At 45.2% G+C, this 115,343-nt stretch carries 97 protein-coding genes (2 of these 97 running past the window's edge); 46 read left to right on the forward strand and 51 right to left on the reverse strand.

Translation table 11 applies throughout. The features are described 5' to 3' along the window. The 4 genes in view from ccoP to ccoN are tightly spaced (at most 16 nt apart) and all read right to left on the reverse strand, a layout consistent with a single transcriptional unit that may run on beyond the window. Positions 1-401 carry the 5' end (the start) of a cytochrome-c oxidase, cbb3-type subunit III gene (gene ccoP / locus CDZ87_RS04220; protein ID WP_100752317.1) on the reverse strand. Its footprint begins 580 nt before the window's first position, so 401 of the gene's 981 nt are visible here — the first part of the coding sequence; its start codon is at positions 399-401; its stop codon lies beyond the left edge, outside the window. Next, positions 398-574 carry a cbb3-type cytochrome oxidase subunit 3 gene (locus tag CDZ87_RS04225; RefSeq protein ID WP_004745916.1) on the reverse strand — a complete coding sequence of 59 codons (177 nt, stop codon included), beginning with the start codon at positions 572-574 and terminating at the stop codon, positions 398-400. Before CDZ87_RS04225 ends, ccoP begins: the two co-directional genes overlap by 4 nt. Positions 575-590: 16 nt before the next feature. Further along, positions 591-1,211 (reverse strand): cytochrome-c oxidase, cbb3-type subunit II, encoded by a 621-nt coding sequence (ccoO, locus tag CDZ87_RS04230; protein ID WP_100752318.1) that lies wholly within the window; start codon positions 1,209-1,211, stop codon positions 591-593. Between the two features lie 13 nt (positions 1,212-1,224). Continuing rightward, positions 1,225-2,652 carry a cytochrome-c oxidase, cbb3-type subunit I gene (gene ccoN / locus CDZ87_RS04235; protein WP_172953549.1) on the reverse strand — a complete coding sequence of 476 codons (1,428 nt, stop codon included), beginning with the start codon at positions 2,650-2,652 and terminating at the stop codon, positions 1,225-1,227. Between the two features lie 257 nt (positions 2,653-2,909). Here ccoN and CDZ87_RS04240 point away from each other — a divergent pair, with 257 nt between their 5' ends. The 4 genes from CDZ87_RS04240 (at position 2,910) to CDZ87_RS04255 (ending at position 8,208) form a co-directional block, all read left to right on the forward strand. Then, positions 2,910-3,272: a hypothetical protein gene (locus tag CDZ87_RS04240; RefSeq protein ID WP_100752320.1), complete on the forward strand. Its 363-nt coding sequence runs from the start codon at positions 2,910-2,912 to the stop codon at positions 3,270-3,272. Positions 3,273-3,274: 2 nt separating this feature from the next. Continuing rightward, positions 3,275-4,459, forward strand: a complete 1,185-nt coding sequence (locus tag CDZ87_RS04245; RefSeq protein ID WP_100752321.1) for an FIST signal transduction protein — start codon at positions 3,275-3,277, stop codon at positions 4,457-4,459. A 7-nt stretch (positions 4,460-4,466) separates the two neighbouring features. Then, on the forward strand, positions 4,467-6,191 hold the full coding sequence (locus CDZ87_RS04250; protein WP_100752322.1) for a response regulator: 1,725 nt from the start codon (positions 4,467-4,469) through the stop codon (positions 6,189-6,191). An 853-nt stretch (positions 6,192-7,044) separates the two neighbouring features. Beyond that, the gene (locus CDZ87_RS04255) at positions 7,045-8,208 is read left to right on the forward strand and encodes a cytotoxin (protein WP_100752323.1); all 1,164 of its coding nucleotides are present in this window, start codon (positions 7,045-7,047) and stop codon (positions 8,206-8,208) included. A gap of 59 nt (positions 8,209-8,267) precedes the next feature. Here CDZ87_RS04255 and CDZ87_RS04260 read toward each other — a convergent pair whose 3' ends face one another. After that, on the reverse strand, positions 8,268-8,582 hold the full coding sequence (locus CDZ87_RS04260) for a DUF3634 family protein (protein ID WP_100752324.1): 315 nt from the start codon (positions 8,580-8,582) through the stop codon (positions 8,268-8,270). Between the two features lie 15 nt (positions 8,583-8,597). After that, the gene (matP, locus tag CDZ87_RS04265) at positions 8,598-9,044 is read right to left on the reverse strand and encodes a macrodomain Ter protein MatP (protein WP_100752325.1); all 447 of its coding nucleotides are present in this window, start codon (positions 9,042-9,044) and stop codon (positions 8,598-8,600) included. 171 nt (positions 9,045-9,215) lie between these two features. Here matP and CDZ87_RS04270 point away from each other — a divergent pair, with 171 nt between their 5' ends. After that, positions 9,216-10,862: a S16 family serine protease gene (locus CDZ87_RS04270; RefSeq protein ID WP_100752326.1), complete on the forward strand. Its 1,647-nt coding sequence runs from the start codon at positions 9,216-9,218 to the stop codon at positions 10,860-10,862. Between the two features lie 90 nt (positions 10,863-10,952). Further along, positions 10,953-11,471 (forward strand): bifunctional 3-hydroxydecanoyl-ACP dehydratase/trans-2-decenoyl-ACP isomerase, encoded by a 519-nt coding sequence (gene fabA, locus CDZ87_RS04275; RefSeq protein ID WP_038174756.1) that lies wholly within the window; start codon positions 10,953-10,955, stop codon positions 11,469-11,471. Positions 11,472-11,606: 135 nt separating this feature from the next. On the opposite strand, the gene rmf is transcribed toward fabA, so the two are convergent. The 14 genes from rmf to CDZ87_RS04345 form a co-directional block, all read right to left on the reverse strand. Beyond that, complete coding sequence (gene rmf / locus CDZ87_RS04280; protein ID WP_038174819.1) at positions 11,607-11,780, reverse strand: ribosome modulation factor; 174 nt, start codon at positions 11,778-11,780, stop codon at positions 11,607-11,609. Between the two features lie 203 nt (positions 11,781-11,983). After that, entirely contained in the window at positions 11,984-13,573 is a 1,590-nt protein-coding gene (locus CDZ87_RS04285) for a DUF3466 family protein (protein WP_100752327.1), read from the reverse strand. A gap of 5 nt (positions 13,574-13,578) precedes the next feature. Further along, positions 13,579-15,495, reverse strand: a complete 1,917-nt coding sequence (locus CDZ87_RS04290) for an ABC transporter ATP-binding protein (RefSeq protein ID WP_100752328.1) — start codon at positions 15,493-15,495, stop codon at positions 13,579-13,581. Further along, a complete protein-coding gene (locus tag CDZ87_RS04295; protein ID WP_084185954.1) occupies positions 15,476-15,715 on the reverse strand; it encodes a glutaredoxin family protein in 240 nt (79 codons plus the stop codon). The genes CDZ87_RS04290 and CDZ87_RS04295 overlap by 20 nt, the downstream gene beginning before the upstream one ends. A gap of 10 nt (positions 15,716-15,725) precedes the next feature. Next, the gene (gene rlmKL / locus CDZ87_RS04300; protein WP_100752329.1) at positions 15,726-17,849 is read right to left on the reverse strand and encodes a bifunctional 23S rRNA (guanine(2069)-N(7))-methyltransferase RlmK/23S rRNA (guanine(2445)-N(2))-methyltransferase RlmL; all 2,124 of its coding nucleotides are present in this window, start codon (positions 17,847-17,849) and stop codon (positions 15,726-15,728) included. A 497-nt stretch (positions 17,850-18,346) separates the two neighbouring features. After that, positions 18,347-18,892 carry a cell division protein ZapC gene (locus CDZ87_RS04305; protein WP_100752330.1) on the reverse strand — a complete coding sequence of 182 codons (546 nt, stop codon included), beginning with the start codon at positions 18,890-18,892 and terminating at the stop codon, positions 18,347-18,349. 192 nt (positions 18,893-19,084) lie between these two features. Beyond that, entirely contained in the window at positions 19,085-20,095 is a 1,011-nt protein-coding gene (gene pyrD, locus CDZ87_RS04310) for a quinone-dependent dihydroorotate dehydrogenase (RefSeq protein ID WP_100752331.1), read from the reverse strand. 87 nt (positions 20,096-20,182) lie between these two features. Beyond that, a complete protein-coding gene (locus tag CDZ87_RS04315; protein WP_100752332.1) occupies positions 20,183-25,024 on the reverse strand; it encodes an NAD-glutamate dehydrogenase in 4,842 nt (1,613 codons plus the stop codon). Positions 25,025-25,212: 188 nt separating this feature from the next. Continuing rightward, entirely contained in the window at positions 25,213-25,431 is a 219-nt protein-coding gene (locus CDZ87_RS04320; protein ID WP_100752333.1) for a DUF2835 domain-containing protein, read from the reverse strand. A 96-nt stretch (positions 25,432-25,527) separates the two neighbouring features. Next, positions 25,528-28,134: an aminopeptidase N gene (gene pepN, locus CDZ87_RS04325; RefSeq protein ID WP_100752334.1), complete on the reverse strand. Its 2,607-nt coding sequence runs from the start codon at positions 28,132-28,134 to the stop codon at positions 25,528-25,530. Positions 28,135-28,352: 218 nt separating this feature from the next. Next, positions 28,353-29,015: a hypothetical protein gene (locus tag CDZ87_RS04330; RefSeq protein ID WP_100752335.1), complete on the reverse strand. Its 663-nt coding sequence runs from the start codon at positions 29,013-29,015 to the stop codon at positions 28,353-28,355. Between the two features lie 135 nt (positions 29,016-29,150). Beyond that, positions 29,151-31,148, reverse strand: a complete 1,998-nt coding sequence (gene prc / locus CDZ87_RS04335; protein WP_100752336.1) for a carboxy terminal-processing peptidase — start codon at positions 31,146-31,148, stop codon at positions 29,151-29,153. A gap of 17 nt (positions 31,149-31,165) precedes the next feature. Further along, positions 31,166-31,795, reverse strand: coding sequence for an RNA chaperone ProQ (gene proQ / locus CDZ87_RS04340; RefSeq protein WP_100752337.1), 630 nt, complete (start codon positions 31,793-31,795; stop codon positions 31,166-31,168). Positions 31,796-31,894: 99 nt separating this feature from the next. Beyond that, on the reverse strand, positions 31,895-32,368 hold the full coding sequence (locus CDZ87_RS04345) for a GAF domain-containing protein (RefSeq protein ID WP_100752338.1): 474 nt from the start codon (positions 32,366-32,368) through the stop codon (positions 31,895-31,897). An 85-nt stretch (positions 32,369-32,453) separates the two neighbouring features. On the opposite strand from CDZ87_RS04345, the gene CDZ87_RS04350 reads away from it, so the two are divergent. From CDZ87_RS04350 to rsmF, 4 genes are all read left to right on the forward strand, one after another. After that, complete coding sequence (locus tag CDZ87_RS04350) at positions 32,454-34,250, forward strand: ABC transporter ATP-binding protein (RefSeq protein WP_100752339.1); 1,797 nt, start codon at positions 32,454-32,456, stop codon at positions 34,248-34,250. 33 nt (positions 34,251-34,283) lie between these two features. Then, positions 34,284-35,543, forward strand: a complete 1,260-nt coding sequence (locus tag CDZ87_RS04355) for a paraquat-inducible protein A (RefSeq protein WP_100752340.1) — start codon at positions 34,284-34,286, stop codon at positions 35,541-35,543. Then, positions 35,536-38,169 carry a PqiB family protein gene (locus CDZ87_RS04360; RefSeq protein WP_100752341.1) on the forward strand — a complete coding sequence of 878 codons (2,634 nt, stop codon included), beginning with the start codon at positions 35,536-35,538 and terminating at the stop codon, positions 38,167-38,169. The genes CDZ87_RS04355 and CDZ87_RS04360 overlap by 8 nt, the downstream gene beginning before the upstream one ends. Positions 38,170-38,278: 109 nt before the next feature. After that, positions 38,279-39,703 carry a 16S rRNA (cytosine(1407)-C(5))-methyltransferase RsmF gene (gene rsmF, locus CDZ87_RS04365; protein ID WP_100752342.1) on the forward strand — a complete coding sequence of 475 codons (1,425 nt, stop codon included), beginning with the start codon at positions 38,279-38,281 and terminating at the stop codon, positions 39,701-39,703. Positions 39,704-39,884: 181 nt separating this feature from the next. On the opposite strand, the gene CDZ87_RS04370 is transcribed toward rsmF, so the two are convergent. Beyond that, positions 39,885-40,718: a CvfB family protein gene (locus tag CDZ87_RS04370; RefSeq protein ID WP_100752343.1), complete on the reverse strand. Its 834-nt coding sequence runs from the start codon at positions 40,716-40,718 to the stop codon at positions 39,885-39,887. A gap of 91 nt (positions 40,719-40,809) precedes the next feature. On the opposite strand from CDZ87_RS04370, the gene CDZ87_RS04375 reads away from it, so the two are divergent. Then, positions 40,810-42,201 carry a hypothetical protein gene (locus CDZ87_RS04375; RefSeq protein ID WP_100752344.1) on the forward strand — a complete coding sequence of 464 codons (1,392 nt, stop codon included), beginning with the start codon at positions 40,810-40,812 and terminating at the stop codon, positions 42,199-42,201. Here the strand turns inward: CDZ87_RS04375 and CDZ87_RS04380 are convergent. Continuing rightward, positions 42,164-42,643: a DUF4442 domain-containing protein gene (locus CDZ87_RS04380; RefSeq protein ID WP_100752345.1), complete on the reverse strand. Its 480-nt coding sequence runs from the start codon at positions 42,641-42,643 to the stop codon at positions 42,164-42,166. The genes CDZ87_RS04375 and CDZ87_RS04380 overlap by 38 nt on opposite strands. A gap of 109 nt (positions 42,644-42,752) precedes the next feature. Beyond that, positions 42,753-43,640, reverse strand: coding sequence for a putative PEP-binding protein (locus CDZ87_RS04385; RefSeq protein WP_100752346.1), 888 nt, complete (start codon positions 43,638-43,640; stop codon positions 42,753-42,755). Between the two features lie 213 nt (positions 43,641-43,853). Here CDZ87_RS04385 and CDZ87_RS04390 point away from each other — a divergent pair, with 213 nt between their 5' ends. After that, on the forward strand, positions 43,854-44,906 hold the full coding sequence (locus CDZ87_RS04390) for a 3-deoxy-7-phosphoheptulonate synthase (protein WP_100752347.1): 1,053 nt from the start codon (positions 43,854-43,856) through the stop codon (positions 44,904-44,906). 15 nt (positions 44,907-44,921) lie between these two features. Continuing rightward, the gene (locus CDZ87_RS04395) at positions 44,922-45,407 is read left to right on the forward strand and encodes a YajQ family cyclic di-GMP-binding protein (RefSeq protein WP_100752348.1); all 486 of its coding nucleotides are present in this window, start codon (positions 44,922-44,924) and stop codon (positions 45,405-45,407) included. A gap of 55 nt (positions 45,408-45,462) precedes the next feature. On the opposite strand, the gene CDZ87_RS04400 is transcribed toward CDZ87_RS04395, so the two are convergent. Next, positions 45,463-46,398 (reverse strand): precorrin-2 dehydrogenase/sirohydrochlorin ferrochelatase family protein, encoded by a 936-nt coding sequence (locus CDZ87_RS04400; protein ID WP_100752349.1) that lies wholly within the window; start codon positions 46,396-46,398, stop codon positions 45,463-45,465. 461 nt (positions 46,399-46,859) lie between these two features. Between CDZ87_RS04400 and CDZ87_RS04405 the strand changes: the two genes are divergently transcribed. The 8 genes from CDZ87_RS04405 (at position 46,860) to CDZ87_RS04440 (ending at position 53,903) form a co-directional block, all read left to right on the forward strand. Continuing rightward, positions 46,860-47,888: an amino acid ABC transporter substrate-binding protein gene (locus tag CDZ87_RS04405; protein ID WP_100752350.1), complete on the forward strand. Its 1,029-nt coding sequence runs from the start codon at positions 46,860-46,862 to the stop codon at positions 47,886-47,888. A 77-nt stretch (positions 47,889-47,965) separates the two neighbouring features. Beyond that, complete coding sequence (locus CDZ87_RS04410) at positions 47,966-49,168, forward strand: amino acid ABC transporter permease (protein ID WP_100752351.1); 1,203 nt, start codon at positions 47,966-47,968, stop codon at positions 49,166-49,168. 1 nt (position 49,169) lies between these two features. After that, entirely contained in the window at positions 49,170-50,267 is a 1,098-nt protein-coding gene (locus CDZ87_RS04415; RefSeq protein ID WP_100752352.1) for an amino acid ABC transporter permease, read from the forward strand. Between the two features lie 68 nt (positions 50,268-50,335). After that, entirely contained in the window at positions 50,336-51,085 is a 750-nt protein-coding gene (locus CDZ87_RS04420; RefSeq protein WP_100752353.1) for an amino acid ABC transporter ATP-binding protein, read from the forward strand. Between the two features lie 189 nt (positions 51,086-51,274). Then, positions 51,275-51,937, forward strand: a complete 663-nt coding sequence (locus CDZ87_RS04425) for a Bax inhibitor-1/YccA family protein (protein ID WP_038174795.1) — start codon at positions 51,275-51,277, stop codon at positions 51,935-51,937. Between the two features lie 128 nt (positions 51,938-52,065). Next, on the forward strand, positions 52,066-52,395 hold the full coding sequence (locus CDZ87_RS04430) for a TusE/DsrC/DsvC family sulfur relay protein (protein ID WP_100752354.1): 330 nt from the start codon (positions 52,066-52,068) through the stop codon (positions 52,393-52,395). A gap of 48 nt (positions 52,396-52,443) precedes the next feature. Next, positions 52,444-52,605, forward strand: a complete 162-nt coding sequence (locus CDZ87_RS16980; RefSeq protein ID WP_157806447.1) for a hypothetical protein — start codon at positions 52,444-52,446, stop codon at positions 52,603-52,605. Between the two features lie 104 nt (positions 52,606-52,709). After that, the gene (locus CDZ87_RS04440; protein WP_100752356.1) at positions 52,710-53,903 is read left to right on the forward strand and encodes a class I SAM-dependent methyltransferase; all 1,194 of its coding nucleotides are present in this window, start codon (positions 52,710-52,712) and stop codon (positions 53,901-53,903) included. A gap of 106 nt (positions 53,904-54,009) precedes the next feature. Here the strand turns inward: CDZ87_RS04440 and CDZ87_RS04445 are convergent, their stop codons facing one another. Continuing rightward, positions 54,010-60,804, reverse strand: a complete 6,795-nt coding sequence (locus CDZ87_RS04445) for an Ig-like domain-containing protein (protein WP_100752357.1) — start codon at positions 60,802-60,804, stop codon at positions 54,010-54,012. Between the two features lie 417 nt (positions 60,805-61,221). Here CDZ87_RS04445 and CDZ87_RS04450 point away from each other — a divergent pair, with 417 nt between their 5' ends. The 3 genes from CDZ87_RS04450 to CDZ87_RS04460 all read left to right on the forward strand — a co-directional run bounded on the left by CDZ87_RS04450 (position 61,222) and on the right by CDZ87_RS04460 (position 63,596). Next, positions 61,222-62,526 carry a TolC family outer membrane protein gene (locus CDZ87_RS04450; protein ID WP_100752358.1) on the forward strand — a complete coding sequence of 435 codons (1,305 nt, stop codon included), beginning with the start codon at positions 61,222-61,224 and terminating at the stop codon, positions 62,524-62,526. 1 nt (position 62,527) lies between these two features. Next, the gene (locus CDZ87_RS04455; protein WP_100752359.1) at positions 62,528-63,139 is read left to right on the forward strand and encodes an OmpA family protein; all 612 of its coding nucleotides are present in this window, start codon (positions 62,528-62,530) and stop codon (positions 63,137-63,139) included. Positions 63,140-63,239: 100 nt separating this feature from the next. Then, positions 63,240-63,596 carry a DUF2750 domain-containing protein gene (locus tag CDZ87_RS04460; protein WP_100752360.1) on the forward strand — a complete coding sequence of 119 codons (357 nt, stop codon included), beginning with the start codon at positions 63,240-63,242 and terminating at the stop codon, positions 63,594-63,596. A 53-nt stretch (positions 63,597-63,649) separates the two neighbouring features. Here CDZ87_RS04460 and queC read toward each other — a convergent pair whose 3' ends face one another. Both queC and queE read right to left on the reverse strand, forming a co-directional pair. Further along, the gene (queC, locus tag CDZ87_RS04465; RefSeq protein ID WP_100752361.1) at positions 63,650-64,342 is read right to left on the reverse strand and encodes a 7-cyano-7-deazaguanine synthase QueC; all 693 of its coding nucleotides are present in this window, start codon (positions 64,340-64,342) and stop codon (positions 63,650-63,652) included. 11 nt (positions 64,343-64,353) lie between these two features. Then, positions 64,354-65,022, reverse strand: coding sequence for a 7-carboxy-7-deazaguanine synthase QueE (gene queE / locus CDZ87_RS04470; protein WP_100752362.1), 669 nt, complete (start codon positions 65,020-65,022; stop codon positions 64,354-64,356). Between the two features lie 156 nt (positions 65,023-65,178). On the opposite strand from queE, the gene CDZ87_RS04475 reads away from it, so the two are divergent. After that, positions 65,179-65,991 (forward strand): Cof-type HAD-IIB family hydrolase, encoded by an 813-nt coding sequence (locus CDZ87_RS04475; RefSeq protein WP_100752363.1) that lies wholly within the window; start codon positions 65,179-65,181, stop codon positions 65,989-65,991. A gap of 359 nt (positions 65,992-66,350) precedes the next feature. On the opposite strand, the gene CDZ87_RS04480 is transcribed toward CDZ87_RS04475, so the two are convergent. The 7 genes from CDZ87_RS04480 to CDZ87_RS04510 form a co-directional block, all read right to left on the reverse strand. Then, entirely contained in the window at positions 66,351-66,833 is a 483-nt protein-coding gene (locus CDZ87_RS04480; RefSeq protein WP_100752364.1) for a GNAT family N-acetyltransferase, read from the reverse strand. Positions 66,834-66,936: 103 nt separating this feature from the next. Further along, positions 66,937-68,814: a propionyl-CoA synthetase gene (locus CDZ87_RS04485; protein WP_100752365.1), complete on the reverse strand. Its 1,878-nt coding sequence runs from the start codon at positions 68,812-68,814 to the stop codon at positions 66,937-66,939. A gap of 45 nt (positions 68,815-68,859) precedes the next feature. Then, the gene (gene prpF / locus CDZ87_RS04490; RefSeq protein ID WP_100752366.1) at positions 68,860-70,035 is read right to left on the reverse strand and encodes a 2-methylaconitate cis-trans isomerase PrpF; all 1,176 of its coding nucleotides are present in this window, start codon (positions 70,033-70,035) and stop codon (positions 68,860-68,862) included. 8 nt (positions 70,036-70,043) lie between these two features. After that, complete coding sequence (gene acnD / locus CDZ87_RS04495) at positions 70,044-72,635, reverse strand: Fe/S-dependent 2-methylisocitrate dehydratase AcnD (protein WP_100752367.1); 2,592 nt, start codon at positions 72,633-72,635, stop codon at positions 70,044-70,046. A gap of 68 nt (positions 72,636-72,703) precedes the next feature. Then, positions 72,704-73,846 carry a bifunctional 2-methylcitrate synthase/citrate synthase gene (gene prpC / locus CDZ87_RS04500; RefSeq protein ID WP_100752368.1) on the reverse strand — a complete coding sequence of 381 codons (1,143 nt, stop codon included), beginning with the start codon at positions 73,844-73,846 and terminating at the stop codon, positions 72,704-72,706. A gap of 109 nt (positions 73,847-73,955) precedes the next feature. After that, positions 73,956-74,852: a methylisocitrate lyase gene (prpB, locus tag CDZ87_RS04505; RefSeq protein WP_100752369.1), complete on the reverse strand. Its 897-nt coding sequence runs from the start codon at positions 74,850-74,852 to the stop codon at positions 73,956-73,958. A gap of 11 nt (positions 74,853-74,863) precedes the next feature. Next, on the reverse strand, positions 74,864-75,559 hold the full coding sequence (locus CDZ87_RS04510; RefSeq protein ID WP_100752370.1) for a GntR family transcriptional regulator: 696 nt from the start codon (positions 75,557-75,559) through the stop codon (positions 74,864-74,866). A 417-nt stretch (positions 75,560-75,976) separates the two neighbouring features. Here CDZ87_RS04510 and CDZ87_RS04515 point away from each other — a divergent pair, with 417 nt between their 5' ends. From CDZ87_RS04515 to CDZ87_RS04530, 4 genes are read left to right on the forward strand one after another with little or no spacing between them, the layout of a single operon-like run. Continuing rightward, positions 75,977-77,377, forward strand: a complete 1,401-nt coding sequence (locus tag CDZ87_RS04515; RefSeq protein ID WP_100752371.1) for a TolC family protein — start codon at positions 75,977-75,979, stop codon at positions 77,375-77,377. Between the two features lie 9 nt (positions 77,378-77,386). Further along, a complete protein-coding gene (locus CDZ87_RS04520) occupies positions 77,387-78,364 on the forward strand; it encodes an HlyD family secretion protein (protein WP_100752372.1) in 978 nt (325 codons plus the stop codon). Between the two features lie 13 nt (positions 78,365-78,377). Next, positions 78,378-79,541, forward strand: coding sequence for an ABC transporter permease (locus CDZ87_RS04525; RefSeq protein ID WP_100752373.1), 1,164 nt, complete (start codon positions 78,378-78,380; stop codon positions 79,539-79,541). Then, on the forward strand, positions 79,538-80,683 hold the full coding sequence (locus CDZ87_RS04530) for an ABC transporter permease (RefSeq protein WP_100752374.1): 1,146 nt from the start codon (positions 79,538-79,540) through the stop codon (positions 80,681-80,683). Before CDZ87_RS04525 ends, CDZ87_RS04530 begins: the two co-directional genes overlap by 4 nt. 247 nt (positions 80,684-80,930) lie before the next feature. Here CDZ87_RS04530 and CDZ87_RS04535 read toward each other — a convergent pair whose 3' ends face one another. Then, positions 80,931-81,320 carry an ATP-binding protein gene (locus CDZ87_RS04535; protein ID WP_100752375.1) on the reverse strand — a complete coding sequence of 130 codons (390 nt, stop codon included), beginning with the start codon at positions 81,318-81,320 and terminating at the stop codon, positions 80,931-80,933. Between the two features lie 130 nt (positions 81,321-81,450). Here CDZ87_RS04535 and metA point away from each other — a divergent pair, with 130 nt between their 5' ends. Next, complete coding sequence (metA, locus tag CDZ87_RS04540) at positions 81,451-82,392, forward strand: homoserine O-acetyltransferase MetA (protein ID WP_100752376.1); 942 nt, start codon at positions 81,451-81,453, stop codon at positions 82,390-82,392. A 334-nt stretch (positions 82,393-82,726) separates the two neighbouring features. Continuing rightward, positions 82,727-83,380, forward strand: coding sequence for a tetratricopeptide repeat protein (locus CDZ87_RS04545; protein ID WP_100752377.1), 654 nt, complete (start codon positions 82,727-82,729; stop codon positions 83,378-83,380). Positions 83,381-83,412: 32 nt separating this feature from the next. On the opposite strand, the gene CDZ87_RS04550 is transcribed toward CDZ87_RS04545, so the two are convergent. Genes CDZ87_RS04550 through CDZ87_RS04560 form a run of 3 tightly spaced genes read right to left on the reverse strand, consistent with a single transcriptional unit; the run spans position 83,413 to position 85,178 of the window. Beyond that, complete coding sequence (locus CDZ87_RS04550) at positions 83,413-83,601, reverse strand: hypothetical protein (RefSeq protein ID WP_100752378.1); 189 nt, start codon at positions 83,599-83,601, stop codon at positions 83,413-83,415. Positions 83,602-83,622: 21 nt separating this feature from the next. Next, positions 83,623-84,615, reverse strand: coding sequence for a 23S rRNA (adenine(1618)-N(6))-methyltransferase RlmF (gene rlmF, locus CDZ87_RS04555; RefSeq protein WP_245834644.1), 993 nt, complete (start codon positions 84,613-84,615; stop codon positions 83,623-83,625). Between the two features lie 59 nt (positions 84,616-84,674). Continuing rightward, positions 84,675-85,178 carry a M48 metallopeptidase family protein gene (locus CDZ87_RS04560; protein ID WP_100752380.1) on the reverse strand — a complete coding sequence of 168 codons (504 nt, stop codon included), beginning with the start codon at positions 85,176-85,178 and terminating at the stop codon, positions 84,675-84,677. Positions 85,179-85,293: 115 nt separating this feature from the next. Between CDZ87_RS04560 and CDZ87_RS04565 the strand changes: the two genes are divergently transcribed. After that, positions 85,294-85,524, forward strand: coding sequence for a glutaredoxin family protein (locus CDZ87_RS04565; RefSeq protein ID WP_100752381.1), 231 nt, complete (start codon positions 85,294-85,296; stop codon positions 85,522-85,524). 26 nt (positions 85,525-85,550) lie between these two features. On the opposite strand, the gene CDZ87_RS04570 is transcribed toward CDZ87_RS04565, so the two are convergent. From CDZ87_RS04570 to CDZ87_RS04580, 3 genes are all read right to left on the reverse strand, one after another. Continuing rightward, on the reverse strand, positions 85,551-87,977 hold the full coding sequence (locus CDZ87_RS04570) for a PAS domain-containing hybrid sensor histidine kinase/response regulator (protein WP_100752382.1): 2,427 nt from the start codon (positions 87,975-87,977) through the stop codon (positions 85,551-85,553). A gap of 9 nt (positions 87,978-87,986) precedes the next feature. After that, entirely contained in the window at positions 87,987-89,207 is a 1,221-nt protein-coding gene (locus CDZ87_RS04575) for an ABC transporter substrate-binding protein (RefSeq protein WP_100752383.1), read from the reverse strand. Positions 89,208-89,411: 204 nt separating this feature from the next. Then, positions 89,412-90,281, reverse strand: a complete 870-nt coding sequence (locus CDZ87_RS04580) for a LysR family transcriptional regulator (RefSeq protein WP_100752384.1) — start codon at positions 90,279-90,281, stop codon at positions 89,412-89,414. Positions 90,282-90,384: 103 nt separating this feature from the next. On the opposite strand from CDZ87_RS04580, the gene CDZ87_RS04585 reads away from it, so the two are divergent. The 3 genes from CDZ87_RS04585 (at position 90,385) to CDZ87_RS04595 (ending at position 92,855) form a co-directional block, all read left to right on the forward strand. Beyond that, the gene (locus CDZ87_RS04585) at positions 90,385-91,629 is read left to right on the forward strand and encodes an MFS transporter (RefSeq protein ID WP_100752385.1); all 1,245 of its coding nucleotides are present in this window, start codon (positions 90,385-90,387) and stop codon (positions 91,627-91,629) included. Next, a complete protein-coding gene (locus CDZ87_RS04590; protein ID WP_100752386.1) occupies positions 91,626-92,198 on the forward strand; it encodes a DUF1415 domain-containing protein in 573 nt (190 codons plus the stop codon). Before CDZ87_RS04585 ends, CDZ87_RS04590 begins: the two co-directional genes overlap by 4 nt. An 81-nt stretch (positions 92,199-92,279) precedes the next feature. Continuing rightward, the gene (locus CDZ87_RS04595) at positions 92,280-92,855 is read left to right on the forward strand and encodes a nucleoside triphosphate pyrophosphohydrolase family protein (RefSeq protein ID WP_100752387.1); all 576 of its coding nucleotides are present in this window, start codon (positions 92,280-92,282) and stop codon (positions 92,853-92,855) included. 344 nt (positions 92,856-93,199) lie between these two features. On the opposite strand, the gene btuD is transcribed toward CDZ87_RS04595, so the two are convergent. The 9 genes from btuD to CDZ87_RS04640 all read right to left on the reverse strand — a co-directional run bounded on the left by btuD (position 93,200) and on the right by CDZ87_RS04640 (position 101,652). Continuing rightward, entirely contained in the window at positions 93,200-93,955 is a 756-nt protein-coding gene (btuD, locus tag CDZ87_RS04600) for a vitamin B12 ABC transporter ATP-binding protein BtuD (protein WP_100752388.1), read from the reverse strand. Further along, on the reverse strand, positions 93,948-94,937 hold the full coding sequence (gene btuC / locus CDZ87_RS04605) for a vitamin B12 ABC transporter permease BtuC (protein ID WP_100752389.1): 990 nt from the start codon (positions 94,935-94,937) through the stop codon (positions 93,948-93,950). The genes btuD and btuC overlap by 8 nt, the downstream gene beginning before the upstream one ends. Before the next feature lie 91 nt (positions 94,938-95,028). Then, positions 95,029-96,057 (reverse strand): succinylglutamate desuccinylase, encoded by a 1,029-nt coding sequence (locus CDZ87_RS04610; protein WP_100752390.1) that lies wholly within the window; start codon positions 96,055-96,057, stop codon positions 95,029-95,031. A gap of 205 nt (positions 96,058-96,262) precedes the next feature. Beyond that, positions 96,263-98,056 carry a M3 family oligoendopeptidase gene (locus CDZ87_RS04615; RefSeq protein WP_100752391.1) on the reverse strand — a complete coding sequence of 598 codons (1,794 nt, stop codon included), beginning with the start codon at positions 98,054-98,056 and terminating at the stop codon, positions 96,263-96,265. 10 nt (positions 98,057-98,066) lie between these two features. Continuing rightward, positions 98,067-98,693, reverse strand: a complete 627-nt coding sequence (locus tag CDZ87_RS04620; protein ID WP_100752392.1) for a histidine phosphatase family protein — start codon at positions 98,691-98,693, stop codon at positions 98,067-98,069. A gap of 9 nt (positions 98,694-98,702) precedes the next feature. Next, the gene (gene cobU / locus CDZ87_RS04625) at positions 98,703-99,233 is read right to left on the reverse strand and encodes a bifunctional adenosylcobinamide kinase/adenosylcobinamide-phosphate guanylyltransferase (RefSeq protein ID WP_100752393.1); all 531 of its coding nucleotides are present in this window, start codon (positions 99,231-99,233) and stop codon (positions 98,703-98,705) included. Further along, entirely contained in the window at positions 99,230-100,006 is a 777-nt protein-coding gene (locus CDZ87_RS04630; RefSeq protein WP_100752394.1) for an adenosylcobinamide-GDP ribazoletransferase, read from the reverse strand. The genes cobU and CDZ87_RS04630 overlap by 4 nt, the downstream gene beginning before the upstream one ends. Further along, positions 100,006-101,037 (reverse strand): nicotinate-nucleotide--dimethylbenzimidazole phosphoribosyltransferase, encoded by a 1,032-nt coding sequence (gene cobT, locus CDZ87_RS04635; protein ID WP_100752395.1) that lies wholly within the window; start codon positions 101,035-101,037, stop codon positions 100,006-100,008. Before cobT ends, CDZ87_RS04630 begins: the two co-directional genes overlap by 1 nt. A 3-nt stretch (positions 101,038-101,040) precedes the next feature. Further along, positions 101,041-101,652: a flavin reductase family protein gene (locus CDZ87_RS04640; RefSeq protein WP_100752396.1), complete on the reverse strand. Its 612-nt coding sequence runs from the start codon at positions 101,650-101,652 to the stop codon at positions 101,041-101,043. Positions 101,653-102,145: 493 nt separating this feature from the next. On the opposite strand from CDZ87_RS04640, the gene CDZ87_RS04645 reads away from it, so the two are divergent. From CDZ87_RS04645 to purT, 6 genes are all read left to right on the forward strand, one after another. Then, on the forward strand, positions 102,146-103,519 hold the full coding sequence (locus CDZ87_RS04645; protein WP_100752397.1) for an L-cystine transporter: 1,374 nt from the start codon (positions 102,146-102,148) through the stop codon (positions 103,517-103,519). Positions 103,520-103,674: 155 nt separating this feature from the next. Then, on the forward strand, positions 103,675-105,099 hold the full coding sequence (sbcB, locus tag CDZ87_RS04650) for an exodeoxyribonuclease I (protein WP_100752398.1): 1,425 nt from the start codon (positions 103,675-103,677) through the stop codon (positions 105,097-105,099). 176 nt (positions 105,100-105,275) lie between these two features. Then, positions 105,276-105,641, forward strand: coding sequence for a CidA/LrgA family protein (locus CDZ87_RS04655; RefSeq protein ID WP_100752399.1), 366 nt, complete (start codon positions 105,276-105,278; stop codon positions 105,639-105,641). Beyond that, positions 105,641-106,318 carry a CidB/LrgB family autolysis modulator gene (locus tag CDZ87_RS04660; RefSeq protein ID WP_100752400.1) on the forward strand — a complete coding sequence of 226 codons (678 nt, stop codon included), beginning with the start codon at positions 105,641-105,643 and terminating at the stop codon, positions 106,316-106,318. The genes CDZ87_RS04655 and CDZ87_RS04660 overlap by 1 nt, the downstream gene beginning before the upstream one ends. A 234-nt stretch (positions 106,319-106,552) precedes the next feature. Beyond that, on the forward strand, positions 106,553-107,440 hold the full coding sequence (gene cdd, locus CDZ87_RS04665) for a cytidine deaminase (protein ID WP_100752401.1): 888 nt from the start codon (positions 106,553-106,555) through the stop codon (positions 107,438-107,440). A gap of 172 nt (positions 107,441-107,612) precedes the next feature. Beyond that, on the forward strand, positions 107,613-108,788 hold the full coding sequence (purT, locus tag CDZ87_RS04670) for a formate-dependent phosphoribosylglycinamide formyltransferase (RefSeq protein WP_100752414.1): 1,176 nt from the start codon (positions 107,613-107,615) through the stop codon (positions 108,786-108,788). Between the two features lie 74 nt (positions 108,789-108,862). Here purT and CDZ87_RS04675 read toward each other — a convergent pair whose 3' ends face one another. Beyond that, on the reverse strand, positions 108,863-109,513 hold the full coding sequence (locus CDZ87_RS04675) for a thiopurine S-methyltransferase (RefSeq protein ID WP_100752402.1): 651 nt from the start codon (positions 109,511-109,513) through the stop codon (positions 108,863-108,865). A 326-nt stretch (positions 109,514-109,839) separates the two neighbouring features. Here CDZ87_RS04675 and CDZ87_RS04680 point away from each other — a divergent pair, with 326 nt between their 5' ends. From CDZ87_RS04680 to hutU, 5 genes are all read left to right on the forward strand, one after another. After that, positions 109,840-110,613, forward strand: coding sequence for a nucleotidyltransferase family protein (locus tag CDZ87_RS04680; RefSeq protein WP_100752403.1), 774 nt, complete (start codon positions 109,840-109,842; stop codon positions 110,611-110,613). 317 nt (positions 110,614-110,930) lie between these two features. Next, on the forward strand, positions 110,931-111,644 hold the full coding sequence (hutC, locus tag CDZ87_RS04685; protein ID WP_100752404.1) for a histidine utilization transcriptional repressor HutC: 714 nt from the start codon (positions 110,931-110,933) through the stop codon (positions 111,642-111,644). Positions 111,645-111,784: 140 nt separating this feature from the next. Further along, on the forward strand, positions 111,785-112,996 hold the full coding sequence (hutI, locus tag CDZ87_RS04690) for an imidazolonepropionase (RefSeq protein WP_100752405.1): 1,212 nt from the start codon (positions 111,785-111,787) through the stop codon (positions 112,994-112,996). Further along, positions 112,989-113,987, forward strand: coding sequence for a formimidoylglutamase (hutG, locus tag CDZ87_RS04695; RefSeq protein WP_100752406.1), 999 nt, complete (start codon positions 112,989-112,991; stop codon positions 113,985-113,987). The genes hutI and hutG overlap by 8 nt, the downstream gene beginning before the upstream one ends. A gap of 84 nt (positions 113,988-114,071) precedes the next feature. After that, positions 114,072-115,343, forward strand: partial view of a urocanate hydratase gene (gene hutU, locus CDZ87_RS04700; protein WP_100752407.1) — the 5' portion only. The gene runs 426 nt beyond the window's last position; the window shows 1,272 of its 1,698 coding nt (coding positions 1-1,272); the start codon lies at positions 114,072-114,074; its stop codon lies off the right edge, out of view.

The following is a 115,343-nucleotide window of genomic DNA, read 5'->3' on the forward strand; positions in this document are numbered from 1 at the left end:
TTCTTAAATGCTTCGCCAAAGTAGGTTTCTGCATCATCAAGCTCTTTCGCGTATTGAACCAACTGTTTATTCTGTTGAGCAGCAGCGATAGACGCTTTTGATTCTTCAAGAGAGCGTACTGTTTGGTCAGAACTCTGCCAACCGAGTACACCTTTGAAACTACCTAAACCTGGGTACAGAGTTAGGTAGATTGCAGCGAATACAAACGTACTAACGAACAGGTAAGTCCACCACTTGGGCAGTGGGTTGTTAAGTTCACGAATACCATCGTACTCGTGTCCCATGTCTGCACCTTCTTCAACGCCCATCTTATCTTTTAGGCACCAAAGCAGAAGTGCAGCACAGCCGACAAGAGTACCGACCGTGATGATGATTATCCAAAGACTCCAAAATGTCGTCATTGCTTAGTCACTCCTTGTTCTTTTTCAGGCGCTTTCTGCTCATCAGCAAAAACAAGGTTCGCGGCTTCGTCAAAGCGAGCTTTTCGGCTTTTACCGTAAGCCCACCAAACCACGCCAAGAAAGCTAACAAACAGCACTATGGTCCAAATACTGTGAATAGTACCTATATCCATAATTTAACCCCTTTAATTACTTCATTGCGTGACCAAGAGACTGAAGGTAAGCAATGATGGCATCCATCTCTGTTTTCCCTTCGACATCTTTAGACGCGTTTGCGATTTGCTCATCAGTATATGGAACACCAAACTGATCTCGGAATATTTGTAGCTTTTTCTGAGTGTCCTTACCATCAAGGACATTGTCAGCAAGCCATGGGAAACCAGGCATATTTGACTCAGGAACTAGCTCACGAGGATCAATTAGGTGAACACGGTGCCACTCATCAGAGTAACGCCCACCAACACGCGCCAAATCAGGGCCGGTACGTTTAGAACCCCACAGGAACGGGTGCTCATACACACTTTCACCTGCCACTGAGTAGTGACCGTAACGCTCTGTTTCCGAACGGAACGGGCGAATCATTTGGCTATGACAAACATTACAACCTTCACGGACGTAAATGTCACGACCTTCCATCTCGAGCGCAGTATAAGGACGTAAATTCTCTACTGGTTCAGTGGTTTGTTTTTGGAAAATCAGAGGAGTGATCTCTACGAGAGCACCCAGACTGATAGCAAAAACGATCAGAATCGCTAGCAAACCGACATTGCGTTCAACAATTTCGTGGCGATTGTTAGAATTAGAACTCATTCTTTAAATCTCCTTATGCCGGCTGTGGGATAGCTTTTAAACTATCTTTTGGCGCTGTTACCGTTTTGTACGTGTTGTATGCCATTAAGAACATACCAGTTAGGAAGATAAAACCACCTAAGAAACGTACGAAATAGAACGGGTAGGATGCTTGTACAGATTCTACGAAGCTGTAAGTCAATGTACCGTCAGAGTTAACTGCACGCCACATCAGACCTTGCATTACACCTGAGATCCACATTGCGACGATGTAAAGAACCGTACCAATTGTCGCCAACCAGAAGTGCGTATTGATTAGACCAACAGAATACATACGCTCTTGACCGAATAGGCGTGGCACCAAGTGGTAAACCGAACCGATCGATACCATAGCAACCCAACCTAAAGCACCAGAGTGTACGTGACCGATAGTCCAGTCGGTGTAGTGAGACAGCGCGTTGACTGTCTTAATCGACATCATTGGGCCTTCAAACGTAGACATACCGTAGAACGATAGCGATACGATGAGGAAGCGTAAGATAGGGTCGTAGCGAAGCTTATGCCAAGCACCAGACAGGGTCATAATACCGTTAATCATCCCCCCCCAAGACGGTGCGAATAAAACCAGTGACATCACCATTCCTAGGGATTGCGTCCAATCTGGAAGCGCAGTGTAGTGTAAGTGGTGAGGACCTGCCCAAATGTACAAAGAGACTAATGCCCAAAAGTGAACGATTGACAGACGGTAAGAGTATACTGGGCGTTCAGCTTGCTTAGGTACAAAGTAGTACATCATACCTAGGAAACCAGCCGTCAGTAGAAAACCTACTGCGTTATGACCGTACCACCACTGAACCATCGCATCGACCGCGCCAGAATAAATCGAGTACGATTTACCCATAGACACAGGTATTGCCATGCTGTTTACGATATGAAGCACCGCAACAGTGATGATAAAGGCACCGAAGAACCAGTTTGCTACGTAGATGTGTGAGGTATTACGCTTAATCAATGTTCCGAAGAACACAACCGCATAAGAGACCCAGACAACTGCGATAGCGATATCGATAGGCCACTCTAGCTCAGCGTACTCTTTACCCGATGTAAAACCGAGCGGTAGAGTAATTGCTGCTGCTAAAATAATGGCTTGCCAACCCCAGAAGGTAAAGGCGACAAGAGGGCCACCAAATAAACGTGTTTGACAAGTACGCTGGACAACGTAATAGGACGTTGCGAATAGGGCACTTGTACCAAACGCGAAAATAACCGCATTAGTATGCAGAGGACGTAAGCGACTGTACGTCAACCACGGCGTATCAAAGTTTAGCTGTGGCCAAACTAATTGAGCGGCAATCAAAACACCAACAGCCATGCCAACAATACCCCAGAGAATAGTCACTAAGGTAAACTGACGGACGACTGTATAGTTGTAGTTTTGTTCAAGCTGCTTTTCTTGGCTCATTTGCATGCTTCCAATTTCTAATTAACTACACTTTACTTCCAACACGACACATGTCGTAATGCCACCCAAACCTTAAAGAAAAATAGAACCGTATCAGTCGGTTAATAATTCTTGCCGATTTTTAAAAAAAGTGGCATTTTCAGCCGCCAACTATACTGCATTTAACAATTCAATGACAGAGTAGTAACCTTACACTCGGTCAGGATTTGACCTTTTATTTTAAAACTTTGAACTTTGTTACACGGAGAACCCCGCAAATGGCCGCTGAAAAACTGACTCGTGGACGTTTTGTTCAAATTATCATCATGTTAACCCTACTAATTAGTGCGTTTATTTGGCGTACCGTTGTGCATACGTCACAAATTACAGTGACCTGTGAGGGGACTGAAGAGTGTGTCTTTTTTGTAAATAACTCTCGGTTTTTTGCTCAAGTAACGAGTGATGAGTTACAGATTCGTACCGATGCTCCAGAAGTAACGATAACAGCGCAATTTTCACCCTTGGAGCTGACTCAAAAAACCGACGTTTGGACATTTTCTTACCCAGAGTCATTAAATGAGTTCGAGTTAACTGTTAACGTAGTCAATCAAACTCATCAAGTCATTATCGTCAAGAAATAATAATGGATTTCAAAACTCATATTACTCATCAGTTAAATGAGCAGCTTGCAGTTGAAGAACTGGTTGCGAACTTGAATACTAAAAACTTGGTTAGTGTCATCTGTTATTTTACGCAAAATTATGGCGCCGAAAAACTGAGAAAAGCCTTCAAACAAACATTACCTAACGTATCTATCATCGGCTGTTCAACCTGCAAAGGCATGATGACTGAACGGGGCGTTCACTTTGGCTCTGTTGTTGGCATCATGGCAATTTATGACACAAACTCACAAGGCTATGGCTCGGGATTAATGTCATTTGATACCCAGTCAGAGTCGATTGCGGCGACAAAACAAGCGATTGAGCTTGCACTGTTCAAAGCAAACCGAGTGGGAGAAGTGCCTAGGCTTGCTGTCGTTCATAGTACGCCGGGGGTAGAAGAGGCATTAATAAAGTCATTTGACGAGGTATTCAAAACTCCGGTTCCGATCATTGGTGCCACTGCGGCTGACAACGCGATCAAAGGGCAATGGTCAGTTTTCACCGAAGACGGTTCGACGCATCAAGGTCTAGCAATTCAACTAGTATTTGCATCAAAGCCACTGGCGACAGGCTTTAGTTCCGGGTATTCACCGACTGAGTTTTCTGGGGTGATCACTAAGGCTAAAGGGCGTGAACTGATTGAAATCGACGGCAAACCTGCTCAACACGTTTATCGTGAATGGATATACCAGCATAGCCAAACCCAAGTGCCTGAATATTTTAAATTCGAGTTGGTGACGCGTTACCCTTTAGGGCGGATTGCTGGCCAACTATATGATCAACCTTATTATAAGCTCTCTCACCCAGTATCAGTCAGCTCCTCGGAAGGCATTCTACTGTTTACCGACATTCATACAGGCCAACAAGTCACCTTAATGTCAGGAGACAAAACTCAGCTTATCGCGAGGCCAGCACGCGTCATCAAAGAAGCTAAACGACAATTTGTCGAAAATGGCCGTTTATCAGGCGCTATTTGTGTAATTTGTGCTGGAGCGATGCTTTATTTAGATGATGATATCAAGTTAGCCCATGACATGATAAAAGAAGAAATAGGCGATTTACCGTTCATATGTTCATTTAGCTTTGGCGAGCAAGGCCGCTTTATCAATGATGAGAATGGACACGGTAATTTAATGATATCTTCTGCGACCTTTTATGCGGATTAGCCAGTAAATGAGTTTAGAAATTAGAGAACAGCTCAACGAAGCCTTGATTGAACTCAAACAGAGTCAAGAGCGCGAAGCAAGGTTGAACGCTGAAAACCGAGCGATTTTAGATGCAATTTCAAGTATTACCAGTGCAGCGAATAAACAACAGATCTTTACAGAATTGCAAAAGGTATTGGGCTTATATATTGATTTTTCGCACTTTATAGTAATCGGGAAGACACGCGATCAACACCAATATCACACCGTGCTAAGTTCTGATCCCAGCTTTAAGCACACAGTGTGGGGTTGTGGCTCTAAATTTATTAGAGCCCTTAATGGAGAGTGCATCGCGTTGTTTGAACCGGCTTCATTGGGTGAATTTTATTCGCTAAATTCACACCATACTAAACAGCTTAGCAGTGCGTTGATCACAGGAGTACAAACTACCACGTCAGATTCCGTATTGATAATGATCGGGCACAGAGCAGGGCAGTTTAGTCTTGAATCAAGTGACACCCTGTCACGTTTCAGGCCGCTTTTAGAGCGTGCACTGATCGATATTGAACACAAAGAACAATTACAGCGTTTAGTTGATATACGCACTAAACAGCTCAAAAAAGCACAACTGAAAGCCGAGAACGCCAATGAAGCTAAATCAAGATTTTTAGCAATGATGAGCCATGAATTGCGCACGCCGCTCAATGCTGTTCTTGGCTATATTGATGTCTTATTAGGTTACCCATATCAAAAGGATCAAGTAGAAATTTTAGAAAAAATGGAATGTTCAGCAGAGCTTCTGCTAGTTTTGATTGATGACATCCTCGATCTTTCTCGAATTGAAAGTGGCGAGTTTCCAATAAAATATCAGTGGGTTAACCTGAAAACAGAATTGTCGCAAGTGTTGGAGCATTTTCGAGAATTAGCCCTTAGTAAAGGGTTACAGTTAGATTTAGACATCGCACTCGATAAACATGATTACATTTGGGTAGACCGTGCTCGAGTCATGCAAATCGTGTTTAACTTAATCGGCAATGCGATTAAGTTTACAGAACACGGGAGCGTCTCGCTTCAGGCCCAGTTGAGTGACTCTAAACTACAGATTAAAGTCAAGGATACAGGGATTGGTATTGAACGTTCACGTCTTAAGGCAATATTTAGTCAATTTAAACAAGCCGATGATTCGATTACCAGAAAATACGGCGGCAGCGGTTTAGGGTTAGCCATTTCGCAACGATTAGCTAAGCTGATGAATGGCGCCATCGAGGTAAGCAGTGTGCTAGGTTTAGGCGCCACATTTGTGGTCGAGCTGCCAGTTTCAATTCAGCGTCAGCAAATGGCACCAACCATTGACAAAGTCACTAATCAACATAAGTCATTAGACATTTTGGTCGTCGAAGACACGGAAACGAACCAAATGGTGATTAAGCTAGTGTTAGAGCGATTAGGCCACAATGTACTCACTCTAAATAACGGCAAAGAGTCCGTGGAGTACCTTAAACAGAATATCGATTGTATAGATGTGGTTTTCATGGATATTTCGATGCCAGTAATGGACGGCATTACTGCGACCGAAAAAATTCGCCAGTTTTGCCAACAAACGCCAATTATTGCATTAACCGCACATGCTCTAGAGCAAGATAAGAAAGCTTGTTTAGACGCTGGCATGAATGCCTTCATTTCTAAACCAATTCGTAGTCTTGAAATACAAAACGCATTGACTAAAGTGATTGTTAATAATCATATTCAGTAATCTCTGATTAACTGATATATGGTTATTAGGTATTTTATGGTAAATACGATTATGTTTAATTCTACGTGAAAGTAACCAGGGTAGTATTATTTAAAGCAGCACAATTCAATCTAGTGATACCTAATTTAACATAATATACATAATGCGCACTAAGACTGTAGGCGAAATTTAGTAATTCCACTTTTTACCAAAGTTAAAATGTCTCTTTTTCGGTTCTCTGACTAGGCTCATTTCAACACGAACTGATTTAAGAGGTCTGAGATGTTAGTAGCTATGAGTGATAAAGACCTATTGCGCCATAAAATAATAAATGATGTATGTGAGCGTCGATTACGCTGATTTCTCTCCTACGTTGGCACAAGAAAAGCTTCTAGAACTGCATAATTTACCTGTCTCTAATTGGAGCCTCTTCTTTTTTGGCACATGGATCGCGTGGTCGTCCGAGTAACCGACGTTATCCTGATGCTTTTCGAGCGGAGGTTCTGAGCCTCATACGCGCTCAATATGCTGACTTTTCACTAACGTACGTAGTTTTTTGCTTTTTTATAAGCATCTAACAGTTCATTTTCATACATTGCGATCTCTTTGCCTTACTGTCAAACCGTATGATTTTCGTCATTGTAAAAAGACGCGCCCTGTCTGGTATTCATTTTCATGATGCTCCTAGTCTTTTAAAAAGTGAACCGTGCCATGTATGAATAGTCAATCAGTTGCTTTTTCTATTTTAGGCGTTATAAGTGTCAAAATGTTGATTTCTATGGGTGTATAACATGACTAATCTATGTAGGTTCAATTCTGAAACATTTGCCTACAATACTATGCGCATACTCAGATAAAGCGAATGGATTGTGATATGGACTTACCCGATATTTTTGACCCTTCTAAACCTCATAAGTGCCCCGTGATGCACCCTAACCCGTTAGAGTGTCCTTGTGCGAGTTGTGAGATGGCTAGGGAATCCGCTGCTTCAAAGGCCGCATTAGATCGCGCTACTGCTAAAAATTTCGCGCCTACAAGCTCTTTAATACCAGTAAAGCAAGTTATTACGGAACCCGTAGTACCAAAAGAGTTCCCCGGTGAAAAAATTGAAAGACAGAGTAGAGAACGATTTCAGGAGCTAGAAAAAGGCTGGCAAGAAATTCAAGCTAGTGAGGCTCGATACGCTGCGCATAGAAAGAAGATAGTCGCTGACCGTAAAGTGGAAGAACAAAATAACCATATTTATGTGGGTGAAGAACGAGAGTTTCCTGATGCAATTTTGTCACCTATGCCAGCATCAAGAATGGGAATGAACGATGCGATAGGAAAACGCGTATTGCCATCTGATCTACTTGGTTCCAGCTTTGCTAATCAGCCTGTTAGCACTGACGTCATCGCTATTCAGATCTCATCACTTAACCCTGCGACTCAAAAGGAATTAAGAGAGAGTGGTGAACTTGTTTTCAGTGGCATGCAGTACAAATACACTCATGGAGCAGTAGGTGCTATCCAAGTCATCGACACATTCTCAGGTGAACAGCCCGATAAAAATACATCACAGATGGCCTACTGGGTCGCGCAAGGCAAGTATCTCAATATCCCCAAACACCCCGATCCTCATCGCGACCATTTATATGTTTTCACACCAAACTTTAGCGGTTGCTCTTTTGTTGTTGATGACTGGGGAGATGAAGTAATCAGAGTTTACCATGTGGAAGGTGGCAAAGAAGATAAGCAATACAATAACGTGAAAAACCACGGCAACGGATTAATTAATTTTATGAGTTTTCGTGATTATGGTTTTTACCAAAAAGGTAGCTCCACTGTTAAGAATATTACGGGCTTTGCTTTTATGCGCTACAACACCCAAATTCGAAATTGGGAAATTCATTATCAGAAGCAAGAACATGCCCCTTGTATCAGCCAACCTATGACATTAGCTAAATCACTTTTCTCACCAGAAAAACACACTGCAAAAGTCAGGGTGTCGAAGGAGTCTCGTGTGGTTGAAACGGGAACCATTGTAATAAAACGCTAAGCTAACGCTGAGGTAATTGTTCGTACTTTTACGCTGAGCAAACTTTCAAACTGACGACTTTAAAGCGAATTCTTATGCTTGCCTTTAGCGCTGAAGCCTTGATGAGGAAAAACGTTGCGAATACGTTGTTGTATTTTCTTTGGTATCTGTTTAGAAAGAACCAATTTCGTGCCGGTGCGCTGCTGGTAAACTTTCAGTTCTCCGCTAAACGGCGTTCGGTCAGCGATATCGAGCACGTTATGTTTAAAGCTCGGCGGGAAATGACCTTTTTCTTGGGTGACTTTTCCGTCGCAAAACACCACTTTCAGTAATGGCCTATCTATAGCAACGAGCCAGAAGACGACAATTGCAGCAATTAGAATTACATATAACATAGAATAGCCCCCGTATTAATCAAGTAACTTACTCAGATCTTCTTTTAAACTGGTTACTGCTTTGCTTGCTTTTTCGCTTCGTGACGCTTCTGACAACAGATATTCGATCGCGTCCGACAAGGTACATCCTAACTCATTAGCTCGATACGATAATTTTTCCCAAACGCGATAGTCAAGATCAATGGATTTCTTTTTCGTATGGATTTGCTCGGCGTTGAAGTGACGTTTGCGTTTTGCTCTAATCGCCTGCTTAAGTTTATTCTCAAGCTCGGGAGCCATATGCAACTCAATCCAATTCAGCACTCTCGTTGGTTGATGCTCTAACTGGCGAAGCTCATTAACGGCTGCATCGGCTTCACTAGTATCAATGTATGATGTGATGGACTCGCCCGCTTTCCATTTATTAATCAAGTAATTCCATTTCCAACCGCACTCTAAGTTTTCAAGCTGTTGATATTTCATTGCGAAGCCATTCCGTTAACGTTATAGGTGACAGCGTAACCCTATGTTAATAAAGTTACAATCCCCATTGTAATCGAAAAGAGACCAAGATCATTAGATAAATTATCTATATATACTGATTGGCTTTTTCTATATAATTCACATCTACTTAGCGGACATAAAACGATATTAATGAACCAAGAAAGCTGGCACGCCGTTACCCCTCAGTATTCTCAATACGACTCTCAGATTCAACGCTTCGATACTTTAGAGTTGGTTGATTTTTTCGACATCCAAGCTCGACTCAAGCATACACTAGCAACCTTTTGTCGTTTAGATGGCCTAAGCCGCTTGCTGATTGTCAATTCGCTCGATAACTCTTTTTATCGTCAATTAATAAAAGACGGTATCAATCGCATTGACCGTAATAAGCCAGTATTCTCGACTGAGTCTTTAAACATAGCCACTTTATTTGGCTCCTACACATGCAACGATAAAGGTGACATCGTCACTTCTAGTGCTGGTCTGTTAGATAAAGCGAATAATGGCTACTTAGTGATTCCGGTAAGTTTGGTGCTTGCCAACCCAGCTAGCTGGCAGATGTTGAAATCCGTTCTTCTTGGGCAAGGGGTTAGTCCAATCAATGCGAACCCACATAAAATTGCGGCAGAACAGCCAGTAAACCACTACCAAATAAAAATTGTCATTGTCGGCGACCGGCATCAAATCGCAGACTTTGAGTACATTGAACCAGAAGCTTATACTGGTCTTGCCTTGTTTACTGAAGTTGAAAACGAGTTTGCTTTAACACCTCAGAGCGTAGAAGCTTACTTTGGCTTTATCGCTTGGTTGGTTAAAACGTATCAATTACCTCCCCTGTCTTTCGGTGCGCTTCATCGGTTGATGATTGCCGGTGCTCGCTATACAGAAGACCAACACTACATGCCTATTGAGGTGCTGTGGTACCTTTGTTTATTTCAAGAAGCCAAACTTGCCTCAAATGGTAAAGTACTGTCAGAGCAAGATCTTGATACCGCTCTAGACAGCAAGTATTTCCGAGAAGCTTATCTACCTGAACGAGCATTGGCTGACATCACTGATGGGCAAGTCTTGATTGAAACCAAAGGTGAAAGTATCGGTCAGGTAAATGGGTTAACCGTGATTGATATACCAGGTCACCCTATGTCATATGGTGAACCCGCGCGTATTTCATGTGTTATTCACTTCGGTGATGGGGATATTTCTGATGTAGAGCGAAAAGCGGAGCTTGGTGGTAACTTACACGCCAAAGGCATGATGATAATGCAAGCGTTCGTCAGTAGTGCACTTAGACTTGACGAGCCGCTACCCTACTCTGCATCTGTTGTTTTTGAACAATCTTACAGTGAAGTCGATGGTGATAGCGCGACGCTTGCCGAACTATGCTCGTTTGTCAGTGCTTTGTCGGAATACCCTATCAATCAACAAATTGCAGTGACTGGCGCTGTTGATCAGTTTGGGCGAGTACAAGCTGTTGGTGGCCTCAATGAAAAAATTGAAGGCTTTTACCATGTTTGTAAACACCAAGGCTTAACGGGTGAGCAAGGTGTCATTTTGCCGAAATCAAACTTAAAGCATTTGGCGCTCAACAAAGATGTCGTTGAGAGCATTAAAAACAATCAATTTCATATCTGGTCAGTATCAACCGTTGATGAAGCCGTTCCTATCTTAATGGGTAAGCCGTTTCGTGGTGATGATGACGAAAGCGTAATCAGCAAGATTGCACAACGTATTGAAAACTTTGAAAGACATGAACATCCGCAAGGAATTGTGGAGCGCATCAAAAACTGGTTCGTTTGAGTAAAAAATGGCCACAAAACGACTGATCGGAGTTGTTTAGCGTACACCTGTTCACTAACATGCTGCTATCAAAATCTGGAGTAATTGATAATGCAAAACAAACGTGATTCTTATAACCGTGATGATCTTCTAGCCTCAAGTCGAGGAGAACTGTTTGGTCCTGGTTACCCACAACTACCAGCACCAAATATGTTGATGATGGATCGCATCTCTAAGATGTCAGAAACAGAAGGTGATTTCGGTAAAGGTCTTATCCTCGCAGAGTTAGACATTACTCCTGATCTATGGTTCTTTGATTGCCACTTCCCTGGTGATCCGGTAATGCCAGGTTGTCTAGGCTTAGATGCCATGTGGCAATTGGTTGGCTTTTTCTTAGGCTGGGTTGGCGGTAAAGGTCGAGGCCGAGCTCTGGGTGTTGGTGAAGTGAAATTTACCGGTCAGATTCTGCCAACGGCGAAAAAAGTAACCTATGAAATCCATATGAAGCGTGTTGTTAATCGTAAATTGGTTATGGGTCTTGCTGATGGACGTGTACTGGTTGACGGTAAAGAGATTTATGTTGCTAAGGACCTGAAAGTTGGCCTTTTCCAAGATACGTCAGCGTTTTAACTTTAACTGTTTCTATAGCAAAGCGACTCACTAGAGTCGTTTTTTTGTTCACAATACATTTAGTTATAGTGCATTATGTGGTTATTTAAAAGCCCCTTACGGGGCTAAGTTCCTATATCGTATGTGGATTGAGTGTTATTTGTAGAGACCAGAGTGTTTATCTTCTCTGGCATCGCGCCAACCACCAAGCCAATTGGATCGAACATCCATCTGTTGGTACGGACATGCCTCCATCGAGCGGCCATTTAGACCTGCTTTGTAACCTTGAGATTGAGCTCTTTCCAAGCGGTCACGCTTTTGTCTCTTCATAGTGTCGTCCTCATACATAAAATGTTTCTTAACGTACTACTTAAAACACCTCACTCCATTCATCGCTTACACAATGACGTAACGAGTAGATGTGAAGCTTTTATGACTTCACCTTTAAGATTCGATCAAAAAAGAGCCAAATTCAAGCAAAAAAAAAGCACAGATCCAAAAATGTGAACCTGTGCTCTTGTTTACAATTTAATCTATTTTCTACGCAACCCAAGTAAGCCAAGTAGAGTTAGTGCTAATAGTCCTAATGTACCACCTTGTCGCTCTATTGTGCTCTGTTCGACTGGACGTTTAGAGATGCTGGTAGCACCTTGAATAGGAACAAGTTCCACAGCGACTAATGATGCTCCAGCACGACAAGCGGCGTTAAACGCTTCACTGTCCCATCCACCAGCGCAGTAATATGCCGTTGCTGCTATGACGCCTGCATCGTTAATGTCTGCTGCTTCAATAATCCTAAATTCATTGTTATCCGTTGTCGCATTTGAACCATAGGTAAGATCATCGAGGTACCATGCTTTACCTTGCAAAGGTGCTTTAGCATTTGCTGTCAACGGCGCAATAAACGCGCGTTTTCCTCTCGGATTTCCGTTGGTTTCACTATGGCGATCATAATCAATGGTACCGACAACTTCATCGTGGTTATTGATCGAACCTGCCTTCCCATTTGCACCAGAAAAGAAAATTCCGCCACTAAAGGCTTTGTATGAAGGTGAGTCAATGTTATCGACATAGAACAAAGTGTTGGAATAAGAGCCATTCAATGGCCGATTAAGTTTTGCAGTACCAATCGCAATCTTATTGTTATTGACTGCTTGCAAGGTTTGGTTGGCATACTCTGACCTATCGTATGGGAAACCAGAAACAGGGGTTGAGGACCAAGTGACAGCATCGTTAGACTTGAATACGGTTGCTCGGAAATACACATCACTATCTGAATTGTAGCCGACAGCGTAAAAATCCGAACCAATTTTTACGATATCACGTGCGCTCCCATGAGCCCGACGATCTCCATTTGTTTTATTGTTGCCAAACCAAGAGATTGGCTCCTGTAAATCATTATTTTTCCATACCGCGGCATATGAGTTATTACTCGCAGAATCATAACTCTTAGTAACACTGCCTACAGTGTAATAATCTGTGCCATCTTTTAATGTCTTCCAGGAGTGGGATTGGTCATGAGTGACATGTGTGAGGCCAACGTCATCCAAGCTGAGATCAATAGTTGAGGTGCCATTTACACTGGTGAAAGCTCTATTTCGGTACGTAGCGCCGTCCCTTCTATTACCAGTTGGAAAAGCACTATTGATACTATTCACTACTGTGTTTTCAGCGAACAGCTCACTGCCGCCATCAAGATATGCGATAGAGCCGGCATAGTTACCATCAATCTCATTTTTATAACCTTTTGTATACTGAAAATCAGCCCAAAGATCACACTGGGTGGTTTGATAGCCTAAAAAGTTACGGCAGTAACTTCTAAAACCGTCATAGCCATCATCCAAGTAGCTCCAACCAAAAGGTAAAAAGAATGGCGCTTCATCGCGGTATTGAAAGCCTTCCCGGTATCGCTTAACTTCGACCGCCAATTCGGAGGTTGATGCGTCGCAAGACGCAGACCAACAACTCGTAGCTTCATCGCTAACTGCAACCCCATAGGTTTGCAAACTAGAGCTGGTTCCCTCTGGAGCACTCATATAAACGTTATAAAGCGCCGCATTGGCGCCAAAAGAGGCCGCAACTGTCGCGGCCAACGTGGTGATTTTTAAACTATTACGACTCATTAAATTTAACTTTCCTGTTGCATTGCTTCGAGCTCTTCCCAGCGCTCGAAGGCAATTTCAAGCTCCTGCTCTAGAGCAGCAAGCTTTTCTAATACGGCTTGTGTCTGATCGACGGGCTTTGAGAAAAACTCAGCGCTGTTAACTTGCTCTTGAACAGATTCAATGTCAGCTTCGAGCTGTTCAAGTTTGGCCGGAAGAACTTCCAATTCTCGCTGCAGTTTATAAGATAACTTCTTAGGCTTGTTGTTCACTACACTCGTTTTGGGAGTTTCCTCAACCTGTTGGACGGTTTTCGTTGTTTTTTCACTCACTCGCACTTTATAAGACTGCGCACGCTGTTGCTGAGCATCATGATAACCGCCAACGAACTCTTCGATGACACCTTCACCCTCGAAAATCCAGCTTGTCGTTACCGTGTTATCAACAAACTGGCGATCATGGCTTACTAATAAAAGCGTACCCTGATAGTTGGCAAGCAAATCTTCTAAAAGTTCCAATGTTTCGATATCTAGATCGTTGGTCGGCTCATCAAGAACCAGCAAGTTATTCGGTTTAAGGAAAATACGGGCGAGTAGTAAGCGGTTCTTCTCACCGCCTGACAGCGCTTTTACTGGTGTACGTGCGCGTTTAGGAGCGAAGAGGAAATCTTGCAAGTAACTTAATGCATGGCGTTGACGACCGCCCACCATCACTTCTTGTTTCCCATCGGCTAAGTTATCAATCACCGTCTTCTCAGGGTCGAGAATTTCACGATATTGATCGAAATACGCCACTTCAAGCTTAGTCCCACAATGTAAGGTACCCGATTGTGGCTCAAGCGTGTTCAATAGAAGTTTAAGCAGTGTACTTTTACCGCAACCATTTGGCCCGATTAGCGCAATACGATCGCCACGCATGATATTGAAAGAAAAGTCTTTAACAATCGATTTATTTTCAATCGAGTAACTCATATTCTTAGCTTCGAATACGATCTTTCCTGAGCGAGAAGCGTCATCAATCTGAATGTTCGCTTTGCCCTGCACTTCACGACGGTCTAGACGTTCGTCACGCAGTTTTTTCAAGGCTCTAACACGTCCTTCATTACGCGTTCTACGTGCTTTGATACCTTGACGAATCCAGACCTCTTCTTGCGCTAATTTTTTATCAAACTCGGCATTTTGCATCTCTTCGACACGGAGCATCTCTTCTTTTTCGATCAAGTAATTCTCGTAATTACCAGGGAACGAGGCCAACTTACCACGATCAAGATCGACGATACGCGTTGCCATTGACTTAATAAAAGCGCGATCGTGAGAGATAAAGATGATCGAACCGCGAAAATCCTTTAGGAAATTTTCCAACCATTCGATGGTGGTCACATCAAGGTGGTTAGTCGGTTCATCGAGCAATAGCACATCAGGGTCACACACTAGAGCGCGCGCTAATGCCGCCTTACGCTGCCAACCGCCCGATAAATCAGTCAGCTTGACATGCCCATCTAGCTTCAGTGCAGCCAAAACATTCTTAATTCGGTCTTCGTAACGCCATGCACCAGAATGCTCAAGTTGCTCTTGGATACGTGAAAGCTTATTAATATTTTGCTCTGATGGATCGACCGCGATGAGATCGAGAAGATCTTGATAGATCTTAATTTGATTGCCGATTTCCACAACGCCACCAGCAACATAATCAAATACAGTTCCTTCTTGATTACGCGGTGGATCTTGCTCTAAGCGCGATACCACGACATCTTGAGTCACGGTGAGTTTACCATCATCGAGCAGTACTTCGCCCGCGATCACCTTCATTAACGTCGATTTACCGGCACCATTACGGCCAACTAAACAAACGCGTTCGTTCTCTTGTAAGGCGAAGTCCGCGCTATCAAGCAAAGGATGGTCGCCATAGGCTAACAGTCCATTATTAATTGTAAGTAATGCCATTGTTTCCTAACCAAATCTGTAACTGTTGTAAATCAAACGGCCAGTTTAGCTCACTGCCGTGATAATGTAGCACTGGAATAGTGACGCCGTAACGAGAAAATAACTCATCATCAAACGCGATATCAACGATGGTAATAGATTCGTTGATATTAAGCTGTTGAGTAAGAGTCAGTGCCATCTCACATAGATGGCAGCCCTCTGTACTGAATAATGTAATCACGGCTCACCTATTAGTATTTGTGCGCAAGAACCCAACAATTGTGGATATGCTTATTACGTGCAAAGTCCAGTGGTAACGTTTGGTGCGAGATATTATTGGCAACCAAACCAATTTCTTCTAACGCTGCCTGATCCATTTTGAAATGACGTTTATTATTTGAGAACACGATAGTACCGTCCGCTCTCAACAAGCGCTTAAGATTTCTCATCAATTGGATGTGATCGCGTTGCACGTCAAAGCTTTGTTCCATACGTTTAGAGTTAGAAAACGTTGGTGGGTCAATAAAGATCAGATCAAATTGCGCCGTCGATGTCTCAAGCCACTGCAAACAATCCGCTTGCTCGAAACGATGCTGACGACCAACTTGGCCATTAAGCTTCATGTTCTCTTTGGCCCAATCGAGATAAGTGTTAGACATATCAACCGTCGTTGTTGATTTTGCCCCACCACAAGCCGCATGCACGGTTGCAGAACCTGTATAGGCGAATAGGTTAAGGAAATCTTTACCTTGCGCCATTTCACCTAACTTGCGTCGAGTGAGCTTGTGATCAAGAAATAAGCCTGTATCGAGATAATCGTGCAGATTAACAATTAGTTGAACACCGTACTCATTGACGGTTAGCGTTTCAGACTCTTGTGATAGCTTTTGATATTGAGAGCGGCCTTTCTGTTTCTCTCGAATTTTGAGTACCACTTTATTAGCATCAATGCCCGTCACTTGAATCGCTGCACGAATAATATCAGTAAGGCGACGTTTGGCTTTCTCTTCTGGAATATCTTTTGGTGCAGCGTACTCTTGAATCACTAAGTTATCGAGGTAGATATCAATGGCAACGTTATACTCTGGCAAGTCAGCATCGTAAATACGGTAGCAATCCAGTTGTTCTTTACGTGCCCATTTCCCTATCTTAGCGATATTCTTTTTTAAACGATTGGAAAAGTCAGGAGCAATCAAAGATTCAGTGACATTGTCACTTGTTACTTGCGGAGAACGCTCACTGATTGAATAGTTCTTTTGGTGACAAGGTAACGCGCCGTTGTTGAGCTTGAACTGTTTATCTGCACGCATTCGCAAACAGCTAAGTAATTCATCAGAACTTGAGAAAATAGACGCTTGACAACCACCAAATTCAGCCTTGAGCTGGGCGCCGAAAGCGGTATAAAGCGCGATTAAACCTGGATGAGTCCCCAAACGCTCACCATAAGGCGGGTTAGAAACAATAACACCAGCTTCAAAGCCTTTTGGACGTTTTAGTTTTGCCGCATCCGCCAATTCAAACTCAATCAATGAGTCCACACCCGCACGGCGAGCATTGTCACGTGCAGTTTTGAGTACCCGTTCGTCGTTATCAAAACCGAAAAATTTAGCGTCAACTTTTTTGACGCCGCGTTTTGCCTGTACTGATGCTTCGGATTTAATCTCAGCCCACAACTCAGGTTCAAAATCTTCCAGTACTTCAAAACCCCATTTCGGACGATTAACACCAGGAGCCATATTCGCCGCCATCATAGCCGCTTCAATCAATAAAGTACCTGAGCCACACATGGGATCGAGGAATGACTTTTCATGCGTCCAACCGCTGCGAAGAATAATTGCCGCCGCGAGTGTTTCTCTTAAAGGTGCGCGCCCCGACTCAGGCCGATACCCACGTTGATGAAGGCCACCTCCAACCATATCAACCCCAAGAATCGCTTTATCTCTGTGTAAACGAACGTGAATACGAAGATCAGGCTGATCTTTGCTGATCGACGGTCTAGGTAGGTTTTTCTTTTCGAAACTATCGACTATCGCATCCTTTACTTTCATGGCGCCGTATTGGCTATTACGGATTTCTTGGTTAGTACCGTTGAAATCAACAACCAACTTGTTTCGGCTGTGGAACTGATTCACCCAGTTAACAGCCGATGCGGCCAAATAAAGATCCATATCATTGTTACAAGTGAATTCTGATAGCACGCGTACGAACCTTGAAGCCAAGCGGCTCCACAAGCAGACTCGATAAATCTGTTCATTTGTCGCTTTAAAGCGAACCCCTGCTTGCACAGGTTTGGCGTTGCTAATTCCAAGCTTGGTCAGCTCGTCTACCAATAGATTTTCAAGGCCATTGGCGGTAACGGCAAGATATTGATGCATAGTGATGTTTGATTCTTTAAAAAATGACCCCGCATTATACCTGACTCGCTTAGTTACTGTTAGCTCAATCCCTTAATTCACCCTTTTTCTCTCTTCAATCGTTCAATTAATCATCAACGCCTCGTGTCGTATTTTAACGTCATGACAATGGAGTAACTAAAACCAATTCTGATATTTAATAAGCAATTAAAGCGAAGTGAATACTTATTCTTCATAAAATTGGTCTATACCAGTCATTAATTTTTACGTAATAAAGCAACAGAAAATCGTCAAATGAGGAATTATTGGGTGGTTACGTGAAATTTAAAGGACAGATATGAGGATAAAGACATTGCTTTGTCGGTGGAATTTTGAACTGATCTCACAATAGAGACACACGCTGATGGCGATGATTCGAGCAGCTCGTCTTATTTAGGACGTAAATGATAGACAAAAAAAGCCAGCTTTTTAACAAGCTGGCGGAAAATGAAACAAAGGAACGATAATTGGGCTTACGCCTATCCAACCATAGAGATAGATTGAACATGGAAATGGTGATTACATAATTGAATACGGTCGTGCATAACTTTAATGGCTTGGCCAAACTCTAGGCACTTAGCACTATTGAGCCAAAACGCTTCTAAATTGACAGAGGCACATAAGCTGGCGCTTTCGCCCACTTCAAGCACTATGAAGTAGCCATCACTATAAGAGTTGTTGAGGCGAATTAGGTCCCCTTCCTCAGGCTTTAACTGACCATCGGAGAGTGAATCAAAGAACCAGCTTTTGGGCTGAACGGGTTTATGAAAGCGTTTTGCAGCTACACAATAGAGCGTCAGTTCTGCTTGTTTTGGCTCACTGAGACCCAGTAATGCGATTTGCTCTTTGTATGTCATGTAAGCAGAGGCATCATCAACTGAAAATTCATTGATACCAATCGCGCACTCAACAATCAACTTACGAGCAAGATTGGTTCTAAATACCATGTTATCCCCCAGGTCAAGCATCAAGTGCTGCTCTGAGTCATCATAGTACCAGGTCCATTTGTCACTGGGTTTAAGCATCGTTCCATCTCTTTATTTGTAATGAATGTCGGTAAAACGCTTAATTACCTCGCCAATCAATACTCAGATTTTATGCGCTAATAGACGAAAAAAAAGAGGAAATGAAAGCTCATCTCCTCTTATCTAGTGCTTAAAATTGCTGTATGCGCCTCAAGTGACAATGTCACTTAAGTGATTAATACTACTAAGCTATTAAATGTTTTTAACAATATCTCGTACCAATCCAGGGCCTTTATAAATAAAGCCAGAGTAGACCTGAACCAGATTTGCACCAGCCATCATCTTCTCTTTTGCCGCAACATATGAATCAACACCACCAACACCAATGATCGGGACTTGGTTATTAAGCTCTTGATGTAAACGACGAACCACTTCGGTACTACGTAATTGCACAGGTCGACCACTTAGGCCCCCTGCTTCGTTCGCATGTTTCATACCTTCAACAATTGAACGGTCTAGTGTTGTATTGGTCGCGATCACGCCATCAATCTGGTTTTTGATCAGTGACTGGCAAATTTGGCTGATCTCATCATCACTAAGATCCGGTGCGATCTTTAGAGCAAGAGGCACATATTTATTATGCAGCTTCGCTAACTCGGCTTGTTTGGCTTTTAACTCAACAAGAAGTTCATCCAATGCTTCACCATATTGTAATGAACGTAATCCTGGTGTATTCGGTGATGAGATATTCACTGCGATGTAATCAGCGTACTGATAGACTTTATCCATACAGATCAAATAGTCTTCTGCACCCTTTTCGATTGGTGTGTCTTTATTTTTACCAATGTTGATACCAAGAACACAGCTGTATTTGGCTTTCTTGACATTTTCAATCAGGTTATCGACACCTAAGTTATTAAAACCCATCCGATTGATGATGCCTTCTGCCTCAACAAGACGGAATAAACGTGGTTTGTCATTGCCTGATTGAGGTCGCGGCGTGACCGTTCCTACTTCAACAAAGCCAAAGCCCATCGCATCAAAAGCTTCTATGCATTCACCATTTTTATCAAGCCCTGCAGCAAGTCCAACCGGATTACGGAACGTTAGCCCCATGCATTCGACTGGGCGATGTGGTAGCTGTTGACGATAAAGAAGATCGAGTGGTGTACCCGTAAGGCGTTTGAAGTTTTGAATTGCAAGATCATGTGCCTTTTCGGCATCAAGTTGGAAAAAGCCAGTTCTGGCTAGACGGTAAAGCATTGTGCCTCCGAAAGAAAAAAGCCCCGTGTAAACGGGGCTGTATTATTCAATGTTTTACCGAAAAATTCAACGAATTAAAGCAATCGTTTACTCATTGGCTGAACAATTTAAGTTAAGCAGCATGAGTTCACGCAGTGCAACAGAGAACTTAGCGAATTCGTGTACTGAACCGACTTTGAATTCGTTGAGGATATTTTCCCAACGGTGCAACGACATTTCGTTGGCCACAATCCAGTCATCTAATGCTTTCATCACATCGAAATCTTCAGGCTCACAAGCACAGTTTAACACCTGACCTGTCAATTGACGTTGTTGCCAATCGAGATCTTCACGGAATGCAGCACGTGCAAGAGCTTGCCAGTTATTATCGACCGCTTGGCCGTTAATCTGTTTCAAGAACCAATGCAACGACAAGCGATCACCAAGGTTGAAGTACAATTTTGCGGTCTTCTCAATTCCTTTTCCTGCCTCTCGAGACACGGTTGATATGTCCAGAGCTGAGTAGAGGCTAGAAAGACGAGCAACGTAATTCGCCAGTTCGGTACTAATTCCCTGTTCGATCCACGCTTGTGCCATATCGTTATGTTCTTCAACTTCCGATGGAACCAGCATCTGATCAAGATGTGTTTTGATAGTATCAACATCAGCTTGATAAAGCTCAATTAGGGCTTTAACTGACTGTTTACCCTTGCGGTTGCGCAATAACCAACGTGACAAACGACGTAGAGTACGACGCACATAAAAGATCATGCTGTATTGTGCTTGAGTTGTAGCCTCATTATCTAGCGCACGGACCTGTTCTAACACTTTACCTAGGCCAAATATTTCACGAGATGCGGCATATGCATTGCAAATATCGATTACGTTTGCCCCAGTCTCTTCTTGCAGACGCGTAACGAAGTTACATCCCATTTCGTTAACCATTTGATTAGCAAGTGCTGTCGCAATGATTTCTGCTCTCAACGGATGGTTGTTCATCTGCTGAGAATAGTTACGGCGTAACTCGGTTGGGAAGTAGTTAGTTAACTGCTCGGCATGGAAATCGTCATTGGCAATGTCTTCATGAACTAACTGCTCTTTCAATACCATTTTAGCGTAAGCCACAAGCACTGACAGCTCAGGACGAGTAAGTGCCATCCCTTGTTTTTCACGTTCTAATAGTGTTTCATCATCAGGAATATACTCTAAGGCACGATCAAGATAGCCCGCTTTCTCCATTGCATGAATAAAGCGAATTTGTTCTTTGACCAGTGACGTACCTTGCTGCTCAGTCACAGAGATTGACTCGGATTGGCAGTAGGCATCATCAAGAACGATTTCGCCCACTTCTTCTTCCATCGACTCAAGGATCTTGTTGCGCTGTTTAACGGTAAGATCACCGTTTGCAACCAAGCCATTTAAAAAGATCTTAATGTTTACTTCATTATCCGAACAGTCTACACCGCCAACATTGTCAACGAAGTCGGTATTAACACGGCCACCATTGAGAGCATATTCAATACGACCGAGCTGAGTCATACCTAAGTTGCCGCCTTCTCCGATCACTTTCGCTTTCAGATCACGACCATCGATACGCAATACATCGTTGGCACGGTCACCTACGTCGGTATGAGTTTCAGTTGACGCTTTAACATAAGTACCAATACCGCCGTTCCAAAGTAGATCAACCTTCATCGAAAGGATCATCTTAATCAGATCATTCGGTGCTACTGATGCTTTCTTAGTACGGAGCATTTTTTGGATTTCTGGCGTCAAGGCAATCGATTTTGCACGACGTGAGAAAATACCACCGCCCTGTGAGATAAGTTTTGGATTGTAATCTTCCCAACTTGAACGAGGCAGATTGAACAAACGGTTACGCTCTTCCCAACCAGACTTTGAATCAGGGTTTGGATCAATGAAGATGTGCATATGGTTAAATGCGGCTTGCAAGCGAATATGCTTAGAAAGCAACATACCATTACCAAATACATCACCCGCCATGTCACCCACGCCAATCGCAGTAAAGTCGGTGGTTTGACAGTTGATGCCCATTTCACGGAAATGACGCTTAACCGATTCCCAGCCACCTTTCGCCGTGATCCCCATGGCCTTATGATCGTAACCGTTAGAGCCACCGGAGGCAAAAGCATCACCTAGCCAGAAGTTATACTCTGCTGAAACAGAGTTAGCTAAATCAGAGAAAGTTGCTGTCCCCTTATCAGCGGCAACGACCAAATACGGATCGTCTTCGTCATGACGCACCACACCGGTTGGGTGTACCACCTCACCTTCAATGATGTTGTCAGATACATCAAGCAGCGCGCGGATAAAACGTTTATAACAACGCTGACCTTCAGCAAAGATTTCATCGCGACCACTGAACGTATGTTGACGCTTACAGACAAAACCACCTTTAGCACCAACCGGAACAATGACGGTGTTTTTTACTTGTTGCGCTTTCACCAAGCCTAAAATCTCGGTGCGGAAATCTTCTTGGCGATCCGACCAACGCAAGCCACCGCGAGCTACTTTTCCACCACGCAAATGAACACCCTCGATGTCGGGTGCGTAAACGAATATTTCAAATGCAGGTACAGGTTGCGGAATATCAGGGATTTCACTTGGCTTCATTTTGAGTGCTAGCCAAGGTTTATGCTGCTTATTGTCGTCGACTTGATAGTAGTTGGTACGTAACGTCGCCGTGATCATTTCCATGTAGCGGCGAATAATTCGATCATCATCCAAGCTTTCAACATGATCTAGCTGCTCTGCCATCTTATTGATCAGATCGGTTTGACCTTTCTGACTACCCTTAGATTTTGGCTCAAAGCGCTTAGCAAATAATTCCACCAGCCCTTTGGCTAATTCTGGATAATGACTAAGGGTGTCTTCAATATATTGTTGACTGAATGGGAAACCGACTTGACGCATGTAACGAGCATAAGCACGAAGAATAGAAATCTCGCGCCCCGTTAATGAAGCACCTAATACTAAGCGGTTAAAGCCATCACTTTCGAGTTCACCCGCCCAAATGGCGGCAAATGCTTGTTGGAAACGATCACGAGCTTCACGAAGATCGACGGTTTTGTCGCTCTTATGCAGCATCGAGAAATCTAAAATCCAATAGACTTGACCATTGGCCTTACGCACTTCATATGGCGATTCACCAATAACGCGCAAACCGAGATTTTCTAGCATTGGCATCACATCGGATAGATGGATAGGCTCGTCACGGTGGTATAGCTTGAGTCTCACTGATTTAGAATCAGCGCCTAATTCTTGTGGACGGTAAAACAACATGCCCAGCTTGTCGTCATCATTGAGCTTCTCTAAACGCTCAATGTCTGCCACTGCTGAACCAGGCAAAACGTCTTCTTTGTAGGAGCGAGGGAAAGCACGCAAATACTCTTTCGAGAGCGGTAGGCCTTTACTTTCACCAAAATTTGCCACGATCGCTTCGGATAGACGATCATCCCAAGTTGAAGATGCTTCCATTAAGTTTTGCTCAATCGTTTTAACGTCAACGTCCATATTGTTATTATCAACACGAACAATGTAATGTGTGCGAGCCAACGGACTCTCAGAAAAGTAAGTGGTGAACTCCACTTCTTGCTGACAGCCAAAATACTGTTTGAGAATGCGCTGGGTGTGGCGTCGAAGCTCGGTGTTATAACGATCTTTCGTTACATAAACCATGCAGCTGAAGAAGCGCCCAAACGGATCTTTACGCACAAAGAGGCGCAATAGATCGCGGTCTTGCATCTGGACAACACCCATTCCCACTTCAAGTAACTCATCTTCTTTCGCTTGTAGAAGTTCGTCACGGGGGTAGTTTTCAAGAATATTGTGCAGTGCTTTGAAAGAGTACGAGCCTTCACGGTAACCGCTCGTGTTAAGAATTCGCTCCACTTTTTCACGAATAAGTGGAATATCCGCCACACTCTGGTTGTACACCGCTGAGGTATATAGGCCAGTAAAGCGATGTTCACCAATAACTTTGCCATTCTCATCGAATTTCTTAATACCGATATAATCCGTGTACGCAGGTCTATGAATTCTTGATGGGCGATTGCCTTTAGTCACAATCAGCAAGAAAGGTTTCTTTACTTCAAGACGCGCTGAGTCGGAAAAGTCGTTAAGATTAACGGTACGCACTCGTTCTCGATTAGCAAATAAGCCTAAGCCTTTATCAGGCGTTGGCCTTAGTTCAGCATCGCCATCAACGGTCACTAAGTCATACTCTTTGTAACCCATAAAGGTAAAGTTATGATCACCTAACCAACGTAGGAACTGGATAGATTCATCATAACGATCACGTTCGATCGCTATTTTGCCCTTTTGAGCTTCGACCACTGAGGTCACTTGCTCAAGTTTTTCGACCATCAATAACCAGTCTTGAACAACCAGTCCTGCGTCATTAAGAATACTTAACAACTCTTGCTTAAGTGATGCCATAGTTTCTTTATCACTAAGGCGATCAACCTCAATGTGGAACAGAGACTGTAGTGCGCCCTCTCCAGCATTGATTGAAACAATCTCTCCCTTTCCAGTGCGATCAATTTGCGTCGGTCCGTGGAGCATTAAGTGTGATGAAAGATCTAAACGACTTAAGGCCATTTTTACTGAGTCGACTAGGAAGGGACAATCGGGCACCACAATCTCAACAATGGTATGAGTAGATTGCCAACCTTGGCGACTTACCGTCGGGTTAAAAACTCGGACAGAGAGTTCATCAGCTTTTTTCTCATTAATATGGTGCCATAAAGAAATAACGGCACCATACAGATCCGATTCATTACGTTCGATAAGATCGTCTTGAGAAATGTTGCTAAAGAGATGTTGAGCAAGTTGGGTGACTAGGGGTTGATGAGCAAGCTCGAGTTTGTCTTGAATAAGCTTGTAAACTTTTTCAAGCAGAACCGGCATCAATGTTTCACGCGCGGTCATAATCACACTCCACAATTAGAATTGTATGTATTTTTGAGGGATGTTGTAAGCATAGTGCTTAACACGGGTAATGCCGCTTCATTGTAAAAGCTTTATTGATAAATAGTTAATTCTTTTGGGAGTAGTAAGAGGTGAAATGTTTGATATTGTGACTAAGGTTCTATTTAAACTTCTATAAAATCAGTTGCTCACAGAAGTTCCAGCTTTATAAACTTATGTTTTTGGTCAGTTGTTAATCTGAAGCGCCCTTTTAAACCAATTTGACTAACAAAAGGCCTGAAACGAGATGCAGGTAATTGCAAGCGTAACCCACTGTCAGTTATGACTAAAATGTTGCTTGCGACACCATTGTAGTGTGACAAGAAAGTTTGATAAGAAATATTGAGAGTAAAATAATAATGGTTCATAAATTGGTTAAAAAAGTAACGTTATTGGCTGAGCCTCAAGATGACTGTATAAATAAACAGTAGCACCGAAAGGTACTACTGTTTTACTGCGCTTGATTAAGATTCGAGTGCTTTATTCACTTTCTCAAATAGATCGTTAGCAAGATTATCCATTGCTCGTAACTCTTCTAACTGCTGCTTGATAAGTAGTTGACGCGTTTCATCATACTTAGCAAACTTAAGTAATGGATCAATTAAACGCGATGCCACTTGTGGGTTGCTGCTGTTAAGTTGACGTAGAATTTCCCCAGCAAACTGATACCCTTCACCACTCTTGGCATGAAAACGGACCGGGTTCATATTCAAAAACGACCCTATTAAGCTACGGGTACGGTTGGGGTTTTTCAGACTGAATGCCTCGTGACTCATGGTTTGCTTTATCACCTCAAGCGCATTTTCAGCTGGGTTAGCACCTTGGAGTGCAAACCATTTATCCATCACCAAGCCATCGTGCTTCCACTGGTTACTGTAGTCAGCCATCAATGACTCACGACAAGCCAGCTGAGCACTATTGGCTGCGCTCATCGCGGCAATAGTGTCTGTCATGTTATTGGCACTGTTATACTGAGTTTTCACTAAATGGTTACCCTGCGCAGTATACGCAAGTAAGCCCAACGCACTATTACGTAGCGATCGTTGACCAATCGATGCGTGGTCAACCGTGTAATCGGCTTGTTTTAAGCTGTGATATAGCGCACTCAATTCATCTTCAAGTTCAGTCGCTAAAATCACTTTGAACGCTTTCAACACTTGAGCAATTGCATCAATATCTACTTGTTTATACCATCCCATCACTTCGTTATGGCTTGGCAAGGCCATCATTTCGGCAATAAATGCTGGCTCCAGCTGATCGGATAATAGTACACCACGGAAGGCATCAACCACTGCTGGCGGCAATGCAACGTCTCGTTGTGCTTGCACGTCTGCTACGCCATCACGAATGTATTTTGCCAACAGCATTTGTCCTGCATCCCAACGAGCAAATTCATTGCGTGCATGAACCATCAAGAAAATGAGCTCTTGGTCGCTGTAGTCATATTCAAGTTTTACTGGGGCCGAAAACTCGCGTAATAATGAAGGGATAGGCTGCTCGGTAACATTGTCAAACACAAAGCTTTGCTTGGCCTCGGTGACACTGAGTACATTATTGATTGGATTTCCGTTACATTGTAACTCAATCACTTCACCGTTATTCGTGTACAACTCAACGTCGAATGGAATATGTAGCGGTTGTTTGTCTGCCTGATCTTGTGTCGGTTCCGTGGATTGTTCAATCGTTAACGTGTAAGTTTTCGCCGCCTGATTGTACTCACTCGACACGCTAACCGTTGGTGTCCCCGATTGGCTGTACCATAAACGGAATTGTGTTAAATCAACACCTGACGCATCTTCCATCGCCGCGACAAAATCTTCGCATGTTGCTGCTGTCCCATCATGGCGCTCAAAGTACAATTTCATGCCTTTTTGGAAACCTTCTTCACCCAATAGAGTGTGCATCATACGAATGACTTCGCTGCCTTTCTCATACACGGTCAAAGTGTAGAAGTTGTTCATCTCTATCACTTTTTCTGGGCGGATCGGATGTGACATCGGGCTTGCGTCCTCAGCAAATTGAGGACCACGAATAATACGTACATTATTAATACGGTTCACCGCACGAGAACCTAGATCAGAAGAAAACTCTTGATCGCGGAATACCGTTAGACCTTCTTTAAGACTTAACTGAAACCAATCTCGACATGTCACACGATTACCTGTCCAGTTATGGAAATACTCATGACCGATAACCGCTTCGATACCCAGGTAGTCGGTATCCGTCGCGGTTTTTTCATTGGCGAGAACAAATTTAGAGTTAAAGATATTGAGCCCTTTGTTTTCCATCGCGCCCATGTTGAAAAAGTCGACCGCAACAATCATGTAGATATCTAAGTCATACTCAAGGCCAAAGCGTTCTTCATCCCATTTCATTGAATTAATGAGTGACGTCATCGCATGTGGCGCGCGGTCCAAATTACCTTTATCAACAAATATTTCGAGATCAACGTTACGCCCAGATTGAGTAACAAATTTGTCGCGTAGGACATCAAAATCGCCAGCCACTAAAGCAAACAAATACGCTGGTTTCGGATGTGGGTCTTGCCATTGAACCCAATGTCGACCACTTTCAAGTTCACCCTGGGCAACACGATTACCATTACTTAGTAAATAAGGGTATTGGCTTTTATCAGCAATCACTTTGGTTGTGAACTTCGCCAATACATCGGGACGATCGAGATAATAAGTAATACGGCGGAAACCTTCTGCTTCACACTGGGTACAGAATGCACCGCCTGATTTGTACAACCCTTCTAATGCGGTATTAGCTTCGGGATCAATGAGAGTCACTATTTTTAGCTCACATTCTTCAGGCAGTTGATTGATTTCTAAACTACCCTCGACTTGTTTAAAAGCACTCCAAGCTTCACCGTTAACATGAATACTTTTTAGCGTTAATGCTTCACCATCAAGCTGGATAGTTGTTGATTCTTTTAGCTGTTTAACGCGGGAAACGGCGCTAACCGTTGTTTGGTTATCGTAAAGATCAAAGGTCAAATCGATATCAGTGATGGTATGCGATGGAGACTGATAGTCTTTGCGGTATTTGGCTTGTGGAGTCTGAGCCATGTCTAAATCCTTCTGACTAATTAGAGATGAATAGCGCACTGCTTGTGCAGTTTGAACTCGCGTCGTAAAGACGTCGAATCATTACGTATTAGCTTACCTGTCTCGATACAAAAAAACGAGGTTCCGCTAAGAAATACCTCGTTTTTTGTCTACAGATGATGTCGAACTCAAACAATTTGTCTAGAATATCGTCACAGTTCACGCTAATTAGTTATGACTTATCGTATACGGTTCAACACCGCATAGAGGGCGCCTTCCTCCATTTCTAACGTCAAGATATCTCGATTAAGGGTGTATTTAGTTTCGTGCTCACCATTTTCGTATAACAACACCAAATGTTCATCTTCGGTATAGTACACACCTCGATGAACAGCCTCATCACCCTCATCATTACTGACTCGAAACATGAAGACAAAATCAGGCTGTAAGATCAAATCGAGCCGATTGACATCATTTGAGTCGATATCATCACCTGCCAATTGAGCACTGGACCACATTCCTGCGAGGGAATTAGATAACGCTTTGGTGAAGGTGACACCATTGAGGTTAAGTAAATTATGATTGGCAGAATATTGATAAACCTGAGGCTCATCACTATTTAGACCGAGAATAATGGTATCGTCATTGGCCGTATACAAACCTTCCCAATGATCGACGGTGTAATCATGCTTTTGTATATCGATTTTAAAACTGTAGTTGGAGTTAAGTGAGAGTTTAATCGCTAAAAACTTTTCTTGCGATTGTTCTGGGTGTGTATTGACCAAATACCAATCACCAAGTAAAAATGGCTGATCAAATTGGGTTAAATCGCTATTGTCGCGCGCCTGTTCTGCAAACACACTACAGTTGAACAAAAGTAAAAATAAGGCCATCAATCTCATAGCGCGCTCCATACTCTTTTTCTTAAGCTTAGGCGCCATGCCAATAATACGCTAAAAAAATTGATCTAAATCACATTAATTATTGGCAAAAAATAAGCGAGCTCATTAAGCCCGCTTGATAACTGGATGATATTACTAGGATTTCACCATATCGACCATGATTGCGACGGATTCATCCAGATAAGCATCTGGGGCTTGATAATCTTTCGGAACATCATCAAGCGTTTTAAATAAAACTTCGCCCATCGCTTTTTGACGCTGATTAATTCGCGCCAAGCGTTGAATATCCGCCTGCTCACTTTCAGCCTTGCGTGCCTTCTCATTCAAAGACAATCCATTGTCGTCTTTCTCTGCTTTGTATTTGGCAATATCTTCAGCAATAAAACCAAATTCGAGATCTTGAACAATACGAGCCTGATGAGCCGCTGTTAATTGTTCAACTTGAACAGGGTTACGTTGTAACACTTGATATTTAGCCGGTTCAATACTATCCCAAGGCAGCGCATTCTCTTCGACACTTTCACCAGTCTCACTCGGTTCAACTGCAGTTGGGAAGGCAATATCGGGTGTCACACCACGATTTTGCGTACTACCACCATCGATACGATAGAACTTTTGGATGGTGTACTGCACGTAGCCGAGTTCTTTATCAAATAAATCATAAATATGATTAAGAGAACGGTGCTGCTGCACTGTCCCCTTCCCGAACGAGTTTTCACCAACAATCAATGCACGACCGTAATCTTGCATTGCCGCAGCAAAGATCTCAGAGGCCGAGGCACTGTAACGGTTAACCAGCACGGTCATTGGCCCGTCGTAACTGATTTCACCATCAGTATCACTATTAACATTGACACGACCGTAGCTATCACGCACTTGAACAACAGGGCCACTGGTAATGAACAAGCCCGAAAGCGCGGTGGCTTCAGTTAAAGCACCACCGCCATTATTACGTAGATCGACAATAATACCGTCAACACCTTGCGCTTTTAGCTCAGTGATAAGTTTGTCTGTATCTTTTGCGAGTCCTACATAGAAGCTTGGAACTTCCAGCACACCGATTTTCTTGCCATCCTTTTCGATAACTTCTGATTTCACCGCTCGATCTTCCAAACGGATCTTATCGCGAACAATAGTGATCACTTCGGTTTTGGCATCTTTACCTTCAGGCAAAATCTGCAAATAAACTTTGGTGCCTTTTGGACCTTTGATTAGCTGTACCACATCATCAAGACGCCAGCCAATCACATCCACAATATCTTCACCATCTTGCCCGACACCAATAATGCGGTCACCTTCAGCCAATTGTTTGCTGCTTGAAGCCGGGCCACCAGCAACAAGTGAACGGATGACAGTGTAATCGTCGGTCATTTGTAGCACCGCTCCAATCCCTTCAAGCGACAAATTCATCTCGGTTTGGAACTGATCAGCACTACGAGGGGACAGGTAACTGGTGTGAGGATCGATTTCTCGCGCAAACGCGTTCATGTAGAGTTGGAAAACATCTTCACTATGAGTTTGGCTAAGACGCTTAAGCGCATTGTTATAACGCTTACCGAGCATCTCTTTTATCTCATCCCACTCTTTACCTGTGAGTTTAAGATTGAGCGCATCGTATTTAACGCGCTTACGCCACAATTCATCTAACTCAGCGGTATCTTTTGGCCAAGCCGCTTTACTTCGATCTAACTCAATGAACTCATCTGTGTCGAAGGTCATCTCTTTGTCGAGAAGGCGAAGTGCATATTGGAAGCGCTCATAACGACGTTTGATCGAAAGATTATAAACATCAAACGCCATCTGATTGTCACCAGATTTCAATTGGTCATCAATCAACGTAGACCATTTATTTAACGTGGCGATGTCTGCTTGAGTAAAAATATTGCGATTATAATCGAGCATTTCGAGATAACGTTCGAAAATGGCTTGAGAGAACTGATCGTTAAGTGAGAAGTGTTTATAGTGGGATCGAGTAAAGCGCGATGTGACACGTTTGCTTGCGGTCTCATGCTGAGCTTCGGAAGAGAGGACGGGTAAGTCCTCTAAGCTGATTTTTGCCTCTAACGCGTTAGCGGTAGACGCTGCTAGCCAGAAGCTAGCAGCAATCAGCGACAATTTTGAACGGCATTTCATGCGTAGGAGTATCTCCTTTAAGCGCGCAAGTGCTCCGCTTTCACAACCATTTGTAGGCCGTTAGGCAGTTGAACACGCACATCTTCCTTATTGATTTCAACGATAGTCGCAGCCATATTTCCTTTGCCCATATTAACGTTTACTTGATTACCGACTGTCATATCGTCAGCAGTCAGAGCGCGAGTCTCTACTGGCTTATTGGCTTTTTGTACTTTATTTTGTTGCGGGCGACGGCCTTGAGGCTTGTTCGCCGCTGGCTTAGCTTTCGCTTTGCCTTCTTCACGAGCTTTTTGTGCTTGCTCTTTACGACGAGCTTGTACTTTCGCTTTGCTCTCAGCTAGTGCTGCTTTTGCATGTTCAACATGCTCTTCGTCAAGCTCGCCTGCTGGATTGCCATCTAAATCTACACGAACTGCACCAGGCTTTACTCCGTGTAGGTAACGCCATGATGATGTGTACTGTCTTAACGCTGCACGAAGTTGAGTTTTGCTAACTTTCGGGTCGTCAGATAGACGCTCCGCAAGATCTTGAAAAATACCAATTTTAAGTGGTTTTGCTTCACCTTCTAAAGTAAAGCACTTAGGGAAACATTCAGCAACGTACGCGATAACTTCTTTGCTGTTTTTTAACTTTTCAGTGTTTTCCATGAGGATTCCTGGTTATTGCGGCTTGTCCGCGAGCATTTAGTACAAATATTTGAGGTATTATAGTGACCTGCAAGCGAAAAACCACACTCAATAATCATTTTATGCCTTGATAGCGTGTGAATTAAGCAGCTTTTCTACTTCACCCATCAAAAATACCAGCCCTTGTTGATCAATTTCATTAAATCGACCTACATTTGGACTATCAATATCGAGTACGCCTACCACTTGGCCATTAATAGAGAACGGAATCACGATCTCGGCGTTGCTTTCCGCGTCACACGCAATGTGTCCATCGAACTGATGTACATCTTCAACTCTTTGTACGGTATTGGTCGCCGCAGCGGTACCACAAACACCGCGACCAAGTGGAATTCTCACACACGCGGGTTTGCCTTGAAACGGTCCTAAAACTAGTTCATCCCCTTGCATTAGGTAAAAACCTACCCAATTGAGTTGTTCAAGCTCCATATTCAATACAGAACTTATATTGGCTAAATTCGCAATAAGATCCTGTTCAGACTCAATTAACGCGATGACTTGCTTAGTTAAGCGTTGATAATGTTCTATTTTCATACTACTTCCATTTGAAACTGGAGACTTCTATCATGAATCTACGTACAATACGCACAAAGAATAAATAGTAAGCATTCTCATTATAATGACTGACAATCCCAACACTATTAGCCGTTCTTGGTTGATAACTCAAGTAAAAAAGCATAAACCTAAGCTGATCTTTGCCAATATTATCGCATTGATTGCGACCTTGATCAGCGTGCCAATCCCACTATTAATGCCTTTGATGGTTGATGAGGTACTGCTCAATCAACCGGGGCAAGGGCTTGCAGCAATGAACCGCCTTTTGCCTGACTCCATGCAAACGCCGACTGGTTATATTTTCTTAACGTTGATGTTGGTTGTCTTAATGCGCAGTGTAAGCCAAGCACTCAACATTTTGCAAAGTCGTCAATTTACTCTTGTCTCCAAAACCATCACTTATCAGATGCGTAGTCAAATGATTGATAAGTTGGGACGAATCAGTATCCGTCAGTATGAAACGCGCGGCAGTGGTGGCGTGAACGCCCATCTGGTCACTGATATTGAAACGATCGACCAGTTTATTGGCTCGACGTTAAGTAAATTCTTAATAAGTTTGCTCACCGTTTTGGGCACAGCTGGCGTACTATTATGGCTTGACTGGCGCTTGGGTTTATTTATTTTATTGGTTAACCCCATCGTTATTTACTTTTCTCGCAAACTTGGTAGCAAAGTAAAACACCTTAAAAAGCGTGAAAATCAATCTTTTGAACAGTTCCAGAATCGTTTGGTTGAAACCTTAGATGGCATCTATCAGCTTCGCGCAGCCAACCGTGAACGAGAATTTCTTCATCAACTAAAGCAGCAAGCCAATCAAATACGAATTGATGCAGATAAATACGCCTGGCAATCAGAAGCGGCGGGACGCGTCTCTTTCTTGCTGTTTTTACTCGGCTTTGAACTGTTTCGCGCAGTCGCAATGTTAATGGTGCTGTTTAGCGACCTCACTATCGGTCAAATATTCGCTGTCTTCGGTTATTTATGGTTTATGCTCTCTCCGGTTCAAGAGTTACTTGGGGTTCAATTCTCTTGGTATAGCGCTAAAGCCGCTTTAAAACGGATCAATGCCCTACTTGACTTAGAAGAGGAAGCTCGCCCTGTCAGTAAGGTTAATCCGTTTAATGATGATCGCGAAGTCGAAGTCGTGGTTGATAAGGTCAATTTCTCGTACAACGCCGAAGCGCACATACTAGATGATCTCTCTCTGACAATCCCAGCCGGTAAAAAAGTGGCTCTGGTTGGTGCTAGTGGCGGAGGAAAATCAACTTTGATTCAACTGCTTATTGGTGTGTATCAAGCGGATTCCGGTACTATCTGCTTTAATGGAGAGAACTGCGAAGATATCAGTTTTGAGATTATTCGTGAACAAATAGCTGTGGTATTACAACAGCCTATACTCTTTAATGATACTTTAAGGCATAATCTGACCTTGGGCGCTGAATTTGATGACTTACAATTGTGGCGTGCACTCGAAATAGCCCAAATGCAAGACGTCATCAAACAACTCAGCGACGGCTTAGAGACACAAATTGGCCGCAGTGGTATTCGTTTATCTGGTGGACAGCGACAACGTTTAGCGATTGCTCGAATGGTCTTGAGTAACCCAAAATTTGTTATTCTTGACGAAGCAACTTCCGCACTGGATACCGCAACAGAAGCGGCATTACACAAAGCGTTGACAGACTTCTTACAAGGACGAACCACGTTAATAGTCGCCCATCGACTGTCAGCGGTAAAACAAGCCGATCTGATTTATGTACTTGAAGATGGTCAAGTTACACAAACAGGTACGCATGGAGAGTTGGTTGAACAACAAGGCTTATATCAAACCTTATATGGCAGTGTGCAATCAAACCATTAGTCATATTTTTTCAACAAATAATGGAGAGTTGCAATGAGCAACTCTTCCACTTCACACGCCCATCCATCGAGGCTCACATCGGTGCGTCTTTGTCACGGTTGCGAGCTTCCGGTTGATTTAGTCTCCGTAGAGCGCGGAAAAAGTGCTTTCTGTCCTCGATGTAATACCTTGCTCTATCGAGGTGGAACACCTTCGCTCTCGGGTAATTTGGCATTGGCGATTACCTGTTTAGTACTATTTATCCCTTCACACTTTTTTGACTTTATCAGTATTCGTCTTTTTGGCCTGATGATACCAGCCACCCTTCCATCCGGGATATTTACTCTGATCGATGAAGGGTTTGCACTCTTAGCCATGTTGATTTTTTTCTGCAGTTCCATTGCGCCATTGCTGCTTTGCAGTGCGATTGTCGCCGCTCACGTTGCACTAAGCACCCATTCATTTCGAATCCTAAAATTATCACTGTTGCTAATACAGCGATTAAAACCTTGGGTTATGATCGATGTCTTTTTAATTAGCATTGCAATCTCGTGTTTTAAACTGCAAGACTATTCTGACATTTTTGTTGGCCCCGGATTGATTGGTCTCGTTCTACTGCAACTGACAACGGTACTGCTGCTGACGCGTGTCAATGTTAGACGTTATTGGGAAGTTTTCGAGCCAGAGGACACTTATCCAATCAATGTTAAAACGCTACACTGTCACCATTGTCATTTATCACAACCTGATGGTGAGCACTGCTTGCGTTGCCACAACCCAATTCATCATAGAAAGCCACATTCAATGCAAAAAACTTGGGCTTATTTGATTGCCGCCAGCATTGCTATTTTTCCAGCTAATTTGATCCCCATATCCATTCTGCTGACTAATGGTAAACGACTAGAAGACACGATTTTTTCAGGCGTGGCATCGCTAGTCAACAACGACATGACGGGGATCGCGACTATCATTTTTGTCGCCAGTATCGTCGTGCCTGTCGCGAAAATCGTAGGGTTGTCTTACCTGCTCCTCGCAATTCAATTCAAGCGTAAGATTTATCATAAACACCGTATGCTCATTTACTTTGTAGTCAAATGGATTGGTCGCTGGTCGATGATGGATCTTTTTGTTATTTCAATCATGATGACCTTAGTCGATCGCGGTCAAATACTCGACTTTACGCCCGGCTATGGTGCTGTCGCATTTGGTTTTGTCGTGGTATTAACGATGCTTGCCGCCGAAAGCATGGACCCGAGACTAATTTGGGATAACTACCCTGATACAATTAAAAAGAAAGAGCCTATAAATGAGTAACCCCTCTCCAACACAAAACTCATATTCACCTAAAGTGAAACGCAATAAAGGTGTCTCGCCACTGTGGCTGCTGCCAATATTAACAATGGTGCTCGCTGGTTGGTTGGTCTTTAGCGCAATCCAAGATGCTGGGCAACGGATACAGATTTATTTCTCCGATGCACAAGGTTTGATTGCTGGACGCACCACCATTCGCTACCAAGGGCTTGAAGTCGGTATGGTTAAAGATATAAACCTAGCCGAAGATCTACAAAGTATTTATGTTGATGCTGATATTTACCCTGAAGCGACCAAGTTGCTGACCAAAGGCGCACGTTTCTGGATGGTTAAACCCACTGCCAGTCTTTCGGGTATCTCTGGATTAGATGCATTGGTGACAGGTAACTATATTGCGATTTCTCCGGCAACTGCATCGTCTGAACCAGAAACACAGTTCACGGCACTCGAACGCGCGCCTTCTGATCTGCTCAACAAAGAAGGCCTTAGTATTTCGCTTAAGTCACGCGATCTAGGTGGCATTTCCGTCGGCTCACAAATTGTCTATCGTAAAATCCCGGTAGGTGAAGTCTACAGCTATCAACTCGATGCTGATGACAAAAGCGTCATTATTAATGCGAGCATTGACGAGGAGTACCGCCACATCATCACAGGTGATAGCCGTTTTTGGAATGTGAGTGGTATTGGTGCCAATATCGGTTTTGCTGGCGTTGATGTGCGTTTAGAGAGCCTGAGTGCTTTGATTGGCGGTTCAATTGCGGTCGACTCCCCTGACGGTGGTGAGCCAGTAGCCGAAAATACCCAATTCAAACTCTACCCCGACATCCAAACCGCGGGACGAGGAATCGCGATAAAAATAACCTTACCGGACGACAATAAAGTCAGCGCCGCCGGGGCACCTATTGTTTATCGCGGTATAGAAATCGGCCAAATTACCGATCTCGAACTTAGCCAAGGGCGTGAACGTATCCTTGCCTCCGCTGCGATTCAACCCGCTTTCAGTGACATGCTAACCACAGGCAGTCAGTTTATCTTGCAAGAGGCTAAAGTCTCTCTGTCTGGTATTGAGAACCTAAGTAATCTTTTCAAAGGCAATTACCTGACCATTGCTCCCGGTGATGGCGAACGCTCGCGCCACTTCACCGCGGTCAAACAAGATGAGTATAAACGTGAACAAGCACAAACCGTCGCACTACGTTTAACCGCAGATAACTCTTACGGTCTCGAGAAAGGGGCGAGTATTTTATATCGTGGTATTAGTGTGGGATCGATAACTGCGGTTGCACTTGTCAAAGATAGCGTACAATTTGATGCGCTGGTTGATAGTGATTATGCCCATTTAATTAAGTCGCTTAACCGTTTCTATGTAACGGGAAGTGCCAGTGCAGACTTGACAGAGTCGGGGCTCAACATCAATGTCCCACCCGCGAAGCAGTTATTAACTGGATCGATCAGCTTTGTCAGTGAAGGTCAAAGTAAACCGCGTGTCACCTATCAACTTTACCCAAGTAAGTCGCTCGCTGAACTGGCCAAATACAATATGTCGGGGTCGACCAAACTTACCCTGTTTTCCTCAGATCTCCCGCCGATAAGTAAAGGCAGTCCTTTGTTATATCGCAACTTACAAGTTGGAAGTATTGCGGACTTCTACCTCGTTGATGGCGGTGTCATTATCATGGCGAGCATTGAAAATCAGTATAGTCATCTTGTAACTAAACAGACGGTATTTTGGAATCGTTCCGGTGTAGAGATTGATGCCAGTCTTGCCGGTGTGAATATTAAGGCCGCCCCACTGGCTTCTTTAATTAAAGGCGGAGTCGCGTTTGATTCGTTACCAGGTGTCGACAACAAGCAAAATGAAAAGTGGTTACTGTACAAAGACTTTAAAACCGCACGCAAATTTGGCCAGCTGATCACCCTCTACTTTGATGGAGAGAACTCGCTCTCCGAAGGCGCAGACATTCTTTATAACGGTGTCAAAGTAGGCGAAGTCACACTGGTTATCCCTGACTTTAAGCGCAGTCGTATTGAGGTTAAAGCGCGTATACTGCCAGAATATACACAGCAGATTGCGGTAGAGGGGTCTTTCTTCTGGCTTCCTCAAGCCGAAGTAGGCTTAAGCGGCGTTAAGAATGTACGACATTTGCTTTCTCAAGCAATCAACGTGATCCCAGGTCATGGCCAAGCGCGTCAAAGCTTCGTCTTAAATGAGGGCCCAAAGGTTGCCCACGGTGTTCAATTCACGTTGCAAAGTGAATCGCGCGGCTCTATTACACAAAATACCCCAGTGTTATATCGCGAAATGGAAGTCGGACAAGTCACTCATGTTGAGCTTGGTGCATTTGCTGATCGTATCGTTTCAACCATAATGATTAAGCCAGAATACGCCTATTTAGTTCGACGTAATACGGTGTTTTGGAATACTTCTGGTGTCGATATTTCTATTGGCCTTTCAGGTGCCAATATCAAAGCAGGCACGCTCGGCAGTATTGTACGTGGCGGCATCACGTTTGCGACCCCTGAACAAAAACAGCTCGAAGCGATTGCCCCGCCAGGCATGTCTTTCTATCTCAATGCGCAAGCAGAAGAGAGCTGGAAACAATGGCGAACCGCCATACCGAAACCTTAAGCAAGTGAAAAACGCAGCAAAAAAAGCTGCGTTTTTTGGTTTGACCATAGTATTTCTTGTTGAACCTTAGCTATAATCGCCCCCCTTTCACGCTAGCAGAGACATCACCGTGCATCATAACGTTTTTCTACCCGAAGCCTTTCTGAAAGAGATGGCAGAGATCCTCCCAAAGCATCTTAATATGGATGACTTTATCGCCGCCTGTCAGCGTCCTTTGCGTAAGAGTATTCGTGTTAATACTCTAAAAATATCGGTCGAAAGGTTTATGCAGCGTGCCCAAGATAAAGGCTGGAAACTAGAAGTCGTTCCTTGGTGTAAAGAAGGTTTCTGGATTGAGGCAGATGAATCACAAGTTCCGCTTGGTAATACCTCAGAGCATATGTCAGGGCTATTTTATATCCAGGAAGCCAGTTCGATGATGCCAGTGTCGGCTCTGTTTACCGATGAAGATCGAGTCGCTGCAAGCGTGCTTGATATGGCGGCTGCCCCTGGTTCAAAAACCACCCAGATTGCAGCAAAAATGGCCAATAACGGCGTATTAATTGCGAACGAATTTGCCGCCAGTCGCGTCAAAGTACTTCATGCTAATATTGAGCGCTGTGGCGTACGCAATACGGCGTTGAGTAATTTTGATGGGCGCGTTTTCGGCGGATGGCTACCAGAGCAGTTTGACGCCGTACTAATAGACGCCCCCTGCTCTGGCGAAGGTACAGTCCGTAAAGATGCCGATGCGATGAAAAACTGGGATAAAGCATCCGTTATTGACATCGCCGAAACGCAAAAAGACTTGATTGAAAGTGCATTCCACGCCTTAAAGCCCGGTGGCATTATGGTCTACTCAACCTGCACTCTAAGCATCGAAGAGAATCAACAAGTTTGCCATCATCTCAAACAGACATTTGCCGATCAGGTTGAGTTTGAAAGTTTAGCTGGCTTATTCCCAGCCGCAAAAGAAGCGCTTACTGAAGAAGGGTTTCTTCATATATTTCCTCAAGTGTATGACTGTGAAGGTTTCTTCGTTGCTCGCATTCGAAAAACGGCGTCGGTTGACGCGCCGAAAGTTAAAAAGCGACTGGGTAAATTTCCGTTCGAAAAAGCAAGTGCCAAAATTGAGCAAGAAATCACTGAACAACTAAAACACACTCTTGATATTGACCTACCCGAACAAGCCTGTGTTTGGCTACGCGACAAAGATGTGTGGTTATTTCCATCCGCTTTAGAGCCCATGCTTGGTGAGCTTCGTTTTTCACGGATGGGAATCAAAATCGCTGAAACACACAAAAAAGGTTACCGCTGGCAGCACCAAGTCGCAACAGCATTAGCGACCGGTAAAGAACAAATGTGCGTAGCACTTTGTGTCGAAGACGCACGTGAATGGTACATGGGACGAGATGTCCGACCTGAGGGAATGTCAGGACAAGGTGAAGTACTAGTCACGTACGATAACGATGTGATTGGATTGGGAAAATGGGTTGGTAATCGAATTAAAAATGGTTTACCGCGAGAGCTTGTGCGCGATAAAAACCTATTTTAATCGGTCATGCTAAGGCATAAATTACACATCGAAGCGCGCATAACCAGTAGAACGAACTATAATTAATCATGTAAACAGGCAAGAGTAATTAAATGATTTACGCAGGCTCTCACTGAGCCCTTCCCCTAGGCCCAAAGCAGGATCAGCAATGGGCCTTTTTTTTTCGAGCCATTCATTTTAATTAGCTTAAACGAATGCCCTCTTTTTCAATTACAATTTTACCTTGCTTGTACAAACCGCCAATAGTTTTCTTAAACGTGCCCTTACTGGTTCGAAAAGCGGCAAAAATATCTTCAGGGCTCGACTTGTCATTGAGTGGTAAGAACCCGCCTTTTTTCTTAAGTAAATCGAGAACTTTTTGGCTCAAATCATCCATCTTACTCACGCCAATCTTTTGCAAAGAGAGATCGATTTTGCCATCTTCACGCACGCTCTTGATGTAACCCTTGAGTTTTTTACCAACAAATAGCTTACCAAATACGTCCGAGGTAAATATCATTCCCCAATGTAGCCCTTCGACAATGGCTTTGTAGCCCAGATCACTGCGCTCTGCGATAATCAAGTCAACTTGTTGATTTTGTTTATAGTTAGCCGGCGTTTTATCAAGCAGCTTATTAAACTTGGTGGTACCTACAATGCGACCAGAGGCTTTGTCGGTGTAAACATAAACCAGTACGTTTTGACCTTCAGAAAAACGCACACGCTGCTCACTGAACGGGATCAAAAGATCTTTCTCTTTAATTCCCCAGTCAGCAAAAGCGCCCGTCGCGTTAACGCCTTGGATTTTCATTAATCCCCACTCGCCCACTTGTGCGATCGGGGTTTCAGTTGTAGCGACTAACTGACTGTCAGAATCAAAGTATAAAAAAGCATCGATATAACCGCCCACTTGAGTACCTTCAGGCACATGACGATTAGGCAGTAGTACGGTGCCATAGTCGCCCGCATCAAGAAATACGCCAAAATCGGCTTTTTTTACAACTTCTAAGTGGTTAATCTGACCAACTTTAATCATGTCAACTGTCTCTCATTAAATTTGCGGTGATTATAGCGAATCTCTGATATGCTTGCGCCAGATATTTGGTACTTTTTTCAGGAGCTCTTTTTTGTTAACTGTTGATAAGCAGGACGGCATTACTCTTAAAATTTCACATGCAATGAATGCCACCAAAAAGTCAGATCTCGATCTGTACTTTTTTATTCCTGGCGAGCTGGGTTTAACACCAGACGTGCTGAAAGAGGCTGAGTTTTACTACGAATCGATGACACAGAAACGTGCTTACTACAGTGACAAAACCCTACTTCCTCTGGTGCACAGTCGCCTAGCCAAACGTGGTCGTCTCTCTTCAACCCAATACCGAGTCAGCTTAAGCCTATTCGCATATCAATATGTTATTGCGTTAGACAAAGCCGTCAACGAATTAAACAAACACAACAAAGAGTCGGTCACCATCGATGAGGTCGACGAAGTTATCTACCTGTCACTGGATATTCTTAAAAAACTTCGCCGAAGTATACCATACGAAGAGAGCCTCAAGCGTTACTATGCCAATATCGACAACTATCTGTCTTGGTATACTGGTCAGCGCCTCATGTCGCTGGTGGCACATATGCCGCGCGACAGTGAGTATAAGAGTTTAAAAGAGAGCTTACTCGCGATTGTTGAAAAAGAAGCCGCTCACCGCAAGCTTAATAACTACAACTCAAAACATGTTCGCGATGACGTTACACGCCTAAGCAACAAAATGCGTCTGCTGCGCCGCTTAATCGAGCACCCTGTCGTTTTGCAAGAGAAAACACAATCACTTGGTAACAACATGAAACGTGCAGTGAAAGGCAGTGCGACAGGCTTCGTGATGGTTTTTGTTACCATTACGGCTATTTTGGCTCGTGACTACTGGGGCGAAATCACTGTCTCTTTTATTGTGTTAATGTCATTCGTTTATGCCTTGCGTGAAATATTTAAAGATGATTTGCGCGATGTCATGTGGCGTTGGATTCGTAAAGGTCGCCCCAAATGGCGCAAGATGTTCTTAGATCCCACCACCAAAAAGGCCGTAGGACAGAAGCTTGAATGGCTCGACTACAAAATGTTCGAGAAATTGCCTGATCGTATCAAGCAAATTCGTAAAAAGCGCGTCGTGCAGCGCGAAGAACAAGTATTACACTACAGCTCAAAAACTGAAATGTCGACCTCCAAGTTTATGAGTGGTTATGAAGAAACGCGAGAGTCCATGTTGGTCAGTCTGCGCGCGATTACCCGTTTAATGGATAAAAGCTCAAACAAGATCTATATCAATAATAATGGTCAAGTCAGCCGCGAATCAGTCGAAAAGCGCCACCTGGTGAACCTGATTGCTCGCGAGAACAATTATGATGGCCACCCCAAATATTATCGCTGGAAGATCGTGCTAAACCGGAGCAAAATCGTTGCCGTCGAAGAGATTGAGGTCGAAGAAGTTAATCACCCATTTTCTTCAGTGAAAGAGTCAACATAAATTCCGCCATCGGCTCATCGCCATGCAATGATGGGCAAATAGCGGTTATTTTGACCGCTTGATTGACACGTTCGCCAGTCTTAAAAGTTTCGGCAAGCATTTCATCAATCAACGGTCCATCTTCACAAATAAAATGCACATCCGCTTCTGGCCGTTTTAAAAATTGCCCGTCCACCGCTTTAAATGCCAAAGAGACTTTCTGACCGCACTGTTGCGCTTTATTCATTGCCATAAATCCGCCAGCAACATCCGCTCCAACCGCGAGTACACCAAAGTACATGCTATTGAGATGATTTTTAGTTCGGCGTTTGAGAGGAATTTTTACTTCAACTCGGTTTGAGTCTAGCTGTAACAATTTTGGCCTTGCTAACCAGATAAAAGGGACTTTGAAAAAACCAAACATGTTAAGGTAGAGATTTGCTTTAGTAAGTGGTGATAACATTGAACTTGTCCGACCAGTAAAATTCAATCTAGTTCATAACGAACAACGCCCAATGTCAACATATCATTAACATTGAGCGTATAAAGAGTGATATGATACCAAACAGGCATTACACTGTCACAACAACATCTACCTGATCGTGCTCAGCAAGATACTCTTGCAGTCTCGGATAAGCGACTAGACCACTGCTGGTCACAACCACTGGTTTATGCGTGTTTACTGCTGACGCCACCGCTCGTTCCATCAATTGCAACACTGCTTCGCTTTGTGGATCGAATAAGTAATCGAGAGGCTCGCTGAGTCTGTCGATCCCCAACGTAAATTGGGTTAAGTTTTCAAGATTGATGACCAAACCATCGAAATAATGCAGCAATCGTTCCGACAACAGAGCCGCTGAAGGAACATCAATACGATAAAAAACCTTAAGACCGTCAAGACCACGTGGCAAACCTTGTTCAGCAAGCAAATCAATGATCTTCGCCGCATCAGATAAGCTACGCACAAAAGGCACAACAATATCGATAATGTGACCCTGCTCTTGAAGCGCTTTAATCACTTGACACTCAAGAGCGAATTGCTGGCCTAACGCTTGGGTCGCATAACGAGAGACGCCACGAACACCTAATGCAGGATTGGCTTCTTGTGCTTCGCATTGCCCCCCTAGCAGTGAGCGAAAACTGTCACTATCAGCGCAACTTAAACTCACGCGGATCGCCTGATGACTTGGCTGAATCGCGTGTTTGATTTTGCCGCTTAAGGTTTGAACAAAATGAGACTCCGCCTCACGATCACCTAAAATTGCATTGATTGATGCTTGTTCCCTGTCATTAAGGGTAGAGTCATTTAAGTGATGTAGGGGGTGGTAAAAAATGTGCTCTAAGATCATCTCAGACAAAGAGACATATAGGTGACTATCACCACTTGGCTCTTCAGCGCTAGGAAGTGACTGCCCCAAAGTGAGTGCTGGATGCAAACTGCTTGAACTGTTTAAACTCATTACTGCTCCGTGCAAAGGTTTTATTGTCTTATACCCACTCAACATAACGCCCGACCTTAGGGAAAACAAGAGCCAAAAGCATTTTTAACTTACTAAAATGCATAAAATTTCACTTTTACACTTAAGCAAGCGTAAGAATCCAGATAAGTAGTTTATTCCTCGGTTGGTTTCCGTTATCTTTACCGCTTCGCAATAAAAAGAACAGGCTGTGGTATGCCACTGAAAACCGATGAATTAAGAACCCAACCTTTAGGGCCCATGCCAACTCCGGCAGAATTAGGTCAAGCTCATCCTATTACCGATGAAGTCGCTGAGCGTATCGCACTATCTCGTCGTCAAATTGAAAATATCCTAACCGGTGAAGATCAACGTCTTCTGGTGATTGTTGGGCCATGTTCAGTTCATGACACGGCCGCGGCCATCGACTATGCACAGCGTCTCGCCACTGTCCAAGAGCAGTATAAAGATCAACTGTTCATCGTCATGCGAACTTACTTTGAAAAGCCGCGCACGGTTGTAGGCTGGAAAGGATTAATTACGGATCCCAATCTTGACGGATCTTACGCCCTCGAAGCTGGATTGAATAAAGCACGTAAACTACTATTAGACATCAACAAGTTAGGTCTAGCAACGGCAACTGAGTTTTTAGATATGATCACAGGTCAGTACATCGCTGACTTGATTACTTGGGGGGCTATTGGGGCACGTACCACTGAGTCACAGATTCACCGTGAGATGGCTTCTGCTCTTTCGTGTCCTGTTGGCTTTAAAAACGGCACTAATGGCAATATCAAAATTGCAATTGATGCTATCCGCGCGTCTCAAGCTTCGCATTATTTCTATTCGCCAGATAAAAATGGCCGCATGACGGTCTATCGCACCAGCGGCAACCCGTATGGCCATGTAATATTACGTGGTGGCGAAAGCGGCCCTAATTTTGATGCTGCCTCTGTTGACGCTGCCTGCAAACAATTAGCTCAGTTTGGACTACCGCAACGTTTAGTCGTCGACTTCAGTCATGCTAACTGTCAGAAACAGCATCGTAAACAACTTGATGTGACAAAAGACATCTGCGAGCAAATTAAGTCAGGTAATAATCAAGTTGCTGGCATTATGGCCGAAAGCTTTATTCTTGAGGGCAACCAACCTATGGATGATCTCGGCAACCTCACTTATGGCCAATCTATCACCGACCCTTGCTTGGGTTGGGACGATACTGCCACTATGCTCGCAATGTTAGCGGATGCTGTTAAATCACGCGGTTAATATAAGGATACTAAGATGCCATCATTTGATATCGTTTCAGAAATCGATACTGTTGAACTGCGCAACGCTGTAGATAATGCCTCGCGAGAGCTTACTACACGTTTTGACTTTAGAGGCGTAGAAGCGTCATTCGAGATGCAGAAAGACGAATCGGTCAGAATGAACGCTGAGGGTGATTTTCAACTCAAACAGATGCGCGACATTTTACGCGCAAACTTAGCCAAACGTGGGGTTGATGCTAACGCGATGGAAGCCAAACAAGAAGAGGCGTCAGGGAAAAACTGGCACCAAATTGTGGCTTTCAAGCAAGGTATCGAAACCAGTATGTCGAAAAAGATCGTTAAGCTAATCAAAGACAAAAAGATGAAAGTTCAAGCCTCTATTCAAGGCGAGAAAGTGCGAGTCACTGGTAAAAAACGTGATGACTTGCAAGCTGTGATGTCCGTGATCCGCGAAGCTGAACTCGGTCAACCGTTCCAATTTGAAAACTTCCGCGATTAAGACTACTGATCGCTTAAATAAAAAAGGCTGATTCTTCAGCCTTTTTTATTACTGGTTAGGCACTGCCTAGTGTCAATACGCTATCACTCGCTTGAATAAAGGTCACTCGGCTTGCGGTCGGAGCAATAAATACCACCACTCTTAATTGCTCGGCTTTGGCGCTCTCAAGGGCCCCTGAGAGCTGGGCTTCACTAGTGTATTCGATACGTTCGGCATCACGACGCACTAAATCCACAAAACCAAACGGACATGAGTGGTCATAGAGCACAACTTCTGCTTGCTGCATTAACCTTAATGCCTTGAGAGTCAGTAATTCGACATCAACGCCGTACTCTATCCAAGTCACACTCCCCTTATCATCTACATCCATTGCTAGTACTTGTTGATAAGCCGTCTCAAGTTCGCTATTGGCCTGAGCTCTCTCGACGTCAACAAACGCAAAAAAACGCTCCCAGAACTTTCTACGCGCATCGACAGAGGGGAGTTTTTGTTTAATGTCATTGCGTTTGGATGCGGCAAAGTCCGCTTGAAGTCCAAGGTTCTGAGGCAAAATACTTTCTAACTTTTCACGCACATTACGAATAAGTACTGGCGCGGCACCACCGCTAGAAATCGCGAGTTGGATACGCCCACGATTTACAATAGAGGGGGTAATAAAGTCGCAGAACGGTTGGTCATCAACAACATTAACCAATATCCGCTTACGCTTGGCATCATGATGAACTTGATGATTTAAGCTCGGGTTATCCGTCGTCGCCCACACTTGCACATAATGAGGCTCGAGTAAGTCTGCCGAATAAAAGCCTTGTACCCACTGACAATGAGCATCGTTGATCAAAGCCATTAAGTATGGCTCAACCTGAGGCGAAATAATCGTGACCGCCGCACCAGCTCGAACTAAGCTGTCAACTTTTCGGCAAGCGACTTCTCCGCCACCCACAACTAGGACGGGTTTATTCTTCAGATCTAGAAACAGTGGAAAATACTGCATTTCATTCCTTGAATTAAAAATAACGACTTTGCGCACGATACTACCAAAAATGGGGCATGACTTTCATGTGATTTCGATCATAGCCATAATTAATCACCAAATTTCACATTATTTGCAGTCATATAAACCAGATCGTGACACCCATTCAACTTTCAAAATCTATAAGTATTGATAAATTTGTTACACCATCCTGTCGCACCAGAACTGTGAAGCGTTGCACTATTTACATTTAAGTAACATTTAGCCATTCTAGTGTCTGTCAGGAATTGTGAGTTCTCTCAAAAATCTTTTTAAATTATATATTTGAGAAATCACAAATCCTTTCCTACGCTTATAACTGGTTGATTTACTTAAGACTCGATAGCGAGCAATAGCAACCTAATAATGAATAAAACACAACAATTTTAATCGTTGAATCAGGGAAACCCTGAGCAAACATGGATCATACAGGAAGGATACAAATGGCACATAAACTAACACTTATTGCTTCGGTTGTAGCTGCATCTACTGCATTGATGTCTACAGGCGCTTCTGCAGCAGATAGCACGCTGGATAAAGTAACTAAACAAGGATTCATTACTTGTGGTGTAAGTACTGGCTTGCCAGGTTTTTCTAACCCTAACTCAAAAGGTGAATGGGAAGGTATCGACGTAGAGTACTGTCAAGCACTAGCTTCAGCGGTTCTAGGCGATAAAACAAAAGTGAAATATGTTCCACTAACGGCGAAAGAACGCTTCACAGCACTTCAATCTGGTGAGATTGATGTCCTTTCTCGTAACACAACATGGACGCTACACCGCGATACAGCACTCGGTCTCAACTTCGTAGGCGTTAACTACTACGATGGTCAAGGCTTTATGGTCAAAAAAGAGCTTGGTCTGAAAAGTGCTAAAGAGCTAGACGGTGCATCTGTGTGTGTTCAATCTGGTACCACAACTGAACTTAACCTTGCTGATTATTTCCGCAACAGCGGTATGTCATACAAGCCAGTGGTATTTGATACGGCAGCGCAAACATCTAAAGGCTTCGACGCGGGTCGTTGTGACGTGCTAACAACTGACCAATCAGGTCTGTACGCACTTCGCCTGAACCTAGAAAACCCATCATCTGCACAAGTATTACCAGAAATCATTTCCAAAGAACCTCTAGGCCCAGTTGTACGTCAAGGGGATGATCAGTGGTTCAATATTGCTAAGTGGACGCTTTCTGCAATGGTTAACGCCGAAGAGTACGGCATTACATCGCAAAACGCAGAGCAAATGCTTAAATCAACCGATCCAAACATCAAACGCATTCTTGGTGTTGACGGTCCCAAAGGTAAAGGTCTTGGCATTCGTGATGATTGGGGCTACCAAGTTATCAAGCAAGTTGGTAACTATGGCGAAAGCTTTGAGCGCACAGTCGGTGAAGGATCTCCACTACAGATCTCTCGTGGTGTAAACGCACTATGGAACGCTGGCGGCTTCATGTACGCTCCACCAATCCGTTAACGATAGGTTAGTTAAGTAACTACAAAAATGGGCGGTCTAGGCCGCCCTTTTTAAAATGGATTTGAGGTTATAGCTGTATGAAACCTACTAATGTTACGACGAAGCCGCAGAGCAGACCGGCTTCAAACGTTAACCTTTTTTACAATCCCACCTTTCGAGCGGTTGTCTTCCAAATAATTGCGATTGCAGCGCTTGTTTTTTTCTTTTACAACATTGTCAACAATGCTCTTACCAACTTAGAGTCTCGCGGTATTGCTACTGGTTTCGATTTCCTCAATCAAGAAGCAGGGTTTGGGATTGGCCTAACACTGATTGAATACGACGAAACTTTCTCTTATGGCCGTACCTTTATTATCGGTCTACTAAATACTGCACTCGTATCATTTTTTGGCATCATCCTAGCGACCGTTATCGGTTTTATTATTGGTATCGCGCGCTTGTCGTCTAACTGGTTGGTTAGTCGCTTTGCCGCCGTTTATATCGAAATATTCCGAAACGTCCCTTTGTTGCTGCAAATTTTCTTTTGGTACTTCGCCGTACTTCAAGCCCTGCCATCAACTCGTCAAAGTATGAGTTTAGGTGAGGCAATTTTCCTCAACGTTCGAGGCCTGTACTTTCCTGCCCCTATTTTTGAACAGGGTTCATCGTTTGTAGTTGGTGCATTTGTACTGGGCGTGATAGCGACAGTTTTTATTGGTATCTGGGCGAAAAACAGACAAAAACTAACTGGTCAAATCACGCCTATGGGGCGTATTGCACTTGGTTTGTGTTTTGCTTTGCCCGTTGTCGTCTATTTTATCATGGGTGCGCCTATTACCGCCGAATACCCCGAACTGAAGGGTTTCAACTTCCAAGGTGGTATTAGTATTATTCCTGAGCTTGCAGCCCTATTGCTTGCATTGAGTATCTATACCGCATCATTTATCGCAGAGATCGTACGTTCAGGCATTAATGCTGTAAGCCACGGTCAAACTGAAGCAGCAATGTCACTAGGTTTACCACGCTCACGTACGTTGAAGCTGGTCGTGATCCCGCAAGCACTGCGTATTATCATCCCTCCTCTTACGAGCCAATACTTAAACCTAACTAAAAACTCATCGCTCGCGATGGCGATTGGTTACCCAGACTTGGTTTCTGTATTTGCAGGGACAACGCTAAACCAAACTGGCCAGGCAATCGAGATCATTGCAATGACGATGGGCGTATACCTAACACTCAGCCTACTCACATCCGCGCTGATGAACCTGTACAACCGTAAAGTGGCCTTGGTGGAGAGATAATATGAGTGTACATCAATTTCAACCCGATCTTCCGCCACCTGGCAACACGGTAGGTGCTGTCGGTTGGCTGCGTAAAAACCTATTTAATGGCCCGATTAACTCAGTTATTACCATTATTCTTGCCTACTTATCGTTTACTTTACTTTGGAATGTGTTTGACTGGGCATTATTGAAAGCGGATTGGGTCGGCACCACTCGCGATGCTTGCAGTCGCGAAGGCGCATGTTGGGTGTTTATTAGTGTGCGTTGGGAGCAGTTTATGTATGGCTTCTACCCACAAGAAGAACTGTGGCGCCCTCGCCTGTTCTATGCCACCTTAGCGATCTTCACCGTATTATTAGCCTATGAAAAAACGCCTAAACGTACGTGGATTTGGTTATTTTTCGTTAACATCTACCCGTTTATCATTGCTGCACTTTTATATGGTGGTGTATTTGGTCTAGAAGTAGTCGAAACCCACAAATGGGGCGGCTTACTTGTTACGTTAATCATTGCGTTAGTCGGGATAGTGGTTTCATTGCCTATCGGTGTCGCATTGGCGTTAGGACGCCGCTCAGAAATGCCAATCATCCGCAGCATGTGTACCATCTACATTGAGGTTTGGCGTGGGGTACCATTGATTACCGTGCTATTCATGGCCTCGGTCATGTTGCCTCTTTTCCTTGCTGAAGGTTCAGAGACAGACAAACTCATCCGCGCGTTAATTGGTGTGGTGTTGTTTAGCTCAGCGTATATGGCTGAAGTGGTTCGTGGTGGTTTACAGGCGATTCCAAAAGGCCAATACGAAGCCGCAGATGCCCTTGGTCTGAGCTATTGGAAGAAAATGGGATTGATTATTCTGCCGCAAGCATTGAAGATCACTATTCCATCAATCGTCAACACCTTCATTGGCTTGTTCAAAGATACCAGCCTAGTGCTTATCATCGGCATGTTCGATGTACTGGGTATCGGTCAGGCTGCCAATACCGATCCAGAGTGGTTAGGTTTTGCCACAGAAAGTTATGTATTTGTCGCGTTAGTGTTCTGGGTATTTTGTTTCGGCATGTCGAGGTATTCGATTTGGCTAGAAAACAAACTCCATACCGGTCACAAACGATAATTCGTACCAATGCCGTCGGTCATCGACTTGATTGACGGAATTGGTAGCAAAAAATTCAAGGACGTATTATGACGCAACAACAAGATTATATGATCCAAATTAAGGATATGAACAAGTGGTACGGCGAGTTTCACGTACTAAAAAACATTAATTTAAACGTAAAACAAGGCGAGAAAATCGTTATCTGTGGCCCATCAGGTTCAGGTAAGTCAACGATGATCCGTTGTATTAACCGTTTGGAAGAACACCAAAAAGGTCAGATTATTGTCTCTGGCAACGAGCTGACCGAAGACTTAAAAAACATCGAAGCCGTTCGCCGTGAGGTAGGAATGTGTTTTCAACACTTCAATCTGTTCCCTCACTTAACGGTACTCGAAAACTGTACCTTGGCACCAATTTGGGTAAAGAAAATGCCTAAAGATGAAGCTGAAGCAGTGGCAATGAAATATTTAGAACGCGTTAAGATCCCAGAACAAGCCGAAAAATACCCAGGTCAACTCTCTGGTGGTCAACAGCAACGTGTCGCCATTGCTCGCTCTTTATGTATGAATCCACAAGTGATACTGTTTGATGAACCAACCTCGGCACTTGATCCTGAGATGGTACGTGAAGTATTGGACGTTATGGTTGAGCTCGCAGAAGAAGGCATGACCATGCTTTGTGTCACTCACGAAATGGGATTTGCGAAAGAAGTAGCTGATCGGGTTATCTTTATGGATGCGGGTGAAATAATCGAAGAAAACAACCCGGTTGATTTCTTCGAAAACCCACAATCAGATCGAACGCAAAACTTTTTGGCGCAGATTCTGCACCATTAATAGTAAAGTTTGCTCAATGGGCGACTTCGGTCGCCCTTTTTAGTTGTTATATTGTGTTACATCTTTCAAAATACATAAGCATCTATTTCTATTATTATTTTACTAACGACTCATCTCGTTGGGGCTTGATCTTTTTGTTACTCGGCCTCATATATGTTGGTATAAACATAAAACCTTACGAGGAAGATTATGAACAGTCCTATGTTTACCCGCACTTCAACACAAGAAAGTGCTCTGCAAACGAATAAAGTATTACGTAATACCTACGCTCTACTGTCAATGACACTGCTTTGGTCTGCGGTTGTTGCTGGTGTTTCTATGGCGATGAACCTTCCTCGTCCTGGAATCATCATCATGCTCGTCGGTTTCTACGGCCTGTTATTTTTGACTGAAAAGAACCGCAACAACAGCATGGGCCTCGTATTCACATTCCTGTTTACTGGTTTCATGGGCTACACCATTGGCCCAATTCTTAATGCTTATATTGGCGCTGGGATGGGTGATGTTATCCTGATGGCACTTGGTGGTACCGCACTGTCGTTTATGGCAGCATCGGCTTACGCTCTAACAACTAAACGCGATCTTTCGATGATGGGTGGCTTGATGCTATCACTATTCGTTGTGCTTGTTGTTGGTATGATTGCGAGCTTCTTTATTCAGTCAACGATTCTTCATCTTGCACTGAGCAGCTTGTTTATTGTGTTCTCTACCATGGCTATTTTGATGACAACGCAGGGCATCATTCGCGGTGGTGAGTCAAACTATATCTCAGCGACCATCACGCTGTATGTGTCAATTTACAATATCTTTATCAGCCTACTAAGCATTCTAGGCATTATGAACGACGACTAATCACTGTCGATTTCAGATGAATCAAAAGCCCGAAAACCTGATTTTCGGGCTTTTTGCTACTTGTCATATTGTTTCTTCAAGGTAAGCTGCGCTACCCTAACTGATATCATTGGTTTTAGGACAAAAAGATGTTTGAGTACAACGGCAAACAAATCGAAACTGACGCTCAGGGCTACCTACTTGACCATACACAATGGCAAGAAGGCATGATCGAGATATTAGCCGAGCAAGAAGGTATTGAACTCACCGACGCACACCTTGAGATCGTGCATTTTGTACGCAGGTTTTACGAAGAATTTAACACCTCTCCGGCAGTACGTATGCTCGTGAAAGCGTTGGAAAAAGCGCACGGCCCCGAGAAAGGCAATAGCAAGTATCTGTTTAAACTTTTTAAGCAAGGGCCAGCCAAGCAAGCCACCAAACTTGCAGGTCTACCTAAACCAGCCAAGTGCTTGTAGCCAGCCTATCGCTATAGAATTTTAAAGCCTTTATAAGGTTTATAACAGATGGACTCCCGCACTACTGAATCAACCCGTGAGGTGCGCGGTCCATCTTTTAACCACATTGCCAAGGCTTCGATTTTATCTGGGCTTCCTGACGCAACCAACTCGAACATCACGCAACTTCGTAGCCAGATTAACCAATGGAAACCTTACTCACTGGGCTAAAAACCTAAACTAGCGAGCTGCTACTCAGTGGCTCTTTTATTTGCTTTTCCAAGGCACATCTTACAAAATACCCCTCCTTTCAAAACAGACAATTGAGCAGTGCAATGACTCCAGCTATCTATCTCGTCAAAGGCCGTGATAAATCTCTTCGCCGCAAACACCCTTGGGTATTTTCTCGTGGTGTTCACAAGGTGGAAGGTGAGCCAAAACTCGGTGAGACCGTTGATGTCTTTACTCATGACGGAAAATGGTTAGCAAAAGCGGCTTACTCACCAAACTCGCAAATTCGCGCTCGTGTATGGAGCTTTAAAAAAGAGTCAATAGATACTGCATTCTTTGTTAAACGCATTCAGAATGCTCAACTGCTGCGCGAAGACATTATTCAACGCGACGGTTTAACTGGCTACCGACTTATCGCCGCAGAATCTGACGGCTTGCCGGGCATCACTATCGACAAGTATCAAGATTACCTAGTGTGTCAGCTACTCAGTGCGGGCGCGGAGTTCCATAAACAGTCATTAATTGACGCATTAGTACAAGTGTTTCCTCAATGCAGTGTCTATGAACGCTCTGATGTGGCCGTGCGCAAGAAAGAAGGACTTGAAGAGACGACAGGGGTTTTACATGGTCAGGAGCCTCCTAAATCAGTCGTTATTGAAGAGAACGACGTCAAAATTAGTGTTGATATTATCGGTGGTCACAAGACGGGGTTCTATCTCGATCAGCGCGACAGTCGTCAACAATCAATGAAGTACGTACAAGATAAAGAAGTGCTGAACTGTTTCTCTTACACCGGAGGCTTTGGCCTATACGCTCTAAAAGGCGGAGCAAAGCGCGTGATCAATGCCGATGTTTCTCAGCCAGCTCTGGATACCGCTAAATACAATGCTGAACTCAATGAATTTGATATCTCGAAAAAACGTGCCGTGTTCTTAAATGCCGACGTATTCAAGTTGCTGCGTGAATATCGCGATCAAGGCACTCAGTTTGATGTGGTTATCATGGACCCTCCTAAGTTCGTTTCAAGTAAGAACAACTTAACATCAGGCGCTAATGGATATAAGGATATCAACATGTTAGCGATGCAGATCTTGAAGCCGGGCGGCACCCTACTGACCTACTCTTGCTCTGGGCTGATGAGTGGCGACTTATTTCAAAAAGTGATTGCTGACGCTGCCTTAGATTCAGGACGCGAGGTGAAGTTTATCGAACGTTTCGAACAAGCCGCCGACCACCCTACCGACAGTGCATATCCAGAGGGTTTCTACCTTAAAGGGTTTGCTTGTAAGGTGTTGTAAGTATATGTGACCAACAACGAATATAAAAAACCACCTTATAACTGGTGGTTTTTTATAGGCGTAATAAATCAGCCGGAGTTCAGAAATGACTCCGGCTGTCGTTATTTTAGTACTTTAAATGTTCTAAGCTATCTACCAAACTATTAGTGATATCTGTAGCGGAAGCACCATTGAAATCGATGGTTAATGTATCAGCCCCCTTTTCAATCGTCATGGTTGATGTGCCACTTGCTTCTGTGACCGATATTTTAACACTGTCTGTCTCACCAATATGATCAGAACCAGTCACAAGCTCATCCAATAACTCCGTAATGTCCTCTCTTGATACATCATTAAACAAATCGGCCAAATCAAGTTTATCGTTTTCTGTTGCATCAAAGTCGGTAACGCGATCATGCTCTGTCGCCATATCTACCCATTTGAAGATGTCAGCGCCATCTCCACCAATCAAGATGTCATTACCTAAGCCACCGATGAGGATGTCATCGCCACCTTGACCGTAAAGGATGTCATCTCCCTCTCCACCCTTGAGGATATCGTTTCCGCCACGGGTATCACCGTCGACATTAAACAACGCGTGGTTGTCTTTGATGTACTGATACAGATCAATATCGGATGGCGCTGCGCCATTTTTCATTTCAAGGAACGTGGTTAACGCATCCACACCCGAACCATCTGGCAAGGATTCTGGTCGTGTCAGGCCATTTTCATCCCAAGGTAGATTGTCAGTGTTAATGGTATCGCCAAAGAGTATGTCGTCACCGGCATTACCTATTACCTCATCATCACCGACTGGGAGCATATTAATCTCTTGAGCCCCTCCATTAAGCGCAGCATCGAGATCATTGGCTGTGTTAACGATTTCAACATCCCCAGTTGGCGCTGTTACTGTCCGCCCCCTATGATCACTCCACGTGGCTGATCCAGACACATGGGTATTGTCAAAAAATCTGAGAGTTTCAGCATTTACACCATCCCCTATACCAATTGCACGCATTGACGACATACTTGATAGCGTCTCGAATGACTTAACGGCATCATTGAGATCGTGGTACTCCATTACAGAGCCGTCATTCAACCATGGGTGGCTATTTGAGAGCGTCGGCTCTCCATCAGTTAAGAAGAAAGACAAGTTTTCACTGTTTGCATCCGAGTGCGTGTTGAACCATGAAGACGCCTGATTGAAGGCAGCTTCGTAGTTAGTTGCCCCACCAGATTGAAGAGAGTCAATAACATGATCAACATATTTATCATGCTGCCGCTCACTTAACTGGGTAAAGTTATCGAGATTGATTCTTAAACTCGCTGAAGAGTTAAAGTCTACCAATGCCAGATTAATCGTGCCTGGATGATCAGAAATATTCTCCAACATCGACTTCAACGACGTTTTCAACACGTCGAGTCTCGATTCAGAACTTCCTGGCTCTAAATCAGACCCCATGCTTCCTGATGTATCGACAATCAACGCGATATTGTAGTTTGTTGGCGCGGTCGAGTTAACTTCCACACCACCAATGTCACCGAACAAGACATCATTGCCAGAGCCCCCTTCAACCGTGTTGTCACCATTAGGATTACTAGGTGGCATCACTACGCCCCCCGGCTGTGTGGTTGCGTATTCAGGTAAATCAACAGGCTCGCCGTTTTCATCGACTTCAGTCGCACCAACAGTCACGGATAAATCAGGGGCACTTCCCTCAGGCAACTCAAGCGTAACGGAGAAGCCGGCATCTGAATCAGGATTTGGCTGCAATGCATCAATTGGCACTTGCCAATCACCTGAATCGAGCTGCTCGCCATCTGGTACGCTGCCTCCTTCAGGAATTCCCGATATAATCACTGATGTGATTTGTTCAGAGCCGTCGTTATCGTTCAACGTCACATCAACGTCCAGCTGCACAATATCCGCAACTTTAGTCAGTTCACCTTCGTCAACGACATACTTACCATCGGCAAAATAGACAGTTTCGATACTGTATAGATCATGATTGGCATTTTGTGTTTGCCCATTTTGGTAGACCAAGCGAAAGGCATCATCAAACCCATTAAATTCCATCTTCTGATAGTCACTGCGATTACCTTGAAGGTAGACGGTGTCATCACCATTTCCTCCATAATAAGCCGTTGAGGCAGCACTCGCATTTCGTGATACAAAGACGTCATCACCATCATTTCCACGCAACGCATATGAACCATCACCAGTACCACCAACAATGAGATCATTACCATTGCCGGTATTTACTTCAACAGCACCAGAGCTACTATCACTAATACTAACTATTTGATCATATTGGTTAGATGACCCGCCATTATGCTGCTCTGCGTAATCGACAAGCTCATTTACCGAGTGGCTATCGCCTGAGTACGACAAAGAAGCAGACACAGACAAACCGTTAGAGATCGGCAACACAGAAATTGGAATCTCTTCCGTAACACTCGCCGTGTCACCGTTGCCATTCTCAGTGCTGGTTGCCGTCACTTGAAGGTTGATCTCTCCTTCATATGGCTCAGGCACCGAGATAGAAAGGTTAGACAAGTCCCACCCCTCAAGAGAGATAGAGCCACTCTCAACAACCACCTCTTGATTACCGTCGGACAATGTCGCTCCTTCAGGAATATCATCTAACGTGAGAGTCAGCTCCTCAGAGCCATCTTGATCCACTAGGCTGGCATTGATGACAGGTAGCTTAATCGGCTGACCAGCATGCCCTTCTCCTGGCTCATTGAGGGTGTAATAACCACCGTCCCCATCACCATAATATCCTTTGACACCCAAGCCAGCATCTTCTAGCGCATCGGTATTTGGTGCGAGATTAAAGTTGCTCGCATTTAGGTCAATAGCAGCGCCATTGTCTACGGCGACTTCAATATCAAATCCGCCAGGACCGTTTTGGTTGTGGGTATAAACGTCTAACGAATAATAGCCACTTTCTGATGGCGTAAATTCGCCGCTGAATTGGCCGTTTCCGTTTACACCACCAGGAGATGAGCCTTGGCTGCCATACCGTCCCTCGGCAATCACTTCGCCACCAATGACGATTGCAGCACTGTCATCCGCATAACCGCCAAAGCTGTAGCTTTTACCTGCTTCTAGATAGATCAATCCAGAAGTGAGCATCGCCTGATCAGAGCCTAAACCTGAATAGGTATTAACAGCGACATCTTTAGTTGTTGATTCAGCGTCTGCTTCCCCGGCACTGTTCACCGCATTCAACAGGGTTTCAGCATCGACACCGTTCCCGTTCCCATTAGGCGTACCAACGTCAACTAAATTCCAGGTTGAGACATTAAGATTCGTGGACACAAAGTCCAACTCAAGGGTGCCCAGTGATAACTCAGGCGCATCAGCCACTGGCGTCACACTAATATCGAGTGTCGCCTGCGCGGTATCGCCATATTCATCTTGAACGACGTAGGTGATATCCGGTACGTCACCACTCCAATGTTCTACTGGCGTAAAGGTATAATCACCATTTTCGCTAATTGTAACTTCACCTAAATCCGCGATTGTGGCTGATTCACCAGCAGCGTGGATTTGGCCATTAATGGTGAAGGTGGTGACGGTGAGCGAATCTCCATCGCTGTCGGTTGCGTTCCCATCTTGCAACAAATTACCGGTTAATTCGACGTCTTCATCTGTCGAAATAATTACGTTGTCTGACTCAGGCGCGGAGTTAATTCTCGCGCTGTCATTGCCAGGTTCTGATGTGTTGCCGTACTGATCTTCCAGCTCTGCTGTCACGGTGAGGGTTTCACCCTCCGCTGGGGCATCGAACGAGGTCGTTACACTGCCGTTGCTGATGTCGGTGTCGACCAACACGATCTCGTTGGTGGTGGTGCCATCGCTGACTAGGATAATGTCGCCCACTACAGCTCCAAGGGGTAGACCAATGAGGACATCAACCTTACCATTAAGCTCGCTGGTAGTAATAACACCATCATCATTGGCGTCTTCGCTAATATCCACCGTTGGCGTGAAAAGCTCTTCGATGCGTTTTTCATCGCCATCAATATTGATTAATTCAAAATCACGCAGCTCAATACGATCCCCAGTATCACTGTTTTCGACAATGAGATAACCATTGATGTCTTTACTAAAAGACAAATGATCAACATTGGTATTAAAGACGGCTTTATCAGTACCCACACCACCATCAATGACCAGTTGATCATTCGCATCATCGGCTATGATATTTACCGTATCGTTACCTGCACCAGTTAGGACATAATCATCGCCAGTTTCGGTATTCGCATTCGTCCACTCACCGTGCCAGTAATGTACCGACTCTGACGGATCGCTCTGATTACCGGCAGCATCACTTTGTATTGCCTCTAAACGTACATTGTCATTCGTGCCGATTTCTTCGATCCCCTCGAGCTCAACGGTCCACGAGCCATCCTCAGCCACTGTTGCTTGAGCAAGAGGTGTTCCACTAACGCCTTCGAAATAAATCGAAATCGTTGCTCCAGGTTCACCGGTACCGTGCATAGTAACATCGCTGTAATCACTACCCGCTGAGTCATCGGTGATATTGGTGATGATTGGTGGGTTGGGGACGTCAGTATCCACCTCGTAACCACCGTCTTTGTTGTCTCCGCTTGCCTCGGTCGTCGCCGTGAACGGGTTGCCCGCTTCATCGGTGCCACTCACGCTCGCCACGAGGGTGCTGTCCGCATCCGCCACAAGGTCACTGCCTTGCACATCGATGCTATACACCAACTTGCCTTCTGCGTCTGCGAACACCTTGCCTGTGTACGTGGTTGCCTCTTGGCCTTCGGCTTTCAGCGTCAACGTCACCGTATCACCTTGTTTCGCGTCGCCACCCACTGTACCCGTAATGGTCACGTCACCATCCGCTTCGTCCGCGTTCACGATGTCGTCGCCTGCGATGGCGTCGATCGTGATGGTCGCCGCCGCCACGGTATCGATGGTCACTTCTAGTGCGTCTGATGTGTCGCTATTACCCGCCTTATCGGTCACTTTCACGCTCAAGTCGTAAGTGCCGTCTTCCAGCTCCGCGCTCGGGGTGAACTGCCACGTGCCGTTCACGTTTTCCAGCGTGCCATCAAGGGCGACGCCGTCTTTCAACACCACGATGTCCTCGGCCGCAACATCACTGTCGATGTTGCCCAGTGCGAACGTCGGCGTCGTATCGTTGGTCAGGTTGTCTGTGTCGCTGTCGCCGCTGTCGCTCGACGCAACCAGATCGATGGTCGGTTTGCTGATACCCGTATCCACCTCGTAACCACCGTCTTTGTTGTCTCCGCTTGCCTCGGTCGTCGCCGTGAACGGGTTGCCCGCTTCATCGGTGCCACTCACGCTCGCCACGAGGGTGCTGTCCGCATCCGCCACAAGGTCACTGCCTTGCACATCGATGCTATACACCAACTTGCCTTCTGCGTCTGCGAACACCTTGCCTGTGTACGTGGTTGCCTCTTGGCCTTCGGCTTTCAGCGTCAACGTCACCGTATCACCTTGTTTCGCGTCGCCACCCACTGTACCCGTAATGGTCACGTCACCATCCGCTTCGTCCGCGTTCACGATGTCGTCGCCTGCGATGGCGTCGATCGTGATGGTCGCCGCCGCCACGGTATCTAGAGTGAACGTCAGCTCGCTGCTGCCTGATGTATTACCCGCTGCGTCGGTTTGACGAACGGTGATCGTGTTGTCACCTTCCGTTGGTACTGGTGCGGTTGTCGTCCAGTTTCCGTCAACGAGGTATTCTACTGTCGCACCCTCTTCTGTGCCGCCGACTGTGAAGCTGCCGTCGTTGGTTAAGAAGTCATCCGCCGCTGAGCCAGAGTCCGTATCAAGTGTCAGTGTTGGCGCATCTGGAGCTGTTGTATCGATTTCAAGAGGCACCTGATTAGACACCGGCCCCACGTTACCCTGCGGATCGGTAATTTGAGCTTCGTATGTATACGTTCCATCTTCTGGTGTAGGTACGGTGATAACTATCGTGCCGTTATTGAAATCATCACGCGTGATTTCACGTTCGCCGACTTGTTGACCATCTTGGTCACGTAGAACCAAGGTATCGCCAACACCGGTTCCGCGCGGTAGCTCGATTGAAACTTGAATTCCGTCACTTGCCTCTGCTGCATTAACGAGACCGTCTTCACCTGCTTCGGGAATAGAGATAATTGGGGTTTCATTTACCGGTTGAATAGTTACATTAACGACAAGCGTGTCCGTTCCGCCATTTCCATCTGACACTTCGATAGTAAAGCTATCGCTTCCATTGAAAAACTCATTCGGAGTATAGGTCCAAGTACCGTCTGGGTTTACGATAGCAGTGCCGTTGGAAGGCGTAGAAGATTGAGAAAAGGTTAGGCTATCTTGGGTATTTTGGTCAGTCGCGGTGAGTGTACCGCTGATTGGTGTGTCTTCTTCTGTAATAACAGCAAGGCTTTCACCAAGGGGATCATCATTAAGGTCTGTAAATACCGGTTCGAATAAACGGAACTGTTCTAGCAGGCCAAGGCTTTGGGTTTGAGAAAGACCTAACGCTTCGAAGCCCGACGTGTCAAAATTGGTCGTGGCGATAGTTTCTACACCATCACGGGTAACGGAGCCCGATGCTGTCAAGCTTGATCCAGTTTGTCCACCGGCGGCGGTCGCGAATTCTTCACCAAGCTGGGTTGGGTCTTGACCTTCTTCTAAAGCAGCAAAGATATCCTCTATCTCGGCAGTGATGTCTTGGTTTTCACCTTCTTCGTTGACTTGCTCAACTTGGAAAGGCAACGCCTCTGATACCATCTGTTCATTACCTTGAACGATAAGTTCACCGGGCTTTGCAAGCTCACCTTCTGCGAGTACACGAACATTACCGTTAACATCGATAACGATAACTTGGTTGGCCGCAAGATTACCCATTGCTACGTAACTACCAAAACCCATAATAAAGCCCTTTATCCTTGACTGCTTTTCTATTCAACTCGGCCACCAATAAACACTTGGTTACCTTTAGATATTTATACTCGATAAATTACCATTTTTAACAAGTTGACCAAACTCATTTTTTGCGTAAATACCACTTTAAGCGTGATACATATGACATTTCTCAACATTGAGAACGTGAAGCAGCCTCACAATTCTCATTCCACATTGTTAATAAAATGTTTCCTAAATTATAGTTGATGGATAATTATTATCACATAAGGTATTTCATGTGTTAGCACAGCAAGTTACTGCTTTTAATTCGTTATTACCCATTAATAATGTTATTTTATTCGCACTAAAGATAAGTTTATCTCACTAATGAGACAGTAAAGTTGAGTAGTATCCTCAATTGAAAGCACTTCGAGGAGAGTCAAAGTGAATTGGAATAAGTTGAAAGTACTAAGCTGCGCCGTAGCCCTTAGCTTTCCAGCACACAGTCAAACATTAGAGCAAGCCGTCGCACTGACGATTACGACAAACCCTGAAATCAAAGCATCTTACAATGAGTTTAGAAGTAAATATTTTGATGCTCAGGCTTCAACAGGTGCTTATATGCCTAAGTTGGATTTAGATGCTGGTATTGGTTATGAAGCTGTGGATCTCGCCTCTGGTACAGAAGACCAGTTAACCCGTAAAGAGGCAACGCTTTCTCTGACACAATTAATCTGGGACGGTTCTGCGACCTTAAACGATATAGATCGCACGGCTGCAGATGCTGAGTCAGTGCGTTTTCAGCTACTCTCAGCGGCGCAAGATATCGCCCTTGAAGTGACTAAAATCTACCTTGATGCAACCAAGGCTTACGAAATTCTTGCCCTATCTGAGAGTAACTTAGCGGTACACAAAGACATCCACCGTGATATTAAGAAACGCGTGGATTCCGGCATTGGTTCTACAGCAGACTTATCACAAGTTGAGGCTCGTTTGGCCAAAGCACACGGCAACCTGCTCGCTGCACAAAATAACTTATTTGATGTCCATACCCAGTTTAAACGTTTTGTCGGCCAATCACCGCAGGGACTTACCTTCCCAAGAGCCGATCAAACCGCAATTCCATACACGGTAGACGAAGCACTGCAACAAGCGTTCAATAAACACCCAGTCATTAAAATTGCCCAAGCAGACGTTGATTCCGCTCGCTTCCAGTACGACCAAAGTAAAGGGGTTAACTACCCAACCCTATCTATCGAAGCGAATCAAACCTGGCGCGATGATGCTGGCGGTATAGAAGGCAGTAGCGATGAGTTTTCGGCGATGTTGCGTATGCGATATAACCTCTACAACGGTGGTTCTGACTCAGACCGCAGCGAGAGTGCCGCTTACCAACTGAATAAAGCAAAAGATTTCCGCGACCGTACTTTCAGAAGTGTTGAGGAAGGTTTGCGCCTTTCTTGGAGTGCACTAGACCTAACGGTACAGCAAAAAGAGTTCTTAGCTGACCACGTAGACTCGGCATCGGAAACCGTGATTGCGTACCAAAAGCAATATCGCATTGGTCAACGTACCCTACTTGATCTACTCAACACCGAGAACGAATTGTTTGAAGCACGTAAAGGCTACCTTGATGCTAAGTATGATGAACAATACGCCAAGTATCGTGTCATGAATGCGGCTGGTAATCTGTTAGTAGCATTAAGAGTAGACACACCTGAAGAGTGGAATGAGGAAGTAGAGTATTAATATGAATAACACACTATTATCACTGCTTGTCACAACGGCTTTGATCGCTAGCCCGGTGATAGCTGCAGACTCGTATGACTACATTGAAACGCCGATTCCAAATCAGATCGATGATTTATTGGATGAAGATAAAGATGGCGTGATCAATGCCCGAGATTTGTGCCCTCAAACTCCTACTATAGCCGAAGTCGACAACGACGGTTGTGCCACTTATATCAAAACACAACAGCAAATGGATTTGCATATTCTATTTGCTAATGACTCCGCACAGATTCAGCCCGCTTTCTTAGCACAAATACGTGAGATGTCGGCGTTTCTTGATACTTATCCCTCAACGTCGATTGAGCTAAGGGGTTATGCAAGTAAAATAGGCAATTCTCAATATAATCTGGCACTATCGGAGCGCCGCGCTCAAGCGGTTGAAGACGCTTTATTATCCAATGGCGTAGCTTCACAGCGAGTACGCATTATTGGCTTTGGTGATGCCGCACTTGAGGCTTATGGTGATGACGAAATTAGTCACGCAAGAAACCGTAAGGTAGTGGCTACGGTCATCGGCCATAAAGGCAGCGTTAAAGAACAGTGGACAATCTTTACCACGATAGAAAAGTAACTGGATACAAAGATTAAGGGAGCCAATGCTCCCTTTTTTATTGTGGCTTACTGTGTATGAGTGCTACCCTAGCAGCGATTCAATCTAAGAGAGCTATCAAATGAGCAAATTAACTTCTGATATTCAAGCAAACCTAGAACTATTCGTTGCAGAAACCAAGCAAAATAACTTGGTTTGGGGTATGCGCAATGAAGAAGGCTGGCTATCGTGCGATTCTACAGAATTTGAAAACAGTGAAGTAATGCCATTTTGGTCTTCAAAAGAAGAGGCTGAAACGCACAATGTAGAAGAGTGGGCCGATTTTGAAGTCCTTGAAATTCCGCTCGATATCTTTGTTGAGGATTGGTTACTCACACTTGCAGAAGATGGCGTCCTTATCGGTACTAACTGGAACGCTCAGCTAGAAGGCAAAGAAATGGAGCCTTCAGATTTAGCTAAGCTGTACATCGCTGAATAAAATGTCAGTCGTAAAAAAGCGTCTTTCAGACGCTTTTTTTTCACGATGCCGTATTAATTCATACTTTGCTTATGCTTTAGTTGCGCCATGATCGCTTCTCGATTATCAAGGTAATCGCTCAAACCCACTTTACGCAAATCACACGACGGGCAATCGCCGCAGCCATCGCCAATAATACCGTTATAGCATGTTAGCGTCTTTTCGCGCACCAACTCTAATGCCTGATATTGATCGGCTAACGCCCACGTTTCAGCTTTATTGAGCCACATCAGCGGCGTTGCGATTGTCAGCTCTCGACCCATTCCCTGTACCAAAGCATTGTTCATCGCTTTAATAAACTCATCACGGCAGTCTGGATAACCGGAAAAGTCTGTTTCACATACGCCAGTAATGATCGTCTCGGCGCCAATCTGATAAGCATAAATGCCCGCTAAGGTCAGAAAGAGAATATTGCGACCAGGAACAAAAGAGTTAGGCAGACCGTTTTCTTGTAGTTCATGTGAAACTGGAATATCGTCGCGCGTTAACGAACTGATCGCGAGTTCGTTTAACAACCCAACATCCATCACTTTATGCGCTTTCACGCCAAGTTCACTTGCCACGCTTTGCGCGACTTCAATTTCCAATTTATGGCGCTGCCCATAATCAAACGTGATGGCATGAACTTGATCGTACTCTTTCAGCGCTTGCACTAAGCAAGTGGTTGAGTCTTGACCACCACTAAATACAACAACGGCTTTTTCCATCTTAGTTTCCTTTACGCAATACTGAGATATTTGTGAGTCTGGATAGATAAGCGCCAGTTCCGGGCGATACACACGTCAATACATAATTGAGTTGCTCGCGGCTTTTGACTGATAGGCTGAAGTGCAATCGTCGTACTGGTACTCACCTCTGCCCGGTTAAGTAGCGCATCAAGTTGATCGATATCTTTTTGTGTCGCCACCGGGTGCTTAATTTCGTTTGCCCGCTGCAGAGCCGAATCAATGACTGGCAATTTTCCTTTCATCGCCACTTTAGGTGACACTGTCACCCATGTATTTTCTGTTGCCAATACCGGTGAAGTGCCACTGGTCTCAATTTGACACTGGCAGCCAATCGACTCAAACGCTTCAGTCAATGGCTGCAAATCATAAATACAGGGTTCACCGCCCGTAATAACAATATGTTTAGCACTGTAACTCTGCTGGTGATATTGATTAACGATTTCCTGAGCCGACATACTGCACCAAGTTGGCGAGTCTGCGGTTTTGATTAAGATGTCGCCGATGGAACGTTCATCTTCAGGCAATGCCTCCCAAGTTTGTTTGGTGTCGCACCAAGCACAGCCAACTGGACACTCTTGCAGACGCACAAAAACAGCAGGCACGCCGGTAAACACACCCTCGCCCTGAATTGTCTCGAACATTTCGTTAATCTTGTACAACGTTATCTCAGCCTAATCATGATCATTTTTTTGCAGGAACGAGACATTAAAGGAGACGCCTTGGAAGGTCAACTAATTCATAAATTGATCATTGTTACGACAGCCTTTATGCTGAGTTGTTTTGTTATTTTTGCAGCCAAACTATTTAGGTAAGTTATGTATAAATTAATCGCTCTTGATATGGATGGAACACTACTCACCAGTGATAAGACCATCAGTGAACCAACCAAAAACGCGATCGCTAAAGCTCGGCAAATGGGAGTTAAGGTAGTGCTCGCCTCAGGACGTCCACTCGATGGTATGCAGGCTAAACTAGACGAACTAGGCATCGCTGGCGATAACGAGTTCGTGGTCTACTTTAACGGGTCGATGGTCAAAGAACTAGGCAGCGGAAAGCTAATCCATACCGCGATCATCGATGGTGCTAAAGCAAAGCAGGTTGCTGAATTAGCGCAGCAGCTCGGTTTAGATTGTCATGCTTTTAGCCACCAGCATGGTTTAATTACACCAAAGTTGAACGAATATACGCACATTGAAGCAACCATTAACCAGATCCCAGTGACTGAGATGAGCTTTAGCCAACTTGAAGACGACCATCCGATCATTAAAGCTATGATTGTCGGTGAACCCGAAAAACTAACGGCATCGATTCGTGATATTCCTTCGACCTTTTACGATCAGTTTACGATTGTTCAAAGCGCGCCATTTTTCCTTGAGTTCTTGAATCTAGACAGCCATAAGGGTGTCGGTGTCGGCGCGATTGCTGAATACCTTGGCATTGAGCCCAAAGAGATAATCTGCGTCGGTGATGCTGAAAATGACCACCATATGCTCGAATACGCAGGGCTTGGGGTGGCGATGGAAAACGCCATGCCACAGACCAAAATTATTGCCGATCATATCACTGCAAGCAACAACGATCATGGTGTAGCCAAAGTGATAGAGGATTTCATTCTCAATACGCACTAGCCGATTGACCACTGCCAAGATTACTTAGCCTTGGCAGTGATTCGAAGCATTAGTGTAAACAGCACAATCAAGAGTGGGTATCGCAGAGCCTCGATGATCAGGCTCCCTAACCCGCTGCTGGAAAATTGTTCAGCAATCGATGACACATAGGAAATGTGTCACTAATAGCAGCAAGACGGTGGTGAGCATTGAAACCCATGTCATCTCTGCTTCTTGCTGCCACGTCATAATAACAGCAAAAATTGTCGATATCGCCACTAGCCATTAGGTAAATGTAGAGATGGGTCTAACCAAAGTGGTGATTGCACTCGCCACTAATAGCACCAACCTAACGAACGACTGCTTTGATCATTATTTAATCACGGCTTGTTGATTGCTTTTCTTAACCAATGGATATGGTGATCAAAACCTAGTCGCTGATAAAACTCAACCGCTTGCTGGTTAAAGTGCCACACCTCAACAAACACTTGCTGCACACCATAGTCATCAAAACGCTGTTCGATTTCGAGACATAGCTGCGAGGCGATACCTGACTTACGTTGCGCCGCAATAACATACAGCTCGTCGATACTGCCCATAGGAACAGGTTTACTGACTGATGAGATGAGCTCACAGAAATGCCCACTCACAAAACCAACGATGTGTGCATCAAGCGTCGCGACCAAAACCAAGCATTCGGGATCATCAAGGTAGCGCGCAATACTCTTTTCTTGCTCAATCTCCTGAGCACTTTTAAAGTGTTCTGGACATCGCTGATGATGTTCATCATGAAGCTGAAACATCAACTGATTGAGTGACTCTAAATCGTCGTGGTTGGCGGCACGTATCGTCGTTGGTTGCATGTGTATTTTTGCGTTAAAAATAAAGCACTAGTTTGGCGCGAACCCTTATATTTAGCAATAGAAAGCCCCTCAAATATAAGGAGCTCGGATTAACTTAGAGTTTTTAGGAATTTAGCGCTCTTTCTATTTCGTCTAGACTGGTTGGATCATCAATGGTTGATGGCACTGTGTACTGCTCTCCGTCAGCGATTTGACGGATAGTACGACGTAAAATCTTACCTGAGCGCGTTTTAGGCAAGCGCTCTACCACCAACGCATGTTTAAAACAGGCGACCGCGCCAATCTGATCGCGAACTTTACCAACTAATTCACCTTCAAGCTGCGCATCATCGATTTTAACCCCATCCTTGAGTACCACTAATCCCAGTGGTAACTGACCTTTCAAATCATCATGCACACCAACCACCGCGCACTCGGCAATGGCAGGGTGACCGCCAACAATCTCTTCCATTTCGCCAGTTGAAAGACGATGTCCGGCGACGTTTATCACATCATCAATACGCCCCATAATGAACAAGTAACCCTGATCATCAAGGTAGCCACCATCGCCCGAAACATAGTAACCGGGGAACTGGCTCAAGTAACCAGACTCAAAACGATCATGATTACGCCACACCGTTGGCAAACAACTTGGTGGCAACGGACGTTTTAATGCCACAAAACCCTGCTGATTAGGTCCAACTGATTCACCCAATTCATTGAGGATCTCAACTTGATAGCCTGGAATGGGTTTGGTTGCCGAGCCTGCCTTAATCGGCATCAGTTCGATACCGGTTGGATTACCGGCAATCGCCCAGCCTGTTTCGGTTTGCCACCAGTGATCGATGACAGGCTTTTGCGTTTTCTCTTCAACCCATTCAAGAGTCGGCGGGTCAAGACGTTCTCCTGCCATAAAGATGGTTTTCAGATGAGATAAGCCATACTTTTTCAGCTGCTCTCCGTCCGGATCTTCTTTTTTAATCGCACGAAACGCCGTCGGTGCCGAGAATAGTACATCGACCTTGTGCTCTTCACATACACGCCAAAACGCGCCAGGATCTGGCGTGCGTACCGGTTTACCTTCAAACAATATGGTGGTGCAGCCGTGGATTAATGGCGCATAAACGATATAGGAGTGGCCGACTACCCAGCCAACGTCGGAGGCTGCCCAGAACACACCGTCTTGGGCAATATTATAAATGGAAGTCATCGAGTACTTCATCGCCACAGCATGACCACCGTTATCTCTTACTACGCCTTTGGGTTTGCCAGTTGTACCTGAGGTATAAAGTATATACAAAGGGTCGGTGGCAAGAACTGGAACACAGGCGTGAGGCAATGCTTGTTGATAGGCACTCGCCCAGTCAAGATCACGATCTTGAGTCAACTCGGCCGGGCATTCGGGGCGCTGCAAGACTATAACGCACTCTGGTTTCCAGCGACTGTCCATAATGGCTTTATCGACTAAAGGCTTATATGGAATGACTTTATTAATCTCAATACCACAAGAAGCCGTCATCACCAGTTTTGGCTCCGCATCTTCTAAACGCACAGCCAGTTCATTGGCAGCAAAGCCACCAAACACCACTGAATGAATGGCACCTAGGCGTGCACACGCAAGCATCGCCATAGCAGCCTCTGGAATCATCGGCATATAGATGACAACACGATCACCCTTCTCAACCCCCTGCGCTGCCAACATACCGGCAACTTTGGCCACTCGGTCACGCAACTCTTGATAGGTATAGCTTTGCTGGCTGTTGGTCACAGGCGAGTCGTATATCAACGCCGTTTGTGAACCTCGCCCCTGCTCACAATGATAGTCAAGGGCCAACCATGATGTGTTGAGTAACCCGTCGGGAAACCAGCGTTCGATGCCGTTTTCGTCTTTAGCTAATACGGTTTGTGGTGCTTTAAACCAATCGATTTTTTTTGCTTGAGCGGCCCAAAAACCTTGCGGATCATTGGTAGCCCATTGGTATTCTTTTTCGTATGCAGACATATTGCTTCCTCCAGTATGTCTTGAACTTGCTATTAGAGTCAGTTTCTAGTTCGCAAAGACATCAGAGGGTACACGCACAAATCCCTCCATTAAGATACGAGCACTGCGGCTCATGACCGCTTTTTCAACCAGCCAACCTTGATCAGAATGGAGTGCTTTTGCCCCCACTTTCAATGTGCCCGAAGGGTGGCCAAAAGTAACCGATTCCATTTCACCGCCACCGGCAGCGCGATTGACTAACGTACCCGGTACACAAGACGCCGCAGCGATAGCAACCGCTGCCGTGCCCATCATGGCGTGATGCAGCTTACCCATTGACAGCGCGCGCACCAGTACGTCGATGTGTTTAGCATCGACCGATTTTCCACTCGAAGACAGATACGATTTAGGCTGTGCGACAAACGCGACCTTAGGGGTATGTTGACGGCTTTGCGCCTGATCAATACTATCGATTAGGCCCATTTTCAGCGCGCCATAAGCACGAATTTTTTCAAACCGCGCTAAGGCTTGTTCATCGTTATTGATCTCTTGTTGCAATTCTGTGCCTTGGTAGTCAAGCGCTTGCGCATCAATAAAAATCGTCGGGATTCCTACATTGATCATCGTGGCTTCAAAACAGCCCACATCCGGCACGTCTAACTTATCGACTAAATTCCCAGTTGGAAACATGACGCCTTCACTTGGCTGCATAAAATCAACCTGAATTTCGGCTGCAGCGAAGGTCACCCCGTCGAGTTCAAAGTGACCCGTTTCTTGAACTTGGCCATGACTGATGGGCACATGAACCACAATCGATTTATTAATGTTCGCTTGCCAAACGCGAACTTGCACAATGCCGTTGTGTGGAATCCGCTCTGCATCAATCAGGCCAGCGTGAATCGCAAAAGGGCCAACGGCGGCTGATAGGTTGCCGCAGTTACCACTCCAGTCAACAAATGGCTTATCAATTGAGACCTGACCAAATAGGTAATCCACATCGTGATCAGCTTGGGAACTCTTTGATACAATCACTGTTTTACTGGTGCTTGAGGTCGCCGCCCCCATTCCATCAATCTGTTTGCCGTAAGGATCAGGGCTGCCAATCACACGCAACAGCAACTTATCACGCGCTTCACCTGGCTTCTGAGCCGATACAGGTAAATCCGTTAAGTTGAAAAATACCCCTTTGCTGGTACCACCACGCATATAAGTAGCAGGAATTTTGATTTGACTTGCTGTCATGAGGCCTCCTACTGCGCTAAAAAGTCTTGGGCGAAACGCTGCAAAACACCACCTGCATTATAGACATTGACTTCATCTGCAGTATCAAGGCGGCAAGTCACTGGCACATCAAATTTTTCACCGTTTGCTCGGGTCACCACCAGCGCTAAATCAGCACCTGGTGTGATATCTCCGAGGACGTCATACAATTCGCTGCCGTCTAGCTCAAGGGTTTTACGATCCGTCCCTGCTTTGAACTGCAGTGGCAATACCCCCATGCCGACTAAGTTGGTACGGTGAATGCGTTCAAACCCTTCAGCAACAATCGCCTCAACGCCAGCCAAACGTACCCCTTTTGCCGCCCAGTCTCGCGATGAGCCTTGACCGTAATCCGCTCCTGCGACAATGATCAAGGGCTGCTTACGGTTCATGTAAGTTTCAATCGCCTCCCACATACGAGTGACTTTGCCTTCAGGCTCAATACGCGCTAGCGAACCCTGCACCACTTGGCCGTTGTCCATCACCATTTCATTAAACAACTTAGGGTTGGCAAACGTCGCACGTTGCGCGGTTAAATGATCGCCGCGGTGTGTCGCATAAGAGTTAAAGTCTGCTTCTGGCACGCCCATGGAAGCAAGATATTCGCCCGCAGCGCTATCGGCCAAGATGGCGTTCGATGGCGATAGATGATCGGTTGTGATGTTGTCACCTAGCACTGCTAATGGACGCATGCCAGACAAACTGCGCTCTCCTGCGAGCGCGCCTTCCCAATACGGCGGGCGGCGAATATAGGTACTTTGTGGTCGCCAATCATAAAGTGGATTGTTATTACGCGCGCCTCCATCCAGTTTAAACATTTGAATGTAGACTTGCTTAAACTGCTCCGGCTTGACATGCTGGCCAACTACCGCGTCGATCTCTTGATCACTTGGCCATAAATCATTGAGGAATATAGGCTTACCATTGCTGTCTGTACCAAGCGCGTCACGTTCTATATCAAAACGAATCGTTCCTGCTAATGCATACGCAACCACCAAAGGTGGCGAGGCAAGAAAAGCCTGTTTCGCATAAGGGTGGATTCGCCCATCAAAGTTACGATTCCCCGACAGAACCGCCGTGGTGTACAGATCTCGGTCGATAATTTCTTGCTGAATGGTTGGGTCAAGTGCACCACTCATGCCATTACACGTCGTACAAGCGTAAGCAACGATGCCAAATCCCAGTTTCTCAAGCTCTGGCAGTAGGCCTGAGTCTTCAAGGTAAAGCTTGGCCACTTTAGAGCCCGGCGCAAACGACGATTTAACCCAAGGCTTTCGCACCAAACCGAGTTGGTTGGCTTTTCTTGCCAGCAGACCTGCAGCCACCACGTTACGAGGGTTACTGGTATTGGTACACGAAGTGATGGCTGCAATAATTACCGCACCATCAGGCAAGTTGTCATCATCTTGCGCAGGTGTTTGTGGAATAGAAATACCGCGCTGAGCAAGTTCAGAGGTAGGCAAACGGCGGTGTGGATTTGATGGGCCCGCTAGGTTGCGCGTCACTTGCGAAAGATTAAATTCCAACACTCGCTCGTATTCGGCCTCAATTAAGTCATCGGCCCACAATCCAGTTTGTTTCGCATACAATTCAACCAGCGCAACTTGTTCTTCATCACGGCCTGTGAGTTTCAAGTAGTTAATAGTCTGCTCGTCAATGTAGAACATGCCCGCGGTAGCGCCATACTCTGGCGTCATATTTGAAATCGTCGCACGATCGCCGATGGTAAGATCCTTAGCCCCCTCACCGAAGAACTCTAAGTAACAAGAGACTACTCGTTGGTTACGCAAGAATTCGGTAATCGCCAACACAATATCTGTTGCAGTAATGCCCGGCTGACGTTTACCGGTTAACTTAACCCCAACGATGTCTGGTAATCGCATCATAGATGGCCGCCCGAGCATCACGGTTTCGGCTTCAAGGCCACCAACCCCAATCGCGATAACCCCTAATGCATCAACGTGAGGTGTATGACTGTCGGTGCCAACACAGGTATCTGGATAAGCAATGCCCTGCTTTGCCTGCACCACAGGTGACATTTTCTCAAGATTGATTTGATGCATAATGCCGTTACCAGCGGGAATCACACTGACGTTCTCAAAAGCCGTTTTACACCACTCGATAAAGTGGAAACGGTCTTCATTACGGCGATCTTCAATTACACGGTTCTTTTCAAACGCATCTGGGTCAAAGCCTGCATGTTCTACTGCCAATGAATGATCGACGATCAATTGCGTTTCAACCACCGGATTGACCTTATCAGGCTCACCGCCTTGCAGAGCAATTGCATCTCGTAGGCCCGCTAAGTCAACCAATGCGGTTTGGCCGAGAATGTCGTGGCACACTACTCGGGCAGGATACCAAGGAAAATCGTGGTCACGCTTGCGCTGAATAAGCTGTTGTAAGCTTTGCGTTAATATATTTGGGTCGCAGCGTCGAACCAGTTGTTCCGCCAGTACGCGTGAGGTGTATGGCAGTGTTTCATAAGCGCCGGGAGAGAGCGCATTGACAGCTTCACGGGCATCAAAATAATCAAGATGTGTTCCCGGAAGCGGTTTTCGGTATTGGGTATTGACAGTCATAGCAGCTTCCATTCAGGTAAGTCGTTATTATTCGCTCCCTCACTACAGGGAGGGAGCGTGCGTTGGGGTTACCTGTTTTCGATTGGCACCCAGTCTTGATGATCGGGGCCGGTATAGTCCGCGCTTGGACGAATAATACGGTTATTGGCGCGCTGTTCATACACGTGGGCAGCCCAACCAGTTAAGCGGCTCATAACAAAAATCGGCGTAAATAGTTTGGTTGGAATATCCATAAAGTGGTAAGCCGATGCATGGAAGAAATCCGCATTACAGAACAAGCCTTTTTCACGTTTCATCACCGCTTCAACTCGCTCAGACACCGCGTATAAGTGCGTATCGCCCACCGCCTTCGAAAGCTGTTTTGACCACTGTTTGATCAACGCATTACGCGGATCACTTTCGCGGTAAATTGCGTGACCAAAACCCATAATCTTGTCTTTGTTGGCCAACATTTGCATGATGTTTGCTTCCGCTTCATCTGGTGTTTGCCAATGTTCAATCATCTCCATCGCTGCTTCATTCGCGCCGCCATGCAGTGGGCCACGCAGCGTCCCTATCGCAGCAGTGATGCACGAGTGGAGATCAGACAAGGTTGATGCACAGACTCGCGCTGCAAACGTCGACGCATTAAATTCGTGCTCGGCGTACAAAATCAGTGAGCAATGCATGACTTTCTTGTGCATTTCTGTCGGCTCTTTGCCAGTGAGCAATTTCAAGAAATAACCGCCAATGCAGTTTTGCGATTGATCTTCAGTATCGACTCGCACGCCGTCATGGCTAAATCGATACCAGTAACAGATTATCGCTGGAAACAAGGCTAACATCCGCTCAGTAGCATCCAGCTGTTGAGAAAAGTCGCGTTCTTGCTCTAAGTTACCTAATACAGAGCATCCCGTGCGCATAACATCCATTGGATGAGCAGAGGCGGGGAGCAATTCAAGTGCCTGTTTTAGCTCAGAGGGGAGACCTCGCAAACTGATCAGACGCGTTTTATACTCATCCAACTCTTGCTGATTCGGTAGATGACCGCGTAATAATAGATGAGCGACCTCTTCAAATTGTGCGTTATTGGCTAAATCAGTGATATCAAAGCCACGATAGGTTAAGCCAGTGCCTGTTTTACCAACGGTACACAGCGCTGTAGTGCCTGCACTTTGACCGCGTAAACCTGCGCCGCCTATTTCTGCGCTCTTGTTCGATACTAGAGACATTTTTTGAACTCCTTTTCTGTTTGATACTGCTCTCTTATGGAGCGTTTATTACCAAACGATTTCACGTTATTAATTTGATTGAAATGGTTTTCTTGGGCTTGCGCGCTTGTTATTTCCCTTCTGAAAATAGCTGATCGAGCTTATCTTCATAGTCATGGTATTTAAGGTGTGCGTACAATTCTTTGCGCGTCTGCATGGATGCAGTCAGGGCTTCTTGATTACCGACATCAAGCAGATGCTGGTAGACATTTTCCGCCGCTTTGTTCATTGCACGGAAGGCACTCAACGGATAAAGCACCATATCAACTTTTGACTTCGCCAAATCATCGCAACCATAAAGAGGCGTTTGACCAAACTCAGTAATATTGGCCAAGATAGGCACATGCTTACCCGTCGCTTGGTGCAGGGAATCAGAGAATTGCACATACTGTTCCAGCTTTGTCATTGCTTCAGGGAAGATCATATCGGCCCCCGCTTCAATACAAGCAATTGCACGTTCTATCGCACGGTCGATTCCCTCGACTGCCAACGCATCGGTGCGCGCCATAATGACAAAACTTTCGTCATGGCGAGCATCAACGGCTGCCCTGACACGATCGACCATCTCTTGCTGGCTAACAATGGCTTTATTCGGACGATGTCCACAACGCTTTTGTGCCACCTGGTCTTCCATATGCACTGCGCCAGCACCTGCTTTCTCCATTGCTTTTATCGTGCGCGCGATGTTAAACGCACCGCCAAACCCAGTATCAATATCAACAAGTAGTGGCAGTTCACAGGCATTGGTAATGCGCTCAACGTCGACCAATACATCATTCAGTGTCGTGATTCCGAGATCGGGAAGGCCATACGATGCGTTCGCAATACCACCTCCAGAGAGATAAATCGCTTGATGACCAATGTTTTTCGCCATCATCGCGCAATACGGATTAACCGTGCCGACAATTTGCAGTGGATTGTTTTGTTCAACAGCAAGTCTAAATTTTGCTCCTTGAGATAAACTCATGACTCTTTCCTCTAGTCCTTACGGATTTGTTGTGCAATCAGTGAGCGGCTTCCTGATATGTGACGACGCATAAGCATTTCGGCTAATTCTTCGTCACGATTGCGGATCGCCTGCAAGATATATTTATGTTCATCCAACGCTTCAACCGGACGCGATTGAGAGCGTGGCGACTGATAACGGTACATACGAAGCAAGTGGTACAGCTCGTCGCACAACAGCGCAATCAACTTACTGTTACGACTGGCTAAAATGATTCGATAGTGAAAGTCGAAATCACCATGCTGGTGAAAGTATGAGGCCCCTTCGACTTGATCAATATGATGTGAATGTGTCAACAATACCGCTTCGAGCCCTGCAAGTTGCTTTGGCGTGATATGTCGCGCGGCCAAACGCGCAGCCATGCCCTCTAGCGCCTCACGTACAGAATAGAGTTCAACCAATTTTTCTGGCGATAAAGTAATTACTCGCGCACCGACATGCGGAATTCGTTCGATTAATCCTAATCCTTCAACGCGCATGATGGCTTCACGCAGCGGACCACGGCTAACCTGATAGCGCTTAGCCAGTTCGGGCTCAGAGATTTTACTTCCAGGCGCAATATCACCATTGACAATCGCTTCGACCAGTGACTCGGTCAAACTTGCTGATTTGGTATGCTCTTTTTCTACGAGAGCGCCTTTTGGTCGAGTTTTAAGCTCTGTATTCATCTCTATTTTACTCTTGGTAACAACTAAAGACTGTCTACAATCTTTCTTCATACCAACAAAATAGACCATTATACTGTCGACAATCAAGATTATTGTCGACAATTTAGACTAAGGTATAACTCATGAGCAACTTAAGCTGTGTACAACTGCGTCACATATTAGCAATCGATTACAGTGTCGATTAACACCAATACTATAAAATCAATGACTCACATTAAATATGCGTTTAGTATCGTAACTCATTAATACGGATAGTGAATAGAGAAGGCTTATGTGGAAGTTCAAACACACAGTAATGATTGCCACAATGGCGCTATTAAACCTAAATGGCGGCTCTATAGTTAGGCAGGTAAATTGCCTCAGCCTCACCTAGAGTATATACTCTAACCCGAAAGATAACCCAACTAGAGTGCCCCTATGTTACTGCGCCCTATCGCTGCAATGATCGCATGTTTGAGTTTATATTCTCCAGTGTCGCTTTCAGCCGCCATTAGTTTTGAACAAGCTTGGCAACTATTAAAGCAAGAAAATAATTCATTGGCTGCACAACGTTCCAATGTTGATCGCTATCAACACCTAGCAAGTGCGACAGATAACCTTAACTTCCCTTCTATCACTTTAGGTGCCAATTACACACGACTCGACAGCGATGTCACGTTATCTGGGCAACAAATTTTTAATAGTACTGGTCAGCCTCTACCTAATCTCGGCCCGACATTCAACCAGTTGTTTGCCCACTTAGGTAATATCACCTCGACAATCACTGAGCGCGATATTTTCAGTTCATCGTTGCGTGCGATTTGGCCGATTTTTACTGGCGGAAGAATTAACGCGGCTCAGTCTGCGGCTGAAGGAAAAAAACAGCAGGCACAAAGCGAACTCGCAATGGAAACGCAAGCACGTTTCGAAGATTTAAGTAAATACTATTTTTCCGTGCTGCTGGCTCAAGACGTGGTCGAAACCCGCCGTTTAGTCGAACAGGGGTTAACTCGCCACCGTGACAATGCGTTAAAGCTAGAACAACAAGGGCAAATTGCTCGCGTTGAGCGCCTACAAGCACAATCGGCACTCGATAATGCGATCATTGAACGTAAAAAAGCGGATAAAAGCCTCGAAATCGCACAAACGGCTCTCACTCAGATTTTAAACCAATCAACATCGGTCGAGCCATCAGATACGCTGTTCATTAACCAAAACCTGCCCTCTCAACAAGTGTTTCTCGAACGCACACTGGCGACTTATCCCGGCCTTGAGTTATTAGATGCCAAAGAAAAACAGGCCGATAGCTTGATGAAAGCCGAGCAAGGTAAATACTACCCTGAAGTCTATCTGTATGGTGACTATAGCTTACATGAAGACGACTCATTGGCCAGTCAGATGAAGCCAGACTGGCTAGTGGGCATCGGCGTTAACATTCCTTTGATTGAAAGCTCTGGGCGTAGCGAAAAAGTAAAAGCTGCGTACACGGCCATCTCTCAAGTCCGTTACCTTAAAGCGCAGGCCAAGCAAGATCTGTCAGTATTGGTACAAAAAACCTACCTCGAAGCACAACAAGCACAAGAAGAAGTGATCGGCCTGCAATCCAGTATCGATTTGGCACAGGAGAACCTAAATCTGCGTCAAAAGGCGTTCTCTCAAGGTCTGTCCACATCCACCGACGTGGTTGATGCCCAACTTTATATCGCAAAGGTGAAGACTCAAAAAGCCGCGGCTAGCTTCAACTATCTAATTTCACTAGCCAAATTACTGGCACTCTCAAGCGAAATGGATGCATTTAGTCAGTACCAACACAACGCTATTAATACCTCAGGTTTATAAGGTTTACCGATGAAAAACGCCAAATCACTAGTTCTTTCAGCTGTCGCATTAAGTGTTGCATCTTGGGTGAGTTATAGCTTTTATCAAGCCTATCAACCTCAACCTGTTCGCCTGCAAGGTCAAATTGAATCGCAACAGTATAGTATCTCTTCCAAAGTTCCAGGACGCATCGACCAAATTCTGGTGCGAAAAGGTCAAACGATTGAAAAAGGTGACCTCGTTTTCACCCTTCATAGTCCAGAAATCGAAGCCAAATTAGAACAAGCAAAAGCAGGCGAAAAAGCCGCAGATGCACTTGCGATGGAAGCCGAAAATGGGGCACGTAGCCAGCAAATTCAGGCGGCCAAAGATCAATGGTTAAAAGCTAAAGCGGCGGCCTCACTGATGGAGAAAACCTACCTTCGAGTCAATAATCTATATAATGAAGGTGTTGTCGCGGAGCAAAAACGTGATGAAGCTAAAACACAGTGGGATGCGGCTAAGTATTCCGAAAGCGCGGCTTTTCAGATGTATCAACTCGCCCGTGAAGGTGTGCGCAGTGAAACCAAGTTGGCTGCTGCAGAGAAAGCTCGAATGGCGGCAGGCGCAGTTGCGGAGGTGGAAGCTTACGCTCAAGATACACGCATAGAAAGCTGGTTCGAGGGTGAAGTATCTCAAGTACTGCTACAAAGTGGTGAACTTGCTCCACAAGGCTTCCCAGTTGTTACTGTGATCGATACTCAAGATTCCTGGGCGGTGTTTAATGTTCGTGAAGATTGGCTCAAACAATTCGACAAAGGCACCCTGATTAACGCCTATGTGCCTGCTTTAGATAAGAATATTGAATTGGAAGTGGCGCATATTTCAGTCATGGGTGACTTTGCTACTTGGCGTTCAACCGACGCATCACAAGGTTTTGACTTACGCACCTTTGAAGTTGAAGCTAGACCAACGCAACCTGATCATAAATTGCGTATGGGCATGAGCTTAGTGGTTGAGTTGAATTAATACGGTTGTCATTATGCAGGCTAGACCCGTTTCACAAATGACCATTGTCCGGCGCGATAAATGGCTCCTCTCATCTCTCACTTGGCTCCCAGTGGTGCTGGTTATCCTCGTTTGGGCTATTTTTTCAAAGGGCATCGTCCGCGATTTGCCCATTGGTGTGGTTGATCTTGACCGAGGCAAATTGTCTGGAGAATTGATTCGTTACTATGACGCGAGCTCCAGTATGGCAGTCAAACAACACTACCCCAGTGTTGCCAGTGCCAAACAAGCCCTGATTTCTGGCGATATTTATGCTTATGCGGTGGTCCCGTACCACTTCGAGCAAGACACTTACAAACATCTCTCGCCACAAGTGAGTGTGTTTTATAACAGCCAAATGATCTTAATTGGTAAGATTCTAAGCTCCGCCTTTCTTCAAGCGCAAGGTACGCTTAACGCTCAACTAAGCACTGTCGAGAATTTGGCCAAGGGCGGGGCAACATTCGCGTCTGCTATGGGTAAAGCCGTACCGATTCGAACGCAGATAACCTCACTGTTTAACAAAAACTCCAATTATGCCCAGTTTTTAGTCTCAGCGATTGTCCCTGCGCTGTGGCAAATTGTTATTGTAGTCAGCACCATTTTGATTCTCTCTGCCAATTTACGCGATCGGGGCTTAACACACTGGCTAGGCACTCACGCCACTCGCAACTTAATCATGACATTAGCGCCTTATAGCTGGGTGTTTGCAGTGCAAGGTTGGGCGTTTCTGTGCTGGTTCTATCTTGGTTTCGAATGGCCGATGAATGGCAGCTTTATCACACTAATTATTGCCCAATTTTTCACCATGATTGCATGCATGGTCATGGGGTGCCTGTTTTTCTTCTTAACTTTAGACGCAGCTAGAGCGATGAGCTTTGCTGGCGCATTTACGGCGCCGAGCTTCGCTTTTATGGGCATCACCTTCCCGGTGACTGATATGAACACGCTCGCTCAGATATGGCGAAGCCTTTTGCCAATCAGCCACTATATTGAGGTTCAAGTCGGTCAAGTGAGTTACGGTGAAGCGTGGACCCAATCGATGACGCACTTGATACCGATGCTTGGTTATTGCCTTCCTCTGGTTATGGTTATTGGCTTAATGAGCATACATCTTAACGCAATACATTCGAGTCATTCGACTAAGGGCACCCAATGAGATTTGGCCTACTGCTTAAAGCCGAACTGAAAGCACTGCTGAGCAATCCGGTAATCTTGATTACGGTGTTTGGCGGCGTACTGTTTTACTCGTTCCTTTACCCGCTACCTTACAGTCACCAGACCCCGAGAGAGCAGAAAATAAGCGTTGTTAACTTAGACAAAAGCCAAACCAGTTACCAGTTAGAGCGTATGGTTGATGCCACCCCTCAAGTTAAAGTCATGCAACGCGACTCAACACTCGCTGATGCGAAGCAAGCTTTTCTCGATGGGAAAGTCAGTGGTATTTTGGTGATTCCTGAACATTTCTACAAAGATTTAATGCTCGGGAAAAGCCCCACACTTGCCTACGCTGGTGACGCTTCTTATTTCTTGGTTTACGGCACCATCGTCGAAGGATTAGCGCAAGCTGGCGGTACACTCGCCGCACAAACGACGGTAGCTAAACTGGTACTCGATGGCGAACCTCTGTCTAAAGCTGCCACGCAATACGCCGCCACTCGCACCAATCTAAAACCGACCTTTAACCCACGTATGGGTTACGTTGACTATGTGGTTCCTGCGGTATTTGTGCTGATTTTACAACAGACCCTTGCCATGGCTGCCGGATTAATGGTCGGCACACAAAAACAAGGACGAGGATATTGGCTAAAAGTGTCGCCAGTGAAGCTATTACTGGCACGTAGTATAGTCCTGACGGTAATTTATTATCTGCTCAGCATGTATTACTTTGGCGCCAGCTTCTCGTTTTATGGGGTTAATCAACTGGCCAGCGCAGTCGACTTACTCACCTTCACCCTGCCTTTCTTGCTTGCAACCATAGCTATCGGTTCTTGGCTCGGTGCCATCACACCAAGACGTGAGTTGGTCACCTTAGTCGTACTGATAAGTTCGATGCCGCTTGTTTTCAGCGCCGGCTTCATTTGGCCTATTGAAGCGATCCCTGCTCCGATTGCTTGGTTATCTGAATTGTTCCCTAGCACGCCGGCCATTCAGGGCTTCCTGAGGCTCAATCAGATGGGAGGCAGTTGGCAAAGTGTCTCTGATGAATATCTGCAACTGTGGATACAATGTATTGGGTGGACGTTGCTCAGTTACATCGGCTATCAAAAGTCCATCAGTAAGCTTTCAGCAAAATTATAGAACGAATAAAGGCTTAGCTAGGTCGCTAAGCCTTTATGGCTATCTGTTGATAAGCAGAACAAAATCTAGCGCTAGAGGAGACTGATTATTTCGTCAGCGCTGATCCGGCCAACTGGAAAGCGGGCCAATTTATCTTTTAACGATACTATAATAGTGTATGGCAACATAACTTGATATCGCTCCAAATTTTAAGCCACAAACCAAACAATCAATTGACCAATCATTGATTAAATAAGGCCACTTACCACTAAAGAGGTATTTCCCAGCTTTGCCACCGCTGCTTCATTTTCTCAATTATGTGTTCTTCAACACCGTGAATATTACCGAAATTGTCGTGACACTCGATCACTTCAAATTTCGCGTTATAACGCTGAGCTAATTTATAGTAAGGCTCTATTTCCCATCGATGCACAAAGGTATTGGAAACTACCACATCTTGACCGCGGGCTAGACAGCGCTGGGTGTTGGTTTTACACCAATGATGAGCCTGTGGCAGCTTGTTTGGTTGAAAAAGGTAGTCACCGTTATGGTCGACGAAATACATATCAGCCTCGAAGTGATGAGCTGGCAATGTTCTGGCCAAGGTACTTTTGCCCGATCCAGGTAAGCCACGTATCAGCGTCAGTTTTAATGTCATAAAGAGATCGTGTGATTGATTTGGACAACAATATTATTATATCTAGAGGTCAGATTGCTATCGACATCTTCATGTGATTGGGTTAAGTTTAGAAGTATAGACGTCCATAACCATGCTTAGGGAGTAAGCTGTGCCGATTAAGATCCCCGATCAATTGCCCGCGTCTGACGTATTGCGTACCGAGAATATATTCGTGATGGCCGAGTCTCGTGCCTCTACTCAGGAAATTCGTCCGCTTAAAGTTTTGATCCTCAATTTGATGCCAAAAAAGATTGAAACGGAAACCCAATTTCTACGTTTGCTATCCAACAGTCCACTTCAAGTTGATATTGAACTGCTGCGGATTGATGATCGCCCAAGTAAAAATACACCAACGGAACATCTCGACAATTTCTACCGCCAATTTGAGATGGTCAAAGGGCGTAATTTCGATGGATTGATCATTACTGGTGCCCCATTAGGATTGGTTCAGTTTGAAGACGTGATTTATTGGGAACATTTACAAACGATTATGAATTGGGCGAAGGGCCATGTGACCTCGACATTGTATGTCTGTTGGGCTGCGCAAGCTGGGCTAAAGTTGCTCTATAACCTACCCAAACGTACACGTAAAGAAAAGCTATCGGGAGTGTACCAACATAAAGTCCACCAACCTTATCATCCAGTATTACGCGGTTTTGACGATACCTTTTTGGCGCCGCACTCTCGTTATGCTGACTTTTCACCCGAATACCTTGAAGAACATACTGATTTGGATATTCTTGCCACATCAGATATCGCTGGTGTTTATCTTGCCGCAACAAAAGACAAGCGCAATGTCTTTGTAACCGGCCATCCGGAATACGATTCACACACTCTGCATCATGAATATATTCGTGATCTTAGTGAAGGCATGGAGCCTGCGATTCCGGTCAATTACTACCCCAACAACAACCCAGACAACAAGCCCGTTGCAAGCTGGCGTAGTCACGGCCATTTACTGTTTGCCAACTGGCTCAACTATTGTGTTTATCAACAAACGCCGTATGACCTCGACCAATTCAGTGAAGCCAATTTCACCATCAATGACTAGGGTCTGTTGACCTTTCGAGCTGATTTTTGCAGTACGTTGTGGGAAATTTATACAAGGCATCAGCTTTGACGTGTGGTTACTCTACATAAAAGCCGATAACGCCGTAGAAATGAACAGCCCCTAATAACCATCGTAGAATGAAAGGAGCGCATTGCGTTCCTTTTTATTCGCCAATCCACAGCGCACTTTTTCTGCTCAAAACGACACATTTTGATGTATATCCTGTCTGTACTCAAGGATACTCTCTGCGCCTTCTCGGATTTTAACCACACTATATACTGTGCTTGCGATTTGTTATCTACAGTAAGTCATCGTTTATCATTGTTGGCATATTATGCGTATTTTCATCCTACTTTTACTGCAGTTTATGAGCGGTTGCATAACCGTAGCCTCTTCTGATCAAATGACCTTAAGTGCTGACAGTAAACAAAAAGCAGAGGCTCGGGTTGCTCTTGGAATGGAGTACCTTCGTCTTGGACATCTTGACAAGGCGGGACAAAACTTTGAATTGGCTATCGAACATGCACCAGACTATTACCTTAGCCGACTATCACAAGCGCTCTATTATCAGCACGTTGGTTCAACCAGTTCAGCGCAAGCTCTCTACAATCAGCTGATTCAAACCGACCTAAGTGAGCCTGCTGTTGTATCAAGTTACGCCACTTTTCTTTGTCAGCAAAATCAATTTAGTCAAGCTCAGCACTGGTATCGCCAATCGATACTCAGCGCCCATGCACTTCAGCGTGCATCAAACTATCAAAGCGCCGCTTTATGTGCACTTAAAAACAACGATTATCCGCTTGCCGAAACATATTTGAACCAAGCGCTTGAACATCAACCCGAACGCAAAGAATTATGGTTCTACCTAATAGAAGTGTATTTAAAGAGTAACCAAACCGAGAAAGCCAAAAAGAGACTGGCTAACTTAGAGCAAAGATTTGGCTCTAACGCAGCAACAAAGAATTTACAGTTAAAGATAAACCAATAAACACGCTGCAATCATGCGTGTATTGGCTTAATCTAGCGACGTTTGGAACGAGAGGTTTGGCGACGACGCCGCACACGCGAAGCGCGCTGAATCTTTTTATACTCACGGTAGAGGATATAAATAAAGCCAGCTAGCCCTATGATGAGCAATACCGAGAATAGCGACAAAAAGCTATCGCAAAGCCAAACGGGTTCACAGGGCATATAAATTTCAATTTCCATCCCCTGCTCCTGTCAATTAAATTACGGTTGTCGCGCTAACCACTGAGACCGTTGCGTGTGATCGTGAAAACTCCAAGCGATAAAGCGGCTAATTTTTTGCCCTTGATTCATTTCAACAACATGGATCTCTTTCGCTCCGGCCTTCTCAAGGTTTTTTCGCATCCAACGCACGTTGTCTTTTTTCGAGATCAAGCTACTGAACCACAAAACTTGACTGGCAAAGTCTCGACTTTCAAACGCCATATTTTTGATAAACGCCGCTTCACCACCAGGGCACCACAACTCGGCTTTTTGTCCACCGAAGTTAAGTATAGATGAAGCTTGACTGGCCGATTTTGGCGAGCTTTGGCCACGCTTGGCTTTGTTGGCGGTCAGATTTCTCACTTTGCGCTGACTGCCTTGCTGCGCGTCTTGCAAAGACTTATGAAAGGGTGGATTGCACGTCGTTAGGTGATAGCGCTCACCCGGACGAATAATACCTTTGAAAAAATGCGCTGAACTGGTTTGTAATCTCGCTTCAATCTTGCCATCGAGCACGGCGTTTTGCTTAGCAATCCAATTGGCGTTTTTTACTGATACCGGGTCGACATCACTACCCACAAAGTGCCAATCGTACGCGGTAATACCCACAATAGGATAAATACAGTTAGCCCCAACGCCAACGTCTAGGCCGCACAATTTGGTCTGATTGAGCTTAGGTAAATCGTTGGTCACTAGGTCATGCAAACGGTGGATGTAGTCAGCGCGACCCGGAATCGGCGGACACAAAAACCCTTGAGGAATATCCCAATTCGTCACTTGATAATGATAAGCCAGCAGTGCCTGATTGAGGAGCTTGACGGCAACCGGATCAGAGAACGAAATGCTCATCTCCCCTTTCGGATTGCGAATGACACATTGCTTAAGTTTAGGCAACGCCGCTATCAGTTTAGGAAAATCATATCGGCCTTGATGAACGTTGTGTTTGTGCAATCCTGGTTTACCTTTATGAACAACCATTTTCGGGGCTGACATTTTGACGTCATGACGGTTGTTTTCAATAGCTAGCTGTTTTTGGGTGCGCGTATTCATAGTCACTTCTGTTTAACAGTTTCAAGGTAAATCATAAAGAGTCGGGCATCGAGCTCAAGTTGGTGATAATCCGGCAGCATATGGCAACAGAGTTGATAAAAAGCCTTATTGTGCGCTTTCTCTTTAAGATGGGCTAACTCATGAACAACTAACATTCTCAGCAGTGGCTCAGGCGCTTGCTTAAAAATACTGGCGATACGGATCTCGTTTTTGGTTTTTATCTTACCGCCATGCACCTTAGCTACATAAGTGTGCAACCCGAGCGCATGGTTAATGAGATGAATCTTATTGTCGTACACCACTTTACTCAGTGGCGCGGTCTTTTTCATATAACGGTTTTTAATTGCTATCGCGTAGTCGAACAGCGCTTTCTCACTTTTGATGTTGTGATGTTGCGGGTAACCCTGTTCGAACCATTGGATCAACTTACCTGATTCGACCAGTTGCGTGACTGGTTCAATAATATGTTGAGGGTAACCTTGAATGTATCTTAGGCTTGGATTCATCACTATATGTGCCAGTCATCTCAAATAAAGGGGGGCATAAGTTTACCCCATTCCGACTTGTCATTCACCGCCTTTTCATTAAACTCTGCGACTCATCATTGCCAAGGAAATCCTCATGAAACGACTTGTCTTGTACGTCAAAGATAAATGCCCACACTGTAAAGATGCACAACGCTACTTAGATTCAAAGGGTTATAAGTACCGTTTAACTAATGCAAAAATGCAGCGTGGACGCAAAGAGTTGGACGCTATTGGTGCACGTTCTTTACCCGTACTTAAGATTGGAGACCGATATCTGATTGGCTGGAACCCTGGTAACTTCGAGAAAATGTATCACTCCAACTAAGCCTATCAGCCCAATATGCATCGTTCCTAATTGGGTTTTTGCCTTGATTGTGACCAAGTCAGGCAAAATACTTCGTCAAGTTTAGCTGAGCTTATTGGTTTGGTGATCACTTCGCTGCAACCCACTGCGATCATATTTTGTCGAGTCTCTTCAAAGGCGTCTGCGGTGCATCCGATAATAATAGGCTGAGACGCAAGAGTGAGCTTGACGATCGCTTTTGTGGCTTGAATTCCATCCATAATTGGCATGTGATTGTCCATTAATACAAAGTCATAAGAGTGTTGTTGTACCTGCTCTAATGCTTGTAAGCCATTTTCTACCACATCATACTCGAAGCCTTTCTTGGTTAAGAATCGGCCAAGTACAATCGCATTGACGCGTGTATCTTCCACGATCAGCACGGACATTCCCGTACCATCAAACGTTTGCTCGATATGATGAGACGTTTCAGCAGTACTGTCTGAAATAGAGACCGGAATGCTGACAACAAAAGTGCTGCCTAATGTCAGCATGCTATCGATTTTCACCTCACCTTGCATCGCTTTGACTAACTCAGAAATGATTGCCAAGCCGAGCCCCGTGCCTCCAAAACGACGAGTGGTGTCCGTCTCGGCTTGGCTGAAAGGGTCAAAAATCAGTGCTTGTTTATTTTGGCTAATCCCAATACCAGTATCTTTTACTGTCATCTCTAACCATACCCCATCGGTTTGATGATTGATCCGTAAAGTCAGCGTAATTGCCCCCTTGATGGTGAACTTCCATGCATTGTTAAGCAGATTTTGCAAGATTTGCATCACGCGTGTCTCATCAGCCAACAAGTAAGTGTGGCTTGCAAAATCGCATTGGCAATCAAAGCTCAACCCCTTCTCCGCGCACAAGGGCTTATACATTTGTGTAAGCTTGATGGCGATCGATTGCAGTGAAAAGTGGCGTTGCTCAAGCTTGAGCTTTCCAGACTCTATTTTGGAAAAGTCGAGAATGTCATTGAGTATCGTTAGCATATGCCGCCCGGAACTAAGGAAGGTTTCAACATACTCTTGCTGCTCATCATCAATAGCAGTATGTTGCAGTAACTCTCCAACGCCTAAAATACCGTTCATCGGTGTACGCAATTCGTGGCTCATCGCTGCAAGAAATTTTGACTTTGCAATATTCGCCGCGTTTGCCTCGATGGCTTTTTGCTCTAATGATTCTTGTAATTCAATACGTTGAGTAATATCACGTTCAACCGCCATAAAACCTTCCAGCTGTCCTTCTTTGTCATAAAGCGGCGTTAAGGCAAGCTCGATCCAATAAATTTCGCCCGATTTTTTATAGTTCATCAGCTCAAAGAATCCATATTGGCGCTGATTTATCGCACGCCGAATTTGCTTGGTGACTTTTTTGTCGGTTCGTTCACCTTGGAGGAAATCGCCGGGTTTACGCCCAAGGACCTCACTTTCTTTAAAACCAGTCAATTGTTCAAATGCCCGATTGACCCACACAATGTTAGCGTCAAGGTCAGTAAATACTACCGCATCACGCATATATTTCACGACTCGCGCTAGACGTGCCGATTCAGCTGCTTTACGTTTGAGCTCAGCCGACTGCATGATCAGTTGTTGCTCAGAATGATAAAGGGCCTGAAATGGCGAGACCAACACTCTGCGCCCAAACACAAACAAAACGGTTAAGGCAAATAACGTAGCCAACACCATGCCGAAAAAAAGACTTTCGATAAAGCCACGTTTGGTGTCTTCGACCAGAGCCGGTGAATAGGAATAAAGTAAAGTAAAGTCGCTACCTTCAATTGGATACTGTTCAACTGGCCACGAATAAGGAGACGTCATACCCCATGAAAAACGCGACTGCTGCAATCCAAACCAATGCGATGAGCCACTACCAAATCCCTGAAAAAAATGAGTTCTATCAAGAGGCGTAATATAAGCCGCAATCCCTTCTGATAACCCATTATATTTGACCGGTAAGGTAACAATAAGGTAATCACTTTGCTGTTGATTAAATATCGAGTACGACACGCTTTCGAGCAAGCGTTCACTATCCGCGCCCCTAACGATAAATTGGGCGACTCTTTGCGGCAGCGCGACTTCGGAATAGACCTTTTCGCCAGCAAAATCATACACATTAATGAAAGATTGAGCCCCTACTGGCTTAAAGCGTGCGAGCTGATCATAAAAAGCCAGCGAATTATCAACACCTTCTAAGACAGCACCTAATAACAACGGATGCTCAACAATATTGGCTAAACGTTGTTGACGCGCATCAAAGTACTCTTTGATATATCGTTCTACCGTCGTGAGCTTACTCTTTAAACTTTCACTAATAACCATCTCAGCACTTTGTTGAGACTGATGCTGAACAAATAGCAGACTGGTCGCTAAAAACACCCCCGCACCAACAACGATGAATAGAGTAAATAAGTGCATAGCGTTTTTTCTATCAAACTTGATCATCGGGCAGCCTTATTGTACGCCAGCCAATTTAGACATCAGTTTTACTGCATTGTTTTCATCGTAGGAGGCCATGCAATAGTCGGCGGAATTTAAGGCTTCATGAGCATCATAATTATCACGACTGAATAACGAGAATGGCTGACGATACTGCTTGATTAATCCTTGTACCGGTGTGTCGATGTTTTCCAACGCCTGCTTTAGTAAGCGTCGGTTAACTGTCATATCATCCGTTAACTCAACCTGTTGTGCTGCTTGGATGAATATTTTGGTCAAATCATAACCGTGTACAAACCCCGCTGGGGCATCAATATTAGGCTCAGCGAACTGTTCTGCAAACAAGCTACTCGCATGAGCGAAAACTTGACGACGGAAATCATTCATTTCAGAGCTATAAAAATTAAAACACGATTGAACAAATCTAAGGCGTGCTTTTTCTCTGATTGAGTAAGGCACATTGGTCGCGAATTGGCCGCCCGTAATCCCCCAATGACTATAAATAGGTAAAGTGGCGCCGAGTTCTGATACTGCTTCAATAATGACTTTTCCTTCCCGCGCATTCGAAACCAGCAATAGGCATTCTGCGCCTTCAAGTTGGGCCTCACGAACAATAATCCGCGCATCTGAAGTCTGAATCCCCCAGTCAAACCACGACGTTTTGACCACAGAGTCTATCTCGGGCGGTAAAGCCGTCATGATCGCTTTGTAATTCGATTTTCCCCATCCGGTATTTTCCAGCACTAAATGAGGTTGTTGGCATTGCTGGTCTAACGCAAAGTCAACCAAAAGCTTACCGACTTTCGAGTCATCGACAGAGAGGCGAAAAACAAAGTTTTTTTCACCATCAGGGTAGCGCGTGATTGGCGTGCCGGCCGCCCAAGGTACTAACGTTAAGATCTCTGATTGGTTGATATAGTCGCGATACTTAATCAAGGGTGGAGAGTGTATGCCAGCAACAAAAGCGATTGCGTTGGGATCATTGTTAAAACGCTGCATATTCTTTTTACTGCGCTTGGCGTTCCCTCGATGGTCGGTGATAACAAATTCGACCGCAATGCCGTTAATCTTGTTGTCTACCTCAGAGAAAGCAACCTTAACGCCTTGCTCGATAGCCCGAGCCGATGCAAAATGCCCAGTACGATCTGCATCGAGATAAATTTTTAATACCTCAGGGGTAGCCATCGCACTGTGACCAAGCGACATCAGCAACAACACAAGTGCGTATCGAATCATGTTTATACCTAACCTTTGAATAATAGCTATATCATTAGCTTAGGAGAGTAAGGGCGAATTTCCAGTTTACTCGAGATTGGTTGCATTTCGTCAAACAAGACGCCAGTGTTTTTTCGCTTTACTCAACTACACTCACCACCATAGTGATGTAACACTGATGCCGCTTAGAATAGACAAACTGTGAGCTTTAACACGTCAACTCTTTCACGCATACTGCTTAACAAACTCAATAAACGTCTTATCTGCAATCGATAAGTATCCATCCCGTCGCCATGCTAAAGCCAAGTCAATTTTTACCGCGGGAGCAAAAGGAATGCCAACGACGTCTTTCTCATGCTGAGTCACTAACTCTAGTAGCGCGGTAATCGCAAATTCATGCTTAACAATACTCAAAATCATCGGCAATAAGTTGGTTTCGAAAGAGAACTGCATCTCTTTGCCGCATAACTTGGCCTGATTCTCGATAAAATTGCGATGGAAGTAGCCGGGTTTGAACATCACTAACTCGTGGTCGAAGAAGTCATCAAACGTCACCGTGTCTTGTTGGCAAAACGGGTGCTCTTTGGCGACAACCGCTACCATCTCCGCTTGGAATAAATGATCGGTTTCTAGATCCACAGGTACATTTTCATCATCGATCACCCCAATATCGAGTTCACCATTAAGTAACATTTGGCGAATATCTCGCGTCCCGGCATCGACTAATGTTAAGCGTAAGCTGGGATAGCGGCTTTTAAACGCCATTAATACCTCTGGGAAAAAATAAGAGCCCATCATGCTCGGAGCGCCCAGTCTCACTTCTCCTTTTTCCAGCCCTTTCAACTCATCAATCGCCAACTGGGCATCTTCAAGCTGCTGCACCACTCGTTTAGCATGTTCAAACAAAACCAGCCCTTCACGGGTCAATGACACTTTGCGATCTTCACGTCGAAATAGCGCAACGCCCAAGTTTTGCTCCAACTTTTTAATTGAAATACTTAAAGCCGGCTGAGCGATATGTAACGCTTTCGCCGCTTGAGTAAAATGCTGTAACTCGGCAACAGCAACGAAATGGCGTAATTGTTTTGAATCCATTATCTTAATAAAAAATATATATCGGCATGATATTTTTAATATATTTTATATATCACCATAAAATTGATAATTTGCTCACATAATCTACAAACCGTACCGTTTTATGATCGAACTCGCTAGCCCTCAATATCGACGTGTGACTTACAGCCTTGCGCTAGGATCGTTTATTGTTTTCTGTAACCTCTATCTTTTTCAACCGATGTTGCCCTATATGGCGGTCCATTTTTCGGTTTCAGAAACCCAAGTAAACTGGATTTTTGCAGCAAGTACACTGGCTTTATCGGTTTGTTTAGTGCCTTGGGCGGTCGCCTCTGAATCCATTGGACGACGCCGCGTCATGCTGTTGGGTTTAATCGCTATGCCGCTGATAGGGTTGGCAATGCTGGTAAGTGACTCACTGGTTGCAATGGTCATGCTACGTGCGCTGATGGGAGTCGCTCTTGCCGCATTTGCCTCCGTTGCCGTCGCTTACATGGTCGAAGAGCTGTCAGAAAAAGCCTTTAGCCAAGCGATCGGTGGTTACATTGCCGCCAACTCACTTGGCGGGATCACCGGGCGAATCGTTGGTGGCTCACTGACGGATGCTTTGGGCTGGCAGCAAGCCGTCATCAGCATGGCGATATTCTCTTTTGTCGCCACGTTGGTGGTGATGGTTAGCCTGCCCAAGCAAAAAAACTTTACCCCGCAACGTGGCATGCTGCGCTACCACAACCGCGCATTAGTCAAACATCTACAAAACCGTACTCTCTGGCTGGCGATGCTGTTAGGTGGGGTCAACTTTGCGCTATTTGTTAACCTTTATTCGGTGATGGGATTTCGCTTGGTCGCGGACCCGCACAACCTTCCTATTGGTTTAGCCTCGCTGATTTTCTTGTGCTATTTAGCCGGTACGCTCAGTTCAAAACTCACCTCAGTGTGGCGCAAAAGTCATAACAGCGTATCAGGCATGGCCACTGGTAGCGTGATAAGTTTACTAGGTATGGTTATCGCTTATATCGATTCACTCGCGTTTATGATGTTAGGCTTGTTGCTAATTAGTTTTGGCGCTTTCTTCACTCATACCCTCGCTTACGCATGGGTAAGTCAGAAGGCAACCCACGCGAAGGCCACCGCAACCGCGCTCTATTTGGTTCACTATTATATCGGCGGCAGTATCGGAGGGTTTTTCCTGCTTTATTGCTGGCAACACGGAGGGTGGGACTACGTGATACTGGGCGGCAGCGCTCTATATGCGATGATATTCATCTTGTGCCGCCTGCTAAAAAATTGCGAAAATCGCGCTTTGCTAACGCCGCAACAACCAGATTCTGCTATTCTTGCGCCAAATTCTAATTGGGAAGCAAAATGACAGACCCACGCTCAATTCAAGATGATCATCAGCACGTTGAAGCGGCTGTATCTCAGTGGCTTAACGACGTCGTGATCGGACTCAACCTGTGCCCTTTTGCGGCCAAACCGCAACGAAATAAGCAGATTAAAATTTTTGTCAGTGAGGCCTGCGACGAAGAGACGTTACTCAATGATATCTTGACTCAACTATTAGAGCTTGAATCGAGCTCAGCGCAGCAATTAGAAACCACTTTAGTGGCTGTACCGAATATGCTCAGTGACTTCTATGACTACAATCTGTTTATTGGCTGGATTGAGGCATTAATCCGCCAACAAGAGTGGGACGGTATTTTCCAACTTGCGACTTTTCACCCTGATTATTGTTTTGGCGGCGCCCAGCCCGAAGACGATGAAAATCTAACCAATCGCTCACCCTACCCGGTGTTTCATTTGATTCGCGAAGAAAGTATGGAGCGAGTTCTCAAGCACTATCCAAACCCTGAGGCGATTCCTGACACCAATATCGCAAGAGTCGAATCACTGACTGCAGAAGAGCGCTGCAAGCTGTTTCCGTATCTATTTAGTTAATATTCTCATCGGCCAATAGCGAGAGCAGTGATGCTTTGGTAATATTGGCCCACTCTATTTTGTTACCCAGGTTAATTGGATATGCACCTTTCAAAACTGACCACCAATATTTTTAATCATCTTTATCGCGACATTACTGAATTCCGGAGTACGTTTGATCTTCCTGTCGCGTCACCTGAAAGCTTGGATGACAAAGCAGACACTCTGCACACCTCTCTTGCGATTGAAGAACTTACCGAACTGGCCGAAGCTGACTGTAAAACAGAGCAAGCGGATGCTATCGTCGATAGCGTGTATGTGTTGATGGGCCGTCTGGTTCACCTCGGTAACGACAAAATCGAAGACAACGTGGCGATCAACTACTTAATCGATCTGTTACTCAACGTTGCCGTCAATCGTGGGATTGATTTTATTTCGTGTTGGGATGAAGTACATTCGAGCAATATGAGTAAAGTATGTCGCAGTGAGCAAGAGTATGCCGATACCGAAGCACATTATGCCCAGCAAGGCATCAAATTGATGGCGGTACAAAAAGGCGATTACATCATTGCTAAATGTGCGGAGGATTTTGTCTCTGAAGGCAAAACTATTCGTCAGGGCAAAGTGCTAAAATCGGTTTACTACCGCCCGGCAGACCTTGCGCCACTAACAAAATAAGTAAATCTTAGATAAAAAGACGCCACCTTTGGTTACCCTCAGGTGGCGTAAGCTGCCATAGTCAAAACATAAACATGACTTCATCAATCTTTCACTGACTGCCCACCTAAATTAGCAGCAGCTAAGACCAAATCCGCCTAACAAGAACGAGAATGTATCCCTTATACTATTGCCAATTACGTGCCAGTTTTTAAAATAATTTAAATCGTTGATTTTAAGGTAACTTTTCTTTTTCCCTTCACTACCTGCCGCTATACGTGATCGATAAAAGTGCAGCGCGCACCAATATAACCCCTATCATGTAATCCTTACAGAGACGCTAAGTAACGGCTTAGCAGCAAGATCTAATCAAACAACAGTACTTCAACACCATCAAAGCTCGCTTTGGTGACTTGAGTATTGAATACGTCAGAAAGTTGCACGGGGTCGAGCACGTGCTCGACATCACCAAACTGCTGTAAGACACCCTTGTCAAGCAGCAGCGCCTGATCAGCATGTTTCAGTGTTCGGTTCAGATCATGATTCGACATGATGACGGTGATCCCCATCTTGGCCACACGTTGAATCAATTTATACAGTAAGCTCTCTTGGCCAATATCAAGCGGCGCTGCGGGTTCATCTAGAATCAACACGTTAGCATCGGGGTTTAATGTCGGCCATACCTGCAAACAGATGGCACAGAGGCGAACGCGCTGCCACTCTCCTCCAGAAAGGTGGTGAATAGAGCGATGTAATTTGTCATCGATGTCTAATAGCTGTGCTAATTCATTCACCACTGACTCAAGCTGTTGTGGGTGAACATCAAGCCATGAAGGCAGCGACAATGAAAGGTAGTGAACCACATCTAGATTGAACGCTGGTCGATCATTTTGACTTAAGAACGCGCGCGAATGGGCCAGCGACTCGATAGAGCTAGAAGCAACATCCACATCACCGAGACGTACTTGCCCGTCAAAATCGAGCAAACCTGCAAGTGCTGACAACAAGGTACTTTTACCACTGCCGTTAGGACCGATAACGTGCACAACTTCGCCCCGTTTAACCTTGAACGAGAGGGGTAGCAGTCGCGAGCCAACACACAAACTCTTAACGTCAATCATGATTACTCACCAACATCCAAATGAAGATTGGCGCACCAATCGACGTTGTCACGACACCTAGCGGCAACTCAGCGGAATTTAACGCCGTACGCGCCACTAAATCAGCAAACACCACTAAGCTTGCGCCAGCCAAAGCCGACATCGGCAGTAAATAACGATTCTCACTGCCAAACGCGAGTCGTAAAAGATGGGGCACCACTAATCCCACAAAACCAATCACACCGCCAAGCGCCACCGCACCACCCACTAGCACAGAAACCGCTAAAATGAGTTTCCAACGCACTTTATCAATGTCGATACCTAATTGCTTGGCATGCACTTCACCCATCATTAACCGGTCGAGCAGCGCACCGCGGCAACAGATCCAAACCAACACAGGCAACAGAAGTAACGTCAATAAATGGTGATACCAACTGGCGGATCCGATGCTGCCCATCAACCAATACATCAATTGGCGTAAGCTCAAATCATCACTAAAGTAAAATGCCCAGGTGACAACCGCTCCAGACAAAATACCGAGTGCCACTCCAACCAATAACAACTTTGTCGTTGTTAAGCGCATGTTTTGGGCGATAGAGACCAACAAAAGAGTAAAGATCAAAGATCCAATCACCGCGGCGAGCATAAAACCTAGCGGCGTGGCCAACAGGGGAAAAAAGAACAGCACGATCACCATCATCACACTAGCACCGCCGGAAATACCGATCACGCCCGGCTCGGCTAATACGTTCCCTAGTAGTACTTGCAGCACCGCGCCAGAGACAGCAAGTGAAGCGCCAACCGCAATCGCCGCAAGCAAACGAGGAAGTCGTAATTGCAGTACAAGTTGTTCTTGCAGTGTGGTTAACGGTTGAAAAGGATGAATGAACAATTCACCCACCATGAGGTAGACCGTGCTTGTTAGCAGCAGCAATAGACTAAATAGCAATGCGACACGGGTCCAACGACGACGGCGACGGTTAAGTAACTGAGTAAATTCCATTGAAAATGGTCGGGCTTAGGGTAAACCAATAGTGGCTTAACGATACCGTTAAGCCACTAAAATAGAAAGTGATTCGACAACAATAACGTCATCAGTCGTAAACGACTTGACCCTCTTCGTAACGAGTCTTGACTGGGCAAACCATTAATGCAGCTCGCTGACCTATCTCGACTCGACGATTCGGAAAGACAATCGCCTCGCCTTCATTCTTGGCCATCAAAGGTTTATCACCATCATGACCGAACACTTCACCGTGCTTGAACGCGGTAAAATTCTCGACGTTATCGTCAAATAAGAAGTCGAAATCGTCATGAATACGCACAATAGTACGACTGACTCGATACATGGTCGGCTGACGTGGCAAGTGTTCTGGTTTACTTTCAGCAATTAAGTCACGTAAAGCCAAATCAAAGGCAACCAATTTTTCAAGCTCATTCTCGCCGATCTTTGCGACCCGACCCAGTTCGATAGTCAGCGCTTGGGCGGCGAAATTTTCTGCGCTAAACCAGCTAAACGTACTGGAAGGGGCATTAGAGAACATCACCGCTTCAAGATGGGCGCTCGCCACGAATTCCATCAACGCTTGGCTGCGAACGGGATGTCTGACCCTAGGACTAACCACAAACGAGTAGTGCTTAGATAAGCGAATCGCGCAATGTAAATCAAGATGCCAGCGCTGCTCTACCGGTGTTCCTTGATAGAAATCCCTAACCACCTGTTTAAGGTTGTTCGCAATGTTAAGCTCTTTCGAAGGTGGATACGCTTTGTCGTCAAACAAACGATTCAGATTGGTTTCGATAAATCGCGTGTGCGCATTAGTTGCTTCTGGGTGAGCATTAATAAATAGCAGTCGATGCTTTAACGATTGAAAGCCAGACTGAATGTCGTGAATAATCTTATCGACAATTTCCATCGGTGCGGTTTCATCGCCATGAATACCACACGAAATAATGATGTGCTTGCTATCTGGTGATAGTTGCTTTGGAATAACCTCAAGCACGCCACGTTGATGTGATTTAAAGACAGGACCACCTGCAACCACAATTTGGCCTGTCGGCACTGCGTGTTGTAGGTCTAAGCTGTCAAAAAGAAAAGATTGGCGAAACAGGGTTTTCGTCATGCGCTACTCCTTTATTGCACAGCGGGTATGTTAATGAATTGTTCAGACAAATTATGTAGATGGGATCGCACTTATTGACACGAACCGTGTGCTTCATTGTAATTTATCACGTTGTCAAAAAATGACGATGACTTCGAAGTCTCTCACTGCGCAAATAAGCCGAGCTTTTACTCGGCCAACTGATAATACCATGATTTAATGTTAGTTATTCTTGATCTAGCAACAATTCGAACTGATCAATTTTCGCTTTCACGTGTTGAATGCTCTGCTGCCAAAAATCAGGTAAGGTTAAATCCATACCAAGATGCTTTTGCACGACATCTTCCGCCATCATTGTTCCGGTATCTCTTAGCAAGCTGACATAATCTGGGTAAAACTGCTCACCCTTACTCTCTCGCTGTGCATAGACACCAATGCTAAATAGATAACCAAATAGGTATGGGTAGTTGTAAAAACTCACTTCAGAGATAGAAAAATGCAGTTTGCTTGCCCAAAAATAAGGATCAGGCTCTGTCATCGAGTCGCCATACCACTCTTGCCAAGTTTCACTCATTAATTGACACAACTCGGCAGGAGTGAGTTCTCCGTCACGGCGCAGGTGATAGAAACGCTGCTCAAACTCAAAGCGAACCGGAATATTGATCATCAACGCGTAGCAGCTTGATAGCTCTTCCCACAGCATTTCAAGCTTTTCCGTGCGGCTTTCAACTTGCTCAAGCAAATAATCACGCACAACGTTTTCAGCAAAAATGGATGCCGTTTCCGCCAAAGTCATCGGATAACGGGTTTGACACAGCGGCATATCGCGCATGATCCAATTATGGAAAGCGTGCCCTAACTCGTGTGCCAGAGTCAGTAAATCAGAACGGCTACCACCCCAAGTCATGAACACTAAAGGGGTTCTTGTCGCAGCGAGTTTAGTGCAATAAGCTCCCAGGCGTCGATGCTCACTTGGTTGAGCATCTATCCAACCGTTTTCAACCATTAAGTCGACAAAATCGGCCATTTCAGGATGGACTCGGGCAAATGCCGCGCGAATAACCTTAATCGCTTCGTCAAACTCATAAAGCTTGGGTTCGGCTTCGGTTAAGCTCGGCATGCCTGCCAAATAGTTCCACGGGCGCATTTTATCTAGGCCATGTACTCGCGCCATGAGATGGCCGGCTTTTTGACCAATGACACGATTAGATTTAGCCACCAATATCATGGTTTCAAGAGTGGCACTCTCGATACGGCTTTGATGCAAACTCGGATCTAGAAAATGGACATCGTTTAGCTTTGAGCGCTTTTGGTACTCAGTTAAACGCCAACCCGCTAGCGCATTTAAAATCGCGGCAAAAGACTCTTGATGAGTTTGCATCGCCTGTTGAATGCCTCGCCAAGCTAGCTCTTGTTTTGAAAAATCACTGCCATAAAGAAGGCTTGCCGCTTGCGACAAACCGATCTTGGCTTCCTGCTCGCCCTCATTAAGCACGACTTGCATTGAACCTGTGATGTTGTCGTACAGACGTCCCCATGCATCACGCCCGTCGACCTGCATCGCGGTCAGTAGTTGTTCTTCAGCTACCGACAACTTAGTTGTTGCCTGCTTTCTTGTACACTCAATTTGAAACGCCTGACCCGCAACATCAGCGCTGGGGTGATCTAAAACATCCGCAATGAAGCTCTCTGGGGCAACTGTTAAGGTATTCTCATAGGGTGCAAACGCCTGTGACAGCTCAGAATGGAGTTTAGCAACACGCCCAATCAGCCCTTTAGCCTGGCTATTGATGGCATCAACCGAGGCATAACATTGTGCAAAGGTATTGATGGTGGCCAACAACTGCCCTGCCGCTTCGCTAGTTTGTATCGCATTCTGGATCACTGATGGTGTATCACGATTGTCAACATGTACGCCTAAAGCTTGAATACATTGTTTGATAAGATCGATATCTTGCTCGATTCTTGGATCGTTGAGATCTTGATACGCGATCGATAAGTTCCAACTTGGTGTGGTCATGATACTTCCTTTACTGTCCCGTCAACGGTGCGCCGATAGAGCATACACGTGTGTATAGCTGTTCTGCCCGAGTAATTTGAATATGTGTTAGTGTCTGGTGGCCAATTGATAGCGCAGAATAGAGCGTAGGATTACGCCAATCTAACTGTAATACGTTCGCTATTATCATTCTAATCGTGCCACCATGACAAATAATCAGCGTGTCTTGTTGCGCAGCTTCGCAAAACTCCTGCCATTGCAAGCTCACTCGATGGTGAAACTCTTGCAAGCTTTCCGCTCCCGGTAAAGGGTTATTGGCAGGATCTTGCCAAAACGCCTCTAGTAATGGCCAAGCATGCTCTGCTTGCTCAAATGGCACACCATCAAGATCGCCAAATGAGATTTCGCGCCACTGTGACTTGATCTGATAACTTAGCCCAGTTTGATTGCTAACAACCCGTTTAGCCAAATCTTGGCAGCGTTTTAAAGGCGATGTTTGTAGCGCACTAAAAGAACGAGATTGTGCCAACAGGTTTTGACACATCGCCGCTTGAATCTCATCAGCAACGCCAATATCGGTATGACCATACAACGCAGGCAATCCAGCCGTTTTACCATGACGCAACAGATAGACGTTAATGGTTGTTACTTGCTTCATCAATCGCACTCACTGTTTTAAAATCAATGGCAGTCCGGCGGCGACCAAGGTCACTTTGTCGGCAATGTTAGCAATAGCTTGATTCATCCACCCAGCGTGATCAACGAACAGTCTTGATATCTCACCGAGTGGCACAACGCCTAGCCCAACTTCATTCGAGACCAAAACAATATCTGCGCGAGTCGCACTTAACGCATCAACCAAACCGGCAACATTCCGTTCTATATCGGGTGCGCTCAATGTTTGGCCTTGATTGTAAATGACGTTGTTGAGCCATAATGTCAGACAATCAACTAGAACGACTTGGTCGGATTGAAATTGAGCAACAAGCGTGGCCAGATCAACCGGGCATTCATGTTCGATCCAACCTTGCCCACGAGATTGTTGATGCTGTTCAATCCGCTGTTGCATCTCTTGATCAAAAGCGATGGCGGTCGCGACATAATGTTTAGTACGATTTTGGCTCAGTGCTATCACCTTAGATTCCGCAAGGCTCGATTTACCCGAGCGAGCACCACCTAAAATTAGCTCGATAGTCATAGCGTCCTCATCTGAAATGCAATCAGAGTTAGGTAGATCAAAAGTTCAGTAACTTGCTGCGCAGCGCCTAAACAATCACCGGTAAAACCGCCGATACGTTTAATCAACCACGCTTTAAATAGCCATCGAAAGGCCGCCATCACTAGAACCAACGCTACAATATGCTCAAGAGGTAAAAACAGACACGGCGCTATTCCAGTCAATAGCAAGAATATGACTTCACGGCGAGATTGGCGCTCAGCTAAAGGCTTACTTTTACTGGTATCGGTGTCACTGACATAAGGCATATCAAAAATAAGCGAAGCTGCAATCGCGCGGCTTAGCGTATAACCGCAAATCACGATCAACGCAAAGTCATCAAGGCGAACCACTTCACTTAGAAACAGGAACTTACCGAACAGCGCCATGATCAATGCGCTTGCGCCATACGTCCCTATCCGGCTGTCTTTCATGATGGATAAGCGCTTTTCAACACTCATACCACCGCCAATGCCATCGGCCATGTCGGTTAAGCCATCTTCATGAAAAGCACCCGTCAATAATAGGCTAAACACCATCATCAAAAACAGCGCAATCGTATCAGGAAATAGCCATTGCGCCGCGGTAAAAAATACCACGCACAAGCTACCTAACAGAGCGCCAACTAGGGCAAAATAACGTCCAGCTTGATTCATCCGCTCGCGACTATACGGTGTCGAAGCGGGTATTGGCAGGCGAGAGAAAAAGCTTAACGCCAACATAAACAGCTGGATTTGGTATTTCAATGCGGCCATTAATCAACCACAACGCCAGCTTGTTCAAAACTGGCCATATTGCTGTAAAATTCAGCCGCTGCACGCACTAAAGGCAACGCCAACACCGCGCCCGTCCCTTCACCCAAGCGTAGTGACAGCTCAAGCAAAGGCTCAGCGTGCAATTCAGCCAATAAATATTGATGGCCGATTTCATGAGACTGATGCGCAAAAATCATCACCTCACGGCAACTAGGTTCGATAAGCGTTGCCACGTAAGCGGCGGCGCTAACAATGAAGCCATCAACCAATACCGGCACTTTGTTTTCTCCTGCGGCAAGAAAGCCACCGACCATTTGCACAATTTCGTAGCCGCCAACTTCAGCTAGGATCTCGCTGACTTTTTTACCTTGGCAACGAGCGACGCCTTGTGCCACCAGCGCGATTTTTTTCTCTAGCTGCTTATCACTAATTCCGGTGCCTCTGCCCACACAGGCGCTGGCTTCTCGCCCAGAAAGTGCCGCTAGCAATGCCGCGGCACTGCTGGTATTACCGATGCCCATTTCACCAAACATCACAATGTTTGAACCCGACGCAATAATGTCAGTCACTAATTGTTTGCCCAGTTCAATACCGCGCTCAACCTGAAGCAGAGACATCGCAGGTTGCTCGGCAAAGTTGGCGGTTCTTTCATCAAGTCGCTGGTTCAAAAAGTGTTCATGGTCCGATTCAATCGGTACAAGAATGCCGCAGTCAACGACTTTAAGCGCGACGTCATTAACAGAGCAAAAGCAATTAATCGCCGCACCACCTGCTAAAAAGTTTAATACCATCTGCTGAGTTACCGCACTTGGCGCAATACTGACGCCTTGATCGGCAATACCATGATCAGCAGCAAACACAATCGCTGTCGGTTGATGAATTGAGATATTAGTGACAACGTCACCATGACAATTACTAGCAATCAAGGCTAATTGATGCGCTAGCGATTCAAGCTGACCGAGCGCGCCTTGTGGTTTGGTTTTTTGATGAATACGCTGCCAAATGGCATCTGAATAACCTTGATCTAACATAATTTATTTCGGCCGTGCGACTGAGAAAACTTTATCAAGAGTGGCATATTGACTACCACCGAGACGAGAGTGAGGGTCTACGCTTAACGCATCGATGACCAAGCGGTCACTGCGTTCGCCAATCACTTGTGGATCGATATAAATCTTTTCAATCTCAGCAAAAATCAGGCTCTGCGGCGTTTCACCGATTTCCTTTACTTCATGAAGTTTACAGGCGAACGCAATTGGACAGCCTTTAACTCGTGGCAATTCAAAACCATCGAAATCGACTAACTCTAGGCCAGACGCTTCTACTTCAGACTCGCCGTGCTCAAGCGTCGCCGCGGTTTGAGTGACAGTATCAGCCATCTGTTGCGAGGCAATGTGCACCACTAAACGCCCAGTTTCCAACACATTGCGCGTGGTGTCTTTGACATCACCTGACGGTTTTTTACCGACAGAAAACATCAGCAATGGCGGGTTACTTGCAACGGGTGTGAAATAGGAAAATGGCGCAAGATTATAATTGCCGTGTTCTGAGTCAGTGAGTACCCAGGCGATTGGGCGTGGAATCATCGTCTGCGTCATCAGATGATAGATCTGGGTCGGTGCAAGTGTGCTCAGCTCAATATTCATAGCTCATCCTTTATCTCGAATCCTTTACTCGAGTGTATCGTGAAATCAGCGGCTTAGCATCCCTTATCCCGATTCACTGGCGACAATTATTGACTTAATTAAAGATTAAACTGACAGGAAAAGTGACCGTTTTATCAAATGAGACGTATGCTTACTACTAGGGAAAAGTTTTACAATGGCACAAACTGTGCGTTCTTTTTGTCGTGACATCGTGTTCTCCCATTTGATAGTGCAACGAGGTTGTATGTTTGCCAATCAAAAGTTGAAGCAACAAAACAGACTATTGAATGCATAGGGTTCGATCGTGTGGTGTTTGTTAGTCGACTCTTGTTCATATATTCAGCAAGACACCACATGCATAACTGATGGCTATATTTAATAGCCATTTATCATTTTGTTTAGTTACGTTAAACCTTTACCCTGCCAGCCGAATCTAATTTCGAATAAATACAATTAACTAATATTTAACACTAAATAAATAAGGTTGGCTCATATGTCAGTGGCTGTTATCGCTTCACTTGCGATATTTCTTGGCATTCTGGTGTTTCTTTACACACAGCAGAATAAACAGAACTCTTTATCACGTCTCGTTTTACTCGGTTTAGTTTTCGGCAGCTCATTTGGCTTGGCGCTTCAGCTGGTGTTGGGCGAAGGTCATCCAGCGATTAGCCAAACTCTAGACTGGGTGAATGTGGTTGGCCGTGGCTATGTCGGCTTACTAAAAATGGTGATCATGCCGTTAGTACTGGTCTCAATGATTGCGGCTGTGGTTAAACTCGAAAAAGGTGGCGCGCTGGGTAAGATCTCTGGACTCACCATTTCGGTATTATTGGCAACAACAGCCATTTCGGCTCTGATTGGTATTGTCATTACTCAAGCTTTTGGTCTAAGCGCAGAAGGCTTAACGGAAGGCGCACGTGAGACCGCACGTATGGCTGCACTTGAGAGCCGTGCAGGCAAAGTCAGCGATCTTAGTATTCCACAGATGTTAGTCAGCTTTATTCCTACTAATCCATTTGCCGATCTGACAGGCGCTCGCTCAACATCGATTATAGCGGTCGTTATCTTTGGTGTGCTAACTGGCATTGCGGCGCGCAAAGTGATGGCAGAGAAGCAAGAGCTAGAGTCGCCTATCCGCACCTTCGTTGACGCGGCGCAATCTATCGTTATGCGCTTAGTTAAGATGATCATGGCACTGACGCCTTATGGTATTGCCGCACTGATGGCGAAAGTGGTCGCGACCTCAAGTGCTGCGGATATTCTCAATCTTCTCGGCTTTATCATTGCGTCTTACGTTGCTATTGCGCTTATGTTTGTTGTGCACGGTATCTTAGTCTCTTTTGTTGGTGTGAGCCCAAAAGAGTATTTCCAGAAGATTTGGCCCGTACTGACGTTTGCGTTCACCTCTCGCAGTTCAGCAGCGACCATTCCATTAAATGTCGAGGCACAAATCAATCAGTTGCGAGTACCACCGGCGATCGCTAATTTGTCGGCCTCATTTGGCGCCACCATAGGTCAAAATGGTTGTGCAGGTATCTATCCGGCAATGTTGGCGGTAATGGTTGCACCATCAGTTGGCATTGATCCTATGGATATCAACTTTATTGTTTCTTTGATTGCCATCATTGTTGTCAGCTCATTTGGTATTGCGGGGGTTGGTGGTGGCGCGACGTTTGCCGCGCTGATCGTACTGCCTGCGATGGGATTACCCGTCACCATTGCCGCGCTGCTTATTTCTATCGAGCCACTGATCGATATGGCGCGCACCGCACTTAATGTATCCGGTGCAATGACCGCAGGTACGATTACGAGTCGCTTGATGGGTCAAAAACTCAGCGACGAACAACTCGAAGCACAGCAAGCTTAAATCACAAGCACATGGTTCAATGGCCGACTGACGTTGGCCATTTTTTTATCTCATTATTTTTTATCTAACTTCCACCCAAACCGCGAACAGGTTTGCCTTGTCGAAACAGCAATGGTCTAATACCCAAGTGAATTTCAACCGTTGGTAAAATGATAATGCAACAAGAGCAACAACCTACGTTCTTCTTTTTTGATTACGAAACGTGGGGAACAAGCCCTGCCAAAGATCGCCCTTGTCAATTTGCTGGCGTGCGCACCGATATGGACTTTAATATCATTGGCGAGCCTCTTGTTATCTATTGCCAACCGCCTGCAGACTACTTACCGTCCCCAGAAGCGGCTCTGATTACTGGTATTACACCACAAACGGCAGAGACCCAAGGCCTTATCGAGCCAGAATTTATCGGCAAAATCCATCAACAACTTGCCACGCCTAACACCATTAGCCTTGGCTACAATAGTATTCGTTTTGATGATGAAGTAACCCGCTATACCTGCTATCGCAATTTTATCGACCCATACGCATGGAGTTGGAAAAATGGCAATTCACGCTGGGATTTACTTGATGTGATGCGTGCTTGTTACGCACTGCGGCCTGAAGGCATTAATTGGCCAGAAAACGACGAGGGATTTATTAGCTTCAAGCTTGAACATCTCTCGGTTGCCAACGGCATTGAACACGCCAACGCTCACGACGCGATGGCCGATGTGGTCGCCACGATTGAAATGGCTAAAAAAGTCAAAGCCGCACAACCTAAACTGTTCGACTATTTCTTGAGCATGCGTCACAAGCGTAAACTCAACGAGCTTATCGATATCGTTAATATGACCCCATTAATGCACGTATCAGGCATGCTGGGGAAAGAGTGTCGTTACACCAGTTGGATCGTCCCCGTTGCTTGGCATCCAACCAACCAAAACGCCGTCATTTGTGTTGACCTAGCCAAAGATCCGCAAGCCTTGCTCGATCTAGACGTCGAATCGCTCAATCAACGCTTATATACCAAGCGCTCTGAACTTGGTCCAGATGAATTGCCGGTTCCTGTCAAGCTAGTGCATTTAAATAAATGCCCGATTTTAGCACCCGCCAAAACATTAACCGCTGAAAATGCCGCAGCCATTGGCATTGATCGAGCAAAATGTTTAGAGAATCTCGCTCGTTTACGTCAACATCCAGAAATTCGTGAAAAACTCATCGGTGTTTACACGATTGAGCGTGAATACGAGAAAAGTACTGATGTCGATACTCAACTTTATGACGGTTTCTTCTCTCCGGCTGATAAAGCGGCCATGGATATTATTCGTGAAACCGATCCTAATCATTTAGCGGCTTTGGATATCAGCTTTAACGATCCTCGCATTAAACCCCTGTTGTTTCGCTATCGTGCTCGCCATTACCCTTGGACATTGGATGAAGCAGAGCAACAACGTTGGGCGAACCACTGCCGTGACTACTTCGAAAGCCGTATTGAACAGTACATGCTGAATTTAGAAAACTTAGTTCACGAACATGAGAGTGACACAAGTAAGATGGCTATTTTAAAATCCATCTACCAATATGTAGAAAAACGAGTATCCTAGATATTTCTTAGTACTAAGTCCTGCACCCTACTGCAAATCCTGACGACCGCAACGAAATCAATTATTAGGCGTTAGGTAATTGATAAATAAAAGCTTTGGCGCTATACGTCAAAGCTTGCACCTGTTTAAATAAACGCTTATTTAGACGGGTAATAGACGTTGGACGATAATATACTATGACCAAAACCGTGCTTCAGTATGCTGTTTCTATGGCGCTGATATTTTTATGCCTTGTTGCTGGCATCAATATTCAACACTTACTCGACACCGCTATCCCCGGCAGTATTATCGGTATGTTGATCTTATTTGGTCTAATGGCAAGTGGCTTAGTGCGACCTGACTGGGTAAGACCTAGCGCGACGCTATTTATTCGATATATGGTGCTGCTTTTTGTTCCGATCAGCGTAGGGTTGATGGAGCACTCTAATATGTTGTTAGCCAACGCTTGGCCAATTTTAGCCAGTGCCGTTGGTGGTACTGTGATTGTCTTGGTGCTGTTGGGCTTAATGCTCGACCGGATATTGAAAGGAGGGCAGCAATAATGTGGCTACTTATTACTATTGTTGTCTTTTTTGCTTCACGTTGGTTATGCAAGCAATTCAAAAGCCCCTTCATGAATCCACTGTTGATTAGCCTTGGCGTATTGATCCCAATACTGACCTATTTCAAGATACCTTTTGAGACCTACTACTCGGATAACACTTGGATTAACTATCTACTGCAACCCGCTGTCGTGGCACTTGCTTTTCCCCTTTATGAACAACTCCCACAGATCCGTGCGAACTGGCGTATTATCATGTTGGCGTGTGGTGTTGGTAGTGTCATGTCGATGCTAAGCGCCAGTATGATTGCGGTCTATATGCAGGCTGATTTAAGCTTGATTGCCAGTTTACTCGGCAAATCGGTCACGACACCGATTGCAATGGAAGTCTCTAGCCACTTAGGTGGAGAACCTGCGATTGCGGCAATATTGGTACTGATCGTCGGTCTATTTGGCGCGATCATGGCCTACCCAATCTACAACGTCTTAAATATTACTCACCCGATTGCCAGAGGATTAACCATGGGCACGGTCTCTCATGCTCTGGGAACCGCAACGTGCGCAGAGAAAGATCCTCAAGATGCCGCGTTCAGTTCTTTGGCGCTGGTGGTATGTGGTGTGATTACCTCAATACTTGCCCCATCTTTCTTCTCTTTAGCACTTTGGATTTCAGCTTAAGTCCGTTTGAGCCACCCTGCGTGGCTCGTCACGCTCAGTGATGTACTTTTGTAATCGTTATCATGTGTGAGCTCACTCTAATTATGTAACAAACATTCAAATTGCATTCATTGTTGTGATCTGCATCTCTGCTTTAATCTTCTCGTTACATAAAATGAAATACCAGTATCGGGGTTTAAATCCAATTAAAGGTATAGACTCTAGATATCCATTATGCAGATTAAAGGATTCACTATGAGAAGCCGCATTGAACAGGCGCTATCTGAAGTGCCGAAAAACGTCGCTGATTTTCTATCACCCATTATTCTTGCTGACGATTTTGACGCGACCTTATCTTCAGAGCAATTTGAGCAACTACTCACAATATCTGGCTTAGAAGACGTTTATCTTCGTGTTGCATTATTGCCATTTGCGGCGGCTTATTCTTATGCCCCACTATCAAACTTTTATGTTGGCGCCATTGTTCGTGGCCTCTCCGGCAAACTCTATTTTGGTGCCAATGTTGAATTTTTGGGCGTGCAGTTGGGTCAAACCGTACATGCGGAACAATCAGCTATCAGCCACGCTTGGATGAAGGGCGAACAGGGTGTTAAAGACATCACGATTAACTTTAGCCCTTGTGGCCACTGCCGCCAATTCATGAACGAGCTATCGACCGCCGATCAGCTTGAAATACAACTGCCACAACGCGATGGTAAAAAGCTGCAAGCGTATTTACCTGAGTCATTTGGTCCGGCAGATCTCGGTATCAAATCCGCTCTGATGGCGCAGGTTGATCATGGTAAACACAGTGACGATCAAGACGAGCTTATTCAGTTAGCGCTTGCTGCACTTAACCGTAGTCATGCGCCTTATACCCATAACTTAAGTGGCGTAGCGTTAAAAATGCGCGATGGCAAAGTATATCAAGGCGCATACGCTGAAAACGCCGCGTTCAACCCAAGTTTACCTCCGCTACAAGTGGCCTTAATTCAACTTTTGCTCGATCGTCAAACCCTTGAGGATATCGAGTCAGCGGCACTAGTAGAAGTTGCCGAAGGTACCATCAGTCACTTGGCAACCACCCAATCAACATTGGAAGCCCTTAATCCCGATATTCCCATGTCATACCTAGAAATTTAAACGATCAGTTTTAACATCAGAGGCGCTCAAACGAGCGCCTTTGTCATATGATAAACATCATTGGTTTATACCCAAAAAAACCAATGACATCAAAAAGCAAACGTTTGCTTTTTGGTTGATATTCAGTATCATTCTCTTCAGTTTCTATTCCTTTAAGATGATAGGGTTAACAATGTTTGGTACCGCAACAGCAAGTCAAGCTACACGTGTTTTACTATTGGGCTCGGGTGAATTGGGTAAAGAGGTCGCGATTGAGTGTCAACGTCTTGGCCTTGAAGTGATTGCTTGTGATCGTTATGAAAACGCCCCCGCTATGCAAGTTGCTCACCGTAGCTACACTCTTGATATGCTTGATGGTGACGCTCTGCAAGCCATCATTGATAAAGAGCAACCAGACTATGTCGTGCCTGAAATCGAAGCCATCGCCACAGATAAACTGGTTGAGCTGGAGGCGAAAGGTGTCAACATCGTCCCAACTGCGAAAGCGACCAAACTGACGATGAACCGTGAAGGCATTCGTCGCCTCGCGGCTGAAGAGCTCGGCCTTAATACATCGGTGTATCGCTTTGCTGACAACTACCCAGAGTTTCGCGCTGCTGTCGAAACCGTAGGTATGCCTTGTGTGTGTAAACCCGTGATGAGTTCGTCAGGCAAAGGGCAAAGCGTAATCAAATGCACCGACGACATTGAAAAAGCATGGAATTATGCCCAACAAGGTGGCCGCACTGGTGCCGGACGCGTTATTATTGAAGGCTTTATTGATTTTGACTACGAAATTACCCTACTGACTGTACGTGCCGTTGATGGCGTTCATTACTGCGCGCCGATTGGCCATCGTCAAGAAGATGGCGACTATCGTGAATCTTGGCAGCCACAAGTGATGTCTGATATCGCGCTCAGAGCCGCTCAAGATGCCGCAGGTAAAGTGGTGAATGCTTTGGGTGGATACGGAATTTTTGGCGTTGAGCTGTTTGTCAAAGGTGACAGCGTGATCTTTAATGAGGTCTCTCCGCGTCCACACGATACTGGCTTGGTGACTTTGCTTTCTCAAGACAGTTCAGAGTTTGCGCTTCATGTTCGCGCGTTTACTGGTCTACCGATTTCGGCCATAACTCAGTATGGGCCATCTGCATCAGCGGTTATTCTTGGCCAAGGTACTTCAAACAACATACAATTTGACGGCCTCGATAAAGCCCTAGCGGCGCCACAAACCCAGTTGCGTTTATTTGCTAAACCTGACATTGATGGTCGCCGCCGTTTAGGTGTCGCAATCACTCGCCGAGACACTGTAGAACAAGCCGTTGAAGATGCTGTCACTAGCGCCGCTCAGATTAAAATCATCTATTAATTGACCCAAAGACACGAAAAGGCTTGGTTCGAGACCAAGCCTTTTTCTATCTATTCCACTTTGACCAACAACGACTAGTTACTTTCTAACAAATAGACTTCTTCAGCAAATCGAGACAGACCTTTGTTGGCAATTTTAGGGTGATTATCATTCGCCTCATCACGATAAAGCTTGGTTATTTTAAATTCAGGATACAATGCGTGAATTTCTTGCTCTGCCACTGAGAACGGTGGCCCTGCCATTTCGTGTTGCGGATAATCTAAGCTAACCAGCAAAATACGCCCACCAGGATTCAGTAATGACTTAATTCTATTGGCATAATCAACTCGCATCTCGGGTGGCAGCGCCACCAACGATGCTCGATCATAAACAATATCGACTGGTTTTATTGGCGCGGTAAACAAGTCTCCGGTGTAAATCGATAGTTCATCGAATTGAAACAGCTCATGCTGACCATTAATCGGCATCACCATCGGAGTATAAAAATGCTCTGCAAAAAAAGCTCGAACGGCAATATTACTCAGCTCGACACCTTGAACGTCGCCATGCTTGGCGGCAAGCCAAACTAAATCCTCCGATTTACCACATAAAGGGACAAAGACTTTATCCTGATAGTCAGGTTTTGTATTGGGCCAATACTTTACCAATAAGGGATTGACATCGTCTAAATGAAAACCAAGTTGGTTCTCTGCCCACTTGTTGTGCCAAAATTCTGGGTCTCTCATCTTTTTCTCGGTTACTGGCTTTAATCACTCCTAGCCTAGCGGAATCTCATGCGTCTGGGTATCCCCGATTGCTTTTCTGTTATTCAGATTACGTTCATCTAAATACGATATATTCAGTAACACATCGCTGTTGAACCTAAATCTTGGCCGTAACTCTAACTGAATGATAACAAAATGAGATAAGGCTCAAAGTTTTTAATCAAGGTTCAAAGTGAGGATTGGTAAAGCGAAATAAAAGCCCCATTTATTAATCAGAGATAAGTAGCGCAAGCGGTAGACCTTTGTTTGACCCCTTTTAGCCCAGCCTACATATCTAAGGAGAGTGCATGAGTCTATTCTTGCGTACCACGGCGTTAATGCTTTTGATGCTCAGCCGAGCCCCTGCATTTGCCGCTATTCCGACGGCTCCCGATGAGCAACAAAATCATCCGACTAACCAAAACCAAGTCTGCTCACAAGCGTTCAAACATAACTTGAGCGGCCTGTATGGCATCCAGTCTATGCCGACTTTGCCTCTTCAGCCTTATAGTGATTTTGACATCCTTTATAGTAAAGCCCACCAGGCTCAAGCCGAACTAGAAACCTTGTGTAAAAGTACTGCTCTCTTGACTGATACCACCGCCTATTTTGCTGGCATCAAAGCATCTCAGCGCGCCAAAGACAAGATTGCTCATGAATTGAACGGTCAAGTGGAACGCATCACTGACCTTGCTCGTGCCACGATTGTCGCTGATGATATCGAAAGTCTGATGTCTGTTTACGAAGTATTAAACCGCGAAACCACGGTCGTTAAAGCGAAAAACCGTTTTAAAAAACCCGCAGCCTCTGGCTATCGCGATTTAAATCTCCTAGTCAAATTACCTAAAACTGGTTTAATTGCAGAAATACAACTCCACCTCAAAGCTATTGCTGATGTTAAAAGCGGCCCTGAACACGACATTTATGAGAACGTACAAAAAATTGAGCGCCAAGCCGCACGTGAAAACCGTGAATTGAATGACGTTGAAGTTGCACAAATTCGCTCAATGCGCCGTGAATCTGAAGCCCTGTACCAAAATGCTTGGCAGCCTTATATCACAACGCATCTCTCTGCCGCATAACGATTTTCTGTGCATACCTAAGCCTAGGTAGCTGGTTTTTCGATGCCTGTTGACCACAGTGAAGTTTACTAATCAGGTGCCGTGTCGAATATCTGGGCAGTCAAGGAGCAATATGATAAGGAATTGAGTTAGAAGGCTTTCTCAGCGAAAAAAACAGCGACTGATCGCCCTAGATACTTAATCAAAGGCTAACTTCTGCTAGGCAATGTATTAAACGTAAAAGGTTGTGACATAGTCTCACGATTAAATCAGATGGCTTGCATTATCGCGGTAAATGTATAACCATTTGTATAGTCAATTTAATACACGATAAGAATATGAGCCAGTCGCCCCTATATCTGCAGATCAAACGCTATATTGCCGACCAAATCGACAATGGCCTTTGGCCCGTCGGCCATCGAATTACCACCGAAATCGAGCTGACTAAGCAGTTTAATGTCAGTCGTATGACCGTCAATAAGGCTATCCGCGATCTGGTAACAGAAGGACGGCTATTACGTAGACCAAGATTGGGGACATTTGTCTGTGCCCCAGATGATAAAGCAGAGTCACCGCTGCTCGATATTCGTAATATCGCTAAAGAAGTCGAACAACGCGGAAAGACTTACAGCAGTAAGGTCATCAAGCAAATTGCACTCACTGCCGATGATGCGGTGGCAATGAAGCTTGGCGTCATGTTTGGAAGCCATGTTTTTTATAGTGAGATAATACACTTTGAAGACAAACTTCCTATCCAACTGGAAATGCGCTGGGTCAACGCCCATTACGCTCCAAATTATTTGGAGCAAGACTTCTCTCAAATGACACCCAATCAATATCTATCCGAGAACTGCCCATTAAGTGCAATTGAGCACACTGTCGAAGCAATAGTCGCTGGCGATGCTGTGCGCGCCGCTCTTAGGTTAGCCGTTAGTGAGCCGTGCCTGTTACTCAATCGCCGTACATGGAGTGACGATAAACTCGTTAGTACTGCACTGCTTTATCATCCTGGTACACGTTACAAGTTAAGCTCTAAAGTACTGCTCAGTTGATACCCAGCAGAATAAACCATACTTATAAAGCGGGCTTAGCACAGAGACTACTCACTGATCACATTTTTGCAACATCACACTTGTACAAATTCTATCTCTGAAAGCATAATTGTATATACATTTAATTATGAGTAACAGTGATGAGTTCTATCAATGATCTAGTATTAACCAACGCATCTATGGTCACTATGGCGCCAGGTGCAAATGGTTACACGGTATCAGCACCGTGCAATATTGGCATTAAGCAAGGTCGTATTGATACTCTTAGCCAGGCTCCCATCAAGGCGCATTCCAGTTTTAACTGCCAAGGCAAATTGGTGACCCCCGGTTTTATTGATAGTCACACGCATCTGATTTTTGCTGGTAGCCGTGCCGACGAATTTGAGCAACGTCTCAACGGTGTCCCTTACCAACAAATTGCCCAACAAGGTGGCGGCATTCTTTCCACCGTCAGAGCCACTCGTGATGCCAGCGAAGCGCAATTAACCGAGCTTGCTCTACCTCGTCTTGATGGTCTAATCCGCACAGGCGTTACCTCCGTTGAAGTTAAATCGGGATATGGCCTAACCCTTGATGATGAAATAAAGATGTTGCGCGCCGCCAAAGCGCTTGAGACACATCGAAAAATTCGCGTCACTACGACACTATTAGCCGCACATGCTTTACCCCCTGAGTTTACTGGTCGCGGCGATGCTTACATTGACTACGTCTGTCAGACGATCATTCCATTGGTTGCCGAGGAAAAGCTCGCGACCAGTGTTGATGTTTTTTGTGAGTCGATCGGGTTTAACCTTAAGCAAACCGAAAAGGTGTTCCAAGCGGCGATACAACATGGTTTAAAAGTCAAAGGTCACACCGAACAACTGTCAAACTTAGGTGGCAGCGCATTAACGGCGCAATACTCGGGGTTATCAGTTGATCACATCGAATATCTTGATCAAGCTGGCGTCGAAGCATTAGCAAACTCGAGTACCGTGGCTACATTGCTTCCGGGTGCATTTTACTTCCTCAAAGAGAAGCAACAACCACCGATAGAACTGCTGCGCCAGTACCAAGTACCCATGGCGATCGCAACCGATTTGAATCCAGGCACTTCGCCGTTTGCCGATTTAACCATGATGATGAATATGGGGTGTACTCTGTTCGGTTTGACCCCGGAAGAGACACTACGCGGCGTTACCTGTCATGCTGCTCAGGCTTTAGGTTTTGGTAACTCTCGTGGTCAAATTCAGCCTAAATTTGATGCTGACTTGGCGATTTGGGAAGTCTCACATCCGGCTGAATTCAGCTATTTCCAAGGTGCACCACGATTGTCGGCGCGCCTAGTTGCAGGAGAGTTAGATTATGTCTAAGCCAGTCAAGACTCACCAAGATTTCCATTGGCAAGGGCGCGACGACGCTGAAGATGGTGCCCATGGTAAACGCGTGCATCATGTCGTCAAGAAAATGCAAGTGGAGCAGATTCCATCACACAGCCACGCTGTAAGCCTACTTGGGTTTTGCAGTGATGCTGGCGTCGCGCGCAATAAAGGGCGTATTGGGGCCAAAGGCGCACCTGACTTAATCCGCCGCGCTCTGGCCAATATGGCTTGGCATCAACCACACTCACTGATCGATCTGGGTAACGTTATTTGTGACGATGATTTGCTCGAACAAAGTCAAACCGAGTGTGCTGAGGTTATTGCCCTTGCGCTAAAATCGACGCCTGTGATTACCCTTGGCGGCGGGCATGAAGTGGCTTGGGCATCGTTCTTAGGCTTAGCCAAATACTTTGAGTCACTCAATGTCGCCAAGCCACCTAAAATCGGTATCATTAATTTTGATGCGCATTTTGATTTACGCGCATTTGAAAGCCAACAAGCAGAAGTGAGACCCAGCTCTGGTACACCGTTCAATCAAATTCAACACTACTGTGCACAGCGCCAATGGCCTTTCCATTACGCCTGTCTAGGGGTAAGCCGAGCGAGTAATACTGAAGCCCTTTTCTCTCGAGCCGACGAACTGGGCGTTTGGTATATCGAAGACAAAGATCTTGCTCATCACAACCATATTTACCATTTGACTCAATTGCAGCACTTTCTCGATAACTGTGACTACCTCTATCTCACCATCGACCTCGATGTGTTCCCAGCAGCCACAGCACCGGGCGTCAGTGCTCCAGCCGCGCGAGGGGTCAGCATCGATATGATCGCACCGTTTATGGCGCGAATTTTACATTACAAACACAAATTAGTGATCGCCGACATCGCCGAATACAACCCTACTTACGATGTCGACAGTCAAACCGCCCGCCTTGCTGCAAGGTTGTGTTGGGATATCGCCAACGCTTTTTCAGAACAATAACACCTAGGCCAGAAACCACGAGGAACAAGAGTAACCTCGACCCCTCGTTTAGCCTAGATACCGTCAATCACAAGGAGTATTACCATGACACAGCGCCAAGTTGAAGAGATGCGCCTCGATACAAGTCGAACCATTCGTGCCCCTCACGGCACAGCATTGAGAGCGAAATCTTGGCTGACAGAAGCCCCTCTGCGAATGCTGATGAACAATCTAGACCCAGATGTGGCTGAACATCCGCATGCACTGGTTGTCTATGGTGGTATCGGCCGTGCAGCGCGTAACTGGCAATGTTACGACAAAATTGTTGAGGTACTTGAACGTCTTGAAGATGACCAAACCCTAGTGGTGCAATCAGGTAAACCGGTGGGCGTCTTCCCAACGCATAAAAACGCTCCTCGTGTATTAATTGCTAACTCAAACCTAGTACCGCATTGGGCCAACTGGGAGCACTTTAATGAGCTCGATAAGCAAGGTCTGATGATGTACGGCCAAATGACGGCGGGTAGTTGGATCTACATCGGCTCACAAGGCATTGTACAAGGTACCTATGAAACCTTCGTCTCCGTTGCCAAGCAGCATTTTGATGGTAATGCCCACGGTCGTTGGGTGCTTACTGGCGGACTTGGTGGTATGGGTGGCGCGCAGCCACTCGCAGCCACAATGGCGGGTTTTTCGATGATCGCTGTTGAGTGTGACGAGTCACGTATCGATTACCGCCTCAGAACTGGTTACGTCGACAAAAAAGCCACCAGCCTCGATGAAGCGCTATCAATGGTTTACGAATCAGATATGCCAATATCGGTTGGTTTGCTTGGCAATGCTGGTGATGTGTTCCCAGAACTGGTTGAACGAAATATCACGCCAGATGTAGTGACAGACCAAACTTCAGCGCACGATCCGCTCAATGGTTACCTACCCATTGGCTGGTCAATGCAACATGCGGCGCAATTACGCTTAACCGACGAAACGGCGGTCGTTAATGCGGCCAAAGAGTCAATGGCGATTCAGGTTCGCGCCATGTTAGAGCTACAAACTCGCGGCGCGGCAACACTGGATTACGGCAATAATATTCGTCAAATGGCCCTAGAAAAGGGTGTGGAAAATGCTTTCGACTTCCCAGGCTTTGTTCCCGCTTATATCCGCCCACTATTTTGTCAAGGCATTGGGCCGTTTCGCTGGGCAGCATTGTCAGGCGATCCTGAAGACATTTACAAAACAGACCAAAAAGTTAAAGAGTTGATCCCAGATAACCCGCACTTGCACAACTGGCTCGACATGGCGCGCGAGCGGATTCAATTCCAAGGCCTGCCTGCACGTATCTGCTGGGTTGGGCTCAAAGATCGTGAGCGTTTAGGT

The organism is Vibrio salilacus, assembly GCF_002811245.1.
GTDB classification, from domain to species: domain Bacteria; phylum Pseudomonadota; class Gammaproteobacteria; order Enterobacterales; family Vibrionaceae; genus Vibrio; species Vibrio salilacus.

Excerpts from the sequence above, each read along its gene's own strand:
- CDZ87_RS04545 (WP_100752377.1), top strand. The coding sequence starts at position 82,727 with ATGCGTATTTTCATCCTACTTTTACTGCAGTTTATGAGCGGTTGCATA.
- CDZ87_RS04405 (WP_100752350.1), top strand. The coding sequence starts at position 46,860 with ATGGCACATAAACTAACACTTATTGCTTCGGTTGTAGCTGCATCTACT.
- CDZ87_RS04380 (WP_100752345.1), bottom strand. The coding sequence starts at position 42,643 with ATGTTATCACCACTTACTAAAGCAAATCTCTACCTTAACATGTTTGGT.
- CDZ87_RS04440 (WP_100752356.1), top strand. The coding sequence starts at position 52,710 with ATGACTCCAGCTATCTATCTCGTCAAAGGCCGTGATAAATCTCTTCGC.
- fabA (WP_038174756.1), top strand. The coding sequence starts at position 10,953 with ATGCAAAACAAACGTGATTCTTATAACCGTGATGATCTTCTAGCCTCA.
- CDZ87_RS04550 (WP_100752378.1), bottom strand. The coding sequence starts at position 83,601 with ATGGAAATTGAAATTTATATGCCCTGTGAACCCGTTTGGCTTTGCGAT.
- cobT (WP_100752395.1), bottom strand. The coding sequence starts at position 101,037 with ATGTTAGATCAAGGTTATTCAGATGCCATTTGGCAGCGTATTCATCAA.
- CDZ87_RS04330 (WP_100752335.1), bottom strand. The coding sequence starts at position 29,015 with ATGAGATTGATGGCCTTATTTTTACTTTTGTTCAACTGTAGTGTGTTT.
- CDZ87_RS04290 (WP_100752328.1), bottom strand. The coding sequence starts at position 15,495 with ATGGCATTACTTACAATTAATAATGGACTGTTAGCCTATGGCGACCAT.
- CDZ87_RS04595 (WP_100752387.1), top strand. The coding sequence starts at position 92,280 with ATGCACCTTTCAAAACTGACCACCAATATTTTTAATCATCTTTATCGC.
- CDZ87_RS04400 (WP_100752349.1), bottom strand. The coding sequence starts at position 46,398 with ATGCAGTATTTTCCACTGTTTCTAGATCTGAAGAATAAACCCGTCCTA.
- CDZ87_RS04260 (WP_100752324.1), bottom strand. The coding sequence starts at position 8,582 with ATGTTATATGTAATTCTAATTGCTGCAATTGTCGTCTTCTGGCTCGTT.
- CDZ87_RS04430 (WP_100752354.1), top strand. The coding sequence starts at position 52,066 with ATGTTTGAGTACAACGGCAAACAAATCGAAACTGACGCTCAGGGCTAC.
- CDZ87_RS04680 (WP_100752403.1), top strand. The coding sequence starts at position 109,840 with ATGAGTCTATTCTTGCGTACCACGGCGTTAATGCTTTTGATGCTCAGC.
- CDZ87_RS04565 (WP_100752381.1), top strand. The coding sequence starts at position 85,294 with ATGAAACGACTTGTCTTGTACGTCAAAGATAAATGCCCACACTGTAAA.
- hutI (WP_100752405.1), top strand. The coding sequence starts at position 111,785 with ATGAGTTCTATCAATGATCTAGTATTAACCAACGCATCTATGGTCACT.
- purT (WP_100752414.1), top strand. The coding sequence starts at position 107,613 with ATGTTTGGTACCGCAACAGCAAGTCAAGCTACACGTGTTTTACTATTG.
- CDZ87_RS04480 (WP_100752364.1), bottom strand. The coding sequence starts at position 66,833 with ATGCAACCAACGACGATACGTGCCGCCAACCACGACGATTTAGAGTCA.
- CDZ87_RS04530 (WP_100752374.1), top strand. The coding sequence starts at position 79,538 with ATGAGATTTGGCCTACTGCTTAAAGCCGAACTGAAAGCACTGCTGAGC.
- CDZ87_RS04395 (WP_100752348.1), top strand. The coding sequence starts at position 44,922 with ATGCCATCATTTGATATCGTTTCAGAAATCGATACTGTTGAACTGCGC.
- sbcB (WP_100752398.1), top strand. The coding sequence starts at position 103,675 with ATGCAACAAGAGCAACAACCTACGTTCTTCTTTTTTGATTACGAAACG.
- CDZ87_RS04570 (WP_100752382.1), bottom strand. The coding sequence starts at position 87,977 with ATGATCAAGTTTGATAGAAAAAACGCTATGCACTTATTTACTCTATTC.
- rlmF (WP_245834644.1), bottom strand. The coding sequence starts at position 84,615 with ATGTCAGCCCCGAAAATGGTTGTTCATAAAGGTAAACCAGGATTGCAC.
- CDZ87_RS16980 (WP_157806447.1), top strand. The coding sequence starts at position 52,444 with ATGGACTCCCGCACTACTGAATCAACCCGTGAGGTGCGCGGTCCATCT.
- hutG (WP_100752406.1), top strand. The coding sequence starts at position 112,989 with ATGTCTAAGCCAGTCAAGACTCACCAAGATTTCCATTGGCAAGGGCGC.
- CDZ87_RS04590 (WP_100752386.1), top strand. The coding sequence starts at position 91,626 with ATGACAGACCCACGCTCAATTCAAGATGATCATCAGCACGTTGAAGCG.
- CDZ87_RS04255 (WP_100752323.1), top strand. The coding sequence starts at position 7,045 with ATGGACTTACCCGATATTTTTGACCCTTCTAAACCTCATAAGTGCCCC.
- CDZ87_RS04630 (WP_100752394.1), bottom strand. The coding sequence starts at position 100,006 with ATGGCCGCATTGAAATACCAAATCCAGCTGTTTATGTTGGCGTTAAGC.
- CDZ87_RS04245 (WP_100752321.1), top strand. The coding sequence starts at position 3,275 with ATGGATTTCAAAACTCATATTACTCATCAGTTAAATGAGCAGCTTGCA.
- CDZ87_RS04610 (WP_100752390.1), bottom strand. The coding sequence starts at position 96,057 with ATGACGAAAACCCTGTTTCGCCAATCTTTTCTTTTTGACAGCTTAGAC.
- CDZ87_RS04250 (WP_100752322.1), top strand. The coding sequence starts at position 4,467 with ATGAGTTTAGAAATTAGAGAACAGCTCAACGAAGCCTTGATTGAACTC.
- cobU (WP_100752393.1), bottom strand. The coding sequence starts at position 99,233 with ATGACTATCGAGCTAATTTTAGGTGGTGCTCGCTCGGGTAAATCGAGC.
- CDZ87_RS04350 (WP_100752339.1), top strand. The coding sequence starts at position 32,454 with ATGACTGACAATCCCAACACTATTAGCCGTTCTTGGTTGATAACTCAA.
- pyrD (WP_100752331.1), bottom strand. The coding sequence starts at position 20,095 with ATGCTTTACCGTCTAGCCAGAACTGGCTTTTTCCAACTTGATGCCGAA.
- CDZ87_RS04575 (WP_100752383.1), bottom strand. The coding sequence starts at position 89,207 with ATGATTCGATACGCACTTGTGTTGTTGCTGATGTCGCTTGGTCACAGT.
- CDZ87_RS04475 (WP_100752363.1), top strand. The coding sequence starts at position 65,179 with ATGTATAAATTAATCGCTCTTGATATGGATGGAACACTACTCACCAGT.
- prpB (WP_100752369.1), bottom strand. The coding sequence starts at position 74,852 with ATGAGTTTATCTCAAGGAGCAAAATTTAGACTTGCTGTTGAACAAAAC.
- prc (WP_100752336.1), bottom strand. The coding sequence starts at position 31,148 with ATGAAATGCCGTTCAAAATTGTCGCTGATTGCTGCTAGCTTCTGGCTA.
- rlmKL (WP_100752329.1), bottom strand. The coding sequence starts at position 17,849 with ATGCATCAATATCTTGCCGTTACCGCCAATGGCCTTGAAAATCTATTG.
- CDZ87_RS04355 (WP_100752340.1), top strand. The coding sequence starts at position 34,284 with ATGAGCAACTCTTCCACTTCACACGCCCATCCATCGAGGCTCACATCG.
- CDZ87_RS04675 (WP_100752402.1), bottom strand. The coding sequence starts at position 109,513 with ATGAGAGACCCAGAATTTTGGCACAACAAGTGGGCAGAGAACCAACTT.
- CDZ87_RS04510 (WP_100752370.1), bottom strand. The coding sequence starts at position 75,559 with ATGAATACAGAGCTTAAAACTCGACCAAAAGGCGCTCTCGTAGAAAAA.
- CDZ87_RS04535 (WP_100752375.1), bottom strand. The coding sequence starts at position 81,320 with ATGACATTAAAACTGACGCTGATACGTGGCTTACCTGGATCGGGCAAA.
- CDZ87_RS04585 (WP_100752385.1), top strand. The coding sequence starts at position 90,385 with ATGATCGAACTCGCTAGCCCTCAATATCGACGTGTGACTTACAGCCTT.
- CDZ87_RS04640 (WP_100752396.1), bottom strand. The coding sequence starts at position 101,652 with ATGAATATTGAGCTGAGCACACTTGCACCGACCCAGATCTATCATCTG.
- CDZ87_RS04485 (WP_100752365.1), bottom strand. The coding sequence starts at position 68,814 with ATGTCTGCATACGAAAAAGAATACCAATGGGCTACCAATGATCCGCAA.
- CDZ87_RS04525 (WP_100752373.1), top strand. The coding sequence starts at position 78,378 with ATGCAGGCTAGACCCGTTTCACAAATGACCATTGTCCGGCGCGATAAA.
- CDZ87_RS04420 (WP_100752353.1), top strand. The coding sequence starts at position 50,336 with ATGACGCAACAACAAGATTATATGATCCAAATTAAGGATATGAACAAG.
- btuD (WP_100752388.1), bottom strand. The coding sequence starts at position 93,955 with ATGATTGACGTTAAGAGTTTGTGTGTTGGCTCGCGACTGCTACCCCTC.
- proQ (WP_100752337.1), bottom strand. The coding sequence starts at position 31,795 with ATGGAAAACACTGAAAAGTTAAAAAACAGCAAAGAAGTTATCGCGTAC.
- matP (WP_100752325.1), bottom strand. The coding sequence starts at position 9,044 with ATGAAATATCAACAGCTTGAAAACTTAGAGTGCGGTTGGAAATGGAAT.
- CDZ87_RS04285 (WP_100752327.1), bottom strand. The coding sequence starts at position 13,573 with ATGAGTCGTAATAGTTTAAAAATCACCACGTTGGCCGCGACAGTTGCG.
- CDZ87_RS04520 (WP_100752372.1), top strand. The coding sequence starts at position 77,387 with ATGAAAAACGCCAAATCACTAGTTCTTTCAGCTGTCGCATTAAGTGTT.
- CDZ87_RS04305 (WP_100752330.1), bottom strand. The coding sequence starts at position 18,892 with ATGCTTAAACCCAGTGACAAATGGACCTGGTACTATGATGACTCAGAG.
- ccoO (WP_100752318.1), bottom strand. The coding sequence starts at position 1,211 with ATGAGTTCTAATTCTAACAATCGCCACGAAATTGTTGAACGCAATGTC.
- queC (WP_100752361.1), bottom strand. The coding sequence starts at position 64,342 with ATGGAAAAAGCCGTTGTTGTATTTAGTGGTGGTCAAGACTCAACCACT.
- CDZ87_RS04360 (WP_100752341.1), top strand. The coding sequence starts at position 35,536 with ATGAGTAACCCCTCTCCAACACAAAACTCATATTCACCTAAAGTGAAA.
- btuC (WP_100752389.1), bottom strand. The coding sequence starts at position 94,937 with ATGGAATTTACTCAGTTACTTAACCGTCGCCGTCGTCGTTGGACCCGT.
- CDZ87_RS04660 (WP_100752400.1), top strand. The coding sequence starts at position 105,641 with ATGTGGCTACTTATTACTATTGTTGTCTTTTTTGCTTCACGTTGGTTA.
- CDZ87_RS04655 (WP_100752399.1), top strand. The coding sequence starts at position 105,276 with ATGACCAAAACCGTGCTTCAGTATGCTGTTTCTATGGCGCTGATATTT.
- acnD (WP_100752367.1), bottom strand. The coding sequence starts at position 72,635 with ATGACTGTCAATACCCAATACCGAAAACCGCTTCCGGGAACACATCTT.
- CDZ87_RS04385 (WP_100752346.1), bottom strand. The coding sequence starts at position 43,640 with ATGAGTTTAAACAGTTCAAGCAGTTTGCATCCAGCACTCACTTTGGGG.
- ccoN (WP_172953549.1), bottom strand. The coding sequence starts at position 2,652 with ATGAGCCAAGAAAAGCAGCTTGAACAAAACTACAACTATACAGTCGTC.
- CDZ87_RS04615 (WP_100752391.1), bottom strand. The coding sequence starts at position 98,056 with ATGACCACACCAAGTTGGAACTTATCGATCGCGTATCAAGATCTCAAC.
- rmf (WP_038174819.1), bottom strand. The coding sequence starts at position 11,780 with ATGAAGAGACAAAAGCGTGACCGCTTGGAAAGAGCTCAATCTCAAGGT.
- CDZ87_RS04225 (WP_004745916.1), bottom strand. The coding sequence starts at position 574 with ATGGATATAGGTACTATTCACAGTATTTGGACCATAGTGCTGTTTGTT.
- CDZ87_RS04270 (WP_100752326.1), top strand. The coding sequence starts at position 9,216 with ATGAACCAAGAAAGCTGGCACGCCGTTACCCCTCAGTATTCTCAATAC.
- CDZ87_RS04460 (WP_100752360.1), top strand. The coding sequence starts at position 63,240 with ATGAGCAAATTAACTTCTGATATTCAAGCAAACCTAGAACTATTCGTT.
- pepN (WP_100752334.1), bottom strand. The coding sequence starts at position 28,134 with ATGGCTCAGACTCCACAAGCCAAATACCGCAAAGACTATCAGTCTCCA.
- CDZ87_RS04620 (WP_100752392.1), bottom strand. The coding sequence starts at position 98,693 with ATGAAGCAAGTAACAACCATTAACGTCTATCTGTTGCGTCATGGTAAA.
- prpC (WP_100752368.1), bottom strand. The coding sequence starts at position 73,846 with ATGTCTCTAGTATCGAACAAGAGCGCAGAAATAGGCGGCGCAGGTTTA.
- prpF (WP_100752366.1), bottom strand. The coding sequence starts at position 70,035 with ATGACAGCAAGTCAAATCAAAATTCCTGCTACTTATATGCGTGGTGGT.
- CDZ87_RS04345 (WP_100752338.1), bottom strand. The coding sequence starts at position 32,368 with ATGAAAATAGAACATTATCAACGCTTAACTAAGCAAGTCATCGCGTTA.
- CDZ87_RS04240 (WP_100752320.1), top strand. The coding sequence starts at position 2,910 with ATGGCCGCTGAAAAACTGACTCGTGGACGTTTTGTTCAAATTATCATC.
- CDZ87_RS04390 (WP_100752347.1), top strand. The coding sequence starts at position 43,854 with ATGCCACTGAAAACCGATGAATTAAGAACCCAACCTTTAGGGCCCATG.
- CDZ87_RS04560 (WP_100752380.1), bottom strand. The coding sequence starts at position 85,178 with ATGAATCCAAGCCTAAGATACATTCAAGGTTACCCTCAACATATTATT.
- hutC (WP_100752404.1), top strand. The coding sequence starts at position 110,931 with ATGAGCCAGTCGCCCCTATATCTGCAGATCAAACGCTATATTGCCGAC.
- CDZ87_RS04455 (WP_100752359.1), top strand. The coding sequence starts at position 62,528 with ATGAATAACACACTATTATCACTGCTTGTCACAACGGCTTTGATCGCT.
- CDZ87_RS04645 (WP_100752397.1), top strand. The coding sequence starts at position 102,146 with ATGTCAGTGGCTGTTATCGCTTCACTTGCGATATTTCTTGGCATTCTG.
- CDZ87_RS04415 (WP_100752352.1), top strand. The coding sequence starts at position 49,170 with ATGAGTGTACATCAATTTCAACCCGATCTTCCGCCACCTGGCAACACG.
- CDZ87_RS04320 (WP_100752333.1), bottom strand. The coding sequence starts at position 25,431 with ATGAACCATTATTATTTTACTCTCAATATTTCTTATCAAACTTTCTTG.
- cdd (WP_100752401.1), top strand. The coding sequence starts at position 106,553 with ATGAGAAGCCGCATTGAACAGGCGCTATCTGAAGTGCCGAAAAACGTC.
- CDZ87_RS04425 (WP_038174795.1), top strand. The coding sequence starts at position 51,275 with ATGAACAGTCCTATGTTTACCCGCACTTCAACACAAGAAAGTGCTCTG.
- CDZ87_RS04445 (WP_100752357.1), bottom strand. The coding sequence starts at position 60,804 with ATGGGTTTTGGTAGTTACGTAGCAATGGGTAATCTTGCGGCCAACCAA.
- CDZ87_RS04410 (WP_100752351.1), top strand. The coding sequence starts at position 47,966 with ATGAAACCTACTAATGTTACGACGAAGCCGCAGAGCAGACCGGCTTCA.
- CDZ87_RS04315 (WP_100752332.1), bottom strand. The coding sequence starts at position 25,024 with ATGACCGCGCGTGAAACATTGATGCCGGTTCTGCTTGAAAAAGTTTAC.
- CDZ87_RS04515 (WP_100752371.1), top strand. The coding sequence starts at position 75,977 with ATGTTACTGCGCCCTATCGCTGCAATGATCGCATGTTTGAGTTTATAT.
- CDZ87_RS04370 (WP_100752343.1), bottom strand. The coding sequence starts at position 40,718 with ATGATTAAAGTTGGTCAGATTAACCACTTAGAAGTTGTAAAAAAAGCC.
- CDZ87_RS04580 (WP_100752384.1), bottom strand. The coding sequence starts at position 90,281 with ATGGATTCAAAACAATTACGCCATTTCGTTGCTGTTGCCGAGTTACAG.